At 57.6% G+C, this 112,775-nt stretch carries 110 protein-coding genes, 1 tRNA gene and 1 riboswitch (2 of these 112 cut by a window edge); of the genes, 50 read left to right on the top strand and 61 right to left on the bottom strand.

The features are described 5' to 3' along the window. From AC0V6Q_RS09045 to AC0V6Q_RS09030, 4 genes are all read left to right on the top strand, one after another. On the top strand, positions 1-401 hold the 3' portion of the coding sequence (locus tag AC0V6Q_RS09045; protein WP_486168061.1) for a peroxiredoxin. Its footprint begins 274 nt before the window's first position; only the last 401 of its 675 coding nucleotides appear in the window; its start codon lies beyond the left edge, outside the window; its stop codon occupies positions 399-401. After that, the gene (locus tag AC0V6Q_RS09040; protein ID WP_486168060.1) at positions 398-760 is read left to right on the top strand and encodes an ArsR/SmtB family transcription factor; all 363 of its coding nucleotides are present in this window, start codon (positions 398-400) and stop codon (positions 758-760) included. Before AC0V6Q_RS09045 ends, AC0V6Q_RS09040 begins: the two co-directional genes overlap by 4 nt. 106 nt (positions 761-866) lie before the next feature. Continuing rightward, complete coding sequence (locus AC0V6Q_RS09035; protein ID WP_486168059.1) at positions 867-1,337, top strand: hypothetical protein; 471 nt, start codon at positions 867-869, stop codon at positions 1,335-1,337. Between the two features lie 80 nt (positions 1,338-1,417). Beyond that, a complete protein-coding gene (locus AC0V6Q_RS09030) occupies positions 1,418-3,538 on the top strand; it encodes a TonB-dependent receptor plug domain-containing protein (protein WP_486168058.1) in 2,121 nt (706 codons plus the stop codon). 166 nt (positions 3,539-3,704) lie between these two features. On the opposite strand, the gene AC0V6Q_RS09025 is transcribed toward AC0V6Q_RS09030, so the two are convergent. After that, positions 3,705-4,862: a glutathione S-transferase family protein gene (locus tag AC0V6Q_RS09025; protein ID WP_486168057.1), complete on the bottom strand. Its 1,158-nt coding sequence runs from the start codon at positions 4,860-4,862 to the stop codon at positions 3,705-3,707. A 103-nt stretch (positions 4,863-4,965) separates the two neighbouring features. Next, entirely contained in the window at positions 4,966-6,354 is a 1,389-nt protein-coding gene (locus AC0V6Q_RS09020) for a DcaP family trimeric outer membrane transporter (RefSeq protein WP_486168056.1), read from the bottom strand. A gap of 151 nt (positions 6,355-6,505) precedes the next feature. Between AC0V6Q_RS09020 and acs the strand changes: the two genes are divergently transcribed. Further along, positions 6,506-8,437 carry an acetate--CoA ligase gene (gene acs, locus AC0V6Q_RS09015; protein ID WP_486168055.1) on the top strand — a complete coding sequence of 644 codons (1,932 nt, stop codon included), beginning with the start codon at positions 6,506-6,508 and terminating at the stop codon, positions 8,435-8,437. 22 nt (positions 8,438-8,459) lie between these two features. Next, positions 8,460-9,092, top strand: a complete 633-nt coding sequence (locus AC0V6Q_RS09010; protein WP_486168054.1) for a response regulator transcription factor — start codon at positions 8,460-8,462, stop codon at positions 9,090-9,092. Positions 9,093-9,094: 2 nt separating this feature from the next. Here the strand turns inward: AC0V6Q_RS09010 and AC0V6Q_RS09005 are convergent, their stop codons facing one another. From AC0V6Q_RS09005 to AC0V6Q_RS08985, 5 genes are all read right to left on the bottom strand, one after another. Beyond that, entirely contained in the window at positions 9,095-12,475 is a 3,381-nt protein-coding gene (locus AC0V6Q_RS09005; protein WP_486168053.1) for a hybrid sensor histidine kinase/response regulator, read from the bottom strand. Positions 12,476-12,637: 162 nt separating this feature from the next. Beyond that, positions 12,638-14,413, bottom strand: a complete 1,776-nt coding sequence (locus AC0V6Q_RS09000; RefSeq protein ID WP_486168052.1) for a sodium:solute symporter family protein — start codon at positions 14,411-14,413, stop codon at positions 12,638-12,640. A 13-nt stretch (positions 14,414-14,426) separates the two neighbouring features. Next, entirely contained in the window at positions 14,427-14,789 is a 363-nt protein-coding gene (locus AC0V6Q_RS08995; protein WP_486168051.1) for a DUF4212 domain-containing protein, read from the bottom strand. A 129-nt stretch (positions 14,790-14,918) separates the two neighbouring features. Beyond that, the gene (locus AC0V6Q_RS08990) at positions 14,919-15,518 is read right to left on the bottom strand and encodes an exonuclease domain-containing protein (protein WP_486168050.1); all 600 of its coding nucleotides are present in this window, start codon (positions 15,516-15,518) and stop codon (positions 14,919-14,921) included. Positions 15,519-15,581: 63 nt separating this feature from the next. Beyond that, positions 15,582-17,444, bottom strand: coding sequence for a putative nucleotidyltransferase substrate binding domain-containing protein (locus tag AC0V6Q_RS08985; protein ID WP_486168049.1), 1,863 nt, complete (start codon positions 17,442-17,444; stop codon positions 15,582-15,584). Between the two features lie 139 nt (positions 17,445-17,583). Between AC0V6Q_RS08985 and AC0V6Q_RS08980 the strand changes: the two genes are divergently transcribed. Further along, complete coding sequence (locus AC0V6Q_RS08980; protein ID WP_486168048.1) at positions 17,584-18,276, top strand: hypothetical protein; 693 nt, start codon at positions 17,584-17,586, stop codon at positions 18,274-18,276. A 15-nt stretch (positions 18,277-18,291) separates the two neighbouring features. Here AC0V6Q_RS08980 and AC0V6Q_RS08975 read toward each other — a convergent pair whose 3' ends face one another. From AC0V6Q_RS08975 to leuC, 10 genes are all read right to left on the bottom strand, one after another. Continuing rightward, the gene (locus AC0V6Q_RS08975; protein WP_486168047.1) at positions 18,292-19,131 is read right to left on the bottom strand and encodes a phytanoyl-CoA dioxygenase family protein; all 840 of its coding nucleotides are present in this window, start codon (positions 19,129-19,131) and stop codon (positions 18,292-18,294) included. Between the two features lie 7 nt (positions 19,132-19,138). Continuing rightward, positions 19,139-19,945, bottom strand: a complete 807-nt coding sequence (locus tag AC0V6Q_RS08970; protein ID WP_486168046.1) for an NUDIX hydrolase — start codon at positions 19,943-19,945, stop codon at positions 19,139-19,141. A 482-nt stretch (positions 19,946-20,427) separates the two neighbouring features. Next, positions 20,428-20,760, bottom strand: a complete 333-nt coding sequence (grxD, locus tag AC0V6Q_RS08965; RefSeq protein WP_486168045.1) for a Grx4 family monothiol glutaredoxin — start codon at positions 20,758-20,760, stop codon at positions 20,428-20,430. A 37-nt stretch (positions 20,761-20,797) separates the two neighbouring features. Beyond that, positions 20,798-21,031 carry a BolA/IbaG family iron-sulfur metabolism protein gene (locus AC0V6Q_RS08960; RefSeq protein ID WP_486168044.1) on the bottom strand — a complete coding sequence of 78 codons (234 nt, stop codon included), beginning with the start codon at positions 21,029-21,031 and terminating at the stop codon, positions 20,798-20,800. Between the two features lie 5 nt (positions 21,032-21,036). After that, a complete protein-coding gene (locus AC0V6Q_RS08955; protein ID WP_486168043.1) occupies positions 21,037-21,360 on the bottom strand; it encodes a DUF1476 domain-containing protein in 324 nt (107 codons plus the stop codon). An 80-nt stretch (positions 21,361-21,440) separates the two neighbouring features. After that, entirely contained in the window at positions 21,441-22,439 is a 999-nt protein-coding gene (locus AC0V6Q_RS08950; RefSeq protein WP_486168042.1) for an NADPH:quinone oxidoreductase family protein, read from the bottom strand. A gap of 29 nt (positions 22,440-22,468) precedes the next feature. Further along, positions 22,469-23,071, bottom strand: coding sequence for a 3-isopropylmalate dehydratase small subunit (gene leuD / locus AC0V6Q_RS08945; RefSeq protein WP_486168041.1), 603 nt, complete (start codon positions 23,069-23,071; stop codon positions 22,469-22,471). 21 nt (positions 23,072-23,092) lie between these two features. Continuing rightward, positions 23,093-23,323 carry an isopropylmalate isomerase gene (locus tag AC0V6Q_RS08940; RefSeq protein WP_486169284.1) on the bottom strand — a complete coding sequence of 77 codons (231 nt, stop codon included), beginning with the start codon at positions 23,321-23,323 and terminating at the stop codon, positions 23,093-23,095. Between the two features lie 46 nt (positions 23,324-23,369). Beyond that, a complete protein-coding gene (locus AC0V6Q_RS08935; RefSeq protein ID WP_486168040.1) occupies positions 23,370-23,774 on the bottom strand; it encodes a GFA family protein in 405 nt (134 codons plus the stop codon). 2 nt (positions 23,775-23,776) lie between these two features. Continuing rightward, positions 23,777-25,204 carry a 3-isopropylmalate dehydratase large subunit gene (gene leuC / locus AC0V6Q_RS08930; RefSeq protein WP_486168039.1) on the bottom strand — a complete coding sequence of 476 codons (1,428 nt, stop codon included), beginning with the start codon at positions 25,202-25,204 and terminating at the stop codon, positions 23,777-23,779. A 126-nt stretch (positions 25,205-25,330) separates the two neighbouring features. Between leuC and AC0V6Q_RS08925 the strand changes: the two genes are divergently transcribed. Genes AC0V6Q_RS08925 through AC0V6Q_RS08910 form a run of 4 tightly spaced genes read left to right on the top strand, consistent with a single transcriptional unit; the run spans position 25,331 to position 27,556 of the window. Next, the gene (locus AC0V6Q_RS08925; protein WP_034960819.1) at positions 25,331-25,729 is read left to right on the top strand and encodes an acyl-CoA thioesterase; all 399 of its coding nucleotides are present in this window, start codon (positions 25,331-25,333) and stop codon (positions 25,727-25,729) included. Between the two features lie 49 nt (positions 25,730-25,778). Beyond that, positions 25,779-26,597, top strand: coding sequence for a fatty acid desaturase (locus AC0V6Q_RS08920; RefSeq protein WP_486168038.1), 819 nt, complete (start codon positions 25,779-25,781; stop codon positions 26,595-26,597). After that, positions 26,594-27,130 carry a sterol desaturase family protein gene (locus AC0V6Q_RS08915; RefSeq protein ID WP_486168037.1) on the top strand — a complete coding sequence of 179 codons (537 nt, stop codon included), beginning with the start codon at positions 26,594-26,596 and terminating at the stop codon, positions 27,128-27,130. The genes AC0V6Q_RS08920 and AC0V6Q_RS08915 overlap by 4 nt, the downstream gene beginning before the upstream one ends. Positions 27,131-27,154: 24 nt before the next feature. Continuing rightward, positions 27,155-27,556: a hypothetical protein gene (locus AC0V6Q_RS08910; RefSeq protein ID WP_486168036.1), complete on the top strand. Its 402-nt coding sequence runs from the start codon at positions 27,155-27,157 to the stop codon at positions 27,554-27,556. Positions 27,557-27,564: 8 nt separating this feature from the next. On the opposite strand, the gene AC0V6Q_RS08905 is transcribed toward AC0V6Q_RS08910, so the two are convergent. Genes AC0V6Q_RS08905 through AC0V6Q_RS08835 form a run of 15 tightly spaced genes read right to left on the bottom strand, consistent with a single transcriptional unit; the run spans position 27,565 to position 33,191 of the window. After that, entirely contained in the window at positions 27,565-27,912 is a 348-nt protein-coding gene (locus AC0V6Q_RS08905) for a YbaN family protein (RefSeq protein WP_486168035.1), read from the bottom strand. 5 nt (positions 27,913-27,917) lie between these two features. Then, on the bottom strand, positions 27,918-28,334 hold the full coding sequence (locus AC0V6Q_RS08900; RefSeq protein WP_486168034.1) for a SufE family protein: 417 nt from the start codon (positions 28,332-28,334) through the stop codon (positions 27,918-27,920). 59 nt (positions 28,335-28,393) lie between these two features. Further along, positions 28,394-28,645, bottom strand: coding sequence for a hypothetical protein (locus tag AC0V6Q_RS08895; RefSeq protein WP_486169283.1), 252 nt, complete (start codon positions 28,643-28,645; stop codon positions 28,394-28,396). Further along, complete coding sequence (locus tag AC0V6Q_RS08890) at positions 28,645-28,995, bottom strand: hypothetical protein (protein WP_486168033.1); 351 nt, start codon at positions 28,993-28,995, stop codon at positions 28,645-28,647. The genes AC0V6Q_RS08895 and AC0V6Q_RS08890 overlap by 1 nt, the downstream gene beginning before the upstream one ends. Next, positions 28,992-29,270 (bottom strand): hypothetical protein, encoded by a 279-nt coding sequence (locus AC0V6Q_RS08885; RefSeq protein ID WP_486168032.1) that lies wholly within the window; start codon positions 29,268-29,270, stop codon positions 28,992-28,994. The genes AC0V6Q_RS08890 and AC0V6Q_RS08885 overlap by 4 nt, the downstream gene beginning before the upstream one ends. Further along, a complete protein-coding gene (locus tag AC0V6Q_RS08880; RefSeq protein ID WP_486168031.1) occupies positions 29,270-29,569 on the bottom strand; it encodes a hypothetical protein in 300 nt (99 codons plus the stop codon). The genes AC0V6Q_RS08885 and AC0V6Q_RS08880 overlap by 1 nt, the downstream gene beginning before the upstream one ends. Then, positions 29,569-29,928 carry a hypothetical protein gene (locus tag AC0V6Q_RS08875; RefSeq protein WP_486168030.1) on the bottom strand — a complete coding sequence of 120 codons (360 nt, stop codon included), beginning with the start codon at positions 29,926-29,928 and terminating at the stop codon, positions 29,569-29,571. Before AC0V6Q_RS08875 ends, AC0V6Q_RS08880 begins: the two co-directional genes overlap by 1 nt. Further along, positions 29,925-30,233 carry a hypothetical protein gene (locus AC0V6Q_RS08870; RefSeq protein ID WP_486168029.1) on the bottom strand — a complete coding sequence of 103 codons (309 nt, stop codon included), beginning with the start codon at positions 30,231-30,233 and terminating at the stop codon, positions 29,925-29,927. Before AC0V6Q_RS08870 ends, AC0V6Q_RS08875 begins: the two co-directional genes overlap by 4 nt. Further along, on the bottom strand, positions 30,233-30,607 hold the full coding sequence (locus tag AC0V6Q_RS08865; protein ID WP_486168028.1) for a hypothetical protein: 375 nt from the start codon (positions 30,605-30,607) through the stop codon (positions 30,233-30,235). The genes AC0V6Q_RS08870 and AC0V6Q_RS08865 overlap by 1 nt, the downstream gene beginning before the upstream one ends. Continuing rightward, positions 30,607-30,936 (bottom strand): hypothetical protein, encoded by a 330-nt coding sequence (locus tag AC0V6Q_RS08860; RefSeq protein ID WP_486168027.1) that lies wholly within the window; start codon positions 30,934-30,936, stop codon positions 30,607-30,609. The genes AC0V6Q_RS08865 and AC0V6Q_RS08860 overlap by 1 nt, the downstream gene beginning before the upstream one ends. Positions 30,937-30,973: 37 nt before the next feature. After that, positions 30,974-31,240: a hypothetical protein gene (locus tag AC0V6Q_RS08855; protein WP_206742036.1), complete on the bottom strand. Its 267-nt coding sequence runs from the start codon at positions 31,238-31,240 to the stop codon at positions 30,974-30,976. Positions 31,241-31,271: 31 nt separating this feature from the next. Then, entirely contained in the window at positions 31,272-31,646 is a 375-nt protein-coding gene (gene pspC, locus AC0V6Q_RS08850; RefSeq protein ID WP_034960793.1) for an envelope stress response membrane protein PspC, read from the bottom strand. Continuing rightward, positions 31,643-31,948, bottom strand: a complete 306-nt coding sequence (pspB, locus tag AC0V6Q_RS08845; RefSeq protein ID WP_034960790.1) for an envelope stress response membrane protein PspB — start codon at positions 31,946-31,948, stop codon at positions 31,643-31,645. The genes pspC and pspB overlap by 4 nt, the downstream gene beginning before the upstream one ends. 21 nt (positions 31,949-31,969) lie before the next feature. Further along, a complete protein-coding gene (pspA, locus tag AC0V6Q_RS08840; RefSeq protein WP_486168026.1) occupies positions 31,970-33,013 on the bottom strand; it encodes a phage shock protein PspA in 1,044 nt (347 codons plus the stop codon). A 10-nt stretch (positions 33,014-33,023) separates the two neighbouring features. Next, on the bottom strand, positions 33,024-33,191 hold the full coding sequence (locus AC0V6Q_RS08835) for a hypothetical protein (protein ID WP_486168025.1): 168 nt from the start codon (positions 33,189-33,191) through the stop codon (positions 33,024-33,026). Between the two features lie 196 nt (positions 33,192-33,387). Here AC0V6Q_RS08835 and pspF point away from each other — a divergent pair, with 196 nt between their 5' ends. From pspF to AC0V6Q_RS08785, 10 genes are all read left to right on the top strand, one after another. Beyond that, positions 33,388-34,440 carry a phage shock protein operon transcriptional activator gene (gene pspF / locus AC0V6Q_RS08830; protein WP_486168024.1) on the top strand — a complete coding sequence of 351 codons (1,053 nt, stop codon included), beginning with the start codon at positions 33,388-33,390 and terminating at the stop codon, positions 34,438-34,440. Positions 34,441-34,576: 136 nt separating this feature from the next. After that, on the top strand, positions 34,577-34,879 hold the full coding sequence (locus AC0V6Q_RS08825; protein WP_486168023.1) for a hypothetical protein: 303 nt from the start codon (positions 34,577-34,579) through the stop codon (positions 34,877-34,879). Between the two features lie 136 nt (positions 34,880-35,015). Further along, complete coding sequence (locus tag AC0V6Q_RS08820) at positions 35,016-35,519, top strand: PilZ domain-containing protein (protein WP_486168022.1); 504 nt, start codon at positions 35,016-35,018, stop codon at positions 35,517-35,519. Positions 35,520-35,725: 206 nt separating this feature from the next. After that, on the top strand, positions 35,726-36,304 hold the full coding sequence (gene rimP / locus AC0V6Q_RS08815) for a ribosome maturation protein RimP (protein ID WP_486168021.1): 579 nt from the start codon (positions 35,726-35,728) through the stop codon (positions 36,302-36,304). After that, the gene (nusA, locus tag AC0V6Q_RS08810) at positions 36,304-37,962 is read left to right on the top strand and encodes a transcription termination factor NusA (RefSeq protein WP_486168020.1); all 1,659 of its coding nucleotides are present in this window, start codon (positions 36,304-36,306) and stop codon (positions 37,960-37,962) included. The genes rimP and nusA overlap by 1 nt, the downstream gene beginning before the upstream one ends. After that, positions 37,943-38,722, top strand: coding sequence for a DUF448 domain-containing protein (locus tag AC0V6Q_RS08805; protein ID WP_486168019.1), 780 nt, complete (start codon positions 37,943-37,945; stop codon positions 38,720-38,722). The genes nusA and AC0V6Q_RS08805 overlap by 20 nt, the downstream gene beginning before the upstream one ends. A 75-nt stretch (positions 38,723-38,797) precedes the next feature. Then, positions 38,798-41,341 carry a translation initiation factor IF-2 gene (gene infB / locus AC0V6Q_RS08800; protein ID WP_486168018.1) on the top strand — a complete coding sequence of 848 codons (2,544 nt, stop codon included), beginning with the start codon at positions 38,798-38,800 and terminating at the stop codon, positions 41,339-41,341. A gap of 3 nt (positions 41,342-41,344) precedes the next feature. Next, positions 41,345-41,713: a hypothetical protein gene (locus tag AC0V6Q_RS08795; protein WP_486168017.1), complete on the top strand. Its 369-nt coding sequence runs from the start codon at positions 41,345-41,347 to the stop codon at positions 41,711-41,713. Positions 41,714-41,720: 7 nt separating this feature from the next. Continuing rightward, positions 41,721-42,164 carry a PaaI family thioesterase gene (locus AC0V6Q_RS08790; protein ID WP_486168016.1) on the top strand — a complete coding sequence of 148 codons (444 nt, stop codon included), beginning with the start codon at positions 41,721-41,723 and terminating at the stop codon, positions 42,162-42,164. Next, positions 42,161-42,724, top strand: a complete 564-nt coding sequence (locus AC0V6Q_RS08785) for a DUF1697 domain-containing protein (protein WP_486168015.1) — start codon at positions 42,161-42,163, stop codon at positions 42,722-42,724. Before AC0V6Q_RS08790 ends, AC0V6Q_RS08785 begins: the two co-directional genes overlap by 4 nt. 56 nt (positions 42,725-42,780) lie before the next feature. On the opposite strand, the gene AC0V6Q_RS08780 is transcribed toward AC0V6Q_RS08785, so the two are convergent. After that, positions 42,781-43,059 carry a hypothetical protein gene (locus AC0V6Q_RS08780; protein WP_486168014.1) on the bottom strand — a complete coding sequence of 93 codons (279 nt, stop codon included), beginning with the start codon at positions 43,057-43,059 and terminating at the stop codon, positions 42,781-42,783. A gap of 165 nt (positions 43,060-43,224) precedes the next feature. Here AC0V6Q_RS08780 and rbfA point away from each other — a divergent pair, with 165 nt between their 5' ends. Next, positions 43,225-43,650 (top strand): 30S ribosome-binding factor RbfA, encoded by a 426-nt coding sequence (rbfA, locus tag AC0V6Q_RS08775; protein WP_486168013.1) that lies wholly within the window; start codon positions 43,225-43,227, stop codon positions 43,648-43,650. Between the two features lie 19 nt (positions 43,651-43,669). Here rbfA and AC0V6Q_RS08770 read toward each other — a convergent pair whose 3' ends face one another. Next, the gene (locus tag AC0V6Q_RS08770; protein ID WP_486168012.1) at positions 43,670-44,248 is read right to left on the bottom strand and encodes a YceI family protein; all 579 of its coding nucleotides are present in this window, start codon (positions 44,246-44,248) and stop codon (positions 43,670-43,672) included. Positions 44,249-44,308: 60 nt separating this feature from the next. After that, the gene (locus AC0V6Q_RS08765) at positions 44,309-45,961 is read right to left on the bottom strand and encodes an AbgT family transporter (protein WP_486168011.1); all 1,653 of its coding nucleotides are present in this window, start codon (positions 45,959-45,961) and stop codon (positions 44,309-44,311) included. Positions 45,962-46,135: 174 nt separating this feature from the next. Between AC0V6Q_RS08765 and AC0V6Q_RS08760 the strand changes: the two genes are divergently transcribed. From AC0V6Q_RS08760 to AC0V6Q_RS08725, 8 genes are all read left to right on the top strand, one after another. After that, on the top strand, positions 46,136-46,729 hold the full coding sequence (locus AC0V6Q_RS08760) for a thymidine kinase (protein ID WP_486168010.1): 594 nt from the start codon (positions 46,136-46,138) through the stop codon (positions 46,727-46,729). 1 nt (position 46,730) lies between these two features. Continuing rightward, positions 46,731-47,279 carry a GrpB family protein gene (locus AC0V6Q_RS08755; protein ID WP_486168009.1) on the top strand — a complete coding sequence of 183 codons (549 nt, stop codon included), beginning with the start codon at positions 46,731-46,733 and terminating at the stop codon, positions 47,277-47,279. 44 nt (positions 47,280-47,323) lie between these two features. Next, positions 47,324-48,040 carry a site-2 protease family protein gene (locus AC0V6Q_RS08750; protein WP_486168008.1) on the top strand — a complete coding sequence of 239 codons (717 nt, stop codon included), beginning with the start codon at positions 47,324-47,326 and terminating at the stop codon, positions 48,038-48,040. 23 nt (positions 48,041-48,063) lie between these two features. Continuing rightward, positions 48,064-48,600, top strand: coding sequence for a GNAT family N-acetyltransferase (locus tag AC0V6Q_RS08745; protein ID WP_486168007.1), 537 nt, complete (start codon positions 48,064-48,066; stop codon positions 48,598-48,600). Then, entirely contained in the window at positions 48,593-49,525 is a 933-nt protein-coding gene (truB, locus tag AC0V6Q_RS08740; RefSeq protein ID WP_486168006.1) for a tRNA pseudouridine(55) synthase TruB, read from the top strand. The genes AC0V6Q_RS08745 and truB overlap by 8 nt, the downstream gene beginning before the upstream one ends. A gap of 11 nt (positions 49,526-49,536) precedes the next feature. Then, positions 49,537-49,806 carry a 30S ribosomal protein S15 gene (gene rpsO / locus AC0V6Q_RS08735; protein WP_486168005.1) on the top strand — a complete coding sequence of 90 codons (270 nt, stop codon included), beginning with the start codon at positions 49,537-49,539 and terminating at the stop codon, positions 49,804-49,806. A 227-nt stretch (positions 49,807-50,033) separates the two neighbouring features. Beyond that, complete coding sequence (gene pnp, locus AC0V6Q_RS08730; RefSeq protein WP_486168004.1) at positions 50,034-52,328, top strand: polyribonucleotide nucleotidyltransferase; 2,295 nt, start codon at positions 50,034-50,036, stop codon at positions 52,326-52,328. Positions 52,329-52,607: 279 nt separating this feature from the next. Further along, positions 52,608-53,297 carry a spermidine synthase gene (locus tag AC0V6Q_RS08725; RefSeq protein ID WP_486168003.1) on the top strand — a complete coding sequence of 230 codons (690 nt, stop codon included), beginning with the start codon at positions 52,608-52,610 and terminating at the stop codon, positions 53,295-53,297. A gap of 17 nt (positions 53,298-53,314) precedes the next feature. On the opposite strand, the gene AC0V6Q_RS08720 is transcribed toward AC0V6Q_RS08725, so the two are convergent. The 3 genes from AC0V6Q_RS08720 to AC0V6Q_RS08710 all read right to left on the bottom strand — a co-directional run bounded on the left by AC0V6Q_RS08720 (position 53,315) and on the right by AC0V6Q_RS08710 (position 55,532). Continuing rightward, positions 53,315-54,226, bottom strand: a complete 912-nt coding sequence (locus tag AC0V6Q_RS08720) for a DUF481 domain-containing protein (protein ID WP_486168002.1) — start codon at positions 54,224-54,226, stop codon at positions 53,315-53,317. Between the two features lie 4 nt (positions 54,227-54,230). Next, on the bottom strand, positions 54,231-54,755 hold the full coding sequence (locus AC0V6Q_RS08715; RefSeq protein WP_486168001.1) for a DUF1993 domain-containing protein: 525 nt from the start codon (positions 54,753-54,755) through the stop codon (positions 54,231-54,233). A gap of 102 nt (positions 54,756-54,857) precedes the next feature. After that, positions 54,858-55,532 carry a GcrA family cell cycle regulator gene (locus AC0V6Q_RS08710; protein WP_486168000.1) on the bottom strand — a complete coding sequence of 225 codons (675 nt, stop codon included), beginning with the start codon at positions 55,530-55,532 and terminating at the stop codon, positions 54,858-54,860. Positions 55,533-55,622: 90 nt separating this feature from the next. Here AC0V6Q_RS08710 and AC0V6Q_RS08705 point away from each other — a divergent pair, with 90 nt between their 5' ends. After that, on the top strand, positions 55,623-56,510 hold the full coding sequence (locus tag AC0V6Q_RS08705; protein ID WP_486167999.1) for an ABC transporter permease: 888 nt from the start codon (positions 55,623-55,625) through the stop codon (positions 56,508-56,510). A 20-nt stretch (positions 56,511-56,530) separates the two neighbouring features. Here AC0V6Q_RS08705 and hspQ read toward each other — a convergent pair whose 3' ends face one another. After that, positions 56,531-56,911: a heat shock protein HspQ gene (hspQ, locus tag AC0V6Q_RS08700; RefSeq protein WP_486167998.1), complete on the bottom strand. Its 381-nt coding sequence runs from the start codon at positions 56,909-56,911 to the stop codon at positions 56,531-56,533. A gap of 191 nt (positions 56,912-57,102) precedes the next feature. Between hspQ and AC0V6Q_RS08695 the strand changes: the two genes are divergently transcribed. Further along, positions 57,103-57,192, top strand: a tRNA-Ser gene (locus tag AC0V6Q_RS08695). A gap of 839 nt (positions 57,193-58,031) precedes the next feature. Here the strand turns inward: AC0V6Q_RS08695 and AC0V6Q_RS08690 are convergent. Continuing rightward, a complete protein-coding gene (locus AC0V6Q_RS08690) occupies positions 58,032-59,441 on the bottom strand; it encodes a DUF1501 domain-containing protein (RefSeq protein ID WP_486167997.1) in 1,410 nt (469 codons plus the stop codon). Positions 59,442-59,451: 10 nt separating this feature from the next. Beyond that, a complete protein-coding gene (locus tag AC0V6Q_RS08685; RefSeq protein WP_486167996.1) occupies positions 59,452-61,065 on the bottom strand; it encodes a DUF1800 domain-containing protein in 1,614 nt (537 codons plus the stop codon). A 540-nt stretch (positions 61,066-61,605) separates the two neighbouring features. Here AC0V6Q_RS08685 and AC0V6Q_RS08680 point away from each other — a divergent pair. Then, on the top strand, positions 61,606-62,286 hold the full coding sequence (locus tag AC0V6Q_RS08680; protein WP_486167995.1) for a helix-turn-helix transcriptional regulator: 681 nt from the start codon (positions 61,606-61,608) through the stop codon (positions 62,284-62,286). A 105-nt stretch (positions 62,287-62,391) separates the two neighbouring features. Then, positions 62,392-62,982, top strand: coding sequence for a MarR family transcriptional regulator (locus AC0V6Q_RS08675; protein ID WP_486167994.1), 591 nt, complete (start codon positions 62,392-62,394; stop codon positions 62,980-62,982). 202 nt (positions 62,983-63,184) lie between these two features. On the opposite strand, the gene AC0V6Q_RS08670 is transcribed toward AC0V6Q_RS08675, so the two are convergent. From AC0V6Q_RS08670 to AC0V6Q_RS08630, 9 genes are all read right to left on the bottom strand, one after another. Next, the gene (locus AC0V6Q_RS08670) at positions 63,185-63,466 is read right to left on the bottom strand and encodes a winged helix-turn-helix domain-containing protein (protein ID WP_486167993.1); all 282 of its coding nucleotides are present in this window, start codon (positions 63,464-63,466) and stop codon (positions 63,185-63,187) included. Between the two features lie 1,129 nt (positions 63,467-64,595). Continuing rightward, positions 64,596-65,228 (bottom strand): tyrosine-type recombinase/integrase, encoded by a 633-nt coding sequence (locus tag AC0V6Q_RS08665; protein ID WP_486167992.1) that lies wholly within the window; start codon positions 65,226-65,228, stop codon positions 64,596-64,598. 92 nt (positions 65,229-65,320) lie between these two features. Beyond that, positions 65,321-66,133 carry a hypothetical protein gene (locus tag AC0V6Q_RS08660; RefSeq protein ID WP_486167991.1) on the bottom strand — a complete coding sequence of 271 codons (813 nt, stop codon included), beginning with the start codon at positions 66,131-66,133 and terminating at the stop codon, positions 65,321-65,323. A 391-nt stretch (positions 66,134-66,524) separates the two neighbouring features. Further along, entirely contained in the window at positions 66,525-67,619 is a 1,095-nt protein-coding gene (locus AC0V6Q_RS08655) for a M14 family metallopeptidase (RefSeq protein WP_486167990.1), read from the bottom strand. A 52-nt stretch (positions 67,620-67,671) separates the two neighbouring features. Beyond that, on the bottom strand, positions 67,672-69,006 hold the full coding sequence (locus AC0V6Q_RS08650) for a sodium-dependent transporter (RefSeq protein WP_486167989.1): 1,335 nt from the start codon (positions 69,004-69,006) through the stop codon (positions 67,672-67,674). Further along, positions 69,003-70,334: an MFS transporter gene (locus AC0V6Q_RS08645; protein ID WP_486167988.1), complete on the bottom strand. Its 1,332-nt coding sequence runs from the start codon at positions 70,332-70,334 to the stop codon at positions 69,003-69,005. The genes AC0V6Q_RS08650 and AC0V6Q_RS08645 overlap by 4 nt, the downstream gene beginning before the upstream one ends. Before the next feature lie 150 nt (positions 70,335-70,484). After that, a complete protein-coding gene (locus tag AC0V6Q_RS08640; RefSeq protein WP_486167987.1) occupies positions 70,485-70,934 on the bottom strand; it encodes a hypothetical protein in 450 nt (149 codons plus the stop codon). Between the two features lie 198 nt (positions 70,935-71,132). Further along, complete coding sequence (locus AC0V6Q_RS08635; RefSeq protein ID WP_486169282.1) at positions 71,133-73,217, bottom strand: hypothetical protein; 2,085 nt, start codon at positions 73,215-73,217, stop codon at positions 71,133-71,135. Between the two features lie 398 nt (positions 73,218-73,615). Beyond that, positions 73,616-74,965 carry a hypothetical protein gene (locus AC0V6Q_RS08630; protein ID WP_486167986.1) on the bottom strand — a complete coding sequence of 450 codons (1,350 nt, stop codon included), beginning with the start codon at positions 74,963-74,965 and terminating at the stop codon, positions 73,616-73,618. A gap of 1 nt (position 74,966) precedes the next feature. Here AC0V6Q_RS08630 and AC0V6Q_RS08625 point away from each other — a divergent pair, with 1 nt between their 5' ends. Further along, complete coding sequence (locus tag AC0V6Q_RS08625) at positions 74,967-75,107, top strand: hypothetical protein (protein WP_486167985.1); 141 nt, start codon at positions 74,967-74,969, stop codon at positions 75,105-75,107. Here the strand turns inward: AC0V6Q_RS08625 and AC0V6Q_RS08620 are convergent. Further along, entirely contained in the window at positions 75,104-75,559 is a 456-nt protein-coding gene (locus AC0V6Q_RS08620) for a hypothetical protein (RefSeq protein WP_486167984.1), read from the bottom strand. The genes AC0V6Q_RS08625 and AC0V6Q_RS08620 overlap by 4 nt on opposite strands. A 173-nt stretch (positions 75,560-75,732) precedes the next feature. On the opposite strand from AC0V6Q_RS08620, the gene AC0V6Q_RS08615 reads away from it, so the two are divergent. Further along, a complete protein-coding gene (locus AC0V6Q_RS08615) occupies positions 75,733-76,359 on the top strand; it encodes a helix-turn-helix transcriptional regulator (RefSeq protein WP_486167983.1) in 627 nt (208 codons plus the stop codon). Positions 76,360-76,705: 346 nt separating this feature from the next. Here AC0V6Q_RS08615 and AC0V6Q_RS08610 read toward each other — a convergent pair whose 3' ends face one another. Continuing rightward, the gene (locus AC0V6Q_RS08610; protein ID WP_486167982.1) at positions 76,706-76,882 is read right to left on the bottom strand and encodes a hypothetical protein; all 177 of its coding nucleotides are present in this window, start codon (positions 76,880-76,882) and stop codon (positions 76,706-76,708) included. On the opposite strand from AC0V6Q_RS08610, the gene AC0V6Q_RS08605 reads away from it, so the two are divergent. Together AC0V6Q_RS08605 and AC0V6Q_RS08600 are read left to right on the top strand one after the other, a co-directional pair. Next, positions 76,881-78,200 (top strand): polysaccharide lyase family 7 protein, encoded by a 1,320-nt coding sequence (locus AC0V6Q_RS08605; protein WP_486167981.1) that lies wholly within the window; start codon positions 76,881-76,883, stop codon positions 78,198-78,200. The two genes, AC0V6Q_RS08610 and AC0V6Q_RS08605, sit on opposite strands and share 2 nt — an antisense overlap. Before the next feature lie 188 nt (positions 78,201-78,388). Beyond that, a complete protein-coding gene (locus tag AC0V6Q_RS08600) occupies positions 78,389-83,278 on the top strand; it encodes an autotransporter domain-containing protein (RefSeq protein ID WP_486167980.1) in 4,890 nt (1,629 codons plus the stop codon). Between the two features lie 78 nt (positions 83,279-83,356). Here the strand turns inward: AC0V6Q_RS08600 and AC0V6Q_RS08595 are convergent, their stop codons facing one another. Then, entirely contained in the window at positions 83,357-84,418 is a 1,062-nt protein-coding gene (locus tag AC0V6Q_RS08595) for a polysaccharide lyase family 7 protein (RefSeq protein ID WP_486167979.1), read from the bottom strand. A 465-nt stretch (positions 84,419-84,883) separates the two neighbouring features. On the opposite strand from AC0V6Q_RS08595, the gene AC0V6Q_RS08590 reads away from it, so the two are divergent. The 9 genes from AC0V6Q_RS08590 (at position 84,884) to AC0V6Q_RS08550 (ending at position 97,341) form a co-directional block, all read left to right on the top strand. Beyond that, on the top strand, positions 84,884-88,006 hold the full coding sequence (locus tag AC0V6Q_RS08590; protein WP_486167978.1) for a TonB-dependent receptor: 3,123 nt from the start codon (positions 84,884-84,886) through the stop codon (positions 88,004-88,006). A gap of 119 nt (positions 88,007-88,125) precedes the next feature. Beyond that, the gene (locus AC0V6Q_RS08585; protein ID WP_486167977.1) at positions 88,126-88,866 is read left to right on the top strand and encodes a FadR/GntR family transcriptional regulator; all 741 of its coding nucleotides are present in this window, start codon (positions 88,126-88,128) and stop codon (positions 88,864-88,866) included. A 107-nt stretch (positions 88,867-88,973) separates the two neighbouring features. Continuing rightward, positions 88,974-91,247 carry a polysaccharide lyase 6 family protein gene (locus AC0V6Q_RS08580; protein ID WP_486167976.1) on the top strand — a complete coding sequence of 758 codons (2,274 nt, stop codon included), beginning with the start codon at positions 88,974-88,976 and terminating at the stop codon, positions 91,245-91,247. Further along, on the top strand, positions 91,244-93,439 hold the full coding sequence (locus tag AC0V6Q_RS08575) for an alginate lyase family protein (RefSeq protein WP_486167975.1): 2,196 nt from the start codon (positions 91,244-91,246) through the stop codon (positions 93,437-93,439). Before AC0V6Q_RS08580 ends, AC0V6Q_RS08575 begins: the two co-directional genes overlap by 4 nt. A 2-nt stretch (positions 93,440-93,441) precedes the next feature. Continuing rightward, complete coding sequence (locus AC0V6Q_RS08570) at positions 93,442-93,567, top strand: hypothetical protein (protein ID WP_486167974.1); 126 nt, start codon at positions 93,442-93,444, stop codon at positions 93,565-93,567. Between the two features lie 2 nt (positions 93,568-93,569). After that, complete coding sequence (locus AC0V6Q_RS08565) at positions 93,570-94,853, top strand: MFS transporter (RefSeq protein ID WP_486167973.1); 1,284 nt, start codon at positions 93,570-93,572, stop codon at positions 94,851-94,853. Positions 94,854-94,877: 24 nt separating this feature from the next. Beyond that, positions 94,878-95,630 (top strand): SDR family NAD(P)-dependent oxidoreductase, encoded by a 753-nt coding sequence (locus AC0V6Q_RS08560; RefSeq protein WP_486167972.1) that lies wholly within the window; start codon positions 94,878-94,880, stop codon positions 95,628-95,630. 24 nt (positions 95,631-95,654) lie between these two features. Further along, positions 95,655-96,317: a bifunctional 4-hydroxy-2-oxoglutarate aldolase/2-dehydro-3-deoxy-phosphogluconate aldolase gene (locus AC0V6Q_RS08555; RefSeq protein ID WP_486167971.1), complete on the top strand. Its 663-nt coding sequence runs from the start codon at positions 95,655-95,657 to the stop codon at positions 96,315-96,317. Next, the gene (locus AC0V6Q_RS08550) at positions 96,310-97,341 is read left to right on the top strand and encodes a PfkB family carbohydrate kinase (protein WP_486167970.1); all 1,032 of its coding nucleotides are present in this window, start codon (positions 96,310-96,312) and stop codon (positions 97,339-97,341) included. Before AC0V6Q_RS08555 ends, AC0V6Q_RS08550 begins: the two co-directional genes overlap by 8 nt. A gap of 142 nt (positions 97,342-97,483) precedes the next feature. Here AC0V6Q_RS08550 and AC0V6Q_RS08545 read toward each other — a convergent pair whose 3' ends face one another. Beyond that, positions 97,484-99,835, bottom strand: coding sequence for a TonB-dependent receptor (locus AC0V6Q_RS08545; protein WP_486167969.1), 2,352 nt, complete (start codon positions 99,833-99,835; stop codon positions 97,484-97,486). Between the two features lie 119 nt (positions 99,836-99,954). Between AC0V6Q_RS08545 and AC0V6Q_RS08540 the strand changes: the two genes are divergently transcribed. The 3 genes from AC0V6Q_RS08540 to AC0V6Q_RS08530 all read left to right on the top strand — a co-directional run bounded on the left by AC0V6Q_RS08540 (position 99,955) and on the right by AC0V6Q_RS08530 (position 103,927). After that, on the top strand, positions 99,955-100,587 hold the full coding sequence (locus AC0V6Q_RS08540; protein WP_486167968.1) for a TetR/AcrR family transcriptional regulator: 633 nt from the start codon (positions 99,955-99,957) through the stop codon (positions 100,585-100,587). A gap of 135 nt (positions 100,588-100,722) precedes the next feature. After that, a complete protein-coding gene (locus AC0V6Q_RS08535) occupies positions 100,723-101,124 on the top strand; it encodes a hypothetical protein (protein WP_486167967.1) in 402 nt (133 codons plus the stop codon). 37 nt (positions 101,125-101,161) lie between these two features. After that, positions 101,162-103,927, top strand: a complete 2,766-nt coding sequence (locus tag AC0V6Q_RS08530) for a M10 family metallopeptidase C-terminal domain-containing protein (protein WP_486167966.1) — start codon at positions 101,162-101,164, stop codon at positions 103,925-103,927. Positions 103,928-103,945: 18 nt separating this feature from the next. Here AC0V6Q_RS08530 and AC0V6Q_RS08525 read toward each other — a convergent pair whose 3' ends face one another. The 7 genes from AC0V6Q_RS08525 to wecB form a co-directional block, all read right to left on the bottom strand. After that, positions 103,946-105,514, bottom strand: coding sequence for a helicase HerA domain-containing protein (locus AC0V6Q_RS08525; RefSeq protein WP_486167965.1), 1,569 nt, complete (start codon positions 105,512-105,514; stop codon positions 103,946-103,948). A gap of 120 nt (positions 105,515-105,634) precedes the next feature. After that, positions 105,635-106,411 carry an ABC transporter ATP-binding protein gene (locus AC0V6Q_RS08520; protein WP_486167964.1) on the bottom strand — a complete coding sequence of 259 codons (777 nt, stop codon included), beginning with the start codon at positions 106,409-106,411 and terminating at the stop codon, positions 105,635-105,637. After that, positions 106,408-107,385 (bottom strand): FecCD family ABC transporter permease, encoded by a 978-nt coding sequence (locus AC0V6Q_RS08515; RefSeq protein WP_486167963.1) that lies wholly within the window; start codon positions 107,383-107,385, stop codon positions 106,408-106,410. The genes AC0V6Q_RS08520 and AC0V6Q_RS08515 overlap by 4 nt, the downstream gene beginning before the upstream one ends. Beyond that, a complete protein-coding gene (locus AC0V6Q_RS08510; RefSeq protein ID WP_486167962.1) occupies positions 107,378-108,235 on the bottom strand; it encodes an ABC transporter substrate-binding protein in 858 nt (285 codons plus the stop codon). The genes AC0V6Q_RS08515 and AC0V6Q_RS08510 overlap by 8 nt, the downstream gene beginning before the upstream one ends. After that, positions 108,235-110,160, bottom strand: coding sequence for a TonB-dependent receptor plug domain-containing protein (locus AC0V6Q_RS08505; protein ID WP_486167961.1), 1,926 nt, complete (start codon positions 110,158-110,160; stop codon positions 108,235-108,237). The genes AC0V6Q_RS08510 and AC0V6Q_RS08505 overlap by 1 nt, the downstream gene beginning before the upstream one ends. A gap of 173 nt (positions 110,161-110,333) precedes the next feature. After that, positions 110,334-110,544: riboswitch (cobalamin riboswitch) on the bottom strand. Positions 110,545-110,597: 53 nt separating this feature from the next. Beyond that, complete coding sequence (wecC, locus tag AC0V6Q_RS08500) at positions 110,598-111,854, bottom strand: UDP-N-acetyl-D-mannosamine dehydrogenase (protein WP_486167960.1); 1,257 nt, start codon at positions 111,852-111,854, stop codon at positions 110,598-110,600. A gap of 86 nt (positions 111,855-111,940) precedes the next feature. Next, a protein-coding gene (wecB, locus tag AC0V6Q_RS08495; protein WP_486167959.1) for a non-hydrolyzing UDP-N-acetylglucosamine 2-epimerase crosses the window boundary here: on the bottom strand, positions 111,941-112,775 show its 3' portion. 287 nt of this gene lie beyond the right edge of the window; the window shows 835 of its 1,122 coding nt (coding positions 288-1,122); the start codon falls outside the window, past its right edge; it ends in the stop codon at positions 111,941-111,943.

Below are 112,775 nucleotides of genomic sequence, written 5' to 3'. Positions count from 1 at the left end.
GCCTGATCCGGGACCGGTTCGATATCGAAGTCCGCTTCCCGATTGTCGAGGACCCGACATTGGTCATTGGCCGTGCGTTTGGCATGGTCGCGCCGCAGGACAATGACAGCGCCACGGTGCGAACGACATTCTTCATCGACCCATCGGGCATTATTCGGGCGATGACCTGCTATCCTGCCAATATGGGCCGCTCGATCCCTGAAATGCTGCGAATGCTCGATGCGTTGCAGGCGATTGACGCTCAAGATGCTCTGGCCCCTGCAAACTGGCAGCAAGGGGACCCCTTGCTAAAGCCACCTACGCAGGATTTGGATGAAGTGTTCAAGGCGGGTGACGAGACCGGGTGGTTCCTGCGCCAGACCGGTAAAGGGCGCGAAACCGGCAAGGGGAAAGGCAAATGATCGAAGATGCCCCAATCGAGGAATTGAAAGCGATCGCGCACCCGCTGCGGTTTCAGATCGTCCAGCTGCTTAGAGGTGGTGAGCTGAATGTGGGCGAGATCGAACAGGCTTCCGGCATAGGGCAACCTGCGCTTTCCCAGCAGCTGGGTATCCTGCGAAAAGCCGGGCTGGTTGAAACCCGCAAGGATGCAAAGCTTGTGTATTACAAGTTGAATGATGATCGGCTGGCCGAATTGGGCGCTTTGATTGGCGGGCTGGATGCACGTGCGATTACCGCAAGCGTGACGGCCCGGAACGCGGCCCAGAACTCGGCCCGAACCCCGGCACCCGGCGTCGCCAATTTTGCGCGGCTTTCCTGAATTTTCCAATGGCCAGGCTGTGTCCGTCCGTTTTGGCGCATGATTGCCGTTGGCGCGTACGAACCGTGTTGCATTGTCTCTCGAACAGACGGTATTTGAGCCCTCGATGACACGCCTTGGGACCACGCGCCTAGTGACCCGCCTGTTTAAGGGCCGCCTGCTGCTGACGCTGGCTATGATGGCGCTTGGGATGAACGCCTTCATCCCTGCAGGTTACATGGTCGCGCCATCGTCATCTCACCTTTTTGCGGTGACGATGTGTCCGCAGACGAACCCTCTGGCCCGCGCCGTCGCGCATACAGAAGGCTCTGCGCAAGTGGGCGACATGGCCTCTGTCCACGCGGCGATGGGGCATCATGTATCTGCGCCAGATGACGATACACCGGCTGCGGGCCGTGCGGATGTTGATTGCGCGTTCTCGGCGCTGGCTGCTGCAGGGGACATCCCGGAACAGCCGCAATTCATTTTCTCTTTGATCGAGGCCTCGCTGGCGTCTGCAATACCGCTGCCGGCACTCGTCATCACGCGCGAAAGCAAACTGCGACCACCGCTGCGCGGTCCGCCCTCACGCGGCTGATCCCGACACAAAACCCGTTGCGCCGCGCGGCCTGAGGCCGGTGCGCGCGCCCGCGTGCAGTTCAAAGATACGAGACAATTATGAACCCCAAAGCTATTTGCAGGGTTGCCCTTCTGGCATCCTGCCCGATTTTCGCCGCCCAGCCTGTGCTTGCCCAAGACAGCACAGACGAAGCAGATGCGCAAAGTGTGCTGACCGACACAATCGTCGTCACCGCGGCGCGCTCCCAAAGCATTTCGAGAGATGGAATTGCTCCGCCCGAACAAATTGCCCTTCCGGCAGATGCCGTTGCCATTGCCGCGCGCACGCCGGGCGGCGCACTTGTTGGGAATGGCGCGCTGTCTGGCCAGCTGTCCTACCGCGGCCTTGCCGGTCAGCGAGTGCTAGGGCGCGTCAATGGGCAGCGCTTTTCAACCGGCGGACCCAATGCGATGGACCCGCCATTGCATTACGCGCCCTCTATCCTTGTCGAGCGGATTGATATCGCTCGCGGTGTTGCTCCCGTGCCGCAGGGTCCCTCTTTGGCGGGCGCTGTGAATGCACAACTGGTCGAAGCGCAGTTCACCGACACCAGCGACTTTGCACCGCAAGTCCGGTTCACCAGCCAGTATCGCAGCGTTGATGACAGTTATGCAGTGGGTGGCCTTGCCGCAATTGCCAATGAGACATTGCGTTTCGGGGTAATCGCCAGCCGCGAAGAGGGCGACGACTATGAATTTCCCGGCGGAACGGCAGTGGGAACATCGTTCCAGCGAAATCTCTACGGCGTACATGCGGGCTTTCAGACGGGCCCTGGCGAGCTTTATGTCGAATATCGCCGCAGCGAAACTGACCCCACTGGCAACCCGCCTTTTGCTCTCGATATCGTCTATTTCGATACCGACTTCATTCAAGGCGGTTTTCGCGGCGAGATCGCTTCTGATGTCCATCTCGACCTGCGTATGGGCCACGTCGCAATCCGCCATTTGATGGATAACCAGACGACACGCCAACCCGCCGCTGGACCAATGCGTGCTAGGGCAACCTTTGCCGATGCCGATACAAGCACCGCAGAGGCATCGCTGCGCTTCGGGTCGGGCCGCGCCTATCTGCAGATCGGTGCGGATGCGGAGCTTACCGATAAATTCGTGACGATTACCAATCCCACCAACACCGCCTTTTTCATCGATTCACAGCCCAATGTGCAATCCGAACGGCTCGGTGCTTTTGCGCAATGGCGCGGCGCGTTGGGAGCGGCGGAATTCGAGCTTGGCGCGCGCCTTGATCGCACCAGTCAATCAGCGGGAACTCCGCAATTGGGGGCCGCTGTTCCGCTGGGACCGCGCGTGCTTGCAGCGGCGTTCAGCGCGGCAGACCGCGGCCGTTCGGAGACGACAGTGGACACCGTGCTGCGCGCCTGGCTGCCACTTGGGGACATTACTCCGCGCATGATCTTTGCCCGCAAGGAACGCGTGCCAAGCCTGCTCGAACGCTTCGGCTGGCTCCCGACGGAGGCGAGTTTTGGTCTTGCCGATGGCAACATTTATGTCGGCAATCTCGATCTTGCCCCCGAAACAGCGTGGATCGCAGAGGTCGGTTTCGACCTTGAAAATGACGTGTTCTCGCTGCGCCCAACGCTGTTTTATCGGAGGGTGGACGACTTTATCCAGGGCGTTCCTTTCGACGCGACTATCGGCGTGATCGATAGCCCGGTCGAGATGATTACCGCGATGAATGGCGATACGACCCCGCTGCGTTTTGGCAATGTTGATGCTGAACTCTACGGCGCGGATCTGGATTTCAGCCTTCGTCCGATAGAGCGCTTCGAGGTGTCGGGCACGGCAAGTTACGTGCGCGCAAAGCGGCGCGACATTGACGATGACCTGTACCGGATCGCTCCTGCCAACTTGCGTCTTTCTGCGGTCTGGCTGGGTAATGGCTACTCGTTTGGCGCAGAGCTTTTCGCAGCTGCCGATCAGGACAGGGTTTCCGTCTCGAACGATGAAGAACCCGGCGACGGTTATGCGATCGTTGGCCTGTTCGGGCGTTATGAGGTTTCCGATGGTATCGCGATTGAGGCAGGCGTCGAGAACCTGTTCGATACGCAATACCAACCGCATCTTGCCGGACGAAGCCGCGTCGGGGCGTCTGATGTGGCTGTGGGTGAGCGCCTGCCTGGCGCAGGCATGGGCGGCTGGGTCAGGGTGAACGCCCGGTTTTGAACTTGCAATGGTGGCCGGAGCAGCTCTTGAGGTTGCTCCGGTCATCGGCATCACCGCCATCCGCTAATCGGTCATGGCGAACGAACCCTGGAAGAAGCTGTGCAGGCCAATCCGGGCAGTATTCCCTTGGACTCATTTATGGCGCAATAAGTGCCGCTAAACAGGTTCAGCTCTGGATTTCGCCCCAGACTTCCTGATTATCTGCCCGCTCAATCCTGCGGCTGGTGCGCAAGTCGAGCAGCGGCGAAAGGCCGGTAGCTTCGAGAGAACCGCGAATATCGGTTTGATCATCACCGGCCTGCCGATCAAAGGCATCCTGCATTCTTTGCAGCAGATAGAACCGATAAGGGATCACGACCGAGGCGATTTGCGTGCCGCGCCAGGTAAAGGGAGCGAGCCCCATACCGCTTTTCATCGACTTGTTGTTCGTGGGCGCACCGGTTTCGATCTCGGGATGGTCGGCAAGCCAGCTGTTCGCGCGCTCTACGTGAGCGATGATCTCGGGAAGGTAGTCGGCCGCGATGAATTTCATGATCGCGGTGAGTGTGTCTGGTAGTGTGTCGCCTGCAAACAGCTTGCCTTCGGATTTGGCCGTGGCCTCGTCCATGAAGGTCTCTGCCATGTTCAACCGTTCGACCCAGCGAAAAACATTGGGCGCGGTTTTTTGCATCAGGTGAAGCGGGGCCGGATCACGGCCAAGGTGGGCATACATCGCCCCGATCAGCCCATAGTCCGCAATTGTGGCATGGCCGCCAAGCATGAAAGGATGCGCGCGCAAATGCCGATCCATCAAAGCCAGGAATTCGCCATAGCTTTCCTCTACCAATGCGTAGGTGTCAGGATTGACGCCGAACACTTCGGCGGCTTTGCGCATGCGCCCGCTTGCATGGAGAAAGGCCGCATCTTCGGCTTCCTCGGGCAAACCATCGGGAAGGACGTCGCGAAATGTCTGCCGTATAAACGGCAAGTTCACCTCGTCGAAGTTCCAGCGGTAATGCATCGCGGGGCGCAGAAGACCGTGCGAACCAAACAGCTCGAACAGATGCGCGATCACTAGGACTTTGGGGTCGCCCGGATAGATCGGGTTCTTGCTGAAACCTGCCGTATCAAGATGGTCGATAATGTCTGCGCCGTCCTGGACAATCGCCCCTTCCGGCGTTTTGATAACCGGGATGATCCAGCGCCCGATCTGCGGGACAATAGTGCCGGTAAACTCTTCGCTGCCAGCCTTCACCTCGGTAAAGGGGACGGCGTTCATCCGCATGTAGGATCGCACGCGCGCCGTGTAGAGTGATCCCGCCATTCCATAGAGCGTGTAGGTCAAAGTGCAGCCTTTCCAGCCAAATGGCGCCGGTCATGTTTTGGCACAAGTAGTGCGAACACAACAATGGCGTCAATGCAAAGCCGTTTATGGAGATTGCGACCGGCTAGAAGTTGTATTTTGTCGAGAATTGAACGCGTTGCAGATTGCCGCTGCGTCCGTCTTCGAGGCTTCGTTCGGCATACATCAGCTCAATCCCGATATCGAGCGGCGGGACCGGGCTCCAGATGACGTTTGCAAAAGCGTTCCAGCTTTCATCTGTCACCTGGTCGGTGGTCAGGAGTATCGGATTGTCGGCCTTGAAATAGGCCCCGCCAATGCTCGAGCGCACATCGTCGCTCCAGACATGGCGAAAAGCGCCAAAGCCGGAATAGGTGAAAATGGGATCGAGGTTGCCACTGGCATCAATCGCGGCATCGTTCACGATGTTCAAACCGATATACCGGCCAAGCCCGTCACCGGCGGTGGCCATGAAGCGGAAATCATCCTTCTCGCCGACTTTAAGCTTGCCCGACAAGCTCAGGCCATAGGCGAAAGCGGAATCGTCCTTGGCATTGATATCATCGGTCGATGTATGGAGCTGCCGGACAATACCTGCGGCCGTGAACGATCCCCAATCCCCGCTCCAATTGTAGCGCCCGACAACATCGGGAAGCTGATCATCCCCTGCGAGCATCCGCGCACCTGTTGGCGATGTGACAGCGGTTTCGGGTTGCTCGAGCGCGATCTGGAGCCCGCCCTTGGTGTAGCGGATAAGGGGTTGGCGATCGAAGACGGTCCCCGGGGTCACACCGATAAAATCAAGACTGTCGGGAAGCGCGCCAACGTTCTGGAAGGTCGACCATGTCTGCCCAAAGGTCCAATTATCATATGAGATGACGGCCTGACGAATTCTGGGCACGAAGCTGTTGGAAATCCGCTCATTGCCGCCTTCGGTGACGTTAAAATCAAGCTCGATCAGGCCGGTAAGCTTATGCTCGGCCCCGACATCGGTCTCTGTCTTGAACAAGAAGCGCGTTTGGCGAGCGCTGAAATCGGTATCGAAGCCGGATGCTTCTCCGCCAACAGGGATGGCGACCGGTATCAGGAAATCGCGCAGGATAGAGTTGTTGGGCAATTGCCCGCCACTTGTGCGCTGGCTGATCGCGTCGAGTTTGACATATCCGTCATAGGTGATCCGCGTCTTGCCCACGCTAAACCCGTCGCCCGATTGTGCAGTGTTGGACGCAACCTGCTCGCTCAAGTCCTCTTGCTGTGATTGCAGCGCCTGTGTCGCGGCCAGGAGCTGGGCGCTTTGGGCGCGCATTTCCTCTTGCTGTGCGGTGGTCGAGCTTTGCTGCGTATCCAGCCGCTCGATCAATCCTTCGACTAACGCTTCCAAACGATCGAGGCGCTCATCAACCGACTGTTCCTGGGCCAATACCGGGCTGGCAGTCAGGCACGTTGCGCCTAGCAGAACGAGGCGTAGCCCGCGGCGAGTGTTGCGTGATGTCATCTTGTGATCTCCCCTCACAATATCTTTTCTGCTTTTCTTTTTGCAGGGGAGAACACGGCGCTGCTAGCTAGTCCTTAGTCGTACGACCTTTGTCTGAGAAACAGGTGACGCATCACTATGTATGAATGGTCCCGATCAAAGGAGAATAGGCATGCTGGAAGCTGTTGCGAGACCAAAAGCCGCCCACGCCCCGCATTGCGCGGGCGAGCAATATGACACGATGTACGCGCGTTCGGTCACTGATCCGGACGCATTCTGGCTTGAGCAGGCAGAGCGCCTTGATTGGGCGGTCAAGCCCACCAAAGGCGGCGATTGGTCCTTCGATCCGGCCCGTATCAAGTGGTTCGAGGATGGCCAGCTTAACCTGTGCCACAATGCGGTGGACCGCCATGTCGAGGCGGGGCGCGGCGATACAACGGCGCTCATTTTCGAACCCGATGATCCTGCATCGGAAGGGCGAACTCTTACATATGCGCAGTTGCAGCAAGAAGTCGTCGCCATGGCGAACGCGCTTAAAGCAATCGGCGTGACCAAAGGCGAGCGCGTTACGATCTATATGCCGATGGTGATCGAAGGTGTGACAGCCATGCTGGCATGTGCGCGCCTTGGAGCGATCCATTCGGTGGTGTTTGGCGGCTTCTCGCCAGAGGCTCTTGCAGGCCGCATCGAAGACTGCGGCTCGCGCTTTGTTGTGACCGCTGATGAAGGTCTGCGCGGTTCCAAACGTGTGCCGCTCAAAACCAATGTCGATGCGGCGTTGAAGCTTGCCGGCACACAAGGCGTCGAAGCTGTCCTGGTCGTCGCCCACACTGGCGCGGATGTTCCTATTCAAGAGGGCCGCGACCACCGTTTTGCCGATGTTGCCTCTGATGCTCCTGTGCCTTGCGAGGTTATGGATGCCGAAGATCCGCTGTTCATCCTCTACACCTCGGGTTCGACCGGGAAGCCAAAGGGCGTGCTCCATACAACCGGCGGATACGGTGTCTGGACCGCGACAACCTTCCATTACGTATTCGACTACCAGCCGGACGAAGTGTTCTGGTGCACCGCCGATATCGGCTGGGTCACGGGCCACAGCTACATTGTATACGGCCCGCTTATGAACGGGGCGACGCAGGTCGTGTTCGAAGGTGTGCCCAACTATCCCGACCATGGCCGGTTCTGGGATGTGGTGGACAAGCACAAGGTCAATATCCTCTACACCGCGCCGACCGCGATCCGCGCTCTTATGCGCGAAGGTGATCAATTCGTGACGAGCCGGGATCGTTCGTCACTGCGCCTGCTGGGCAGTGTGGGTGAGCCGATCAATCCCGAGGCATGGCGCTGGTATTTCGATGTTGTTGGCGACGGGCGTTGCCCCATCGTTGACACATGGTGGCAGACCGAAACGGGCGGCTGCATGCTGACGACGCTTCCCGGCGCGCATGATATGAAACCGGGGTCTGCGGGTCTTCCCTTCTTCGGTGTTCAGCTGGAGCTGGTCGACAATGACGGCGCCACTTTGGAAGGTCCCAATGAGGGCAACCTTTGTGTGACCCATTCATGGCCCGGCCAGGCGCGCAGCGTTTACGGCGACCATGAACGCTTCATCCAAACCTATTTTAGCACCTACAAAGGCAAATACTTCACCGGTGACGGATGCAAGCGCGACGAGGACGGGTATTACCGCATCACGGGGCGCGTGGATGATGTCATCAACGTATCGGGTCACCGCATGGGTACAGCCGAAGTCGAAAGCGCGCTGGTGCTGCATGATACGGTCGCAGAAGCTGCCGTGGTCGGATATCCCCATGACGTCAAAGGGCAGGGCATCTATTGCTATGTCACGTTGAACGCAGGGCTAGAGGGCTCGGACGAGCTTTACGCGGAACTTCGTGCCCATGTCCGCAAGGAAATCGGCCCCATCGCAACGCCTGATCACCTGCAATTTACCGACGGTCTTCCCAAGACCCGCTCAGGCAAGATCATGCGGCGTATTCTCAGGAAGGTGGCTGAAAACGATTATGGCTCATTGGGTGACACTTCGACGCTGGCCGATCCCTCGCTGGTTGACCGCCTGATTGAGGGACGCCAAAACCGGTAAAGGACGATTGGAAAGGCCCGATATGCAAGTTGTCATCGCCGATGATCATCCGCTTTTCCGTACGGCGCTAAGCCATGCGGTCAGCAAGGTCTGGCCCGAGGCCGGTATCGTTGAGGCAAGCAGCGCGGCGATTGCCCGCGAGGCATTGGCGACAGGACCGGTAGAGGCTTTGCTGCTCGACTTGCATATGGAGGATTCCAACGGGCTTTCGGTGCTGATGGACCTGCGCCAGGATTATCCTGCGCTTCCCGTCACAATAGTATCTGCAAGCGAAGAGCCCCGCGTCATCGCAGCAGCACGGCAATTAGGCGCCGCTGCCTTCATCCCGAAATCATCCAGCCTCGACATAATGCGCGATGCTCTTTCAGCGGTGCGCGAAGGGGATGGGTGGTTTCCCGAAACAACGGCTGACGATGATCAGGATCTTACCCAGATCGCGAGCCTTACGCCTGCGCAAAGGCGAATCCTCTCTTCGATGCGAGAGGGGCTTTTGAACAAGCAGATCGCCTATGACCTCGATATCAGCGAGGCGACCGTGAAGGCACATATCACGGCGATCTTCCGAAAGCTCGGGGTCAACAATCGCACACAGGCTGTATTGCTCGCTGCCAAGCTGGATGTCGATCAACCCCAGGCCGATGCAGCCACCGGATAAGCTTACTCCGCAAACTCCACCGCTTCGCTCGGGCCTCGCGCCAATCCGCCCGAGATAAGCGCGCGCAAAGCAGCAGGCGCCGCCGGTTTAAGCAGGCGGTTTGCCCCCATCATCTGCGCTGCTTTCTCGGTCTCCTCCGAAGACTCAGCGGTCAGTAAAATCGCAGGCGGGCGCACCCCCCAATTATGACACAGCGATTGATAAACGCCGTCGCCGCGTTCCTCGCGATCGAGCCGGTAGTCCATGATCACAAGGTCAGGAGCTTCGCTCGCAAGGCTTGATGCCTGCGCCAGGCTATCGGCACACATCGCCGTCAGCCCCCATTTTTCGAGCAGCGCAGAGGTGGCGTTGAGCGCAGCAGGTTCGTTATCAACGATTAGGATACGCGCCGCTTTCAGGCCTTGGACTTTGCCTTTCGCCTTGCTCGCCTGCTCGGATGATTGCCAACGCGAAACAGTCATGTGGAGAGCAAACTGCGTGCCTTTTCCAAGCTCGCTGGTGGTTTCGACATGCACGTCCAAAAGGCGCGCGGCGCGCCGGACAATCGCAAGGCCCAGACCCAATCCTTCGCGATCTTGCGATTGGCCGCGATCAAATTCGTCGAAGATTGTCTCTTTATCGTCCTCTGCAATACCGCGGCCCGTGTCGAGCACACACAGGCGAACCTCGTCGCCTGCGCGTCTTACGCCCAGCAGAACGCCGCCCTTTTCGGTGTAGCGAACGGCGTTGCTCACCAGATTGCGCAGCGCGCTTGTGAGCCAGACCCTGTCGGTTGCAACCCATGCGCTCGTACGCACACTGCGCAGGTCGAGCGATTTTGCTTTGGCCTGAACGGCAAACTCGCGCACGAGTTCGTCAAAAATCCGCTGGACCGGGATTTCCTCGATGTTCGCCTCCACCCCGCCGGAATCGAGCTTGGAAATGTCGAGAAGTGCGCGGATCAGACGGTCGGCCGAAAGGATCGAACCGTCGAGGTCCCTGACCAACCGCTCCAAAGCTTTCTTGCCTGCGACTTCTTCGCCCAAGGCTGACGCAAAAAGGCGCGCGGCATTCAGCGGCTGGATCAGATCATGGCTCGCAGCTGCCAGAAAACGCGTTTTTGACCGGGTCGCTTCTTTGAGAGCCTCGTTCGCCTCGCTGAGCTGGGCAGTGCGCTGGGAAACCTCATCCTCCAGCGCTTGTTCGGCGCGGCGATCGGCTGTGATGTCGGTGTAAGAGGTGGTGTAACCTCCGCCCGGCGTTGGCGAGCCGACAATCCGCATCACGCGCCCGTCGTGCTGCTCGCTCTCGACGCGGTGCTCTCGTCCTGCTCGCATATGGTCAAGCCTGCGCGCGACATTGGCCTCGATCTCGGCCTCGCTCATATCGGTGCGTGCAAGGTTGAAGCGGATCAGATCGGCAATCGGGGTTCCGACGCTGACAAGCTCGTCCGGCAGGTCGAACAGTTCCTGATACCGCGAATTCCACGCGACCAGATGCATTTCCGCATCAACAAGCGCCACGCCCTGGTCGATGTTCTCGATAGCGATCTGCAAAAGCTCGCCGCTAAACGACAGGCGCTTGTTGGTCTCGTCGAACATGGCAACGACTTCGGCGAGTGGTACCGGATCACCGTCCGCCCATGACCCGACGAGCATGCGGGCCGAAGAGGTGCCGATAACACCCGAAATGGTCCGCTCGGCCATGTCAGTGACGGCTGCATCGGCCTCGTGATTGTCGCGGTAATCGCCGGACAGGGCCGCGATACTGGCATCGGCGCGTTCTTTCCCGACAAATTGGGAAAGGAGCAGGCGCACATCGGCAACGCGTTTTCTGGTGGTGAAACGTGCAGGCGCACCGCTGCTGTTTTTCCCTGCAAAAGCCGCTGCTTGCGCTGCATCGACAAGCGTTGGCGCGACGAGGAGCGAGGCAATCCAATAGACAAGCGTGTTGGCACCAAGGCTAAGGATGACGCCTGACACCAGAGGGTCGGGATGCACGGACAATATCGGCGCCTGCCCTGTAAAAAGCGGCCCGATCAGGAGGATCAGCCACAGGAAAAAGCCGGTGCACAGCCCTGCGATCATACCGGCTTTATTGCCGGTTTCGCTCACTACGCCTAGCACGAGCCCTGGCGCGAATTGTGCCAGCGCTGCAAATGCAAGGATGCCAAGGCCCGCCAAAGTCTCAAGCGTTCCAAAGCCGAGATAGAACATGTAGCCGAACAAAAGCAGAGCAGCGATCACCAGCCTGCGGGTCATCAGCAAACGCCCGGCAATGGCGCTGCGGTCGCCTTTGCCGCGCAAAGCCTCGCGGAACACAAGCGGCGCAATAAGGTCGTTGGTGATCATCGTTGAAAGCGCGACACTTGCGACCACGATCATCCCGGCGGACGCGGAAAAGCCCCCGATAAAGACAAGCAGTGCGAGCGCCTCGTTCCCTTGCGACAGGGGCAGGGCGAGGACGATCATATCCGCATTGGTGTCCGCTGGCAGAACGCTAAGCCCGGCCAGCACAATCGGAACAATCGCTATCGAAGTGAGCAGCAAATACGTCGGAAACGTCCAACGCATCGCGGCGTCAGACCGGTTCTTGCCCGCTTCGATGAAGGTCATGTGGAACTGGCGCGGCAGGCACAGCGCGGCGCATGCTGCGATCAATGTGAGCGTCATAAAGCGCGCATCGATCTGGTCAGGCGCGAAGATTGTTCTTGCCTCGACAACAGGCTCAGGCGCATTCCAGACAAGCGCCAATGCAAATCCGGCCAGCGCCAGCAAAGCGACCAGTTTTACCGCCGATTCCACCGCAATGGTCAGCACCATCCCGGCATTGTCACCGGCCCTGTCCGCGCGCCTTGCGCCAAAAAGGATCGCAAACAGCGCCATCAGCCCTGCGACCATCAGCACCAGCTCGTCTGCTGCAACCTGCGCTTCAAGCTCGGGGCTCAGCATAAGGAGCGAGGTCCCGACTGACTGCAATTGCAGCGCCATATAGGGCAGCGATCCGACGGTTGCGATGATGGCCACAAGCGCTGCGACACTTGCCGATTTGCCATAGCGCGCGGAAAGAAAGTCGGCGATCGAGGTCGAGTGCTGCGCCTTGGATTGGGCAAGCACTTTGCGCACAAGGCCGAAACCGAGAGTGAAAACAAGGATTGGACCAAGGTAGATCGGGAGAAAATCGAGCCCGTCCCTGACAGCGGTTCCCACCCCGCCAAAGAAGGTCCAACTGGTGCAATAGACACCGATGCTCAGCCCATAAACAAGGCTCTGATTGCGCGACAGCCAACTGGCTGTTTTTGAAGCAACAGCGTTCTCTTGCCTTGCACGGTCCTGCCACGAAGCCAGCCAGAACAGTGCGATGAGGTATGCTGTCACAGCGGCAATGGCTGCGCCGAACATCATGATCCCAAATCCCTCTCCGGCAAAGAAGCTACGCAAATTTGGGGATTCTGCAAGAAAAGACCGTGGATGCAAAAGCGGTCACGACCACGAAAAAGGGGCGATGCCATCAAGACACCGCCCCTTCTTGTGCGACCCTGGAGAGGTCAGGCCGTCAATTACGACTTAGTGAGCGTGTGCATCTCCTGCCCCGCGTGGGACACGGATCGAGTCCACAAGTTTGCGCACTTCGAGCGGGGTCTTGGCGGTCATGCTTGCAACGCCGATGGCGACTGCAAAGTTGATCACCATACCGATCACCCCGATGCCCTCTGGCGAGATGCCAAACAGCCAGCTGTCCGCCGTATTCGCAGCCGGGTTCACCAGCTTGAAGTAGGCGATGTAGCTGAAGGTGAAAACGAGGCCACTGACCATCCCTGCAATCGCGCCTTCCTTGTTCATCCCCTTGAAGAAGATGCCCATGAAGATCCCAGGGAAGAGGCTCGCTGCGGCAAGACCAAAGGCGAAGGCCACAACCTGAGCAACCCACCCTGGAGGATAGATGCCGAGGTAACCTGCCACAAGGATCGCCGCCGTTGCCGCGAGACGCGCTGCCAAAAGCTCGCCTCGCCCCGAGATATTCGGCGTGAAGGTTTGTTTCAGCAAATCGTGGCTGACCGATGCAGAGATCACCAGCAGAAGGCCCGCTGCGGTCGATAGAGCTGCGGCAAGGCCGCCTGCTGCCATCAAGGCAATAACCCAATCCGGCAGATTGGCAATCTGCGGGTTGGCCAGCACCAGCGTATCGCGGTCAACATAGACCTCGTTTGCGCTCTCAGCGTTCGGCGCATTAGCAATCACACGCTCGCCCGAAGGCCCGCGTTCGCCTGTGAATTCAGGCTTGCCTTCAAAAGCGGCACCGGGGCGATATTGCATCACGCCGTCGCCGTTCTTGTCCTGCCAGGCATAGAGCCCTGCATCTTCCCACTCGGTGAAGAAGCCTTCGACCTGTGCGTATTCCACATCATCGACTTTGTTGATGAGGTTATACATGCCGAACGCGCCCACGGCTGGGGCAACGGTGTAAAGCGCTGCGATGAAGACAAGCGCCCAGCCTGCCGATTTGCGTGCATCCGATGCCTTTGGCACGGTGAAGAAGCGCACAATCACGTGAGGCAGACCAGCAGTGCCGACCATCAAAGCCATGGTGATGCAGAAGATGTCGATCGTGCTCTTTGAACCGTCCGTGTAGGCGTTAAAACCCAGCTGAACGAGCACATTGTCGAGTTTCTCCAACACATAAGTCCCTGATCCATCGTTCAATTCCGACCCCAGACCCAATTGCGGAATGGGGTTGTCGGTCAGATAGAAGCTCAGGAAGAAGGCGGGCACGGTGTAGGCAAAGATCAGGACGCAATATTGCGCGACCTGCGTGTAGGTGATGCCTTTCATCCCGCCCATCACTGCGTAGATGAAAACGATGCCCATTCCGATGATGACGCCCATGGTGATGTCAACTTGCAGGAATTGCGAGAAGACGATCCCCACGCCGCGCATTTGCCCGGCGATATAGGTGAAGCTGATGAAGATAAGGCAGATCACCGCCACAACCCGCGCAGTCTTGGAATAGTACCGCGTCCCGATAAAGTCGGGCACGGTGAACTGGCCAAATTTGCGCAGGTAAGGGGCAAGCAGCAGTGCCAGAAGCACATAACCGCCGGTCCACCCCATCAGGTAAACCGATCCGTCATATCCGGCAAACGCCAGAATACCTGCCATTGAAAGGAAGCTCGCAGCGCTCATCCAGTCCGCTGCCGTTGCCATGCCATTAACGACCGGGTTCACCCCGCCGCCGGCGACATAGAACTCTTTCGTGGACCCCGCACGCGACCAGATCGCAATGCCGATGTAGAGCGCAAAGCTGAGCCCCACGAAGATGTAAATCAGGGTTTGCGTTTCCATTTTTCAGCCCCCCTCAATCGTCAAGATCATATTTGCGCTCGATCTGCTTCATACGAACGACGTAGAAAGCGATGAGGGCGATGAAGGTGTAGATTGCGCCTTGCTGGGCAAACCAGAAACCGAGCGGATAACCGCCGAGCATGAACTGGTCCAAAAAGTCGCGCAGCAGGATGCCACAGCCAAAACTGGCCACGAACCAGACCGCCATCAGGCTGCACAAAAGGCGGATATTCTCGCGCCAGTATGCTCCTTCATTGGCAGCGGTTTCGCCGCTGTCGTTGCTGTCATCAGGCGCAGATGAACACGAAGCATCATAGCTATCGCTGTGCTCCTCTCCCATATCGCCCGGATCAGCCGTTGAAACTGGATCGTCCATTTCTCTCCCCTTTATCCTTTGGGCCAGCGTAGAGATTCCGCCAGCTTTCCCGGACAGGCTAGAGGGGAGGGGGAGGAGAAGGGAGAGAGACTTTAGTCTTACACAGGCAAAGCGTGTGGAGGGACTGCGCTATCCTTCAAGCTCACCCAACGTCACGGCCGGGCGCATATGGCTGATCTGCGCCTGCATCAGCTCTGCTGCAGCAATCGTGTCGGTCAATGCGTCATGCGCTGAATAGTCGGGAAGGCCGTATCGCTTCCTCGCCTCGCCCAGACGATATGCGCCTTTGACGTGGAGATTGGGCTTCAGGCGTTGCTCGAGGGTAAGGGTGCAGATGCTGCGAACAGGCAAATCCGCCCCGAAAACCGCATGAGTTGCCCGTTTGAGGGCGCTGACTTCGATCCTTGCCGCATGGGCGACAAGCACCCGCCCGGACAGTGCGCGGATCAGCTCGGGCAGTATCTCGGAGATTTTCCGCCCCCGTGCCGCGCGTTCCTCACCAATGCCGTGGATCGTGACCGCTTCGTCGTCGAGCGAGGCCTTGCTCCTGATGTCGCAGGATTGCGCGTTCCTGAGCGTAATCGATGCCCCTTCAAAGGGAAGCCACCCTGCCTGAAGCAGGTCGGCGTCTTTGCGAAGGCCATCGAGTTCAAAGTCCAGGCCAAGAAAGGGCGCGTCGGTCGCGGGCAAGGTTCGCTTCGGCCACGGCGCGTTTGCATAATCTCTCAAGACACCGTGTTCGCTGCTCTTAAGTGCGTTCAGCGCACGATCAAATCGCCACTTGGCAAACACTCAGGCGATTCCCCCTGCAAAATTGCGGCGCAAGGCGTCCAGCGCTTGTCGCACGATGGCAAAGGCGTCTTTGAGATGATCACGCTCCAGCGGCGACAAGTCATCAGGCGCAATCAGATTGTCGGGTGCCTTGCCTGCCGACACTTGCCGCGTCTGGTGGGCAATGCGCATTTCGTTGACGAGTATCATCGCATCTTCAAGGCTTTGTGCATCGCCATCGTTCATCTTGCCTGCCTTGGCGAGCGCTCTCAGACGCTCAATCGTGCCAATAGCGCGAATCCCTGCGGCAAGGGCATGGGTACGGGCAATATCGACGACTGGCATGATCGCCTGGGCCTTGGCGTTGAAGACTTTCTGCCCATCCTCTGCCGTTTCGAGCACCAGATTGCGGAAAATGCCAAGCGGCACTTTCGATCTTAAGGCATCGCGCGCAAGATAGCTGATGAAGAGCGAACTGTCTTTGAGCCGGTCGATCGTATGGTCATGCAATCGCCGCGTGAGCTGCGCATCGCCGCAAATATGCCGCATGTCGAAAAAGATGGTTGCGCGAAGTATCCGGTCTTCATCAGGCCGGTCTATCCAATTGTCATAACGGGCCTGCCAGCCAGATAATGTGCGGCGCTGATCGGCGTTTTTCGCCATGATCCCGCCCTTGCAATGCACAAATCCGCACTCGTTCAAGAGGTCGCAAATCGATGTCCCCAGCGCCTCGAAATAGGCAAGGTCAGCATCGCTTGCCTCGTCATTGATGATAAAACCGTTGTCCTGATCCGACCCGACCAATTGCTCTTCGCGTGCGAGCGAACCAAAGACAACGAAGGCAAACCCGCAAGGCGCAGCGCCAAGCTCTTCCATGGCAAGCTCTGCGGCGCGGCGATGGGTCGCCTCGCCAAGCGCCGAGGTAAACCGCATGGCCTGTGCTGCATGAAGCCCGGAATTGACCATGCTCACATAGTTTTCCGGGATGTGGCTGGCCGCCTCGATAAGCTCGTCAGCGTTGCGGGCCTTGGCGATCCTCATGCCTGCATCGATTGCGTTGTTGCCGATGGCCGAAAGGATATCGGTTGCGCTCAAAATTCCGGCAAGAGCCCCGTCGCCATCCGTCAAAGGGATATGGCGAAACCCGCCGCTCGCCATCAAAGCCATCGCTTCTGACGCGCTGGCATGAATAGACAGGGTTTGAGGCGATTGGGTCATGACAGAGGCAATCGGCTGATCAAGCGGATGCGAGCGCGCGACCACACGATTGCGCAGGTCCTTGTCGGTGAAAATGCCTTGCAGCCTGCCCCCGGCACAGATCGCAAGAGTGCTGACATCGCTTTGATGCATCAGCGCCACCGCTTCGCGAATGGGCAAATCCGGCGCGCACTCAACTGGCTCGCTCCGGCCGATAAGCTTGCCCGCTTCAAACTGGTCAAACTGAAACCGCGAGCTTTCCTGCCGTTTCTTCAATGCGTAGCTGAGCCGCGCTGTTTCATCGCGGGCAAAGAATTCCTTGAACGCCTGGGCGCGGCTGCGAAGTTCATGAAACCGCTGGGCGGAAATGGCATAAAGAAGCGTATCTTCGATAGCGGTGGTGGTATTGTAAACCTCTCCGCCGCGCAGCAGGGAAGGGTAGGCAAAGGCAGAGCCTGTACCCAGCCGCGCAGTCAATTCCTCGCCCGCCAGACGCAATTCGACCGAGCCGGACCGCACCAGAAACAAGTGTTCGTTATGACCGCCCGCAGTAAGAACCGCCTCGCCCTTGCGAACATAGCGGATTTCAACCTCGCGCGAGAGATCAGCGCGCTCTTCGTCGCTCAACATCTGAAAAGCGGTGGTGCCTTTCAGAAACTTTGCGATTTCGGCGATCTCGGCTGTCATGTGACAATACCTACGGCACAAACATTCAAGAGGCTATGCCACTAAAGTAGAACGCAAGCGCGGGTGGGCGTGGTGTGGGCGCAATGCGGGCTGCGGTGAGTATTCGACTTTGGGACCAGTTTAGGCCAGTCATTGCGCGATGAAGTCTGAAATCTCCCCCGAACCTCCCGTCTGGCCTGTGGCTGCCTGGCTCACGGCATTCGTCATATCGGTGGCAGGGCCGCTGGCCGCGATTATCACTATGGCCCGCGCCGATCTGACAGGGCCGTTATCGGGGGCGGCCGCGCCGGTCTTGGCCGTGGGGATGATGGGTGTCGCCATGATCGGATCGGCGGTGACGGGTCGTTTATGGGTCGGTGTGGTTCTGGCTGGCATCAATGCGGCCTTCCTTGGCTCGGTCTGCGCCGCATCCGGCTTGCTTTCACCAGCGCTTCCGCCCTTTCTCGCGGTGGCCGTGCTGGCCGCCAGCATCAGCTTTGCCGCGCGCGGGAGCCTGTTTGCACTGAGTGCAGCCCCGAGGGGATGGCTGGTCGCAGTTGGTGTGGTTGCGGGCGAGGCCGCCATTGTGCTCACCGCCCTGTTCGAGCCCGGTACCTTGCCTGACTGGCTTCTTGCCTTGCTGCCCGCGCAATGGGCCAATATCGCGCTTCAATCTGCATTTTCCGGAGGCGTTTCAGCACAGGCGCTGGCATCGATCGCAGCCTTGGTGGGGACGGCAGCGGCCACCATGTTCGTGACCTATATGTGGCCGCGTCGATGGACCTATGCGATTATGTTTACGATTTGGCTCGCACTATCGGCGGTCGTATGGTCGGCGGGCGCTGGCAACTGATCCTTAGCGCAGGCGCTAGGCAAAGCCTCTCACGGGAAGCTCTTTCCCGCGCTGGATCCAGTTCAGTTCCGAATACTCGCACGCACCATCCGTCACATGCAGCGTATAGGCGTGGCGCGGTCTGTCGGAGCGGTTGGGCGGGCTGTAATGCGGCAAGAGGCCGTGGAAGAGGACCAATGTGCCCGCCTTCACCTCAAGCGGCATCGCCGAGGCATCATCGGGCCACGGGGCATCGGACAAGGTGTCCATTTCGGTCTCGCCGTTTCTTAGGCAGAACCTTTGGCGAAGGGGCGTATCAATGCCGTCCTTGCTCACCCAGAGACAGCCATTCTCCACCGTTGCATCATCAATCGCGAACCAGAAAGTCAGGACGGAAATCGGCGTGGTGTAAAAGAAGGTCGCGTCCTGGTGCCAATGCACTTCGCCGCCGATACGCGGTTGTTTGAAGATATACATGGATTGCCAGATTTGCGGGTCCTGCTGCCCCAATGCGCGTGCAACGTCGCCGCATTTGGGATCGCGGGAGAACCTCTCGAACACCGGATGAAGGTCATGCATTCCATGACCGATCTTATTGATCGAGAGCGCTTTTGCCTGAGCAAGCTGGCCATTTTCATCAAAGGCCTCTTCTTCAAAAAAGCACCGGACTTTATCGCCAGAGGTGAGGAAATAGTCATCGCGCGGGCGCGTCTCTTCATTGGTGGTGAAGATCGACCTTTGCCCTTCTGCATCGAAGTCATCGATGATGCCGGCCGCCGCTTGCCTTAATTCTTCAAGTTCTTTGCGCGGCTTGAAATTCTCAAGCACGAGGTAGCCTTGCTTGGCGAAATCCTGAAGGTGACGCTGGGACAACATGGCCGGTTTACGCGCGGGCCACCGTCTCTAGAAGCTCGGCTGTCACGGGGTATCCTGCGTCCTGCATGATTGTCAGCATGGGTTTCTCGCCCGTGGTGTCGATCTGCGGGATGATTGTCTTGACAGGGATAGCCTCGGCCTGTGCGCGCGCTTCTGCAAAGCTCGCAAACAGGGCAAGCCGTTCAAGATTGCGCCGGGTAGGAAAGATCAGCTTGATCTCCCCGCGTTCCGCCATCTCCAGCGCGCCTTTTGCGCTGACCCAGAACAGGCGCGTGTTTTCCGCCTGATCGGTGGAAACATCCACATCCCCCGTGCCCAGATTGGCAAGGTAGAAGCGCGTGTCATACACCCGCGGGATATTCTCGTTCTTGGGATACCACCTGGCAAAAGGCACGATCTGATCAAGGTCCAGCGTCCAGTTGAACGCGTCCAGCACAGGTGCCAGCGTTTTCCTTTCGTCGAGCAGGGTTCGCGCCGCTGCCGCTTTGCCCGCGTCGATGTCACCTTTGAGACCAAGCGCAAGGCCCGTCTCTTCAAGGGTTTCACGCACGGCTGCAATCTGGTGGGCTGCCTCGTCCAGAGTTAAATGCCCCCTGGTCGCCAACGGGATTTGCTCTGCCAGCTGGAAATCGGCCTCATCCACCCGGCCTCCCGGGAACACAGCCATCCCGCTTGCAAAGGTCATATTGCGCGAGCGCACGGTCATAAGCACCTGCGGCTCGCCCCCTTCCGGGCAATCGCGATAGATTATGATGGTGGCAGCCGGGATGGCCCCGTCTGTGTTGGGTTGGTTCGATTTGGATTCGTCAGTCATTGCGCCGCGATGATGCAGGCTCGGCACCCTCTTGCCAAGACCCATAGCGCAATGATCCGGCAGTGGAGGAGCGGGGGCGATCTGTCGAAAAAATTTACAGTGCCGAACGCCTTAACTTCTGGCTAACCATCGTGATGCGCACAAAAGCTGGAAACTGCGTTTTTGGCACGGGGAATGCATAGTTACATGTGAAGAATGTGGTCTTCGAATTGAGGCAAGCCCTTCCTGGTCTCTGGGCGTTGCCTCCCCGTTTTAAAAAAGCCGCCTCGCACTTACCCGTTGCGAGGCGGCTTTTTGTTTGTGGGTGTTTGTTTTCCGCACTCGCATCCGCGAGCGCGGCCTAGCGAGAGGTTACCAATTCGGCGCCGAAGGTGTCGCAAGGGCGACCGCCCGCACGCAGGTGCCCCGCAAGGAGCGCAGCGACTGTAGGGAATAGCACCGAGGACGAAAGCGCGGACCCGCTTTCGTAAAAACAAGGAATCTTACTCTTCGATTTTTGCGACGCCGCTTTCGTCCATCATCTGTTGAAGCTCGCCCGCTTCAAACATTTCCATCATGATGTCGCTGCCGCCGACAAACTCGCCTTTGACGTAAAGCTGCGGGATGGTGGGCCACTCCGAATAGGTTTTGATGCCCTGGCGGATTTCCATGTCCTGAAGCACATCGACGCTTTCATACTGGACACCGCAATGATCGAGGATCGCGACCGCGCGGCTGGAAAAGCCGCATTGCGGGAACAAGGGCGTTCCCTTCATGAAGAGAACCACATCGTTCTCACCAACGACAGAAGCGATACGTTTGTCAGCATCAGACATTACAAAGAACCTTCAAAAAATCTCGTGTTACGCTTGGTTATTTGGGAACCACGGTAGTGACTTGCAAGGCGTGCAGCTCGCCGCCCATTTTGTCACCGAATGCGGCATAGACCATCTTGTGCTGCTGAACGCGGTTTTTACCAGCGAACTGCGGCGCGGTGACCTTGGCCGCCCAATGGTCATCGTCGCCTGCCAGATCGGTGAGCTCGACGATAGCGCCAGGGAGGGCAGCTTTGATCGCCGCCTCGATTTCATGTCCGGGCATGGGCATGTGATTTAGCTCTGGCTCATATATTGGCGCTTGGCCTCGATCGCCATTTCTTCAAGCTTTGCGCGGATGTCCGCCTCGCTGATGTCGGTTTCAGCAGCGGTGAGGTCGCCTAAAAGCTTGCGGATGACATCTTCATCGCCTGCTTCTTCAAAGTCTGCCTGGACCACTGCCTTTTTGTAGGCTTCGGTTTCTTCCGCGGTCAGCTTCATTTCACCAGCGGCCCATTCGCCAAGGAGCCGATTGCGGCGTGCGGCGATTTTGAAGGCGGTTTCTTCGTCCATCGCGAATTTGGCTTCTTCGGCGCGTTCACGGTCTTTAAAATCGGTCATTGGGCAGGTCCCTTTGGAAAAAATGTAATCTTGAGCCAGATAGAGGGGAGGGGCGCTAGTCGCAAGCGCCTCTCCGACTATCAATCCATAGTCACAACGACCTTACCCACGGCCTCGCGCGCCTCAAGCTTGGCAATTGCGTCGCCTGCACGCTCAAGTGGGAAGGTTTCGGAGACAAGCGGGTCGATCTTGCCTTCTTTCATAAGGGCAAAAAGCTCTTTCACCTGCTCGACGAATTTTGCGGGCTCGCGCGCGGTGAAAGCGCCCCAGAAGACTCCGCATACATCGCAGGATTTGAGCAGCGTGAGGTTCAAGGGCAGCTTGGGAATGCCAGCCGGGAAGCCGACCACTAAGAACTTGCCCTCCCATGCGATAGAACGCAGCGCTGGTTCAGAATATTGGCCGCCGACAATGTCATATACGATGTTCGCGCCGGTTGGGCCACAGGCTGCCTTGAACGCATTGGCAAGCTCTTTGGACGCGGCCTTGTCCATTTCATCGCGCGGATAGATCACTACCTCGTCAGCGCCAGCATTGCGCGCGACTTCAGCTTTCGCCTCGGACGACACAGCGGCGACAACCCGTGCGCCATAGGCTTTGGCAAGCTCGACAGCAGAAAGACCAACGCCGCCTGCTGCACCAAGGATGAGGACAACGTCGCCTTCCTTGATGTGACCGCGGTCTTTGAAACCGTGGATGGTCGTGCCGTAGGTCATGAGCAGCGATGCGGCTTTCTCAAATGGCACGCCGTCGGGGATGGGGAAGAAGCGGCCATCGGGCACAATCGCTTTTTCGCGAAGGCCCCCATTGCCGAGCATTCCGATCACGCGGTCGCCCGGCTTGCAGCTGGTCACGCCTTCGCCAACGCTTTCCACCACGCCAGCGATTTCGCCGCCGGGGGAATAGGGGCGCTCGGGCTTAAACTGATAAAGGTCGCGGATCATCAAAGTGTCGGGATAGTTGATCGCGCAGGCCTTCACATCGACCAGCACTTCGCCTTTGCCCGGGGTGGGTGCGTCGATTTCGTCGAGCTTCAGCGTTTCCGGTCCGCCCACTTCATGGGTCTGGATGGCTTTCATTTGGTGTTCTCTCCCTGATGCGTGTCGGTTCAGGCGGCGTTGGTACCCGCCATGACCCAGTTTTGTGTGTTGGTGCGTCGCTCTTCATAGGTGCCGATGGATGCACTGCTTTCAAGCGTCAGCGAAACCTCGTCCAGCCCGCCAAGCAGGCAGTGTTTGCGGAACGGATCGATTTCAAAGGTGAAGCGGTCTTGGAACTGGGTTGTCACAGTCTGCGCTTCGAGGTCGATATGGATCTCATCCCCGCCACGAGCGACTTCCATCAGGCGGTCCACGGCTTCTTGAGGCAGGACCACGGGCAGGATGCCGTTTTTGACCGCATTGCCAGAGAAGATGTCGGAATAGCTGGGCGCAATCACCGCGCGAATGCCAAGGTCGCCAATGGCCCAGGCGGCGTGCTCGCGGCTTGACCCGCAGCCGAAGTTATCGCCTGCGATAAGGATGGGCGCACCCTTGTTCTCAGCTGCGTCGAAAACGTTGTCGGGGTCCTGACGGATGGTCTCGAAAGCCCCTTGGCCGAGCCCTTCGCGGGTGATGGTTTTAAGCCATTTGGCAGGGATGATGATGTCGGTATCGACATTCTTCGCGCCAAAAGGGATGGCGCGGCCTTCGACCTTCGAGAGGGGCTGCATGGGCATAGTCCTTTGCGCCGGTCAGTCGGTTTCGGGCGGCTCGCCGGAAGGCGCGGTGTCGGCTTGGCCATCGCCAATCGCACTATCCTTGGGCTTATTCATAAACCGCTTGCCAGCGTAAAGCAGCGCCGCCGCAATCGCAGCAGAACCGATAGTGGCAGCAGCGCCGATAGCGGCTTTGCGACCGTTTGAGGATTTACCCTCTTCGGGCTTCGCATCGGTGTTTTCGGGGTGTGGGGTTTTGTCTGTCATAATACTCACATGAGCCGCCCTTGAGTCGTTTGCAAGAGAGCATCGGTTAGAGAAATGCGTCTAAGCCCAGTTTCCCAGATGGACGGCGCTGTGCGGGCGTTGTTTCGCCAAACCAATTGCGGCCATCCGGGAAGCGAGCTTCCACACCTTCGATTTGAGCTGGTTCGAAAATGCGCATGTTTACGCCTGCATGTTTCCCATCAAAATGCTCGGTCGTCACCCAGTGGGTTGTCGTCCCGCAACTTGGGCAGAAGTGCATTTCGACCGCGGGCTTTTCATAATCGGCGCGGCGGTAGCTTTCGGTCTCGCCCTCGAGGCTTAGTTCACTCTCCTGGTAATAGCCCCAAACGCCGCCGGATTTGGCGCATAAAGAGCAGTCGCAAAAGTTCACATAAGGAGGCCGTTGGGGCACAGTCACGCGGACAGCGCCGCAGTGGCATGTCCCGGTCATGCCTATATCTCCCTCACATCCGCTAGCCGTCCTTTGACCGCTGCTGCTGCGGCCATCGCGGGGGAGAGGAGGTGGGTGCGTGCTCCCGGGCCTTGGCGGCCTACGAAGTTGCGGTTGCTGGTCGAGGCGCAGCGCTCGCCGGCGGGTACTTTGTCGGGATTCATGCCGAGACACGCCGAGCAGCCCGGCTCGCGCCATTCAAAGCCTGCTTCGATGAAGATCTTATCGAGCCCTTCATCCTCCGCCATGGCTTTCACAAGGCCAGAGCCGGGGACCACAATCGCCCAGCGCACATTGTCGGCCTTGCGCTTGCCTTTAAGCACTTCAGCAGCGGCGCGAAGGTCTTCGATCCGGCTGTTGGTGCATGACCCGATAAAGATGTTCTCAACCGGAATGTCGGTGAGAGGCGTGCCGGGGGTTAGCCCCATGTACTCAAGGCTTTTGGCCGCCGCTGCCTGTTTGTTTGCGTCAGCAAAACTGTCCGGCGCTGGCACCACGCCAGTGATGGGCAAAACGTCCTCGGGGCTGGTGCCCCAGGTGACGCTTGGCGCGATGTCGGCAGCGTTGATCTCGACCGATTTGTCGAACACAGCGCCTTCATCTGTGTGCAATGTCTTCCAATAGGCAAGCGCTGCATCCCACGCCTCACCCTTGGGCGCCATCGGGCGGCCTTTGAGGTACGCAAAGGTGGTTTCATCAGGCGCAATCAGCCCAGCGCGCGCGCCGCCTTCGATGCTCATATTGCAGACGGTCAGCCGCTCTTCGACGGTCATCGCTTCGAACACGTCGCCGCGATATTCGATGACATGGCCTGTGCCGCCAGCCGCTCCAATTACACCGATGATGTGCATGACGACGTCCTTGGCCGTGACGCCCGGGCCGACATTGCCTGTGACCCGCACTTCCATCGACTTGGATTGCTGGAGGAGCAGCGTTTGCGTGGCGAGCACGTGCTCAACTTCGCTTGTCCCAATGCCGAATGCCAGCGCACCCAGGCCGCCGTGCGAGGCGGTGTGGGAATCGCCGCAGACAATGGTGGTGCCCGGAAGCGAGAAGCCTTGCTCTGGGCCGACCACATGGACAATGCCTTGTTCCGCATCCGCATCACCAATGTAGCGGATACTAAATTCGGGCGCGTTCTTTTCGAGCGCGGCCAGTTGCGCGGCGCTTTGCGGGTCGGCAATCGGAATTTTGCCCCCAGACGCATCGCGGCGCGCGGTAGTTGGCAAATTGTGGTCAGGCACCGCCAAAGTCAGTTCTGGACGGCGCACCGGGCGTCCTGCCAGACGCAGCGCCTCGAACGCCTGCGGGCTGGTCACTTCATGGACCAGATGCCGGTCGATATAGATGATCGCTGTGCCATCATCGCGGGTTTCGACCACATGGTCGTCCCAGATTTTCTGATACAGAGTGCGAGGGGTGCTGGACATCGAAGGGGATCTCTTGTTTCTCTTTGTCCCAGCCGATAGCCGCCATAAGACCACACTTGCAAGATTAGGTGCAGTTGCGAGCACAATTGCGCTGGAAATTTCACAAGGCTGTGCTAACTGACAATAATGTCAGCAACCCCGTTCCAGTTTCCGATCAAAGTTCTTCCCGAAGACATCGACTTCATGGGGCATGTGAACAATGCGCGTTACCTCAATTGGGTGCAGGATGCGGTGCTGGCGCATTGGCAAAAAGTTGCGCCTGCTGAAGAGGTCGCTGCCAAGGCCTGGGTCGCGTTGAAGCATGAGATTACCTACCGCAAACCGGCGTTCCTTGACGATGCCGTCATCGCGCAAACGGTGCTGGAACGTTACAACGGCGCTCGGGCATTTTACCGCACGGTGATCAGCCGGGGCGAAGATGTGCTGGCCGAAGTGCAATCGAGCTGGTGCTGTATCGATGCCGAAACACTGCGCCCCGCGCGCATCGGCGAACATCTGCGCGAGTTCTTTTTCGCCGAAGATTGATTGATCTTCGGCTTTGCGCGGACGGGCCCATGCGCCTATACGAAGCCAAATGCTCTCGCCCAGCGTACCTTCCGGCATGACGCCCGCATCCCTTTCTCTGCCCTCGCAGACCGTCCAAGGTTTTGTGGGATTGGCGCTTGCCGCGCTGATCGCAGGCGGATGGCTGGGTCTCCACGCCTATGCGATGTTCGTGTTTGAGCTAAGCTGGCAAAACCTGCCCTTTGCGATTGGTATGGCGATTATCCAATGCTGGCTGTCGGTCGGTGTCTTTATCGTATGCCATGACGCGATGCACGGAACGCTTGTGCCCTCGCGCCCCAAGCTTGGCGGAGCAATCGCGACGGTGCTCCTGTTCCTTTACGCAGGGTTCGGGTGGACAAATTTGCGCGATGCGCATCACACGCACCACCGGCTTGCGGGTCATGCGGGTGATCCCGATTTTGACGAAGACAACCCTGCGCACTTTGCGAAATGGTATTGGACTTTCTTCAAGCGCTATTTCGGCTGGCAGTCGCTCTTGTTCGTGCACACGGTTGTGGGGATTTACTGGCTCGTGATCGGCATTCCGATGGTTCAGATCGTGCTGCTTTACGGGGTGCCAGCGCTGCTTTCATCCTTGCAGCTGTTCTACTTTGGCACCTATCGGCCGCACGCCCAAATTGACGGGAAATCCTTCGCCGACGATCACAATGCGCGAAGTGATGGTTTTGGCACTCTGGCAAGCCTCGCCACCTGTTTTCATTTCGGCTATCATCTGGAACATCACCGCAGGCCCGATGTGCCGTGGTGGGCGCTTCCGGCGGCGCGCAAGGCCGGGATTGGAAATATGCCCGACAACAAGGCTGTAAAGGAGCAAGCCTCAGCATGACTTGGCTCGAAGCCATCGCAGTAACGCTTGGCGCGCTCGTCTTTATGGAGTTTTTCGCGTGGTGGGCGCACAAATATATCATGCACGGATGGGGCTGGGGATGGCACCGCGACCATCACGAACCGCACACCAACACCTTTGAAAAGAACGACCTTTACGCCACCGTTTTCGGCACGATCAACGCGTGCATGTACATCTTCGGCTCGCTCTATTGGGAGTGGCTGTGGTGGGCGGCGCTTGGCGTGAACCTGTATGGTGTCATCTATGCGATTGTGCACGATGGCCTTGTCCACCAACGCTTTTTCAAATGGGTACCCAAGAAAGGCTATGCCAAGCGTTTGGTGCAGGCCCACAAGCTCCACCATGCGACCATCGGTAAAGAGGGCGGCGTGAGCTTCGGCTTCGTCATTGCCCGCGATCCGGCCAAGCTTAAGGCGGAACTGAAAAAGCAGGCCAAGGCAGGCGTTGCGGTGGTGCGCGATAGCGCCAGCGCGCGCGAGGATGCGGCCAACCGGATTACAACCCTGAATTGACCCCCGGACAGCCCTTTCCCGCCAATGACCGATGATACTCTGGACCTGACTGGCACTTGGGATGGGACGTTTTCCTACACAGAAGTTCGCGGCGGACCCAAGACACCGTTTCTGGCAACGATTAATGAGACCAGCGGCCTATTTTCGGGAACAGTGATCGAGCCTCACCGGATCGGAAACAGGACTATGCAGGCGATCATTCACGGATCAAGACAGGGGTATCGCGTCAGTTTCTCAAAGGATTACGAGGCAGTCGACCATTCTTACCAGTCAACGGTGCAATATCGCGGGACGATGAGCGGCGATGGTCAAGTCATCAGCGGGGTATGGAATATTGGGACGTGGTCAGGCGTCTTCGAGATGACCCGTACTCAAGGAGCCGCCGAAGTGGTGGAACAAAAGGTCAGCGTTGAAGCGGAGCTTTAGCCTCTCACCTACTCAGCGCGCGTTGAGATCCAGCCGCCGATGATGACCAGAGCGCCTAGCGAAAACCAAACCCATGGCTCGCCAATTGTGAAATAGGTGAAGGCAACGCCTGCGATTAACGTCGCGATTGCGCTGATCTTGGCTTTTCGCGAGATCGCGCGTCGTTCACGCCAATCCATGATTTGCGGCCCCCATCTGGGGTGCTCGATGATCTTGCGCTCCCATTCTTCATTGCTGCGCGCAAAACAATAGGCTGCGAGCAGGAGGAACGGGACAGTGGGCAAAAGCGGAAGGACAGCGCCAACCGCGCCCAATATGACGCAGGCGATCCCGCAAGCGAGGTAGAACCCCCGCAAGCGCCCTATCCTGCAGCAGCAAGCCGGGCGGCGTGCTCTTTCACCAGAGCGATCATATTGGGGACGCCTTGTGTGCGATTGCTCGACAACTGGTTTTTGAGGTCAAAGGGGCCGAGCGCCGCCATCACATCCATCTTCGCGACTTCTTCGGCGGGTTTGTCCTGAACAGCGGCAATGACAAGAGCGACAATGCCTTTGGTGATCGCTGCGTTGCTGTCTGCGAGGAAATGGAGCGCGCCTTTTCCAGCCGTATCGGTGGGATAGACCCAAACCGCTGCCGAGCACCCGCGCACCAATGTCGCATCGGTTTTGAGGGCATCGGGCATGGCTTCAAGCTCACGGCCGAGCTCGATCAGCAATGAGTAACGCTCATCCCCTTCGAGAAAGTCATATTCTTCATAAATGTCATCAAGAGTTCGCATGTACGCGCATTTAGGGATGCGAAGTGCGAAGGGAAAGCGATTAAAGCGAAGGTCCTGCCTTAAAGCTCGACACCGCTTGCAATAGCTTCGAGTTTCTTGATCCGCTCTTTCATATCGGCAAGCTCGATCCGGGCAGCACCCGCCGATGCGCCGCCTTCGATCTCTGGCGCGGATGTGATTGTGTGCGAGGCGCGTTCAAGCTCCTGGCGCTTCAGTTCGAGCCAGCCCTGCCACGCGCGCAAAAGGGCAAAGGCGACCACGCAAATCCCGACAAGACAAGCAGCGGTGATAACAAGAGTGGGGTCCATAATCATTGACTCTGCTCCTTCTTACTTGCGGGCTTCGGGAGGGGGATCCCGTTGTCCGAAGTGGTATCTTCTGATCCGCGAAGAGCCTCGATCTCGGCCGAGATACGGGCCCGCTCGCGCGCGTCCATAGAATTGTTATCGGTTGCAATCCGCTCGAGCACCTGGAGCCGTTCGCGCAATTGCTTCATTTCGCGGCGCATCTCTTCGTTTTCCGCTTTGGAAACCGCGTCGTCGCGCCCGATGAATGTCTCGTTGCCGTCTTCATCGGAGATGATGCCTGCCTTGGCTTTGGCCATCTGAACGATGCCCCAGACAACGATCGCTATAATCGCAACAATAGCCCAACCGCTCATTGTGCAGCCTCCCCGGCCTTCATCCGGTCTGGCGATTGTGGTCCGCGCAGCGCCTCGATCTCTTCGGCCAGATCAATGGAGCGATCGGTTGCGATCCGTTCAAGCACGCGCACGCGCTCTTCAAGGTCCGAACCGGCCACTTGATCGACTGCGCGCCGGTTCTTCGATTTGCGGCGCAAACGCATCGCGGCATAAACCGCGCCGCCCGTTACCGCAGCGATCACAGCCGACATTTGCAATGCATCAAAAACAAGAGCGGTGTCGGCTCCAAACATCAGCCGTTCTCCTTCTCGCGGCGGGCGCTTACATCCAGACGCAATGCCTCAATCTCGTCGGACAGCAGCGTGCCGCGATCTGTCGCAAGCCTTTCGAGCACAGCGAGGCGTTCCTCGATCATCTCTGTGCGCTCTGCAAGCTGCTGCGAATTGGAATTGCTGGCATCAGACCCCCGGGCCCGCGCATCTTTTTCAAGATAATAGGCGGTGGCCTTGGAGATTATGCCGTTCACGGTCAGGCCGACGGTCGCAATGATCGTAACCACCATGATGGCAATTATGAGAAAATCGCTATCCATTAGGCGGTTCCAGCATCTTTCTGATTTTCCAGCGCGCGCAATCCATCGATTTCGCTTGAAAGCTGATAGCTGCCGTCGGTCACGATCCGTTCGATATTGGCGAGCCGGTCTTTCACCGCGCCAAGCTCTGCACGAAGTTCGGCGTTTTCCTGCGTCAGCAAGGTCACGCGCTGCTTCGCTTCGTGATCGGTCGCAGGCTTTAAGGATTGACCCCAAGCACCCTCAAGCGGGTAGCCATGCTTGATCCGCAGGCGGGTCGTGTGGATCCAGCCAGCGATACCGGCTGCACCCAGAGCCAGACCCCCGCCAATAATCCATGGCAGATTGGGGACAATAACAGCGGCAGCATCGACGCTCATGAGTGGGCTTCCTTCGATTTGAGGTTCAGGGGGATGCCGGCGTCAGAGTGATCTGGCGCCTGGCGAAGTTCTTCGATCTCTTCTGCGATGGTGTAGCCGCGCGAGGTGACGATGCGTTCAAGGACGCGGACACGTTCTTCCAATGCGGATTTTTCAGTCGCGATCTGGGCGGTCGTATTCTGGCCGCGCTCTTCGGCGAGCTCTTGCTTAAGAGCGTTGATTTTGCGCCGTACCAGATAGGTCGGAAGACCGATCAGTGTAAGCAGCGGGACGATCACGACCATCGCTTCGAGGAAGTCTTCCATCAGCCTTTTTCCTTCTGGCCAAGGTTAAGCGGAACGCCGGCGTCAGATTTTGGCGAAGGCACATCACGCACCGGCTTGTCTCTCAGCGCCTCGATCTCTTCCGACAATGAATAACCGCGATCGGTCACGATTTTTTCCAGCACGATCATGCGATCCTGCATCGTATCAAGCTTGTCATTGAGCTCGCGGTTTTCAGCCTTCAGCCGAGCGGTCTCCGCTTCGTTGGCTTTGGAAGCGTTCGTGGGCATGGATTTCCCGCCCCACTCGTCTTCGAGCTCATAGCCGTGCTTTGCGCGGATCCAGTTGTTGATGATCCAGGCGCCATAGCTCACCGCTATGATGGCAATCACAAAAGAAGGGCCGCCCCAATCCATTATGCTTTTTCCTTGTTTCCAATGTTGAGGGGGACGCCCAAATCACTTGTAATGGCGCTGTCGTTCTCGACTTCGCGGGTATCACGCAGGGCCTCGATCTGGGTCGCAATGTCGTAGCCGCGATCTGTCACAATGCGTTCAAGCACCTGGACGCGGTCTTCGAGCTTGGCGACTTGCGCTGCATATTGCGCCGCTTTTTCAGCGGTTGCATCAGCCGTCGTCTCGGACTGGATTTCCGCCATTTTCTGTTGGTGCTTTGCCCAAATGGCGACGATCGGGATCATCACGCCGATGATAGGTATCAATAAAGCAAGTTGTCCCGGTTCCATCTGTCGTCGTCCCTCTTAATTGTCGCCGGTTGGCGGCTCAGCGTAGTTTCTCGATCTCGTCCGCAGTGCGGCGGGCAGGGTCGGTTGCGATTTGTTCAAGCACGGCGAGGCGGTCCTGCATCAGGCTGACCGTTTCGCGCAGCTCGCCATTTTCTTCGGTCAAAGCCACCTCGCGGTCGGACTTTCCATATTTGATTTCGGCCATGCTTCGGCGATGGGAAAGAAACATGCTGGTCAATCCCATGATCCCCGAAAAGGCCAGCACCACCAGCAGCGCGTTCAGGAACATTTCCTCTAAAGGCATGACGTATCGGTCCCTCTTATGAAAGCCTGGCTTAGCGCAGCTCTTCGATTTCGGCGGTTAGCCGCGGATTGTTGCTGACGTAGTAGGTTTCCACATCGGCCAGGCGGCGGTCGATATCGCGAAAGCGTGAACGGATTTCGCGGGCCGTGCGCTGCGGGCTCTGACGAACGCGCTGCCAGTACTTCTCTTCCTGGCTGTCAGTGTAGAGATGCGGCGGCTTTTTCTGAAGCGCAAAGCCAGCGACGAAATAGCCAAGAAGCGACAAACCCTGTGTCAGGAAGATCGAAAAGAAGGCGGCCAGACGCACCCAGAAGACATTGACGCCCGTGTAGTCGGCTATCCCGGAGCAGACGCCAAGTATCTTCGCGTTGTGCTTGTCGCGGTAAAGCGTGGTGCGGCTGTTCATGCGCCTGTTCCTTTTTTCTCTGCGATAAGCTGTTCAAGCTCGCGCAATTGCTGGTTGTCGGTTTCCTGGTCGGCCTGAAGGCGCTTGACCGGATTGAAGGAAGGGTCGTCGTGCGCCACCAGGCGCTCAACGGTGTCCATCCGCTCATCAAGCCGCTTGGCGAGGTTATAGAGCTCTTCCAGAAGCACTTCGTCATCCGAAGTGATGGTCGCGGCGGTTTTCCACTTGGTCGTGTAATGCAGGATCAGCCATGGCAGGCCTACAAACAGAACAAGGAGCAGCATGACTACTTCACCAGGCATTGTCGTTCCCTTTCGTCTCTATCAATCTTTTGCGTCGGGCTTGCCGAGCAGTTTCTTCATTTCTGCAAGCTCATCGTCGATGGCGTCCTGGCCTTCGAGAGCGGCAATCTCGTCTGACAGCGAAGGCGGACCTTCATTGCCAATCGCAATCGCATCGGCGCGCCCTTCGGCGTAATCGACGCGGCGTTCGAGCTGGTCGAACTTGCTCAAAGCTTCGTCCGTGCGCTCGGTGCTCATCAAGCTGCGCAGCTTCACACGGTTCTCGGCGCTTTCGAGGCGCGCTGCGATTTGTGTCTGGCGGCTGCGCGCTTCGCGAAGGCGATGCTGCAGCTTTTGAATATCCTGTTCATACGCCCGCAGCGCATCGTCGAGCACCGCGATCTCTTCTTTAAGCTGGTCGGCAGTGCTGACCGCCTTCTTTTTCTCGACAAGAGCCGCGCGCGCCAGATCTTCGCGATCTTTCGACAGCGCAAGCTGGGCCTTGTCCGCCCAATCGGCCTGGAGCCGGTCGAGTTTTACCACATGGCGGTGCATTTCTTTCTGGTCTGCGATTGTACGCGCTGCACTCGCGCGGACTTCAACCAGCGTCTCCTCCATTTCGAGGATGATCATGCGGATCATTTTTTGCGGGTCGTCCGCCTTGTCCAGCATGTCGGTGAAGTTCGCAGCGATAATATCGCGGGTGCGGCTGAAAATGCCCATAAAGGCTGCTCCATCAAGGAATGTGTTTGCTCTGCTCTGCATGTCCGAGTCGTATTCGTCATGCCTCTCGCGCTGACTTTGCGTCGGAGTGGGGCTTTGACGCAAGGCTTCGATTTCGGCGTCCAGGCGAGAAAGCTTCTTTCCAAGGATCGGGATGAACTCGGCGTCCTCTTCCTTTGGCTCTTCCTTGGGGCGGACCGGAGCGCTTTTGTCAGAACCAAGTGTGTTGGCGCATTCAGGGGACAATACGTCATCAAGGCTCATATCGGCGGCCATCGCTTGGGGAGGCGTGGGCTTACCGTCAGTACCGGTTGGGGAAGCGGCGCGCTCCGGTCCAAAAGGAAGATTATCTCGCTTGGTCACTAAGCTGGCCTCAGGCCATCTCGATGAATGCAGCAGAGGTTGCAGAGGGTTGGGCGAAGTTCGCATCGCCTGTGACAATGTTCATCTGGGTGGTCAAAGCAACCATCGCAGTCATTGCGACAATGCTGGCAAGAGAGGCTTGACCAAGTTTGGTGCGGAAGAAGGCTTTGTTGTACATTTGTCTATCCCCGTAGGTGTGTTTCAGTGTTGCCAGCTACTCTGCAGGCAGCGTGCCAAACTTTGTAACGCAATGAAAAATATGGGGTTTTTGAAAATTCCACGATTCTACACATGGTGCGTGTTGCCAAGCATTGGGAAAAATTCCTATATGTTGGGCGATTGGCCCAAGGGGCTGCTTTTGCAAGAGGAAGCAAGTGGAGCGCGACAACCAGTTTATCGGCCAATCAGGCGCCTTCCTCGACGCGGTCGAGCGGGCCAGCCGCGCAGCGCCCATGAGCCGCCCGGTCCTTGTGATCGGCGAGCGCGGAACCGGTAAAGAGCTGATCGCCGAACGTCTTCACCGCCTGTCCAACCGCTGGGATGAGCCGCTGGTCACGATGAACTGCGCCGCTCTTCCCGAAACTCTGATCGAGGCAGAGCTTTTCGGCCATGAAGCAGGCGCATTTACCGGCGCAACGAAGGCTCGCGTCGGCCGGTTTGAGGAGGCGGACAAAGGCACGCTTTTTCTTGATGAACTGGGCACGCTTTCCATGGGCGCGCAAGAAAGGCTATTGCGGGCGGTCGAGTATGGCGAGGTCACCCGCATCGGGTCCTCGCGCCCGGTCAGGGTCGATGTCCGCATTGTGGCGGCGACCAATGATGACTTGCCTGCGCTGGCCGAAAGCGGCGAATTTCGCGCTGACCTTCTCGACCGGCTGAGCTTTGAAGTCATAACCTTGCCCCCATTGAGGGTGCGTGAGGGCGATGTTGCGGTTCTGGCCGAGTATTTTGCGCGGCGCATGGCGACCGAGCTTGAATGGTTCAGCTGGCCCGGATTTGCGACCCATGTGATGGAGCAATTCGAAAATTACGCTTGGCCAGGCAATGTGCGCGAGCTCAGAAACGTGGTCGAGCGCGCGGTTTATCGCTGGGACAACCCCGAAACGCCGATCGCCCATGTCCAGTTTGACCCGTTTGAAAGCCCGTGGAAACCGGTAGCGCCATCGCATCGGCGTTCGGGCAGCGCTGCTGCTGCCATTGCGACTGATGAAGGAGCTGTATCCGCGACGAAAGGAGCGCCAAGCGATCAGCTCGAAAAGGTCGATGACCTTCGGGCCGCTGTCGATCAGCATGAGCGAGCCATACTCGAGCATTGCCTTGGCAAGCACCGCTGGAACCAGCGCCAGACCGCAAAAGCGCTTGGCCTTAGCTATGACCAGCTGCGCCATGCGATCAAGAAGCATGGGCTTATGGAAGGTCAGGAATAGTCCGCCGCCGACCGGCAGAACCCGCTTTGCCCTAAAAAATCCCGCACCTTTACAGGTCGTTTACGCGTGATCGCTACAAGCCTTCTCGTATTGGGCCGGCATGACCGAAGCGCCGGCGTTTGTGAGGAAAGCAAGAATGCGCGTGCTTGTCGATCTGGTTGACAGTTTCACCGGGATGGTGCGGTTTATCATTGTAGCGATTATGCTTGTGGGCCTTGCCATCGGTCTCATGTTGACCGCTGGCGTGTCATACGTCGCCCCGAAAGTGGCTGAAGGCGCGACCGAGCGCGCGGCAAAATTTGGTGAACTGGCCATGGAAGAAGCGCGCAGCGCCCAACGCGAGCGCGATCTGGCAAAGGATGGCTGGGGCTATGGCAGCGCAGATAATGGCGGCTCGAGCCAGGGTGGCTCTGCCGGTGATGGTTGGGGCGACGAGTAGCAACAACAGGTTCCCGGTAATCGGGGCCCACGAAATCCAAGTGCCATGTCAGGGCTCTGGCCGCCGATACTTACGTAGTTTCCCCGTAGATGCGCTTTAGTCAGGTTTGACAACCTGTGTTTAGCCTTGCTCAACCATGAGCTCGGCAAACCGCCTCCCCAATCTCGGTTCGGACGCCACCGGTAGAAGGCGTAACGGTTTCCCCGGCAAAAGTGCACGCGGGCATGGGTCGGGGCACGCCGATTCCTCGAACGCCGGGTTCACAACACAAGACGGTATTCCGGTCGGGCGCAGATCTGCTCCGCGCTTGAGACTGGCCATCCCTGCAAGGCTGATCACTCTTTATGGCAGTCACCGCTGCATTTTGATCGACCTGTCGAGCACCGGCGCGCAACTGGGGTTGGAAAGCCCGCTGGATACCGGCGAAACGGCCATCCTCGAAATCGCCGGAAAAGAGCTTTTTTGCGACATCGTGCGGACTACGAGGGGCCGGTACGGGGGAACCAATGGCATCATGTTTGACCCGCCATTAAAGGACGAAGAAGTCCTCGATGTGCGACGTTTTTCTGAAACCTATAGAGAAGACGAGCTCAAGGCGATCCGGTCCGAGGTCAGGGCCTGGGTGGATGGCTCGATCTAAGGGCCTGGCCCCGGTTTTCTTTCAACTGTCAACCTGCCCCCGAAGCTCTTGTTGACAGCAGGCCTTGCCAAGCTAACGCTTTGCGCCTAGATGAGCGCCATCCCGACATTGTCGAACACAACAAGGGGCTGGCGCCAACAGGGGCCGGCACCAACCGGCCATGTCTGTTTGAATTGTAACACTCATCGAGTATCGACGCCGCCAATATGACCGATCTTGTCCGCCTTACCTCTCTCATTGAACCCGAAGCACAAGCTCTGGGCTTTGAGCTGGTGCGCGTGGCGATGATGCCGTCCGAGGCAGGCGACGGCGGTGAAGCTTTGCAGATTATGGCCGAAGACCCTGCGACCGGGCAGCTCATTATCGAGCAATGCGCCGCGCTCTCGCGCCGTGTGTCCGAGATGATGGACGCCCGCGAAGAGGCAGGCGAAGTTTTGATCGAGGGCGCGTATCACCTTGAGGTGTCATCGCCCGGTATCGACCGCCCGCTGACCCGCGAAAAGGACTTTGCGACCTGGGCAGGGCACGAGGCGCGCATTGTCATGACCAAAGGTTGGTCCGGCGATGAGACGGGCAAACGCGTGTTTAAAGGCGAGCTTACCGGCATCGAAGCTGGTATGGTGGCGCTCAACGACTCCAAGACGGGCGAGGTTGCCCTCCCCCGCGACCAAATTCACAGTGCAAAGCTTGTCCTGACAGACGCGCTGATCGCTGCGACCAAGCCGCTTGATACAAGCGGTGCTGACGAAATCGAAGAAGAAACCAAAGAGAAGGCAGACGACTGATGGCCAGTGCCATTTCCGCCAATAAGGCTGAACTGCTTGCAATTGCGAACGCCGTTGCATCGGAAAAGATGATCGACAAATCCATCGTGATCGAAGCGATGGAAGAAGCGATCCAGAAGAGTGCGCGCAATCGTTATGGCGCGGAAAACGACATTCGCGCAAAGCTTGATCCGGTCACCGGTGACCTGACGCTGTGGCGTGTGGTCGAGGTGGTTGAAGAGGTCGAGGACTACTTCAAGCAGGTGGACCTGAAACAGGGTCAGAAACTGCAAGAGGGCGCGGCCATTGGCGACTTTATTGTCGATCCGCTGCCTCCGGTTGATCTTGGCCGCATTGATGCGCAGTCTGCAAAGCAGGTGATCTTCCAAAAGGTCCGCGATGCAGAGCGTGAGCGTCAGTTCGAAGAATTCAAGGACCGTGCTGGCGAAGTCATCACCGGCGTCATCAAATCGGTCGAATTCGGCCATGTGATCGTCAACCTTGGCCGTGCAGAAGGCGTCATTCGCCGCGATCAGCAAATTCCGCGTGAAGCCGCGCGTGTGGGCGAGCGTGTTCGCGCGCTCATCACCAAGGTTGAGCGTAACAATCGCGGCCCGCAAATCTTCCTTTCCCGCGCCGCGCCTGATTTCATGCGCAAGCTGTTCGCGCAGGAAGTGCCCGAGATTTACGACGGCATCATCGAGATCAAAGCCGCTGCCCGTGACCCCGGCAGCCGCGCCAAGATTGGTGTGATCAGCCACGACAGCAGCATCGATCCCGTCGGTGCCTGTGTGGGTATGAAGGGTTCGCGCGTTCAAGCCGTGGTGCAAGAGCTCCAGGGCGAGAAGATCGACATCATTCCATGGTCCGATGACACCGCGACCTTCATCGTGAACGCGCTTCAGCCTGCAACGGTTGCCCGCGTGGTTCTAGACGAAGACGATGGCCGCATCGAAGTGGTTGTGCCTGATGATCAACTCAGCCTTGCTATTGGTCGCCGCGGCCAAAACGTGCGTCTCGCAAGCCAGCTGACCGGTCAACAGATCGACATCATGACCGAGGAAGAGGCTTCCGAAAAACGCTCCAAGGAGTTTGCCGAGCGTTCGAAAATGTTCGAAGAAGAGCTCGACGTTGATGAAACGCTGTCACAGCTTCTCGTGGCTGAAGGCTTCGCCGAGCTTGAAGAAGTCGCTTACGTTGAACTGGCTGAACTCGCCAGCATCGAAGGCTTTGACGAGGAACTCGCAGAGGAACTCCAAAGCCGCGCTCTCGAAGCGATCGAGCGTGCCGAAGAAGGCCATCGCACCACTCGCCGTGAACTCGGCGTTGAAGATGCGATTGCCGAATTGCCGCACCTGACCGAAGCGATGCTGGTGGTGCTGGGCAAGGCGGGGCTCAAGACGCTTGACGATGTTGCCGACCTTGCGACCGACGAGCTGATCGCCAAGAAACGCGAGGCGCCGCGTCGCCGCAACAACAACCCGGATGGTCCGCCTATGCGCAAGCCCCCACAACGCGAGGCTGACAAGGGCGGCGTTCTGGGTGAGTTTGGCCTGACCGAAGAGCAGGGCAACGAAATCATCATGGCTGCACGTGCACACTGGTTTGAAGATGAAGAGCCGGCTGCTGAAGCTGACTCCGCAAGTCAGGAGGCCGCCGATGCGGACTCCCCACAATGAGTGCGTAAGCTCCGACATCGTTGAAGGCGAAACTCCCGGGAGTAATTCCGGGAGCGCCAAGCCCTGCGCGCCCTCCAGTTCCGAGCGCCGGTGTGTTCTTTGCGGGGAGAGTTTCCCGCGCGAGGAACTGATCCGGCTCGCCATATCGCCGACCGGCGAAGTGCTGCCCGACCCGCAGGCGAAGGCTCCTGGAAGGGGTGCCTGGATTGCGCCCGACAAGGAAGCGCTTGAAACTGCTATGGGTGATGGCCACCTCAAGAGAGCGCTGATGCGAGCGTTCAAAGGTGGTCCAGCCAAAGACAACGGAGAGCGCGTGACGCTTTCCTACAGCGACAATTTGCCACAACAGATTGCAGATGCGCTCAAACGCACTCTGCTTGACCGGCTTGGATTGGAGCTTCGCGGTGGCAACATCGTGCTTGGCTCTGCCAAGATCGAAGAACACGCCCGTTCGGGCCGGGTCGCCCTTTTACTCCACGCAAGCGACAGCAGCGAGGATGGCCGCAAGAAACTGGATCAGGCGTGGCGCGTGGGCACCGACCAGGAAGGCACAGGTGTGCGCGGGTTAGTCTTGCCACTGGACCGCGATGCGTTGTCTGTGGCATTGGGCCGTGAAAATGTCGTGCATTTGGGGGTTTCCGGTCGACCCGGTGGCTCCAAGACGGCTTCGGCCAGGGTCGGCCAGGCTGTGATGCGCCTCTCGCGGTTTTTGGGGCCCACTTTGGGGCCTGGCGTCTCGGGGAACGATCCCCCCGGCTAGAGCGGCGATACGACACGACTTATGGGGCGCTGCAAGCATCCCGAAAATGTTATTCTTGAAGGACTAATGAGCTAGATGAGCGACGAAGAGAAAAAACCAGCACGAAAACCACTTGGCCTCAAAAAGGCGGTGGAAGCTGGCGAGGTCAAGCAGACCTTTAGCCACGGCCGCACCAATAAGGTGGCGGTCGAGGTCAAGCGCCGCCGCAAGCTCCTGAAGCCCGGCGAGACGCCAGCCCCTGCGCCAGAGCCAACGCCTGCGCCAGCGCCCGAGCCGACCCCGGCTCCGGCAGCCAAAGCGCCTGCGCCCAAGAAACCGGCGGCTGCTGCCGAGACCCCTCAAGAGCGCGTGGCACGCCTCCAGCGTGAGGTCGAGGAAGAGCGGCTGCGTATGGCGGAAGAAAACCGCAAGCGCGACGAGCAGAAGGCAAAGCAGAACGCCGAAGAAGCCAAAAAGCGCGAAGAAGAAAACCGCAAAGCCAAGGCGCAAGCCGAAGAGCAGGCCAAGCAAGAGGCCGAAGCGAGCGTGCAAGCCGAGGAAGAGACTGCTGCGCCTGCGGATGTTGGCGAGCCGGCAGCAAAACCGGGCACGCCTGCACCGGCAGCACGCAAATTCACGCCTGTGTCGCGTCCCGAACCCAAGCGGCCCGAGAAAAAGGCTGCGAAGAAGAAAGACGACAAAGGCGCAGCCAAGGATACAGGCGGCGGCAAGGACAAGCGCCGTTCTGGCAAGCTGACCGTTACAAAGGCCTTGAACGAGGACGAAGGCCGGCGTGCACGCTCGCTCGCTGCGCTCAAACGCGCGCGTGAAAAAGAGCGCCGCATGCAAGGCGGCGGTTCATCCAAGCCGCGCGAGAAACAAGTGCGCGACGTCATTGTGCCCGAAGCTATCACGGTTGGCGAACTTGCCAAGCGTATGGGCGAAAAAGGCGCTGACCTCGTCAAAGAGCTGTTCAACCTCGATATGATGGTCACGGTCAACCAGACCATCGATCAGGACACAGCCGAACTGCTCGTCGAACAATTCGGCCACAATATCGAGAAGGTCTCCGAGGCCGATGTCGATATTCAGGACGAACAGGATAGTGATCCTGAAGAGACGCTGAAACCGCGTCCGCCGGTTGTGACCATTATGGGCCACGTCGACCACGGGAAAACCTCGCTGCTTGATGCCCTTCGCGGTGCCAATGTCACCAAGGGCGAAGCGGGCGGCATTACGCAGCACATCGGCAGCTACCAGATCACGACCAAGGACAAGCAGAAGATCACTTTCCTTGATACGCCGGGCCACGCAGCCTTTACCGAGATGCGTCAGCGCGGTGCAAATGTGACCGATATCGTTGTTCTGGTGGTGGCCGCCGATGATGGCATCATGCCGCAAACGATCGAGGCGATTAAGCACACCAAGGCCGCGGGCGTCCCGATGATCGTTGCGATCAACAAGATGGATAAGCCGGAGGCGAACGCGGACAATGTGCGCAACCGCCTGCTTGAACACGAGGTTATCGTGGAGAAGCTTTCGGGTGATGTGCAGGATGTTGAAATCTCCGCGATCAAGAAAACCGGTCTAGATGACCTGCTTGAGGCGATCAATGTTCAGGCCGAACTGCTTGAATTGAAAGCGCGTCCTGACCGCGAGGCGGATGCAACCGTGATCGAAGCGCAGCTCGACAAGGGCCGTGGTCCTGTTGCGACTGTGCTGGTCACACGCGGCACTTTGAAGCGGGGCGACACCTTTGTTGTCGGCACCCAGAGCGGCCGTGTGCGCGCAATCGTCAATGATGCGGGCAAGCAGATCAAGGAAGCCGGACCATCCATGCCGGTCGAGGTCCTTGGTCTTGGCGGTGTGCCATCAGCAGGCGACCGCCTGACCGTGGTTGAAAACGAACAGCGCGCCCGCGAAGTGGCGCAATATCGTCAGGAGAAGGCAACCGAGAAGCGCACCGCGCTTGCGCCTACCTCTTTCGATACGATGTTCAACAACCTCGCCTCCAACGTCATTGAATGGCCCGTTCTGGTCAAAGCGGACGTGCAAGGCAGCGTTGAGGCAATCGTCAATGCGCTCCACAACATCTCTACCGATGACATCAAGGCACGCGTCCTGCACGCAGGCGTTGGCGCGATCACGGAAAGCGATGTGACACTGGCCGCGGCATCCAATGCGCCGATCATCGGCTTTGGCGTTCGTCCCAATGCGAAAGCGCGTGAGCTTGTGAAACGCGACGGCGTGCGGATGATGTATTACGATGTGATCTATCACCTCACCGCCGACGTTGCGAAGGAAATGGCAGGAGAGCTTGGTCCAGAGCGGATCGAGACCGTTGTTGGCCGTGCACACGTCAAAGAGGTGTTCCGTTCGGGCAAACGCGACAAGGCGGCGGGTCTTCTCGTCGAAGAGGGCGTTATCCGCAAAGGCCTGTTCGCGCGTCTCACCCGCGACGACGTTATCGTCTCCGCAACCACCATCGCATCATTGCGACGCTTCAAGGACGACGTGGACGAAGTGCGCTCAGGCCTCGAATGCGGCGTGGTTCTGGAGGACACGAACGACATCCAGCCGGGCGACCAGCTTGAAGTCTTTGAAGTCGAGCTTCGCGAGCGGACGCTGGAGGTTGGGTAATAAATGCCGGAAAAGCGTTTTCTTCGTGTAGAGTTCAGCGACCCGAAAGACGAATGGGATACTCTCTTCATTGACCTGCTCGCTGATGAGCAGATGAAGGTTGTTCCTGGACCACCAGTTAATGGTTGGTGGGGGAAGGCCAGGTCGGAGGCGGTTTGGCCGTTCACCGCTTGGTGTGATGATAACGGTGTATACACGATGGACTTGGGTGAGTGGAACGAGGAGGGACGAGACTCTCGTTACCGTCGCTTGTCTCTTCCTGATGAGCTAGTCCTTGGGGCTGATGCGTCATTCGATGACGATGACGAGCCAGTGCATTTGAAACTCAAGAAGGCTACTGACATTTGCAAGGCCGAGCCTGCTCTGGGTTAAGCTGATAATGGCAACTGGCGAATACATCCACCCCGAAGACGCGGACACATCCCCGCACACCGCGCTTCTTGGCTCGCAGTTCGTCTCCTATGACGCGGAAACCCAAACCGCGACCATGCGCTTCACGGTGCGCAAAGAAATGACCACTTGGCGTGGCGGTGTCCAAGGCGGGCTTGTCGCTGGCTATCTCGATGATGTGATGGGTTATGCCTATGTTGCGGCCACGGGCGGCGAAATGGCGCCGCTCAATCTTGAGATTTCGATGAGCCTTATCCGCCTCATCCCCGAAGGCCCGCTGATCGGTAAGGGGCGCGTGGTAAAAGGTGGTCGCAAGGTCGTGATCCTCGAAGGCGAGCTTTACTCCGAAGACGGCAAATTGATGGCACGCGCAACCTCGACGGCGCTGCCTACATCGCGGCCAAGCTCTACCAACACCGGGCTCGACATTTGAGCTCTACCTGTTCCCAGCGCTACCTCGCCCTGCTTGGCTCGATCAACATCGGCGGCAACCGCGTCAAAATGGTCGATGTGAAGGCGGCTTTTGCCGATGCGGGATATGGAGAGGTGACCACCATCGCGGCCAGCGGGAATGTGGTGCTGGACAGCGAGGCAGACCCCGCCATGCTCGAAATCGCGATTGAGGACCTCATAAAAACCCGCTTCGGGTTCACTTCCTGCGTCATGGTGCGCACGCGCGATGAAGTGCGCGCTGCTATTGAGGAAAATCCCTTTCATGGCACCGGGCCAGAGCATGGCAGCGACAAGATGGTGCACTCCATCTTCCTCAGCCAGCAGCCCGAGCAAACCGCTGTCGATGCGCTGATCGAAGAGCACCGCTCAAAGGGGAGCGAGCGGCTTGCCCTTGGCGACCGCGTATTGTTCCTCGACTACGTTTACGGCGTGGGGGTGTCGGACCTGTCGAACAAATTTCTTGAACGGCGCATCAAGGTCAAAGGCACCGCGCGCAATATGAACAGCCTCAAGAATATTCTTGGCAAAATGGGCGGATGACGATCCCTCTCATCCGCCCGTCCAGCAAGCATCGGGGTTGGATGCTCTCGTTTAAATCACTGGGTTCTTGAACGCGCTGCGACATTCACCTTGCCAGCCAATGCTGCGCGAGGGCGGCGTTTGGTGGTCGGCTCTTCTGCGCTTTGCTCTGATGCGGACGGGCGGCCTTGCGCGTCATAGCGGGGAGCGCCTTGCGCCTTCGCCTCGGCAAGGTTCGCTTCATGGCGGCTTTCTGTACCCGGCGTGTTGATCCGGTGGCCGGCAGACGCGGCGGCGGGGACAGCGGCGGGGGCAATAAGTGCCGCTGTGACGATGATCGAAGTCAGTGTCTTCATGTGTGTCTCCTGCGGTGGTTATCGTTTTGTGTGCCCGCGATATGAGAATATACGAGGGGTTCTCAATAGGCCGGGCGGCGTAGGTCACCCCCTTAGATCTCGACCAATGTCATGCGTCCAAGGAATCGCTCGCATGCCCGGGGCCAGTTCGCTAAGGGGGCGCGCATGGCTAAACGACTAGATCACACCGCCGAGCAGCAATCCGTCCGCGTCCTCAAAGTAGGCGAGCGCGTGCGCCATATCCTGTCCGAGCTTCTCGCCCGGCAGGAAGTGCACGATGACGTGGTGAGCGCGTCCAACATCGCGGTGACCGAAGTGCGCATGACACCCGACCTTCGCAATGCGACCGCTTATGTGAAGCCGCTTTTGGGCAATGCAGAGGATGATGTGGTGAAGGCGCTGCGCCAGAACACAGCATTCCTCCAGCGCGAGGTCGCCAAGCGGCTAGGCCTGAAATTCGCGCCCAAGCTCAAATTTCGGAAAGATGAAAGCTTTGCCGAGGCTGACCGGATCGAGCAACTGCTGCGCGATCCAAAGGTGGCCAGAGACCTAGGCGACGATCTGGGCGACGATTTGGGCGACGAAGACTAGGCCTTCTGGGGCCTAACCCTTACTGGGGCACAATCCGCGCATCGAAGGTGATGTCGACCTTGTTGCCAACGATCAGCTGAAAGCTACGCATTCCAAATTCGCGCCGGTCAATCTTGGTCTTGGCAGTAAAGGCAATCGGAGCATTGGCGCCTGCCTTCAACGGGTCCTGATCAAAGGTCACGCTCAAGGATTGATTGCGGGTCACGCCGCGCGCGGTGAGCTGGCCGGTGATCGTGCCCTTGGTCGCGCTCGTCATCGAAAGCCCGCGGCCTTTGAAACGGATGCTCGGGTGCTGCTCCACCCAGAAGAATTTCTCTCCCTTGAGGCGGTTCAGAGTGACTGTATCAGGCGCAGTCAAAGCGGTCGCATCGAAGGTCACGTCGATCTTTGCCTTGGACGGGTCATTGCCGACAATCGTCGCGGTACCGCTCATCTTGGGGAAGGTCGCGGTTTTGCTCGACAGGCCGAAGAAGGGGACCTTTGCGCTGAGCAGGGAATTGCTTTGATCGAGCCGGTATTGCACCGGCGCGCTGCTGTTCGCTGCCAATAGTGCTGCGAACACGGGCAGCAGGAAAAGGCGTTTAAGCAAGGTCGTCATTTTGTGATCTCCTAACGCGTAATACGCCTGTTTCACCCGATTGGTTTCACATGCCGCAGATTAACCTGTGCTGGGCAGCGCGGCGGGCAACGCCTCGGGCAGCGTATAGGAAACCGGCGAATCCGGCCCCAGCGGAATGCCGAGATAGAACCAGATCACGATCAGCAGCGTGCCCGAAATGAGGAGCCAGATCGAATAGGGCAGCATCGTCGCCGTCAGGCTACCGAGCCCGAAACTCGGCACCCAGCGCTGCGCAAAGATCAGGATCAGCGGGAAATACACCATCAACGGCGTGATGATATTGGTCGCGCTATCGCCCACACGGTAAGCTGCGGTCGCGCCTTCCGGGCTGATCCCGAGCAGCATCAGCATCGGCACAAGGATCGGAGCGAGCAGAGCCCACTTGGCGCTGGCCGAACCGACGAACAGGTTCAAAACCCCTGCAAAGATCACCATCAGGCCAATCACAATCGGCAGCGGCAGACCGGTCGACTGGATCGCGGCCGCGCCGTGAACGGCGGAGATAAGGCCAAGGTTCGACCACTCGAACATCGCCACAAAGTGCGCCGCTGCAAAGGCGAGGACGAGGTAATAACCCATATCCTTCATCGCCTCGGCCATCATGTTTACGAGGTCGCGGTGATTGTTGATCGTCCCGACCGCCTTGCCATAGGCCCAGCCGCACGCGAGGAAGAGGATGAAGAAGGCCGCCACCAAAGATTGGTAGAGTGGACGAAGCTCGCCGTGGATGGAGCAATCCGGAATGCGCTCGCCTGCCTCCGTCAAACAGGCCGCTTCGTCAATGAGAGGCGTGCCGGGGGCAAACACCATAACCGCCCAAAGTGCCACAACGGCCAGTGCCGCGAGCCCTGCATTGCGAAGGCCCTTGCCAGCGTTTTCGGGATTGGCCTCAGCGATAGAGTCGTCTTCGCCCGCTCCGGCCTTCGCACCGCCGGTCCATGGGCCAAGCTTGGGTTCGATCACCTTGTCGGTCACGTACCAGATGATTGGCAGGTAGAGGAACGTCATCGCGGCGATGAAATACCAGTTGCCCGCCAGGTTTGCCGTCCATGCCGGATCAAGCGCGCTTGCGCCCACGGCTTCCTCGGTGATGCCAAAGAGCAGCGCGTCAAGTTGGCCCGGGGAGATATTGGCCGAGAACCCGCCCGATACACCCGCAAATGCTGCCGCGATCCCTGCAAGCGGGTGACGGCCAGCGGCCGCGAACAGAATGCCTGCGAGCGGGATCAGCACAACGTAACCCGCGTCCGCCGCGTGGTTGCCGATCATCGCGACGAGAGCCACCACAGGGGTCAAAAGGCTGGTCGGCGCAGATTTAACTGCGCTCGACATGCCGGCAGCAAAGAAGCCCGAACGCTCCGCCACGCCAGCGCCCAGCATCACCACAAGGACATACCCCAGCGGGTGGAAGTGGGTGAAAGTCTTAGGCATTTCGACCCAGAGTTTCTGGATATTATCGGGCGAGAGCAGGCTCACCGCGCTTATCACAGCCGGGTTTCCGGCCTCGTCAACTTGCGTCGGGTGCAGAGCGGAAACGCCGAGGGCCGCGAGCAGAACCGAAATCGCAACCAGTGCGAAGATCAAATAGAAGAACAGGAATACGGGGTCGGGCAATTTGTTGCCTGAGCGTTCAACCCAGCCGAGAAAGCCGGTCATGCTTTGATGAGTGTTCGCCTCGGCAGCCGATGCCATGTGTGTGATCCCCGTTTGTAATTCGATGCCGTAATTCGATTTGCGCTCTGGCTAGCATTGCGCATCCCTCCTGTCACACCGATTAATAGGCCTTTCATCAGTGACGCGATGAATGACGGGAATAATCAACTTCGCCCTCTGGCGAGATATGCGAGCCCCCGTTAGGCAAATGGCATGGCCAAGCTCTATTTCTACTATGCCAGCATGAATGCGGGCAAAAGCTCCTCGCTGCTACAGGCGGACTTCAACTACCGTGAACGCGGGCAGGCGACGATGGTGTGGACTGCAAAGCTCGATACGCGCTCTGCGGGGCAGGTGAAAAGCCGCATCGGATTGGAAGCGGGTGCGCATCTGTATGAAACAGACACCGATCTGAAATCCGCCATTCTTGACCAGCATGGGCGCACCAAACTCGATTGTGTGATGGTCGATGAGGCGCAATTCCTGACGCCGGATCAGGTGTGGCAATTGGCAGCATTAGCCGATGAACACGGCATCCCGGTGCTGTGCTATGGCCTTCGCACCGATTTTCAGGGGGAGCTTTTCCCCGGTTCTGCGGTGCTTTTGGGTATTGCCGATGCTCTCGTTGAGATGAAGGCGGTGTGCTGGTGCGGGCGCAAGGCGTCGATGAACTTGCGCGTCGATGCGAGCGGCGCGCCTGTAAAAGAGGGCGAGCAGACCGAAATCGGCGGCAATGACCGTTATGTGGCGCTGTGCCGCAAGCATTTCAGCGCAGCCTTGCGCAGCGAAGCGGGCGCGCTGGGCTAGGATGAAGCGGACGAAGAAGCCGCCTGTTCCCCACGATCCCGCGTGGGCGGATGCCTTTCTCACAGTGCGTGAGACAGTGTCGAACATTCTGGGCGAGCACGCGGTTGGCATCCACCATGTGGGCAGCACTGCAATACCGGGCATTCTCGCCAAGCCAGTCATTGACATCCTGATCGAAGCCACCAATTTTGAAGCGCTGGATCGCAAAGCTGCCGCGTTTCGCGATGCCGGGTTCATCGGGAAAGGTGAGAAAGGCATCGAAGGGCGCCGTTACTTCATGAAAGACAATGAAGAAGGGGTACGCAGCCACCATATTCACGCCTTTGAGAAAGGCTCGCCTCACATCGGACGGCATCTGGCTTTTCGCGATTACCTGCTCGCCCATCCTGAGGTTGCGCGCGCCTATTCGCAGGTGAAGGAACGCGTTCTTGCCGATTGGCGTGGGATCGACGATTATATCGAACGCAAGGCATCCTTCGTGGTTGAAACCGAGCGTGCGGCGTTGGAGTGGTATCGCGGTCGTTTGCTGGTCAAAGGGTCGCAGGGCTAGCGGTTGGCTGGTACTGGACGGCCCTCGTTCCTACATGAATGCCAATGTTCGATACTCTCAGCTTTGCAGCCGTCTTTATCCCGTGCCTCGTTATCGCCATCGTGTTTCACGAAGTGGCGCACGGGCTTGCGGCCAAAGCCTTGGGCGATCCCACGGCAAGCGAGCGCGGAAGGCTGACGCTTAACCCCATTCGCCATGTTGACCCGATTGGCACGCTTCTGGTGCCCGGCGGATTGCTCTTGATGGGAGCGCCAGCGTTCGGCTGGGCAAAGCCTGTGCCGGTCAACAAATGGCGGCTATCCAACCCGCGTTTTGGCATGATGGCGGTTGCAGCGGCGGGGCCAGCGATGAATTTCGCGCTCGCATTTGTTGGGGCGGTTGCGTTCGGCATCATCGGCACACCGGGCGCAGGCTGGGCAGAGGGCGGCGCGGGCTTTCCCATGTTGATCGCACCAGACGGGACGACATTGCCGGTGGCAACGGGGCTTTATCTGTTCATGCTCATCAATGTGTTCCTTGGTATGTTCAACCTGCTTCCCATCCCGCCGTTTGATGGCTCCCATATATTGGGTGGGCTTTTGCCAAAGGCATTGCGCGATCAATGGGAGAAGCTGCAACGCTTTGGCATGGTGCTGATCCTTGGCGTGATCGGCTTTAGCTGGGTGTTCGGAACCGGATGGCTCGAAGTCACGGTGCTGCCCCTCGTGGCGGCGGTGATGAGCTTTTACGAAGGTGTCGCCAATTGGGTGGCGCTTGCGTAAGGGCTGCCGTAAAGGCTGCGCCGATGACGGCATTGTCGACCACTTTGGAGTACGCGCCTGTGCGGCTGGAGCCGCTGGCCGATGAGCATATCGAGCCTTTGCGCGCCGCCTGCCGCCTGGATCAGGATATCTGGGACATTTATCCTGTGAACCTTGGCGGTGACGGGTTTGATGACGCGCTGGCGATGTTTCGCAGCTCGCCTGAGTGGGTGAATTTCGCGGTGATCGACGCACGTTCTGGCGAATTGGCGGGGCTCACCAATTTTATCCGGCCAACGCAGTTTGGCGTGGTCGAAATCGGCGGGACCTATCTTGTGCCCGAGGTTCGCGGTGGTATTTTCAACCGGGCGATGAAAAAGCTGATGATCGAACATGCGTTTGAATGCGGCTTTCAGAAGATCGAGTTCCGCGTGGACACTCGCAATAAGCGCTCGCAAGCAGCCGTGCTCAAACTGGGCGCGCGGCAAGAGGGTGTGATGCGCCAGAATATGGTGACATGGACCGGATATCGCCGCGACACGGCGGTGTTTGGTCTCCTCAAGGACGAATGGCATGGGTGATCCGACGCCCCCCAAGCTTCCGGCACCTAACGGCTGGATCATCCTCGACAAGCCGCGCGGGCTTGGCTCGACGCAAGCAGTGGCGGCGGTGAAGCGGAACCTTCGTGAGGGAGGATATTCTAAAACCAAGGTCGGTCACGGAGGCACGCTTGATCCGCTGGCGGAGGGTGTTTTGCCGATTGCTCTGGGCGAGGCGACGAAGCTTGCGGGGCGGATGCTGGATGCGAGCAAGATCTATGAGTTTACCGTGAAATTTGGGGAAGAAACCGACACGCTTGATACGGAAGGTGAGGTTGTTGACCGGTCCGATGTGCGCCCCAGCCTTGCCGAAATCGAAGCGGTTCTGCCCCAGTTTACCGGGCCTATCGAACAAGTGCCCCCTGCATACTCCGCGCTCAAAGTGGACGGCAAACGCGCCTATGATCTTGCGCGGGCAGGGGAGCAAGTGGAGCTTAAGACCCGCAGCGTTACGATCCATGAATTGACCATCACCGGACGCGATGGCGGGGACGACATCACCCTCACCGCCCATGTTTCCAAAGGCACCTATATCCGTAGCCTTGCCCGCGATATCGCCCGCGCCCTTGGCACTTGCGGCCACGCTACCTATCTGCGCCGAACAAAAGCGGGTCCGTTCCTCGAAACCAACGCGATTTCGCTGGACAAGTTGAACGAAATCGCTAATGGCGCGCACCTATCTGACTTAACCCTGCCGTTAGAGGCAGGGCTGGACGACATCCCGGCCCTTCACCTCACCCAGACAGACGCGCAGGCGGTCCAGCAGGGCCGGGTCGTGTCTGGATTGCCCCAACCATCCGGGCTGTACTGTGCGATGCTGGACAATGTTCCGGTGGCGCTGGTTCAGATTTCGGATGGCGCGACCAAAGTGGTCAGGGGTTTTAACCTTCCCGATGTCGCTGAGTAGAAAGAACAAACATGTCAGTAGCACCCGAGCGTAAAACAGAGATCATCAAGGACAACGCGCAAGCCAAAGGCGACACCGGTTCGCCAGAAGTACAGGTCGCGATCCTTACCGAGCGTATCAAAAACCTCACCGAGCACTTCAAAGCCAACCACAAGGACAACCACTCGCGTCGTGGCCTCCTTATGATGGTGAACAAGCGCCGCAACCTCCTCGCCTATCTCAAGAAGAAAGACGTCGAGCGTTACAACGCATTGATCGCGAAATTGGGTCTGCGTAAATAATTCAAGCGAACGGCTCCCAAACGGGGGCCGTTTTGCTATTAAGGCGTCATCCCTGTAAAAGTCAGGGTGGCGATTTGAATGGGGGCAGCGCTTTGCAATTCGGCAAAGCTACGCCTTGGGGCATATGTTTCAAAAGCCCCACACACCGCCATCCGGGCGGTTAAACCCGGAAAAACTGTAGGCCCCGCCTGAGCAATAGGGCCAAGCGGGTCATTTAAGGAAAATCCATGTTCGACACGAAAACCGTATCGCTGGAGTGGGGCGGAAAAACCCTCACTCTGGAAACAGGCCGTATTGCCCGTCAAGCCGACGGCGCTGTTCTGGCCACTTATGGCGAAACCGTGGTGCTGTGCGCCGTGACCGCCGCCAAGTCAGTCAAGGAAGGCCAGGACTTCTTCCCGCTGACCGTACACTACCAGGAAAAATTCTCAGCAGCTGGCCGTATCCCGGGTGGCTTCTTCAAGCGCGAAGGCCGCGCGACGGAAAAAGAAACGCTCACATCGCGTCTTATCGACCGTCCTTGCCGCCCACTCTTCCCGGAAGGTTTCTACAACGAAATCAACGTGATCTGTCAGGTCCTGTCATACGATGGCGAGACTGAGCCAGACATTCTTGCGATGATCGCATCCTCTGCTGCTCTCACCATTTCGGGCGTTCCATTCATGGGCCCGATCGGTGCAGCGCGCGTTGGCTTTAACAATGACGGCGAATACATCCTCAACCCGAAGGTTGAAGATGCGCTTGGCGAAGATGGCCGTCTTGACCTTGTTGTGGCCGCGACACAAGACGCGGTAATGATGGTGGAATCGGAAGCAAAAGAGCTTACCGAAGAAGAAATGCTCGGCGCTGTGATGTTCGCCCACGAAGAGAGCCGCAAGGTTATCGGCGCGATCATCGAGCTTGCTGAACAGGCAGCGAAAGACCCATGGGATCTTGATCCGGTCGAAGACAAGACCGCCAAGATGGAACGCCTTCGCGGTGCCATCGGTGCCGATCTCGAAGCCGCTTACAAGATCACTGACAAGTCCGCTCGTCAGGATGCCGTGAACGCAGCGCGCGAAAAGGCCCGCGAAGCATTCGCTGACCTCGCGGAAAGCGATCCGGCAGAATACCTTGGCACTCTCAAGCTCGTCAAAAAGCTCGAAAGCGAAATCGTTCGCGGTTCGATCCTCAAGGACGGCACGCGCATCGACGGCCGCAAGCTTGATCAGGTTCGCCCGATCGAAGCCATGGTCGGTCTGCTTCCACGCACCCACGGTTCGGCTCTGTTCACGCGCGGTGAAACGCAGGCAATCTGCACCACCACGCTTGGCACCAAAGACGCCGAGCAGATGATCGATGGTCTTGAAGGCCTCAGCTATAGCAACTTCATGCTGCACTATAACTTCCCGCCCTATTCGGTGGGTGAGGTTGGTCGTTTCGGCTTCACCAGCCGCCGCGAAACCGGCCACGGCAAGCTTGCATTCCGCGCGCTTCGTCCGGTTCTGCCAACGGTCGAGGACTTCCCTTACACCATCCGCGTTCTGTCTGACATCACCGAGTCCAACGGTTCATCTTCGATGGCCACCGTTTGCGGCGGCGCATTGTCGATGATGGATGCAGGTGTTCCATTGGCACGTCCGGTATCGGGCATCGCCATGGGCCTTATCCTTGAAGGCGAGGACTTTGCGGTCCTTTCAGACATCCTTGGTGATGAAGATCACCTTGGCGACATGGACTTCAAGGTGGCAGGCTCTGAAGAAGGCATCACCTCGCTTCAGATGGACATCAAGGTTGCCGGCATTACGCAGGAAATCATGACCAAAGCACTGGAGCAGGCGAAAGCAGGCCGCGCGCACATCCTTGGTGAAATGGCGAAAGCTCTCACCGGTGCCCGCAACGAAGTCAGCAAGCACGCCCCGCGTATCGAGACCATGCAGATCGACAAATCGAAGATCCGCGACATCATCGGTACAGGCGGTAAAGTCATCCGCGAAATCGTTGCCGAAACCGGCGCGAAGGTTGATATCGACGATGAAGGCACGATCAAGATCAGCTCTTCCAACGCCGATGAAATCGCAGCGGCACGCGCATGGATCGAAGGCATCGTGGAAGAGGCCGAAGTCGGCAAAATCTACACCGGCAAGGTCGTCAACATCGTCGACTTTGGCGCTTTCGTGAACTTCATGGGTGGCAAGGACGGTCTCGTCCACGTCTCCGAAATGAAGAACGAGCGCGTTGAAAAGCCAACCGATGTTGTGTCGGAAGGCCAAGAGGTGAAGGTCAAGGTTCTCGAGATCGACAACCGCGGAAAGGTGCGTCTCTCGATGCGCGTTGTTGACCAGGAAACCGGCGAAGAGTTGGAAGACACCCGCCCACCTCGTGAAAAGCGTGAAGGCGGCGGTGGCCGTGGCGGTGATCGCCGTGGCCCACGTGGTAATCGTTCACGCGGCGGTGACCGTGGTGGTCGCCGTGACGGCGGTGGCGGCGACAAGGGCGGTAATGACGGCCCAGCAGCAATGCCTGATTTCCTGAAAGACTAAGCCCTTTCGCAAAAGACATACTAAACCCCGCCAAGAGCAGTCTTGGCGGGGTTTTGTTTTGGTGGGACCGAGACGAGACTGGCAATTTCCTACATTCGCCAAATCGGCTAAAGCCGTGCGATGATCCGAACGGCGATGACCTTTTATTCAACCATCAAAAGGGCCGGTCTGCTCACCCCAACGAGTTTTGGCCCTGGACAGTGTGTCAAGTGTGTCAAAACTTCCGTTAAATTCAAGAATTGCAATGCCTTAGCGCAATACCCCAAAGGACGATCCTAAATGCTAAAACGCGAGCTTCTGGACACAGTCCAAATCGATGAGGGCGAGACGCTGGAGTTGTTCAGCCACGGCCGCGATTTCATGATTGTGCTGGGCTATAACGAGCTGATGAGTACGCGGATGCGCTTTTCCGAAGAGCAGCTGGCGGAACTGACACTGGACCGGCTGGGCACGCCGCGTCCGCGCATCCTGATTGGTGGTTATGGCATGGGCTTCACCTTGCGAGCCGCGCTTGCAAGGCTGCCCGACAATGCCGAAGTCGTGGTTGCGGAGATTTCAGAGAAGATCATCGAGTGGGCCAAGGGGCCTATGGCAGAGCTGACGGGAGATTGCCTCGAAGACCCGCGTCTTGACCTCAAAATCTGCGATGTGGCGGCGCTTATCGATGACGCCAATGACGGAACCTGCGCAAAGTTTGATGCGATCCTGCTCGACTTGGACAATGGCCCCGATGGCATGGTGCGCGCGGACAACAACCGCATCTATTCGCGCACTGGCCTTGGTAAAGCGCGCGATGCGTTGAAGCCGGGCGGCATCGTCTCGGTCTGGTCCGCTGCGCCCGATCACGGGTTCAGGCGGCGCATGCAAGAGGCGCGCCTGGATGTCGAGGAACGCCGTGTGCGCTCACGCCCGAACAACAAGGGCGCGCATCATGTGATCTGGTTTGGCAGGACGGGTCATGCTCGCTAACGCTCGCGCCGTAGCCATCAAAAGCCGTAGATTACCGTGATCCGGCTCAGCGTATCGGTCTTGACCGCTCCGGCGGGTGGATCGGTGTCGTGTTCAACCGTGTAGGACAGGCGCACTGATACGGCATCCGAAATGGACGCCTGCACGCCGGTATCGGAAATGAAAGTGCTCGACCCGCTCTGGATGAAGGCGCTGGCATCTTGTGTGAAGGAGAGTTTGTCGGAAAGCTCCCAGTCGAAATCGAGAGCGGCAAGCCCGGCGATATTGCTGGTGGTCGCGCCGCCGATCAGTTCGGTGCGCCTCCATGCGGGACCTGCTTTGACAGAGAGTGTCGGGCCAGCGGTGAGGACGTCGTATCCAAGGCCGCCTGATGCGGCATAGCGTGCAGAGAAGCCCTGGAACAGGTCGCGCTCATATTGGGTAAGGCCATAGGCGTAGAGGCGGTCGCTGATCTTGTAGTTGAGCTCGTAGGCAGCGAGGAATTGCTCGCGGGTGGTGACCCCTTCGGAGCGCTGGTAATCGGCCCGTCCTGCGAGCTTGTGACGCCAGTTGATGCCGTCCTTGGTAAGCGCGAGGCTGGCCGTGGCACCGGTGTTGTCGGCATTGCCAGAGGACATGAACGCACCAAGCTCGCCTTGGCCCGACCAGTTCTCGAAGATGCCGGCGGAGCGGATCTCGGCTTCTTCGGCGGCGGCCTCTGCGGCTTCGTTCGCGGCAAGCCGGGTCTCAAACCCGGCAAGGATCGTGTCCAGCTCTGCGCCGTCATCTGGGTTGGTGGTGCGCGCGATGTCGATGACGGTGCGCACTTTGGCCTCGTCACCGGTCGCGATGGCGGCATCGATCATGGCGCGCACAGGTTCTGGCAACTCGGCCTGTGCTGCGGTTGGAACGAGAAGGAGAACAGCAAAGGCTGTCGTTCGAAGAGTCATGATTTTACGTGCTCTTGATCCGCACGCGGCCAAGAAAGTCGGTTTTGCCAACAGGCACACCCAGATATCGGGCAATTGAATAGGCGGCGCTGCAATGGAAGTAGAAATTGGGCTGGCTAAAGCTCAGCAGGAAATCCTCGAGCGTGAAATCCATAGTGCTCGACTTGAACTCAAAGCGCATATCGCGCCCGATCCAGCTTTCCATCTCAGCTTCATCCAGGCCCTTCATCACGCCCTTCGCTTGGTCGAGCTTTTCGCGAAGACCTTCGAATGTGCTGGGGGGCGGGTTGAGGTCGGGGCTGTAAACGCCTGCGGCAAGGGATTCGATTGCACCAGCTGTGTGCTCGGCAACGCTTTTGATCTGATAACTAAATGGGAGCATATCATCGATCAGCCGTGCGCCAATGATTGTGCCATGATCACAGCCCTGCTCTTCGCACCAACTTTCCGTTGTGTTGAGCAGATGGGACGCGGTCCCAAGCATTTGAAGCGCGCTGGGAACGAAGGCGGCGTGGAGCGAAAGGGGCATAGTGGGTTTCTCCCTATAGGTGGAAAGGCCCGGCGGCTTAGGAAAGCGACCGGGCCTTTAGTAATTGATTGGTTTAGCGCAGAGCCATCACCGAATGCGATTTTAGCGGACCCGTGGACCGCCAAACGGGAGCGGTGGCGGGGGTCTGCGGGCACCACGCGGAAGCTGTGCCTGATAGGCCCGGCCGCAGTGCTCGACGCAATAAGGGAAGCCCGGGTTCACGGCATTGCCGCAAAAGTGGAAATCGGGCTCTCCCGGGTGACCCATGGGCCAACGGCAGACCTTGTCGGACAAGTCCAGAAGGCTTGTCTTGTCTTTGATCGAGGGATCAGGCTTTGCCGGAACAAGGCGGCGCGGCGGAGCAGGGGGGATCGGCGGTTGCTGATCACCCGGACCCTGACGCAGGAAGCCGCCCGGACCAACCGATACGATCTTGGGAAGATCGGGTGTCGGATTGGGGACAGGCTGGCTGTTGACCGGCGCGCCAGCCTTTGTTGCCGGAGCGGGCGTAGCCGCCGGCGCAGGCTTGGCTACGGGCTTGGGCGCTGCCTTTTTGGGAGGCGCTGCTGCCTTGGTCACAGGCTTTTTCGCCGCGGCTTTCTTCTTCTTGTCGCCCGATTTAACAGGAGACGGCCGGGATTTCAGCCCGAGCCGGTGCGCCTTGCCGATAACGGCATTGCGGCTAACCCCGCCCAATTCTTCAGCGATCTGGCTAGCGGTAGAACCGCCTTCCCACATCTTTTTGAGCGTATCGATCCGCTCGTCAGTCCAACTCATATAACGTCCATTCTACTTTGGCGTTCTTTCTCTACCGCCCATAGATAGGCAGCTTGTCACATCTCGCCAGAGGCACTAGGCGCTTAGCTCATGGAAAGAGACCTTTCAGCCACACCCGAAGGTGCAACAGCTCCCACTCAGAACACTGCAGCCGGGAGCACCCGGTTTCCCCCTCGCGGCGTACCGATGATCACCGGAATCAATCGCGTGGGGCTCTTGGCGCTCTATATGAAGGAGGTCCGCAGGTTTCTCAAGGTCCAGACGCAGACGATTTGGGCTCCGGCGGTCACAACCCTGCTGTTTTTGGTGATTTTCACTGTCGCATTGGGGCGTGGCGGGCGCGAAGTGCTGGGCGTGGACTTTGCCAGCTTTGTTGCACCGGGCCTGATTGTGATGGGAATGATGCAAAATGCCTTTGCCAATTCCTCCTTCTCGCTCTTGGGGGGCAAGATCCAGGGGACAATCATCGATTATCTGATGCCGCCGCTTTCCCCCGGCGAGCTTATGGCAGCGATTGTGGGCGCGGCCGTCACGCGCGCGATTATGGTGGGTGGGGCGGTTGCGCTTGCGATGCTGCTTTGGCCCGGCGTTTCGCTCGCAGTGGAACACGTTTGGGCGGTAATCTGGTTCGGCCTGATGGGCGCCGTTATGCTTGGGCTGATTGGTTTGGCGACTTCGATCTGGGCGGAGAAATTCGATCATAACGCCGCCATCAGCAATTTCATTGTCGCACCGCTTTCTCTGCTTTCGGGCACGTTTTATGTGATCGACAACCTTGCCCCTGCCTTTCAGGCGGTGAGCCGAGCAAACCCGTTCTTTTACGTGATTTCGGGCTTCCGCTATGGCTTCCTGGGACAAAGCGATATCGGCACCAGCGATGCAGTGATGGTTGCAGCGGCCGGCCTTGCGCTATTCAACCTGGCTGTGGCTTTGGCTGTTTACTGGGTGCTTCGCTCGGGCTGGCGCCTGAAAAGCTGAAATCCCAAGCCACACATGGCTTAGTGAGTGAGCGAGCGCCGCATACGGTAGCGGCCGTTCTTAAACTGCTCGAACAGTTGGGGCACGGTCGGATGATCAACCGGACCACCTGAACTGTCGTCGACCAGATTGCCCTGGCTAACATAAGCGACGTAGCTCGTTTCCTCGTTTTCGGCGAGCAGGTGATAAAACGGTTGCTCACGCGGCGGGCGCATGTCCTCAGGGATCGACTGATACCATTCTTCGCTGTTTGCAAAGACCGGGTCGATGTCGAATACCACGCCGCGAAAATCGAGCAGGCGGTGCCGCACCACTTCGCCAATGCCGAAGCGGCTTTTGGTCAGGCGCGGCGCATTGATGTTGCGCCCTGCTTGACTGGAGAAGAAATGTGATCGTTCCATCGTCGCATTAATATGGACCCTCGCAGCTGCAAAACAAGCGATTTGCACCGCTGTGTCCCAGATATGCCCGCATTTTGTGAAGCGCTTTAGGGCGAATGTGAGTTTGGGGGGCTTGGCAATTGCCGACACGTGGGGTAACGGGCGCGGTCCTTTGAGCAGGATTGACCTTCTGCATTGTGGCAAGGACATGCGGAGAGATGCCGGAGTGGTCGAACGGGGCGGTCTCGAAAACCGTTGTGCTCTCACGAGTACCCAGGGTTCGAATCCCTGTCTCTCCGCCATTTTGCGCTGATATATTTTGGTGATTTAGCGATCTTACCAAAGGTTACCATAACCGCTCCCCGATAGGGGTGGCGCTCGACTCTACAGGAGCCTTTGTGCCGGAATTTACTTTGGGTCCGGCGCGCGGCGCACTCACCACTCCGCGTAGTGATCTCTCCGAAGCCAACGAATGAAGCGACAAGACTGGGCTACCCCTGCCAACTCCAGCATATGATCATCGTCGAGTTACTGATTTAGAAGGATAAATTCCGGCTAGTGCTCTGTGACAGGAATTGGGCCGTTTCCTAACCGTCGGCTCCTAGCTGTTTCACTCGGAAAAGCTGACAGTCTGTTCCCGACCCACTTACGGACATTGAGGCGCATCGGTCTTGCGTCAAGAGCGGTTGAACGCCACCGGGGGTGTGGTGATTGCGAGTAGGACCACCCATCAAGTTGGTTCATTGAATTCATGTCTTCACCAAATAAGAAAAAAAGGCTTCAGCATACGCGAAGATTTTGATTAGTGCGATTTGAGCCAATTCTTGACGAGGCAGTTCATAAGTCATTCGCGCCTATGCCTTATGCCCATAGAGCTTCTGGATTGTGCGATTGGCCGCTCAATGCAAATCAAAAAATCGGCAAGTGTTGTTAGGGCGACTGTTTGGTAGGACCGAAAACTTCAGGCATTCCGCTTAACTGCGATAGCAATCAGAGAAGCACCTCATTGAACGACAAGATCATCCTCATTTCGCGCAACGCTACCCACCGAATAAGACATGCAAAATAATTTTCTAAAGAAACCCGGAACACCTCACGTTCTGTGGCTTTTTATCGCGTGGTCTGGTGAATTAATTTGGTACTATGCTCGCATAAACCCAATATCTGGAGTTGAAAATCGCCCAATGTTTGGCGCTACATAGTGGAGGTCCGAGGTGCGTACACCGAACCATCGAGCCATTGTTGAGGCGTACTGATCCACGGCGATGGTGGGTAGTAAGCGCCCTTGCCCGACTTGGTCGTCAGCGCTCACTGAGACATGCGGGGCTGTGCCGTAGATTTGTCCTCCCTTTACACCTCCACCCAAGACGAAGTGGTGGCCGCCCCATCCGTGGTCACTGCCTCGGCCATTGAATGTGAGGGTTCTGCCGAAATCAGAAGCAGTGAATGCGGTCATGTTGTTTTGCAACCCAAGGCGAACGATTACCGAGTAGAATTGATCCAACGCCGCATCGACCTCCGCCAAGAGGCCTTGATGCTTGTCTCTCAGATCAGTGTGATTGTCGAAGCCGCCCATCGTCACAAAGAAGACCTGCCTCGTCACTCCGAGTTGTTGTCTCGCCGCCATGACTTGAGAGACCAATGAGAGTTGTCCAGCCAACCCACTATCGTCCGCATACCTGGTAAACTCTGGCGCATTCTCGAGCGCGTCATTCACAAAACCGGAGTAATCGATTGATCGCGCGTTTACAGTGGCCTGATCCGTCTCGAATACGTGTCCGCCTTGATAACGCAAAAGCGTATCGAGCGCATTGCCAGCCACCGCGCTCCCATACAGTCGGCTCAGGCCGCCTACCTTGGTCGCACCACTCGAGCCCACCTTGTAGGCACCTGTTTCTTGTCCGCTAAGGAAGACAGCGTTCCCACTCGTGTTGATCGCAGTGAACATTGCGTTCTGGTTCGATGACATGCCGATGTCGCCGAGCAATCCACCCCAACCAGTAACAGCTCCTTCAGGACGAAAAGCTTGCCATGTCGACTGTTGATCATTGTGCGAGAAGAGTTTGGCTGGTCGCGGATAGGCGTTCGTATTAGGATTGTCATATTGAGAGCGGGTGAGTGGCGCCAAGAGAGGCCCAACATTCATCACGGGCGCCATTACGCCTTCGTCAAAACGTGCCTTGAGCCGAGGCATCGAAGGAGCCAATGCGAGCACTTGATCATCGGTTAGGGTTTGCTTCTCTCTCGGCTGAAGGACCGTCGAACGAAGATCAGCTTGACGTAGAGCAACGCCTTCAACGCCGCCACGAAGCGCGGAGTATCGGCTGTAATTCAAGTTGTCATAAGGAATGAGCGTATTCGCGTGATCATTTCCGCCTGCAAGAAACACACACACAAGTGCCTTGTAGTCGGTTGCGCCCGATTCCGCTGCAAGCTCACCAAGACCTGCGAGCCCGAGCGCATAAGCACTGCCTGCTCCAACCGCTGAAAGCGCACTTGCTCGCCGCATGAAAGTACGCCGACACATTTCATCTGCTTTTGAGATATGCATGAGCAGGCTCCTATTTTTGAATGAGATAATCGTTGCTGCACATGACCAACATCACCGCGATGTGAACGCGTTTAAGTCTGCCCTCGGCTTCATCTGTCATGTCGATTGGTATTTCTTCGACGGCATTTCGGATTAGGTCGCGTGTTGCCGGTCTAAGCTGACCGGCAGTAAGTAGCAGGTCGAGATGATCAAGCAGTGCATCAGGTGCATCGGCGATCTCGGTCTCGACTTTGTATGCGGATGCAATGTCATCGGTCCAAAACCCGGTGCCATCTATCGTTCGGCGCATGAAATTCACGTAGCCAGGGACTGAACCTTCATCGACCAACTGAAATTCTGGGGCGACAAGGCCATTTGCTGCGGCTTGTGATCGCGGTGGAACGTATTGAGGTCGAAAGAAATTGAACACCGATGGTGCTCGGAACGGTGCTTGCTTCAGCAATCCGTCGACAGCGAGGTTTCTGATTTGCCACGTATTCGAGGCCGAGCGCGCGCCGAAGGTTCGACCCCATTGGGCATATCTCAACATCGGTTCACGCAGTTTGCCGAAGGTAGGGCTCTCGACACCAGCATTGGACAGGGCCTCTGGATCAGTGATAACCGCCTTGAAGGTCGCCCCTAAGTCGCCTCTCACTCCTGACCCGTTGTTCTCGAAGGCTCTCGCAACCCGTTCGACATATGCGCGGGAAGGGTTGCTCGTGACGAGACGTTGGATCAATTGTGTCGCAAAGAAGGGCGCTACATTGGGATGCGAAAAGAGATGATCCAAAGCCAGCTTTACCGACTGTTCCGGGCCAGTGCCTGAAGGAATGGTGAACCCCAAAAAGCGCTTTGAGTCCGGCGAATGCTTGGACCCGCCTCGCGGATCGCGCCACTTCGCGGGGTCAGAGGTCATGGGACGCCTAGCGGTTCGGACGTCTGGAACCGGACGACCTCCAGGGCGTGGATCAGGGGTGAGAACCGTTCCGGAAAAGTCCAGATCGAACCCAGTGAAAACCTTGGCAAGGCCTTGAACATCGTTGTTCGTATAGGTTTCGATCGGCGAGCCCGAATTGCTCTTTAGGCTCCCGTCGATATTGAGTTCGAACAAGCCGATGGTGAACAGTTGCATGAGTTCGCGAGCAAAATTCTCATCGGGCAACCGACCAATAGCAGGGTCGGCTTTCATGTTTCCAGCATGATCGAGAAACACACCCATCGCCGGGCTGAGTGCCACAAACTCTAGAAGATCACGGAAATTTCCAAACGCGAGATTGTTAAGCCCGTCCCAATATTCGCCCACAGCCTGAGCGGACCATGATATATCCAAGCGGTTGATAGAAACCACAAAGATTTCAGAGAGAGCGAGCGCCATCCTCATGCGGACACCGCTTCCTCCGCTCATTAGGTGGGACCACATCATGTGATCGAAGAAAAAGGGGCGCTGCCAATAGGCGTTGGCGTCGATCTTGTCGTACCCGCGCGCTTCAAAGAACTCTTTTGCCGTTCCATCGCTACGACGACTCATCTCGCGGGCCAGCCAAGTTTTTAGGCCTTCGTCATTGATGAATGAGGTATCGGATTTGCTGACGGACAAGCTGCTATGTAGGGCGGCCCTCGCAGCTGCTCTTTCCTGAGATGACATAGCCCCAAGGCCAGGATCAGCAGGTGCAGGCGGCGGGGCGGGTGTCGGTGCTGGCGATGGTGCGCTTGCGGTGGAACCGACCGAACCCGGTGCCTGAGAGCCTCCACCACCGCCGCACGCAGATACCCCAGCAGCGCTTACAGTGATCGTCGCGAGGCTCGTTTGTCGTTGTCGACCGGAAGATTCCTTAAAGGTGACTTCGGTTTCGGCGAGCTCGTTGAGTTCAAAGACTTGTTCGCGCACGTCTCACTTTCCTTTAATATCAAGGTGTGGGACGAGATGTCGATTTTATGAGCCGCGAAGTCGATTAGATGCAACGCGGATGCGTGGTTAATAATCCAGAACGGATCAAATTCGAGAAGTAGGATTCTTAGAAGAAGACTCCACTTGTGCCGTTAAAACCTCTTAATCGACTAAACTTTAGATGCCTCAAGCTGTATGTTCTTTTCTAATTGTTTCACGAAGTAAGAGTTTTTGCTTACTTCTGAAAAAGTTAATTAAGGGGGCGCAATGCAAAGAATCTTGTCCAAAATAGATCGGATGAATGATCCAGTAGAGGTCTACAAATTCGCTTTCACCTTTGGAAGGGAAGCTGGGCTTGTAAGAGAATCTTGCCACATGACCCCGAGGTCGTGTGAACTTAACAGCCCTAAGATCAGAGTTAGATCTGAGGGATTTAGTGCTGAGTGGCTGGAGCTATACGACAAAGCTGACTTTCGTACAAAGGACCCGATACCACAACGGACACTTAAACACGGTACTCTTCTCAAATGGGCGGACGCTATGACCTTTGAGCCGAATACAAAAGACCATCAGGAGTTCTTTTCAGCTATGGAACGGTTTGGCCTGATTTATGGCTTCGGAGTTCCGCTCTACGGATCGCATGGCCGTGAGACATACGTGTCGATGGACTTTGACAAACCGTTGGAGATGGTTGACCCCCAACTGGTTGCGGACCTCAGGTATGTTGCTTCAGCGGCGCATCAGCGAATTTGCGTCCTTTTTGACCGAACCTACGAAGTGCCTCGCCTTTCTAGGCGTGAGAAAGAAGTCTTGATTTGGGTCGGTCGCGGCAAGTCGGTTTCATCTATCGCAACGATCCTAGATATCTCATCTGAGACCGTAAAAACCTACTCGAAGAGACTGTATGAGAAGTTTGACGTCGCGGACAGGGTTAGCCTCGTGGTCAAGGCGATGAAGTTCGGTTTGCTCCGTTCTTGAAAAGTTCATTCAGTCTCGCTTAACGGCGTATTACATGAGTTTACAAATGGTTCCCTCAACTAGGGGACATGACGTAGAGCTGTTAGTTAAACTAACTAGTGGACTATGGAAAATGCACATCATCTTATTTTGAGAAAAATTGATTTAATCGAAGAACAGGCGAAGTCGTTGCGTTCGCTTGCGACTTCGATGATATTTGAAACAACTGAACCAGCTAGTCGCGCCGCGATTGCCAAAAGGGGCGTGTTTTTCCCCAGCGTCAGGCACCATGCTGAAGATGATTGGCATGATGCGGTGGCCAACAGCGAGTCCGTCATCCATTTACATGCTGCTCAGACTCTACTTGATCATCGCCAATCTTTAACGAAACGGTTGGGAACCGAATTTATGGCAGACCCTGTGTGGATAATGCTGCTTGATCTGTTAGTTTCCGAAGCACGCGATCAGAAGGTCTCAGTGACGTCGCTTACGGTAACTAGCGGTGTACCCCCAACCACTGCTCTGAGATGGGTGGTCGCTATGGAGAATGAGGGCCTGATCGAAAGGTCCCCCGACCCAAGCGACCAGCGTCGCACCTTTCTCACGCTCACTGCATATGGTAAGAGGGCTGTCGAGACGGAATTAGCCAAATTCGTAAGCCTTTGGGCTGAGCACCTTTCACCTTGTGGCCAACAGTATTCCGAGCGCGCTCTTTAAATCCTAGGAGAGTGATAGTCTGTTGTGATGATGGAGCTTGGCATTATCCACCCAGGATGACACAAAAATTCCTTGCGGCTGGTCGACCTCTTTGGTTGCCACTACAGCGTAAGATGGGACCGGTCGCCGATTTGGAAATCAGTCACGCGCGAAGTTCTGGAAAAGCCGTTGTGGTGTGACGAGGGCTTTACGCTTTCGCTCATCAAGCAATAGCAGTGTCGCGAAAGGCCCAACGGTATGCTCCGAAGCCTCTTACATTTTGTAGCTGATCAAATTCAGGGTTGATCAAGCGAAACTTAATCCTCGTTCGTCTGATATTGGCAATCACCGTATTATCAAAGACATCTCCACCCATGGCCAGCGCTAACACAGATAGTGTGACCAACCTGCCCTTGGCCCTAACTAAGGCGTCGACGATAATGTACTGATTCAAAGTCAATTCGATCCTCTCGCCTTCGAATAATATCTCGTCAATATCTTGCAATACGATATTCCCGTATGAAAATTCATCGAAGTCGGCAATTTTGCAGCCACAGTGTGGGCAATATCCAACCTGGTCTGGACCCTCCGTGTTTTCATGCCTAATCAACCGTCGATATCCTGGGAGCATTTGACTTTGGAGGAATTCTACCAACTCCAATATGAGTCGCTAACCGATAGTGGCTCCATTTCGGATTGAATTTTTCGCATTCGGTATAATGGCTGGAGTACGCGCTCCGCTCTGATAATTAACTCGCCCCAACCATGCTAGGTTGGTCTTTTTAGGCCTGTTTCTGTGGTGAAGCGTTTGTCTGCAACGTGCTAAGATTAGGTTCACCTGCCTTTCGTGCGGGAGCGCCGAAGTCGCCATCATATGGGCTAAGAATTTTTGCCCCTTGTACGACACCACATAGCGCGTCGATCCTAAAACATGTGGTTGCTGCTTTTTTCGTATCAGACCTTCAAATTCAAGCCGCAAAATAGAAGTTCGAACCTTTGATAATCGGAGTCGACAATACTCCAGAATTTGCTTGCACGACGTACCACGCCTCAGGGCAACCTTAGAGTTCAGATATAATAGGATCTTCAGCGATGTCTTTTCATTGAGTGTTTTATGAAATGAACACGTTCGCTTTGGAAATGCTCGAGGGGGATATGTTGCAAAACCTCGAGGAAGTGCAGGCAATCGATATGTGTGAGTTGCCATGAGCAGTCTACCTTAGGTTCTCTTGCGCTGGCTGGCAGCGGAACCGAATACTACTGAAGTGATAGCGAAACACAAACTATCCAAAGTCAACCCGCCAAGTTGTTGTATTTTGTGTGAACGAGGCAATCGGGTTGTGTTTTACTTTGGACCGCTTGCACAGCTTGTCCACGCGTGGATAGCGTTGCCGATGCCTGATCCGTTTTAGCGCATGATAGATGTCGGTTGTTGTTGGACATGACAAAGCTCTCGAATGTTCTTCGTCGTGCCATCGGGCCGTGGAGTTTGCGAATGACTTTAAGCTAATCTAGCGAAAAAACTTAGCTGAGGGCTGGAGATCGGCTCCTCAGCGCTAAGCGGCAATAGAAGCCAGTCGCCCTTCACCCCACAAGCGGACGCCAGCCCAGATAAGGCCAGCGCCCAACTTCAGTCAGATCTCAGTCTTCTCAGCCAGCGTGAGAGCGTCTTCTATGTCGACCCCAAGATACCGCACGGTGTTTTCGATCTTGGAATGACCGAGCAATATTTGGATTGCGCGGATGTTGCCTGTGGCTTTGTAAATGATGGAAGCTTTCGTCCGGCGCAGCGAGTGAGTGCCGTACTCCTCGGGCCGCAAGCCAATAGCGACGACCCACTCATCAACAAGCCGTGCATATTGTCGTGTGCTCAAGTGGCGAGTGTGATCGACACGGCTGGGGAAGATGAAGTCCTCGACGCCACCACCTCTAAGCTCCAGCCATGCGAACAGACTTGCTCGCGCGTCAGCTGCAATCTCGAACTGAACGGGCCGACCTGTCTTGCGCTGAGTAATTGTCGCTCGCGTCCTGATTTCTGGACCGCTCACCAAATCGCCGATTTTCAGTTCGACCAGATCACAGCCTCGCAACTTGCTATCGATCGCCAGATCGAAGAGCGCTCGATCACGAACGCGTTGCTCACGATCGAGGAAGAACCGGATCGCCCAGATCTGCTTTTGGTTGAAGGGTCGCTTGGGACCGATCTTCGCTCCAAAGTTCCAAGGCACTCGATGCTGAGCAGCTGGGTCAAATTGTGAGTATGTCATTTGCTTTCTCCTTGGCCGGAATGGCCAAAGGAAAAGTCGGATGCGAACGTTAAGTAGTTCGCCTTCAATTCAAGCACCTGCCCACGATGCAACTAAGTGATTTCAAGAACGACCTTCATTGCGTCCGCCAGTTCGAGAAACTCGGAAACGCGTTTGTCGTCCAGCTCAGATATTGGGCCGTGGACCGCAAGGTTTCGCATAGTGTTTAGACCTCGCAAAGATCGATGCTGGTCTAAAGTTAGCGCGCCGACATTGAGTGCCGTCTCCAAGAGAGTTGCTGCTCCCAATTTTGTAACATCGTTCTGGCCCGATCGCCTGAGCTTGCCTTGGACTAGTACTTCAATGTCGCGCCACGCTTCTATGATCTCGGCGGCATGGCCATTATCATTCGCTTCGCGCTCTAGCTCGAGCCTTGCGCTCGGGGACGCCAATGCCGCCTGCGTTATTCTTGTTCGGCTTACGCTTTGAATGGTCGCTTGCAATGTTTCATCAAAAGTTACTGGCTCACTTCCGCCGAAACGCAGATAAGTAACACTCTCGCGCACCGCGCTAAGCTCTAGTTCCTCCCGAAGAGAGTTGCGAAGATCATTCACTAGCGGATCCAAAGGCGCCGTATGATTTTGCGCCATATCAACAGCGAACTGTCTTGCTAAGTCCGCTTGCTGGGGTGAGCCAAGCAGTTGAATGTCAGCGATGGCGCTTTCGAGCAGAGGCCAAACTGTTTCCGGGTCACCCCGATGACCAGCACCTTCGAGCTTGCGATAGGCCTCAAGCAGGTATGCCACTCGCATCTTGCGTCGCTCGTTCAATAAATCGCGGCGGGCCGCCATACGATGGCCCAGCCAACCTCCGGCAATAGCAACCAAGACAGTGACCATTAGTTGTGCGAATAAGTTCCAATCCATGTCGCTTTTTAGGTTTCAGTAGCTTCTACATCAACTCATTCGGACGAACGCCTGCGCAGTTGCGAATGTCTGCATTCAGGCACTGAATATTCGGATGGTTACGTCTTGGATTGGGGCGCGTTGCTGACTGGCAGACTTGGGGTCAATAGCCGAATGTCTGCATTCCAATGGTGGTCAGCCAATTTCAGATCTTCAGCCCACGAGCTGTTTCCCGCCGACTGGGAATTATGGTAGTGAGGGCTGCGTTTGAGGCGTCAAGTCCCGTAAAAGGCCTACTGCCGCCGCTGTCCGAGAATTACAAACGCACAAACACCCGCTTCCTCTTAGCGACTAAAAGCGTTCCACGCTGCCTCCAAAACTGTGCCTCGACAATTGCGGCAGAGTTCGCCCGTCAAATCTTCGCTAAGCCTGCCATGGCTTGATCGACCAGATGGCAAGAGCGGTTCCAGATCATCCGCTTCCAGTCGTCATAGTCCGGGTAGAAAGCATCCCGGATTTGCGCCTTTATCGCTTGGCCTTGGGTGCTGGCGACTTCGCCCCGGTGATAGAGCCAATTGTCGGCGCGCACCGCGTTCAAGACGGTATCAAGATCGCGTGTGCCAAACTCGGCGGCAATGAACGCGATTGCCGTGTCGGGAAGCGTCCTCGCAATACCATTGGCGTTGACCCCGTTGAGAGCAGCCGACGCCGAGGTTCCAGCCTCGGGATCAGTCACCGGTTCGCCATACCACTCCTTAGCCAACGCTTTGTGCGCTGGCGGCCCGGCGGAGATCAGCTCTGCATAGCCATAAGGACCAAGGCCGGTGTGAAAGTCGATCACGCCAAGAGCCTGTGTCTCCTTCAGATAGTCCGAAAGGACCGCGCACAAAGTTGTGTTCGACCACGCGGTGCCTTTGCCACCGTAGAACACGCCGTCCGGATAATCGTACTGACCGCTTGATATCGCCGCTTGGAAAGCTGGCATTCCATGAGTGGCGATATAGTTTGCGATTGCAGCGTCGGCGGCATCTTTGGCCGGTCCATCCCAGCCCGCTGGCAACACGTGATCGTGGATCGCGCTGTAATCGGTAGCGGGCATTTGCGGGCCGGTGTCCCAGTCGACGAAGTTGCGGTTGAGGTCGATGTTGTCTTCGTTGACACGCCGATCATGCGCGAAGCCGTAAGGGTTGATCGCGTGGATCATAACGACGCCTACTTCCGGCGGCAGCGCGTCCAATGCACCGGTTTGAAGCAAGCCAACCTGCGGGCCAGAGCCGCAATACCCCTCCACCCCGTGAGTGCCACTGATGAGCAGCAGAGCTTTTTGCGGATTGGCGGGGCCGATGCGGACCACGTCAGTGAAGAGGTCTTCGCCTCCGGGGCCCTTGGCGTTGGGGTTTTGGCGGCTGTCGACACTTAACGACCGGGCAGCGCAGGCATCCAGAAGCTTTCGACGCGCTTCGAAGTAGTTGGCCGAAAAGTAAGAGGCGATTTGCTGGTCTGTCACATTGCGTTTCCCGTTCAGATATGTGCCGATGTGTCATCGATGGCTTGGCCTGTCACCCCCACAGCCCAGCGATGAGAATGGCGACGATAGCCAAGGGCACCGCATACCGGATCGAGCCTCGCCAGAAGGCAAAGAATGCATCGCCTGTTTGCGCCAGCTCTGCTCTCATCACCGAACGCGGAGCGACCCAACCAGCGATCAGCGCAAGGGTCAGTGCGCCAAGCGGCATCGTTACGCTGCCTAGTAGCCAATCAAGCCAGCTCCCAAAGCCATCAATAAACACGATCCCGACACCGCCGGCCCAAGTCGTTAGCGCGAAGAGCAGTGTTGCGTTTCGCTCGCTAAGACCGAACTGCTCGATGCCGATGGTGCGCGCCACCATCAGAATCGCAATCGACGACGTCAAAGCCGCGATAAACGCCAGAAAGAAGAACAGTCCGCCGACCAGATTGCCAAACGGCATTCCTGCGAAAAAGGCGGGTAGGGTTCCGAAAATGAGCCCCATTCCGGCTGCCGGATCCATCCCGAAGGCGAACACTATGGGGAAGATCATCAATCCGGCTACGATTGCAACCAACGTATCTGTCCCTGCAATGACCGCGCTATTCGAACCGATGCTCTCATCTTTCGACAAGAATGCGCCGAAGGTAATCATCAGGCCTGCGCCAACGCCAAGCGAGAACAACGCCTGGCCAAGAGCAGCCAGAACAGTCGCCGGTGTCAGTTGGTCAAAGCGCGGCGCAAACAAATAGCTGAGCGCATCGCCCGCAGCACCACTGTACAAGGCAAAGGCGGCAAGACTTAAGAGAATGACAAAAAACGCGGGCATCAAGAACACTGAGGCTGCTTCGATACCGCCCTTCAATCCGCGCAGGACAATTCCGGTTGTGATCGCCAGGAACGCGGTGAACCATAGCAAGGAAGAGACAGCACCGCCGTAGAGCGGCGTTTCATTCGGATTGCTCAGGTCTCCCATGAAACCCATGACGCAATACGCCATGATCTGGCCGGAAAGCATCGTGTAGTTGGGCAAGACGATCACGCCGCCGACAAGTCCGATCCAGCCTGCGATTTGCCAGTTTGGCGAACGGCCTGCTTCAACAGCAATCTCGCGGGTCGACCCGACAGGTGAGAGACCTTTATGGCGGCCAATCGCCAATTCGGCGATCAACACAGGCAGACCGATCAGGACGACAAACGCAATGTAGATCAGGACAAATGCGCCCCCGCCATTCTCGCCCGCTTGAAAGGGAAATCGCCACAAATTGCCAAGCCCAACCGCAGAGCCAACCGCGGCCATGACAAAGCCGGCCCGCGAGCCCCATTGCTGCTTGGCTGCGTGGTTTGCCTCGTACCCCTCCCGCACCGCCGTGTTGGCCGATGTCATTGCGCTGCACCCGGCAGTTGACTGTCATCCCCGATGCGGGCGAACCATGCAAAAATGAAGCCAAGGAGTGCCACAGCGGCCACAGCCAGATAGGTCGCACCGTAGCCGGGACCTTCGACCAGCCAGCCGGAATTGCCTCCCATAATTCCTCGAGAAAGATTGGGGATCGCCATGAACAGCGCGAACTGACTCGCCGCGATCGCCGGATTGCATATCCGCATCGCCCACACGATAGCGCTGATCACGAGTGTGATCGAAAGGATATACATGGCGGCTGACAGAACCATAAAGGGTACGTCACTTTGCCAAGTGGGAAAGCTCAACCCCGCAATCACCGCCAAGAGCGCAACCAGTGCAATCTGGCTCAGGATCGACCAACGCAGTCCGAGTAGTCGCTCAAGCACGAACGGAACAATAAGCCCAAAACCTGCAGCGACGATGTTAATCATCGCGCCAAAACTCGAATAGCGCTCGCTCGACCAGCCAAGCTGTTGAACGGCGAGTGTCGGATTGACCGCATCGGCAAACGCCAAATAGCCACCCGAGCACCCAGCCGCGAGCAGAAACATCAAGGTGCGAGGCTCAAGGATTGATTTGAAAACGCCCGACACGATCGGCCACCACGCATCGTGCTGGCGCTCTTCACATTCGCGCGACGCCTGACCTTGTGACCACGGCAGCAACCGTTCACCCGGACGCTCCCGGAACACACTTACGAACAACGACGCAAAGGCGACAAACACCATTAGGATCAGAGCAGTCGTTGCAGTTCCGCTGGAGGCAAGCGTCTGCCCGGCAAGAACGCTGCACGCCGCGACACCGGCTGTTTGGCTGGCGAACATTACGCTGTTGATGGCAGTGCGCTCATTCTCAGGCACTATGTCCACCGCCATCCCGTCGACCGCCACATCGTTGAAGGTCGCACACAGATTGAGAGCGAAGCAAAGCGCGGTAAGAAGCGCGACGTCGCTAGCGGAAGGTGCCAGAAGCGCCATCGCAACCAACACTGCCACCATGAGCGACTGCGCCAGCAAAATCCACCCTCGCCTGCGCCCCATCGGTTTGTAGGCATAGCGGTCCATGACCAGGCCGTTGAAGAGCTTGGTCGACCAAGGCAGCAGGGCAACACCAACAAACGCGCCCACTGCAAGCGGCGATGCGCCCGCTTCAGCCAGCCAAGCGGGCAGAGCAATCAGAGACAAGCCTAGCGGCACGCCTTGAAGGAAATAGAGAACGATGATCGCAGCGAAACGCGCAGTGCGGTTCTCGGAAAGCGCCGGAAGCGTGGCCGGTTGCGATTGCGCGCCGGGCGCTATTGCCTGTTGCATGTATCTGTCCTCTTCGATTGCACAAGACGAGCGCCATCGGCGCCGGGCGCGATGACGAGTTCCAACTTTCGTTTTTCGATTGCTTTGGAGCGGAGTGTTCCGGCAGGTGACCGGGTCGCATTGTCACCTGCCGGCCCCCCGGTGCCCCCCTTAGCGCTTGGTGTATCTCTGCAGCATCATCGAGCTGATCACGGTGCGGTATTCAGCGCGGTTTCCGCTGGCTGCGATTTGTTCCTGCACATTGGTGCGCGACCATTCATCGAAGGCCTTGTCGCGGCGTTCCTGCTCGGCCGCTTCGGGCAGGCTGGCGAAGGTTGTTACGAGGAAGATATCGGCTTCGCCCGGACGCGCGTGGACATTCGCGTAGATGGCGTAATTGGTGATCCACCCTTGCGACTTTGCGTATTCCTGAAACCGGGTCCATTCGCCCGCCAGAAATTCGGCGTATTTGAGCGTGCCTTGGCCGTCTTCGACATCAATGCCTGTCATCTGCACATACTCACCGGCCTTTAGCGGAAAGTCCTGAGCGATCGCAGGCGTTGAGACGCTAGCGACCAGCGCAAGCGTGGCGGCGGCGAGTGTTGTCTTGATAGATTTCATTATGGATTCCCCCAAATAACCTTTGCGTCGAAAAATCGCATGACGATGCGTTCGCAAGGCAAAGCTTCGCCGCGGTCCGCGGGACACACACGTCCTGCAAGCCGGGGCCTTCACCCGTTGAAATGTCATGTGAATTTCTGTTGGGAGTGATGCCTCCAATCGCCAAGGGCGGCAATGGGGGCGACCGTCAAAAAAGCGTTAAAACCGACAGGGTGAGCGGGTTCGAGGGTCCGAAGGGATCAGATCGGGCCAACCAAAGCGTTCCCACGCCTCAACCATGCCGATGCGTTCGGCGAATTCTATGAAGCCGGGATGGCGGATTGTGCGATTGATCGGATCAATATCGATCCAAAGGTTCATCAGGCCAACCATGTTGGCCGGATGGATGCACTCAGAATACACTTTCATGGCCAGCTCGCTGTGCCCCATCCAGATCGCTGGCCATGCAATCGAGCTGTCGTAAGGGTCGGGCATCGCGGCGTGCAGGCCATCAATGACTTGGCAGTAAACCGCGCGCGCCTCGTCCTTTCCGCTGTACAACCCATGCGCGGCCATATGGAAATACGCATCGCGCGCTGCGTCATCCATCGGGGGCATACCCGGCGGCCGCATGATGGATGTGCCAAGGTGGACGCGAAGGTCGTAATGGGACTTCACCGCGCCCTCGAAATCGCCATTCGCCATCTGCGCTAAGGGGAGCCACATCGCAGGGGCACCTAGGTCGGCCATGCGTTTGCCCGCCGCGATGGCTTTCTCGAATTCGCCAAGCGCAAGCCATACTGAGGCCAGCATAGCGTAGTTTCGCGCATAGACCGGATCGCGATCCACTGCAGCCTCGATATAGGGAAGCGCTTCTTTGGATTTGCCAAGATAAAGAAGGCACGAGCCGAGCCGCGAACACACATCAGCGTCGTTTGGATCGCGCGCATAAGCTTCAAACGCCATCTCAAGACCAGCCGCTGGCTTGAACCGCGTCCATTCATGGATACCGAGGATCGAAAAAGCATGGCCCTGCCCCGGGTCAAGTTCAAGCGCGCGCCGGGCGCATTGCGCACCCTCGGCGGACTGCTCAAGCCGTTCAAGACTGGGCGTCGCGGCAGCGGTCATTACATGTGCGTCTGCCAGTGCGGTCCAGCATTCGGCGAAGTCGGGGTCGAGCTTCAGTGCTTGTTCGTAAAATTCTTTGCCCTTTGCCATACCGTCCGCGCCGCCGATCCGCTGGATCATTGCGCGCCCTTGCAGGTAGAGCGCATAGGCCTCGCGGTCCCGTGTCATCCTGCGCGACGGGGCAGGAGACGCTGCAAGGCCAAGAGCGCCGCACATTGCAGCAATAATGTTAGCTCCGATCACTTGGCGTCCGTCAAAAAAATGCTCGATCGAACCGCTTATGCGGTCAGACCAAAGCTCGGTCCCCGTCTGCCCACTGATGAGCGCGATACGCACCTCAATATTGTGTTCAGTGCGCCGCACCTCGCCTTCGATCAGATGAGATACGCCCAGGGTGGTCGAAATATCGGTAAGCGTCCGACCTTCTCCAGCGACAACAGCCACCGAGGTCCGGCCTGCCAGCGCAATGCCATCAACCCCTGCAAGCCGTGTCGAGAGCTCATCGACGACCGCATCAGCAAGAAAGAAGTTACCGCCAACGGTGTCGCTTTGCGCAAAAGGCAATAGCGCAATTGTGACCTCGGGATCCGCCTGGCTTACTATGCGATAGGACGGAAATCTCGCCCGCGCCGCTTCAATAAGGCGTTCGCCGGTCGCTTGGTCGGCTGAGCGGATACACTCCGACAGCCCTGAACGCAGGCGCGCATCAACATGGGTCCGGCGTTCGGCAAGCCATGCATCAAAGGCTGGATTGAGCGATACCCCTTGAAGCAAAGGACGATTGCCGATGGCAAGCAATTGACCCACTACAAGGTCGTTTTCAACCGCAGACAAAGCTGTCTCGAGTGCGCCAAGCTCGGAGCGGAAACGGCGAGGGTCCAGCGCAACTTCAGAGCGCGAGACAACAAGCGCGTCAATGCAATACTTGCCAAGCTCGTGTCTGAGCTTCAGCAGACACTGGCGCAGGCTCGCTTTGGCTTGTGGAATGAACCGGTCCGGCCAAAGCAGCCGCGCCAGAGCTTCACGGTCCATTGAATGGCCAGGTTCAATGCAGAGTATTGCGAGGAGCAGGATCGCGCGGCGATTGGTCAGCGCAATCGCTTCGCCATCGGACGCTTCAATCCGGAACTCTCCGAACAATGTGGCCTTAATCAGGCATTGTTCTTTGAGCTGCATCTGATCCAAGAATACTCCCCCTACGGCCTAGACTACATCCAAACCCAGACTATGCAATCGTTCAGGGGCAATCGTTCAGGGGCAATCGTTCAGGGGCAATCGTTAGGGGGGGGGATCGTTCAGGGTGCTGGCTTCGAACGATGCCAGAGGCAATGATATCACAAGGCGGCGGCTTCCTTCTGAGAACTGTGTCTACCGCAACTAATTGTCTGCTTTCATCCCCAGCAGTGGACCTCGCGCGGCATAAGTGGGTATCACGTGAGCTGACAGACGGCTTTGGCGCGATGCCAGCCGAAAGCGGCTGGTCACCTCACCACTCACTTTCGAGCATGGGGTAAAAGGGAGCTGGCTGAGACGAATTCGCAATCAGCTCCTCGCGCATGACCGGCTAACAATATTCAGAACCCGAAAGCAAAGCCGACACGCCCTGATGTGGTGCCACCAACGGTAGAACCCGTGATGCCGCCCGAGATGTAGAGGTTTTCTGTCACCCAGCCTTGCGAGATCCCAAGCGCGATCAAATTCACCTTGTCTGCAACCGCTTGTGGCCCAATGGCCACCGCCCCGTCGGCTGTCGCCATAGCGCCATTGCCGAGCGCGACAGCACCATCGCCCGTCGCGACGTTGAGATTGCCGATGGCGACTGCGCCAGTGCCGGTGGCGACACTATCCGCCCCCATCGCAACGGCGCCGCGCCCGGTGGCAAAGTTCGGGTCACCAATCGCCACCGCGCCGTCACCGCTTGCGACATTTCCGGTTCCGATTGAGACCGCCATACCGTCCTGCGCGCTCGCCTGATAACCGATGGCGACTGATTGGAAGCCGGATGCTTCGCTTTCAATGCCGAGTGCAACGGAGTTTTCTCCTGTTGCGCTTGCCCCGGTCATCCCGTTTGAATTGACGGCAAAGAACTCCAACTCCGCCTCGTTCGCCTCAGCCACAGCCATAGCATCGTTGGCCGTCATTTGCGCAGCAACCGCCTCTTCGCGAGCCATGTCGGCTTCGGCCTGCGCTTCAACGGCTTGCTCAAACGCCATTTCAGCCTGTGCAGCCATCTCTTCCATGCCGCTGTCCGCCTCAGCCAATGCCATCAAGGCTTGCTGTGCTTCTGCGCGCGCAAGATCGGCTGTGGTTTGTGCGTTGGCGGCATTGGAAAAGGCTTCATCTGCGCGGGATTGCGCAGCAGCTGCTTCCATACGGGCGGTGTCAGCGGTGCATTGCGCAGCGTTCGCCGCAAAAAGCGCATCAGCCCCAAGAGCAGAGTTCGCAGCAATGGCTGCGTCTTGCACGGCATTGTCGGCGTTCGCTGTATCAGCAGAAGCCTGAGCCGCGCCTGCAGCCCCTCCGACGACGCTGAGCTGAGCTACAGTGACTGCATCAGTATCCGCTGTGCCGTTGGCGACATTGGTCACCCTTCGCTCAGCTCCCGAAGCGCCCACCGAAAACGTGTTCGCTTCATTAGCGATAGAGCCAGAGCCCACTGCAACGGCATTGTCGGCATTCGCAACCGCGCGTTCACCCACGGCTGTGGCGTTGTTACCATTGGCTGTAGCGCGTTCACCAATGGCCACGCCGGCCGCGCCGCTGGCAACCGCGCTCTGGCCCACCGCGACCGCGTCATCAACAGTGGCCACCGGCAGGTTTCCCGTCGAATTGATCGCGACATAGGGGTTGGCTTTGCCCCCTCCTGCACCACCACCACCGCCGCCGCCTGAAACGCCAGCAATCGCCGCGTTGAGCTGCGACACATTGACAGCGTCAGTCCCGCTGGTTCCGGCTGCCACATTGGTAATCTGGCGCTCGCTTCCCAATGCACCGACTGAGATTGTATTGTCGCGCGCCGCAATCGAGCCTGCGCCAACGGCGTCCGACGAAGCGCCGCTCGCCTAAGCATTACCACCAATGGCAACCGAGTTCGCACCACTTGCAATGGGAAGGGCACCTGAGGAATTGGAGACAAAGAATGGATTCCCGCCGCTTGGAACACCCACAAGGGCAGCGTTCAACTGACCAACGGTTACCGCGTCATTATCGTCTGATCCTTCAGCGACATTGACGATGCGGCGTTGGAGCGTGTCGTTCCCCACTGAGACCGTATCAGCTGCGTCAGCAACGGATTCTTGACCAAGAGCGATCGCACCACTTGCTTCGGCTCTTGCAAGGTCACCAATCGCGATTCCGCCAAGAGCCGACGACAAGGTCTCCGCGCTTCGACCAAGCGCGGTTGATGCAATGCCGCCCGCTTGCGCCGACGAGCCAACAGCCACCGAAATTGCCTCTTCCGAAGCAGCAAGTCCGCCAAGTGCGACACCGCCCAATCCAAGGGCTGTGCGGTCGGTCACCCAATGCGATGGCCTGGTCGGTCTCAACCAAAGCTTCGTGGCCAATAGCGATTGAGCGCGTTCGCGAGTGGATTGGCGCCCAGCGAGCGAGCGGAAAGCACAGTCCGCTTTTCCTTCACGCTTATATCGCAGCAAGCGACCGGAAGCAGTGTTTCTTCTTCGCGCCCGTGGTGATGGATGAGTCCGCCAACCACCACTTTCTCGTCTCTAGTATCGACAGCTCCTTTACACCTGAAGCCGTTTCAGTCTTCCAATCGACCTATGAATTGAGCGGTTCAGAGGCAGATGTCGCAGCGAAGTTGGCTGATGGGAAATCTCCTGCTGAGACCGCCGAGGCGCGAGGGGCGTCTATCCATACAGTCAGAACCCAGATCAAGAGCCTGCTGAAGAAGACCGATTCCCGAAGCATTCCTGACATGGTGCGAAAACTCTCAAATATCTCAACCCGCATTGCTGTGTCAGAGACAGGGGTCTCAAGCTTGATCGATCATGGGCCGGGCCAATCGATGCTGAGATATGGCAGCATGACTCTCCCTGATGGGCGAAAGATGGAATTTCTCGAGCAGGCCCACCCAAACGGCCAGCCGGTCATCCTCGTCCATTCGCTGATAACAGCTCTAGGGCTATCGCGTTCTGCAACGCGTAAAGCGGTGCTGGCGGGCCTTCGTTTCATCACCCCCATCCGCGGCGGCTTTGGCAATTCGGATCCTAATCCCACCAGTGACGTCGAGACTGCAATTGAAAACGGTGCCGATGATCTGATGCTTTATTGGAGCACCTCAATATCGACCAAACCGTGATGATGAGCGGCTGGGCGAGCTGTTTTACGCAGCGATTTGCGACAAAATACACGGCCAAGCTCAAGGGCATGATCTTTCTGCCATTTGGCTAACGCACCGTATTCTGGCTCTTCGGGTCCGGTGTCCTTCCGGTGCCGAGCGCGGGCAGAGGATTGCGCTGTCCAGTTTCATGACGTTGCTTGGTTGAGCTGTGCCCTCGCTGTTTGTGCGCCTTCTAGCCGGGCGTGAAGTGATCTTGTTGCAATTAGCCTATCCAAACTCTGTCATACCAATTCATATGACAGAATTCTTGCTTTCCTGGCCATTTGGCTTACCAATTACCGTCTCGAGCGTCATTGGGCAGGGATTAGAAATTGAAATTCAAACGCACCATTTCACCTGCGGTAGTGGCTCTTTTATCGGCGGCGCTTTGTGCTGGATGCGGCGGCGGTGGTGGATCTCCTGCGCCAACGCCTATCGCCTCGCCTAATCCCAATCCCTCTCCCACCACGTCACCGACGCCTGTCACATCGTGCAGTGGCATGAACTTTCTCGACATTGTCGGTGCCCAGTCCAGTCAAGCGGCCACGGCCGGATTTGAAGCGGGCAATGCGATCGACGATGGTCTTGACGCAGCATCGCGGTGGAGCGCGCCTGGCCTTCCGGCGACCCTGACACTTGATCTGGGAGCCGAGTTTCTCGTGCGGGAAGTCGGTCTTGCGCTTCATCTGGGCGATCAAAGAACTTCCACTTTCTCGCTTGATGTGTCGAGTGACGGGAGCAATTTCACCTCGCTTGGGGGAAGTCTCCAGTCATCTGGCAGCACGCTCAATTTCGAGCGGTTTGATGTCAGCGACACCGCTGCGCGATTTGTGCGGATTTCTGCTGAAAGCACCTCGGATGGTAGCCCGTTTGGCGTTGTAGAGGCGGCTGTGTTCGGATGCACTGATAGCACTGCGACACCGGTCGTGGCGCAGCCGTTTGATACCAGCGTATTCGGGCTCGACCCCTCGGTCACACCCGGGCGCAATTTCACGCTTCTTGATTGGGCGCTCGATACGCCTGCGACAGACCCCAATGACGGCTTTGCCCAGCGGACACAGGACCGCGATCTGGAGGGTTTTGCCGATGAATTCTTCTTTGCCGCCCCCGATGGAGGGATGACTTTCCGCTCCACAATCGGAGGGGCGACGACGTCGGCCAATTCGCGCTTCACCCGTTCTGAGCTGCGCGAAATGCTTCGCAACGGGGACCGCAGTATCAGCACGCAAGGGGTGAACCGGAACAATTGGGTGCTGGGCTATCAACCCGATCCGGGCGTTCCGGTTGGCGGGCGTGGAGGCGTTCTGAAGGGTACGCTAGCGATCAATAATGTCAGCACATCCGGCACCGATTTTCATATTGGCCGGATGGTGTTTGGACAAATCCATGCGTCGAGCGATGAGCCTATCCGGCTTTATTATCGCAAATATCCTGAGAACGATCGCGGCTATATCTATTTCGCTCATGAAATTCGCGGAGGCGACGACATATATTTTATGGTGGTCGGGCCCGAGTTTGATGATCGCGACAGCCAACCCGAAGACCGCGATGACCCCTTTAACGGGATCGCTCTGGATGAGGTGTTCTCTTACGAAATCACCAATGCCGGCTCGCGGATCGACGTCATAATCCGGCGCGGCGATCAGGACGGAGAGATCATCGGCCACAACTTCGTCGACATGGTCGCCGAGAACAGCGGATACGATACCATCGATGAATGGAATTATTTCAAGGCCGGGGTCTACACCCAGAACAACACCGGCGATCCTGCTGACTTTGACCAGGCCACATTCTACCGGCTGGAGAATACGCACGATTGAGGTCAGGCAGAGGCCAAAGCCCGATCTGGCTCACGTCATTTACCAACAGGTATGACGATTGTAGTTGAATTGGTCTGCACAAACTGCATAACACCTTCGTGGGCGCTGCGCGTTTGGCGCGTGCACTGATTTAAGTCTGAGGACACCGGCACATGCAAGAAGGCAGGCCGGACGAGAGGGGAAAAGTGATGGCTAACAAGGCAACGCGTGCGGGCGAGCAGCTTTCGAGCAAAATTGTACGGCAAGGCAGCGAAGCAAAAACACCGCGTCAATCTTTGGCGGGGCTTCTTGTAGGGGCATCCATTTCCAGCATCGCGCTTGCCAGCGCATTCGCCAGTCCGGCTCATGCTCAGATTGTCATCACCGACGACACACCGGTCGACAATCCTGGCGGTCAAACCGTAACCTCAGCGGCGGGCGTCACGCAAACAGTCAATAGCGGCGACAATATAGAGCTTGAAGACAACACCAATGATGACACGGTCATCAACCTTGCGGGCACACACATCAACAATGATGGTGATGATGAGGATGTTGTCATCATCGTCGATAACTCGGAAGATGATGTCATCATCAATATCGCTTCAACCGGCGTGCTTCAGGGCGTTGACGGGGTCATCTTTTATGAAGGTGACGCGGCGGTTATCACCAATGATGGCCTGATCGAAGGCACCGGTGAGGCAACCGAAGCAGTCGTCTATTTTGATCGCGATGCCGATGGCGAGCTTAACTCGCTGACAAATAATGGCACCATCACGAGCGTCGGCGGGGCAACAATTGGCGTGGATTCGCTTCTGGGTACTGATCCATCGTCGGGTACGGTGGGTGATGAAGAAGGGATTGCCCGGTTCAGGTTGATAAACACCGGGATCATTTCCAACACTGGTTCTGACAGCGACGCCGATGCGTTGCACTTCAACGGTGATCCCGGTTCAAGCGGCGGTGAAGACCGTGGTTGCCGCGAGGCCGACCGGATCAACTGCGTCATCGAAGTTGACGTCACCAACAGCGGCACGATCTCTGCTGCCCGCAACAACTCTTCAAACGCAGCAATCCGGTCCGAAAGCGATGCGGTTTTGCGCGGGACGATCACAAACGAAGCCGGCGGCATGATCACAGGTGCCAGCAATGCGATCCGCATCAATGGCGCGCACGCGGATCACAGCGTCACGATCTCCAACGCCGGCACCATCGAAGGTGAGGCGGAAGCCGGTATTCTGATCGGCGGCAGCGGCGTCACCGTCAACAACGAAGAAGGCGGCATGATCATCGGTGATGACGAAGGCATCCGTCTGGATGGGGACACCATCTCGGTTCGCCTTCTTGGTGGAACCGACATTAGCGAGGACACAACGCCGACCGATACTGTCATCACGAACTCTGGCACGATCCAGGGCGGCGCGGACGGTCTCCTCGTCAACGACGATGCAATTGGTGCGATCATCACCAACAATGCGACCGGTACCATCACAGGGAATGACGGCATTCAGTCTGCCACAGGCGGTATGGTCACAAGCAACGGGACGATCACGGGCCTTGATGGTGACGGCATTCGTATGTCAGGCAGCCAGGACGCGACCGTTACCCTTGGTGCGACCAGCACGACCAGCGGCACCAGCCAGGCGGTCCAGTTCGAAGGAACGGGCACAAACACGCTCAATATCATCGCAGGCGCGCTAATCACCGGCGATCTTCAGGGTAGCGAGGATGCCGCGGCAACCAACGTCCTGAACCTGAGTGGCACGGGCGATGACAGCAGCTTTGTTCAGGCGTTTGATTTTGCTCAGGTCAATGTCGACGGCGGTGTTTTCAACCTGTCATCGCTTTCGACCGATATTGGCGCGGTTGCGCTCAATTCGGGCACTTTGTTCGTAAATGCGGGCGGCGTTGGCGCGGTGACCGTGGGTGACGGCGGCATTCTGGGGGGTAACGGCAGCGCTGGCGACACCATTGTTGGAAGCGGCGGCGCGATCAATCCGGGGAATGCGGGGGATGCCGATACGCTGAGTCTGGGCTCACTTGTGCTTTCTGATGGGGCATTCTTGAACTTCGACCTTGGCACGCCGGGCGTTGCTTCTGAAAGCGATGTTCTGACCGTCGGGGGCGATCTGACCCTCGATGGGACGCTCAACGTCACCGATGCAGGCGGGTTTGGTCTGGGTGTGTATAATCTCATCAACTACTCCGGCACTCTCACCGATAACGGACTTGATGTCGGCAGCCTGCCGATGGGTTTTGAGGCATCGCAAGGCGAGATCCAAACGGCCGTTGGCGGACAGGTCAACTTCGTTGTCAGTGCACTTGTGAATGTGTCTGATGATCTGGTGCTGTTCTATGATGGTGCCGATACTGTTGCCGATAACGCGATTGGCGGCGGCGCAGGCATTTGGGATAATGCCACAACCAACTTCACCAATACCGATGGCAGCGAAAACTCGATCTGGAATGGTAGTTTCGCTGTGTTCGGCGGTGATGCAGGCGGCCTTGTCACTGTCCAGGATGCGGTTGAGACGATTGGCCTGCAATTCCTCGTCAACGGATATTCGATTGAGGCGGGCGCTGCGGGGGCAAACGGACCTGCTTCCCTGATACTGACCGATGATGTCAGCGTTGTCCGCGTTGGCGGTGGCATCTCCGCCGAGATTTCCGCCCCTGTCACGGGCGATGGCGGGCTTCAAAAGGTTGAGGGCGGCACTCTCGTTCTGACGGGCGACAACACTTACACCGGCGCAACCAGCGTATCAGGCGGCACCCTTCAGCTTGACGGTACAATTGTGAGCGACACCGCGGTTAGCGCAGGTGCAACGCTTGCCGGGGCCGGTACAGCCGCAGGCGTGGACGCCGCTGATGGAGCGACCATTGCGCCTGGCACGGACGGGACAGTGGGCACCCTCACTACGGGCAACCTTGCACTGTCAGCCAACACGAACCTTGCTTTTGACCTTGGCGCACCAGACAGCGCGATGGGGAGCGACCTTATCGAGGTGAACGGCGACCTCACTCTCGATGGACTTCTCAATGCAAGCGATGCAGGCGGGTTTGGTATCGGTGTTTATCGCCTAATCAATTACACCGGCACGCTTACCGATAACGGCTTGATTGTGAACGTCCTGCCAGAGGGCTTCGATCTTTCACAAGGCACCATTCAGGTCACCGAGGCGGGACAGGTCAATCTCATCCTCGATCGCGCAGTTCCCGGCATTCAATTCTGGGACGGCTCCGATGTAGACGGCAATGGCACTATCGATGGTGGCAGCGGCAGCTGGAACCTTACGGACACCAATTTCACCGATGCCAATGGCGCATTCAACGCGGCCTGGAACAACAACTTTGCAGTGTTCGGCGGTGCAGCTGGCGGAACCGTGACGGTCGATGATGCGATCACGTTCACGGGTCTTCAGTTTGTAACGGATGGCTACACCATCGCTGCTGGAAGCGGCGCTTTGACCATCACCGAGGCTCTCACTGCGTTTCGGGTTGATCCGGGTCTTACCGCGACGATCTCGGCTCCAATTGGCGGCACTGGCGGGCTTAACAAGCTTGATGACGGCACGCTCGTTCTTGACGGCGATCACACCTATTCGGGTGACACAGTGGTCGATGGCGGTCTGCTGATCGTGAATGGCAGCGTGGCTTCTGCTGTGACCGTAAACGACGGCGCACGCCTTGGCGGTGACGGGCAGCTTGGCGGCATCACGGTCACAGGCATTTTGGCACCGGGCAACAGCATCGGCACACTCAATGTCGCCGGCGATGTTACCTTTGCGGCTGGTTCGACCTTTGAAGTTGAAGTTCTGCCGGACGGTTCGAGCGACTTGCTCGCGGCCACAGGCGAAGCGGCGATCAATGGCGGCACAGTCAGCGTTCTTGCAGGCGGCGCGGATTACAGTCTCTCGACCGATTACACGATCCTGACCGCTGATGGCGGTGTAACTGGCGTGTTTGACGGTGTAACCAGCAACCTTGCCTTCCTTACGCCGACGCTCAGCTATGACGACACAACTGTGATGCTGAACCTGAGGCGCAATGATGTCGACTTCTCTGCGATTGGTGTGACAGCGAACCAGATCGCCGTTGGTGCTTCGCTTGATAGTCAAGGCGGCATTCTTGCGAACAGCGTGCTCAATCTGGATGCAGCCACCGCGCTCTCGGCATTCGATCAGCTGTCAGGCGAAGTGCACGCAACTGCGCGCAGCGTTCTGACCGAAGATCAACGCTTTGTGCGCAATGCTGTTCTAAGCCATCTTGCAAGCAACCAGTCAGGTGGCCACATCTGGGGTCAGGCTTGGGGCTTCACCGGCAGCAATGACAGCGATGGCAATGCCAGCGGCGTAGACCGCGATGGCTTTGGCATGCTGGTTGGCGCAGACGTCGGCCTTGGCGAGAACGCCAGCCTTGGTGTTGCGATCAGCTACCAGGACACCGACTTTGACCTTGATGCAGCCACACGCGGGGTAGGCTCGGCAGAGACCTTGTCGCTTATGGCCTATATCGGTGTCGATGCATTGGGTCTCAGAATTCGCGCGGGCGGTGGTTATGGCACAAGCGAAGTCTCAACCGATCGTGCTGTCGCGTTCGGCACGTTCGCTGATACGCTTTCCGCAGACTACGACGGTTCGGTGACCTTCGGCTTCATCGAAGCGGGGTACCCGATTGAGCTGGGCGGCGGACAGGCGGAGCCATATGTCGGTTTCAACTTTGGCGAGGCCAACACCGACGCCTTCTCTGAAGCTGGCGGCGATGCAGCTCTCAACTTTGATGATGGCGGTGAAAACTCCGGAGCAGCGATCCTGGGTATGCGGTTTGCAAACTCCGATGAAAGCTCGTTCCAGCTTCGCGGCAATGCCGGATATCAATATGGCCTGGGTGATCAGGAGCCAGTGGCAACGGCGCGCTTTGCAAGCGGTGACGCATTCACCGTGGCAGGCGCACTGCAATCGCAGCACTCGCTGTTCGCTCAGATCGAAGCCGGTTTCCAGCTTTCCGAGCATAGCGAAATCAGCATAGCCTATGACGGCTTCTACGGTGATGAATCGCAATCACACGCAGGGTTCGCGCGCATCACCATCGGGTTCTGAGCCTTCGCCCCAAACAATGTAAAAAGGCCCCGGTCTCAGACGAGACCGGGGCCTTCATTTTTGGGTTTGAACGAGAGATTATTCAGGCGGCGTTGAGGGGCCTATAACAAGGCGCGAGAAGCTCGCCTGCGCATAATTGCCATCGGCCTTGTCCTGTTCCCAGTCACCTGTTCCAGGGCACCCTGCATACCACATGGATGCGCCCGTACGCGTACTGCACTGGTTATATATGCCCGCTTTGAAATAGAGCGAGTCCCCGCCGTAGGCATAAGGATTGTCCTTCGCATCCGCTCCCCGAACAAGGCTACGCGTGTGGCGCACTGTGCCAAGCCGCTCGTTGTGGAATGTCAGATACATCGTGTTGCGATGGACGTTGATCGTGTAGCTGAAATCCTCACCCAGAGCGATGCCGCTCTCGCCAGGGTCCTCAGTGCTGTCCCAGCCAACCCCAAAGACCGGCACCGAAAGGTCGGTGCGATCAGGATCGTCCTTTGCAAGGTTGCGCTCGTAATTCCAGAACACTGATCCGGTCTCATGGTCGGGAAACTTCTTATAGTAGATTTTAATCGGTTCATTGCCGTAGCCAAAGCCGCTGCGCGTGCTGTCATACTTCACGGCATGGATCTGTCCCACGACTGCTGAATATGCGGGGCGCTTTGTCGGATCACCAGCGTTCCGTGAAACGTGATCGACCCGCAGTGTCGCCTCCATCTTGCCGCCGATCGAGGCAAATTTGTCAGAACTCTTGCGCGCTTCAACGGCAAAATTGTTGCCTGGATCATGGGTTCCGATGCGGGTGTTGCTGCCGCGAAGCATCTGGCGCAATTCGCTGCGGGTGTTGGTGGTATTGGCAGTTGTCACAGCGTTGTTGGGCGCTGCAAAGACCATCCGCCCATCATCGCTAAGATAGAAAAAGTCCGAATGCGTATATCCTTGTATCGCGCGCACGCTGACCTCGTCAGGCTTGCCGTCATTGTTATCATCACTGGGCAGAGTGATCTTCCAATAGCTGAGATCAAAAGCATCGCTGGGCGCGCGTTCGCCGGAATCTGATGCTGTCACACCAAACGGGACACACAAAGCCAAAGCGGCGGCGGCCACCGCACCGTGAGTAAGTTTCATCTGCTTGAAATTCTTCATGATATCCCTCTGCCTACCTTCTCTTTGCCTATAGCAACTGGTTCCGAAACCCAAGCTGAACGACAGCCAGTTTGACAGGCACAAATCAATAGTTCGTCATACCAATTATATCAATATATTGAAAGCAAGCGATTTTTGGCTGGGCCCAGCGGGTTTACCATGTCGAAGTGCTGCTTCTGAGAGGGACAGTTTTGCTCGCCTCAGTTACATAATTGCATCATATTGCGCGGACCGCTGATGCGGGAGTTCCCGCCTGTCGGTCGCTCTCGACGGATAGGGTAACGGGCTGAAAAATCGACGGAAAGCAAGGAGAGTTGGAGGCCTTTATGGGTCGTAAAAGGCCTCTACACCTGATCCGGAAAATTGGTAAGGCAAGATATTGCGTTTTGGTATGACGTAGAGGTTGACTCGTGCTCGCTTCGGCGTAAGCTCGCGGCAAACAAATAGCCTTTAGGGAGGGGCACTATGGCACTTCGCGTAACCCGTTACGGCGCAAACGCGCGCATTTCTTTTTCTGCTGCACTTATGGCAGGCGTCGCTTTCGCCGCCACTCCAGCGCTGGCGCAAGATGATCAGGCGCAAGATGATCCGGTCGACGTCACTGACGGTGAGGGTGATGGGATCATCGTCGAGGGTTTCCGGGCCGTTGTCCAGAATTCGATCAATGAGAAGCGCAACTCAACAGAGGTGTTCGATGCGCTTTCCGCTGACGAGATCGGTGATATCCCGGCGCTTTCAATTGGCGAGGCATTGGAAACCCTGACCGGCGCAGGCTCGCACCGCGAAAACGGCGGCGCTACGGAAATCTCGATCCGTGGTCTCGGCCCGTTCCTAAGCTCGACTGTGATCAATGGCAGGATTGCCACCAACGGAAGCGGCGATCGCTCTGTCAACTTCAGCCAATTTCCTTCCGAGCTTTTCACCAAGATCGGTATCTACAAAACTCAGGCCGCTAGCTACATCGAGGGCGGTGTCGCGGGTCAGATCGTGCTCGAGACAACGCGTCCGGTCGATTACGGGAAGCGCCGGGTTCAGGGTGAGCTTAAGGCGGAATACAACCCCGACAACTTTGACATCGCATCAGACCAGCGCCTCAATGACCTCGGTTATCGCGGTTCGCTGAGTTATATTGACCAATTCGATGTTGGCGACGGTGAGTTTGGTATCTCGCTAGGCTTTGAGCGCCGGGATTCCAACAATCCAGAGCAAGAAGCGCGGGTTTCCAACACGATCCGCGCCTGTGTGGTTGATCCATCATTGCCTATCGGCAACACCTCCGATGGCTTGAATGATGATGGCAACTGCGACACCAACACAAGTACGATCAACGGCCTGCGCGATGGAAGCATTGATCTGCCATTCGTCATTGCCCGCAACAGCTATGCGTTTCGTCAAAACAGTACAGCAGATGTGCGCAACGCGTTTTTCGGTGCGGTTCAATATCAGCCAAGCCCGGATGTCGATATCAACGCTGACTTCCAATATTCGAGCCGTGCCACAAGGGAGCGGCGTTCGGATCTGAACTTTGCCGAAGGGCGCCGGATTGACGCGCAGGGTGCGCCGAACCGGATCGAGGGCTTTGATCTCATCTTCACTGAGACAGGCGCTCTTCGCCAATTTACCAGCGAGCAGCGAATTGAGGCGGTGAGCGAGTATATCGAGCGCGATGAAAAGTACTATGGCGGCGGCCTTTCGGTCGACTTTCGCCCGATGGACCGGCTGACGGTTTCGCTCGACGCGTCATATTCGCAAACGCAGCGTATCGAAGAGGCGGTGCAGATCCGTTTTCGCAGCAATGATGAAGAAGACATCTTTGGTAACGATGGCGCATTTACCGGCGGGCAGGAGAATGATGGTTCGACGCGCCCTGATCGCCCGGAATCGGTGATCCAGATTTTCCAAAACGGTTCTGAAGGCCTGAACTTCATCGTTCGCGACTTCGATGTAACGAACCCCGATTTGTTCAGCGATGCAGCGCGTTTGCGGGCGGACCTTGAGCAGGACCGGTTTAACAGGGTTTGGGCATTGCGCGGGGATGCTGCCTACGAAATGGACGGATTTTTCAATCTGTTCCAGGCTGGCACCCGATATCAACAGCTCGAGTATCGCGACGTGCCGGGTGCATCCAATCCGACGAGCCGTTTCGAGGCCAACTACAGCGATGACGCGCTTGCAACAGCGAACCAGGAATGCCGGTTTGACTTTGCGGAAAGCGGTTTCTTGTCATCGATTTCAGGCGGCAATCCGCTGGTCACCAATATCGATGCGGGAGGAGCGACGATCGGGACAGCCAACGGTTTCGCCTCGTTCGATGCTCTTTGTGTAGCGCAGGTTCTTGAACGCGAGGATCCACAAGGCCTGACCTTCGATGAGGATGGCGTGCCGATCTATCCGACAGGCGACTTCGCCTCCATCCAGAACACAGATGTGACTGAACGTACGTGGGCTGGCTATGTCCAGGCTGATTTTGACAGTATGATGGGCGATATGCCGGTCCGGGGTAATGTCGGACTGCGCGTCGTGAACACTTCGGTGCGCTCGCGAGCTTTCCGCACGGCGCTTTCTATCGAACTGATTGATCAGAACGGCGACGGCACCGAAGGCTTCGCGCTTGTCGAGGATGCCAATGACTTTACCGTTGTAAATAGCACCGCATCTTACACAGAGTTTCTGCCAAGCTTCAATTTTGTAGCTGAATTCCAGCCTGATTTGCTTGGCAGGCTTGCGGTCTATCGCGCGCTTTCAAGGCCTGACCCGGCGAGCCTCGGTGATGGCCGTATCTTGAACATTAATGACGAAGACGATTTCGCAACACCGGAAGAAGCTCTCGTTAGCGGCGTCAACAATGTGTCGGCCACTGGCAATCCTGCGACCGATCCATTGCTGTCCTGGAATATTGATGCCGGTCTTGAATGGTATCCGAATGCCGATACCATTCTTGCTTTCAATGCGTATTATAAAAGCTTTGATGGCGGGTTTGAAACCACAGGCGTCTTCGAAACCTTCAGCGTCGGCGGGACAGCAGCTGATCTGCTTGTCACCTCGATCAACACGACCGAAGAGACCAGCAGAATCTACGGTCTTGAGGTTACTGCTGCGCACCGGTTGAGTTATCTGCCGGCACCATTGGATGGGCTGGGCTTCAAGCTGAGCTACAATTACGCAGATTCAAACTTTGAATTTGAAGACGATGTTTTGGGCGCGATCTCGACACCTATTGACGACCGGACTTCGACCACGGTCAATGGTCTTATCCCGCCATCAAACTTGTTTGGCTTTTCAAAGCATGTTTTGTCGGCCCAAGCCTATTACGAAATCGGTGATTTCGACTTCCAGGGCATCTACAAGTATCGCAGCAATTACTTCCAGCAATTCATCGCGACTCCGGGCCGGATCCGCTATGTTGATGATGTGGGCGTGTTCGAAGCCCGCATCACCTATTCGCTGAACAACAACATCCGTTTCAGCCTCGAAGGGCTGAACCTGTTCAACGATGCGCGCACCGATTTCCGCGGCGCGCCGGATGATCTGGGACAGGTGCTCGTCTATGGGCCGCGCTTCTTCGCCGGTGTACGGGCGCGCTTCTGATGTGTTTAGGGCCGCCGCCTAGTGAGGGGCGGCGGCCCGTCCTTTTGACCGGAATGCCTTTCGAAACTATGGGATCAAATTGGTATAGCATTGCGTGATAGTTTCATCGGAGTAATTGCATGAGCGGTAAGCGACTTTTCCAATCTGTGGCTGAGCAAATCTCGGAGCTGATTGAGGCGGGTGCGTTTCCTCCGGGAACTCGCCTCCCAGGTGAGCGCGAGTTGGCAGAACGGCTCAACGTCAGCCGTGTAACAATCCGCGAAGCTGAAATCGCGCTTCAGGCCATTGGCCGGTTGGAGATAAAGACCGGATCGGGCGTCTATGTCAGCGAGGCGCGGCCGGAAGGCTCTGCGGCTTTACCCAATGCCAGCGCTTTTGAAGTTACAGAAGCAAGGCTGTTGGTCGAAGCCGAAACGGCCGCTCTGGCTGCGCATAATATTACCGATGAGGCGATCGAGCATTTGTCCGGCCTTATTGAACGGATGCGCCACGGTGACCAAGACGAGGCGAACCAGGCTGATGAAGAATTTCACCGCACGATCGCAGAAGCTTCCAACAACGCAGCCATGATCCACACGGTCAAAACCTTGTGGCGGATGCGTGAAGAGATCCCCGAGGTGAAGAAGACCCACGCAGCGGTGTGCTTTGAAGATTCAGCCAAGCTAACCGCTGAGCACGAGGCGATCTTCTTTGCGTTGCGCGACAGAGATCCGTCTGCTGCACGTAATGCCATGCGAGAGCACTTCCAGCGGCTGATCGAATCAATGCTTGATGCAACAGAGCGAATGGCATTGGAAGAACTTCAGGCGAAGGCCTCCAAGAGCCGCGAGCGCTTTGCTGCTGCCACCAAGATTGGCTAACAAAATTGGTGTGACAAAAAACCCCGGAATAATATGCCAGATTGATTGACACCGGTTACCCCTGGTCTATAGTCGGGCCAAGAGAGTTTGGACGAGGGGCGTTTTGTATGCTGACAAGGCTATGCCTTGTGACCGTGGCCGTGTGTGTTGCGACGACCCCGGCGCTTGCGGAGCGTTTCCTTGTTCATACGCAGGAAGAATACTCGCAGGTTCTCGGCGAGATCGAGGCTGGCGATGTTATCGAGCTTGCCAATGGCGAATGGCGCGATTTCGATCTCGTCATCACCGGTGAGGGCAGCGAGCAAGAACCCATCACATTAAAGGCTGAAAATCCCGGACAGGTTTTCCTGACGGGGCAATCGAGCCTGCGCATTGGCGGTCAATACGTCACCGTCAGCGGCCTTGTTTTCCGCGATGGATACAGCCCACGCGGAGAGGTCGTCTCGTTCCGTGTCTCGAAGACAGATCAGGCCAGGCACAGCCGCGTTACCGAGGTGGTGATCGACGGCTTTAGCAAGCCCGACCGCTATGAAAGCGATTATTGGGTTGGTATCTACGGCAAGAACAACCGCTTCGATCACAATAACCTTATGGGGAAGACGAATAAGGGTGTGACGCTCGCGGTGCGCCTCGACACCGAGGAAAGCCGCGAAAACTCTCACCGTATCGAATACAACTATTTTGGTCCGCGCGCTGTGCTGGGCTCAAATGGTGGGGAAACGTTGCGGGTCGGCACCAGCCACAATTCGATTTTCAACTCGAACACGCTGGTTGCTCACAATATCTTTGATCGCACCGGCGGCGAGGTTGAGATTATCTCGTCCAAGTCGGGCGGCAACGTCTTTCGCGGCAATGTATTTCTTGGCGCGCGCGGTACCCTCACTTTGCGCCATGGCGATAACAATGTGGTCGAGGGCAATGTCTTCCTTGGCGGCGGCGCGGATTACACCGGCGGCATACGCGTCATCAATCGCGGTCAAACGGTGCGGAACAATTACATGGAGGGCCTTCGTGGTGAGGCCTTTTCAAGCGCGTTCGCGATTATGAACGGTGTGCCCAATTCGCCGGTCAATCGCTACGTCGAAGTGGCCAATGCGCGGATCGCAAACAACACCATTGTCGACAGCCGCCGGGTCGCTTTCAATGTGGGCGCTGATGAAGAGCGTTCTGCTGCGCCAAGTGAAAGCATGTTCGAAAACAACCTTTTGAGCGGGCTTGAGGGTGAATCTTTCCTCGAAGTGTATGGCGATGTCTCCGGCTTTGCCTTTAAAGGCAACCGCGTCGCACAAGGCGGCGTAGCGGGCGAACTCGCTAGCTTCAGCAACGCGCCTGTCGAAATGGAGCGCGCGCAGAACGGGCTCCTTTATCCGGTCGATCCTGCACTTGCAGCGGTCGGCGCGCCGCGCGACCTGCGGGTGGTGTCGCTCGATGAGGTCGGGGCGCCTTGGTACTCCAAGCCGGGCGACCCGGTTGATTTTGGTTCTTCGCGGCAGGTGATCGAAGTTTCGCCGGGCCAGGGCACGCTTGCAGAAGCGGCTATGAAGGCGGGACCTGGCGATGTGCTATCGCTTGCTCCGGGCGAGTATATTGTCGACCGGTCCATTCCGCTTGAGGCGACGCTAACGATTGCGGGTGCAGGTCCCGATAAAACGACGATTTTCTTCACGCGTCCTTCGCTGGTTGAACTGCGCGAAGGTGGTAATCTGCGCATCCAAGATCTTGCAATAGATGGCGAGCGCGCGCCCGACTCTGTCGGCAACTCGATGATCCGCACAGGGGTCTTCCCGATCCAGTCGAACCTGCAGGTGGAACTGGACCGGATTGCGGTGCGCAACCTCAATGTGAACCGGTCATTCAATGTGCTAACCCTCGGCAAAAGCACGCTCGCCGACCGCGTTACGATCACCAGAAGCAGCTTTGCAGACATTACGGGCACTGTCGTTTCCGCAGCGGCAGAGACCGAGGATTACGGTCAGTACAACACTGAATATCTCGACATCGAAGAGAATATTTTCGCCAATATCGGCGGGCCGATTGCCGACATTTACCGCGGCGGGCGCGATGAGAGCACCTTTGGTCCTAACGTCACGATTGCCCGCAACGCGGTGAGCAATGTCGGCCTTGCCACGTCCAATGGGACTGGCGGATCGATCCATCTCCACGGTGTCCAGATCGCCGAGATCAGCAACAATGCCTTCACCGGTTCCGCTCCGCTCAAAGTGGTGCACACGGTCGGCACGCCCAAGACGGCCGTCATCGAGAACGCGTTCGCTCAAACAGGCGCGCCAATCCTTGAAGAGCTCAACTATGACGGCGAGCACCGGGCCCGGCTTATCGACAACGCTTTTGACGACGGTTCCGGCCAAGGGGACAGCGAATGAAGCGCGCATATCTTCTCGCAGCAGCACTCACCGCGTGCACCATCCCGCACTCCGTTGGCGCTGCTGTATCCCAAGAGGTCGCTTCGCAAGACAACAGCGCAGCGACCTCGAATTTTCCCGCACTCTATGCGCAAGAGCTGGAGCGCGCCCGCGAATTCGTCGACATGATGATGGCGGATGGGCCGGTTGTGCCCGTCCCGATGGACCCGGGCGGCGGCTACACACACGAGCAGCACAAGCGCAACTTCCGCGCGATCTATCAGGGCGGTCAGCTCTACCGGATCACAGGCGATGAACGCTACCGTGACTATGTTCGCGACACGCTGCTTGAATATGCCGAGCTTTATCCAACGCTTGGCGAGCATCCGGCCAAGGCGAACCAGTACTCCGGCCGGATCTTCTGGCAGGTTCTCAACGATGCGATGTGGCTGGTCCATGCGGTGCAAGGGTATGGCGACATCCGCGATACGCTGAACGATGCAGATCGAAAGCGTATTGATGATCAGGTGTTCCGCCAAGCTGCGCATTTCCTTTCTGTGGAATCGGTCGAAACCTTTGATCGCATCCACAACCATGCCACTTGGGCCACCGCCGGGGTTGGTATGACCGGATATCTGCTCGGCGACGAAGACATGGTCGAGCGGGCCTTGATGGGATCGGGCAAAAGCGGTTCGGCGGGCTTCATCCGCCAGACAGAGCTGCTGTTCTCACCCGATGGTTATTATACCGAAGGGCCCTATTATCAACGCTTTGCGCTTCTACCGTTTCTGGTTTTCGCGAACGCTATCGAACAAAACGAACCCGAGCGGGGCATCTTTCAGCACCGTGACGGTATTCTGCTCAAGGCTCTGCGGACAACGGTTCAGCTGAGCTATCGCGGCTATTTCTTCCCCTTCAACGATGCGATCCGTGACAAGAGCCTGCGCACAGCCGAGCTTTATGAAGGGGTTGCCATTGCGTACGGGCAGACCCGCGATCCGGCGCTACTTTCAGTAGCCCGGTTCCAGGGGCGCACAGTTCTGACGCCCAATGGCGAACTGGTCGCGCGCGATCTGGAGAATGGATTGGCAGAGCCGTTTGCGTTCCGTTCGATACTGTTCACCGACGGTCCGGATGGTGACAAAGGCGCGGTTGCGGTCCTGCGGCAAGGCGATGCCAATGCCGAAGGTGAACCGGAGACCGCATTGATCGCAAAGAACAGCTCGCAAGGGATGGGTCACGGCCATTTCGACAAGCTTGCCTGGCAGCTTTACGACAATGGCAACGAGATTATTCGCGACTACGGCGCTGCGCGTTTCCTCAATATCGAGGCGAAGCGCGGCGGGCGATACCTGCCTGAGAATGAAACCTGGGCGAAAAGCTCGGTCGCGCACAACACGCTTGTCGTGGATGAAACCAGCCATTTTGACGGTGATGCGAAGTTTGCAGACACAAAATGGCCAGAGCAGCTCTATTTCTCTGATGCACCTGATCTTCAGGTCACGAGCGGCGTCATCGACAGCGCCTATCCCGGCGTCACAATGCGCCGGACGCTGCTGATGCCGAGAATTCAGGGCCTTGAGGCTCCGCTGGTTGTGGACCTGGTCCATGCGGCGAGCGACGAGGCGCACCAGTATGATCTGCCGCTTCATTATTCGGGTCACATCATGGAATTGGGCTTTGAGGCTCAAGGCAATATTGCCGAGCGCCCGGTTCTGGGCAGTGCCAATGGCTATCAGCACATCTGGGTTGATGCCAAGGCAGCGATTGATGCTGGCAAGGGCGCGCTGACGTGGATACTCGACGGGCGTTTTTACACCTACCGCTTTGCCAGCAATGGCCCCGTGACCGCCATCCTTGGCGAAAGCGGCGCGAATGATCCCGAGTTTAACCTACGGCGCGAGCCCTTGTTGATGCTGCGCGCCCGCCGTGACAGCGAAGTGAGCTATGCCAGCCTGTTGGAGGCGCATGGCAGCTATGATGGCGCGGCTGAACAAACGCTCGACAGCCGCAGTTTGGTCTCCGACCTTGATCACTACAGGATCGAGGACATGGATTTCGTTCGCGTGACCCTGAAATCAGGGCCGCGGTTTGTGATCGCTGTTTCGCACAATCCCGATAGTGACATGGCGCATTCCGCCACGCTCGATGGTGAGGAAATCGCCTGGTCTGGATTTGCGGGCGTGGTCGCACTTTCACGGGAGGATAGCTAAGAATGGTAACGGCATTAGAGGCGCAAAGCTTGCCCTTCGTGGTCGCGAAGGAAACGCCAAAAGACGACACTGGCGCCGCAGACAGCTTCAGCCCGCTGTGCGAAGACTTTCTTGGCTTGGAGGGCTGAACATGTTCCGAAACAAGCTTCGCTATTGGATCGTGTTGCTCGTCGCTGTGGCGACGGTCATCAACTACATTGATCGCGGCGCGCTTGGCTTTCTTTGGCCTGAAATTTCCAAAGACCTTGAGCTGACCGAGTTTGATTATGCGATCATCCTCAATGTGTTCACCTTGGCCTATGCCTTTGGTCAGAGCATTTTTGGCAAGATTTTCGACTGGATTGGTACGCGGCTCGGCTTTGTCCTTTCCATCGTTGTCTGGTCGGCGGCGACCATGCTGCATGCCGCGGCTCAGGGCCTTTTGAGCTTTGCGATTTTCCGCGCGGTTCTTGGCGTGTCGGAAGCGGGAAACTGGCCTGGCGCAACCAAAGCCAATGCCGAATGGTTCCCGATTAACGAGCGTGCTCTTGCTCAAGGCATCTTCAATTCAGGCGCCGCCATTGGCGGGATCGTCTCTGCACCCATCATCGGCCTGCTCTTCGTATTTCTTGGCAGCTGGCAGGCGACTTTCGTCGCTGTGGGTGCGCTAGGCTTCTTGTGGCTGATCCCATGGCTGATCGTCTACAAAAGCGGCCCAGACGCGCACCCCTGGATCAGCGCTGAAGAGCGCGAGTTTATCCTGACCGGTCAACGCAATGCCGAAACCAATGAAGTTGCCGAATATGCGCCGACTTCAAAGGAAATCCTTTCGCGCAAGGAAAGCTGGGGTGTTATCGCTGCAAGCTTCTTTATCGACCCGATCTGGTGGCTGTTTGTCGGTTGGTTGCCGATTTATTTGCTGAACACTTACGGCTTTGGCGTGGAGGAAATCGCGGTTTACGCGTGGATTCCTTATGTCGGTGCCATGTTTGGTGCATGGTTCGGCGGACTGCTTGCTGGCAACCGTTTGAAAGCGGGCTGGACAGTCAACCGGACGCGCAAGTCGGTGATCACGCTTGGCGGCGTAATCATGCTGGTCTCGCTGCTTGCGACAACTCAGGCATCAACGCCTCTGGTCGCCGTGCTTATCATGGGTGTCATCCTGTTCGGCTTCCAAACCGCGATCGGGAACATCCAGACACTGCCAAGCGATTTTTACAGCGGCCAATCGGTCGGTTCGCTTGCAGGGTTCGCCGGAACAGCTGCCAAGCTTGCGGTGGTTCTGCTGAACTTCCTCATTCCGATCATCACCGTGAACAGCTACGTGCCGGCCTTCCTGGTCGGTGCAGGGCTCGCGATCATGACAGTCCTGTCAATCCTGATCCTGTGCCCGGACATCAAACCATTGAAACCGAAATCGGCCATTGGCCAATAACATTCCTAATAAGGGGAAACGAAAATGAAATTTGCAGGCAAAGTGGCCGTAGTGACCGGCGGTAGCCGAGACATTGGCCGCGCAGTTTGCGTCAAGCTGGGCTCCGAAGGGGCAAGCGTTGTCGTCAACTACAACAGCAATCAGGCCGATGCCGATGCCACCGTTGCAGCCGTTGAAGCCGCAGGTGGTAAAGCGATCGCGGTAAAGGCGGATGTGACCAAAACCGCCGATGTCGATGCACTCATTGCTGCAACGCGCGAGGCGTTTGGCGACGAGATTCACGTGCTGGTCAACAATGCCGGTGGACTGGTTGCTCGCAAGACGCTGCAGGAGATGGACGAAGAGTTCTTCAACTTCGTGATGCAGCTCAATGTCACATCGACGTTCCTTGCCAGTAAGGCCGCTGTGCCGTTCATGAAAGAAGGCGCTGCGATTGTGAACCTCTCCTCCTTGGCTGGCCGTGATGGCGGCGGTGGCGGGGCGATTGCTTACGCAACCGCAAAAGGCGCCGTGATGACCATGACCCGCGGCCTTGCGAAAGAGCTGGGTCCAAAGGGCATCCGCGTCAACGCGCTCGCTCCGGGCATGATCGCCACCTCATTCCACGACAAATTCACGCCGGATGCTGCCCGTGAGAATGTGGCGAACTCCACGCCGCTGCGCCGCCAGGGCAAAGCGGAAGAGACCGCCGATCTTGTCGCATATCTTGCGTCGGATGAAGCGTCTTTCATCACCGGCACCAATGTCGACATCAATGGCGGACTGGCCTTTTCATAAGGCGCAAGCCGGCGGGGAAAGACGATGAGCAAAACTTTATCCGAGCGCCTGGACGCAGCTCCGGTTGTCCCGCTTATTGGCGAGAATGACGCAGCGCGTGCCGTGAAGACAGCCGAAGCTCTCGCCGCTGGCGGGCTTTGTGTCATCGAAGTGGTCATGCGCAGCGCCGATGCGCAAAAGGGCATGGAAGCGATACTTGCCCAGACCGACGGCTTGATCGTAGGGGCAGGGACAGTCCTTACGCTCGATCAGGCAAAATCGGTTGTGGCAAGCGGGGCGCAGTTTATCGTGTCGCCGGGTTTGGTGGACGAGATCGCTGTCTACTGCCTTGAAGAAGGCATCCCCTTCTTCCCCGGCACCATGACCGCAGGCGAGGTCCAGCGCGCCTATGCTTTGGGCCTTCGCGACGTGAAGTTCTTCCCCGCAAGCCTTGCTGGCGGCGTTCCCATGCTCAAGGCGTTGTCATCGGTGTTTCGCGAAATGCGCTTTATGCCGACAGGCGGCGTTTCCGCTGAAAACCTGTCCGATTTTCTGTCCCTTCCCAGCGTGCTTGCCTGTGGCGGCAGCTGGCTTACACCCAAGGAAGCTGTCGCAATTGGCGACTATTCCCGAATAACCAACCTTGCGAGCGAGGCCGTTGCCATCGCGCAGACCGCTCGCTCAACGAAAGCTCCTCCCCATGGCTGAATTTTTGTCTTTTGGTGAAATCATGCTGAGGCTGAAAACGCCCGGTCATGAACGTTTCTTCCAGTCACCCGAGTTTGAAGCAACCTTTGGCGGGGGCGAGGCGAATGTCGCTGTTGCCTTGTCCAATTACGGCCTCGATGCGGGCTTTGTGAGCGCGCTGCCCGACAATGACATCGGCGACAATGCGATCATGGAATTACGTAAGTTCGGCGTCGAGACTGCTCATGTGAGCCGTTCGGGCGACCGGGTCGGGATTTACTTCCTTGAAACAGGGTCCAACCAGCGTCCGTCAAAAGTGGTCTATGACCGCGCCAATTCCTCGATCTGCAATGCGGGGATGGACGAGTTCGACTGGCCCACGATCTTCAAGGGCGCAAAGTGGCTCCACATTACTGGCATCACCCCGGCGCTGAGCCAATCGGCAGCGGACCTCTCGATGGCCTGCGTCAAAGCAGCCAAGGAGGCGGGCCTCACCGTCTCATGTGATTTCAACTTCAGAGGCAAGCTCTGGAAATACGGCAAGACGGCGCCCGAGGTCATGCGCGAGCTGGTAAAGTATGTCGATGTGGGCATTGCCAATGAAGAGGACTGTCAAAAATCGCTCGACATTACGGTTGATGTTGATGTGGAGAGCGGCGAGCTTGATACGAAGAAGTACGAAGCGCTGGGACAAAAGGTGCTCGACATCTATCCCGACATGCACACCATCGCGATCACCTTGCGCGAAAGCCTCAGTGCGGACCGCAACAATTGGTCGGCGTGTCTGCGCACCCGCGACGATGGATTTATGCTGAGCCGTAAATACGAGCTCACCGACATTGTCGACCGTGTGGGCGGCGGGGACAGCTTTGCTTCGGCGCTGATCTATGGCCTCAACGCCTATGAAGACAGGCAGCAGTCCTTGGAATTTGCCGTGGCAGCTTCGGCGCTCAAGCACACGATCATGGGCGACTTTAACCGGGTCACCGTGCCCGAGGTCGAAAAGCTTATGAGCGGCGATGGCTCGGGCCGCGTGCAACGATAGCTCTGGTCGAACCGGGCAAAACCATGCCCGCACAATCGCCATAAAACAAATGGCCCGCCGGCTATAAACCGGCGGGCCTTAGTTATCTGGAGAGGGGCACGCGGTGGTGCGGGCCCGATCCATATGATCCGCCCGCCGAGGCTTAGAAATTGACCTGCGCGGTGACGTAGAAGCGGCGAGGGTCGCCGTAGAAACCGGTCAAAGTGCCTTCCAGCCCGAGCGTCGGGGTGAATGGTGCTCCGCCCGTACCGCCTGCGACAAAGTTGTAGCCTGCAACGATATACTCTTTGTCGAGCAGGTTCTTTGCGTGCGCGCCGATTGAGAAACGGCCTTCATCGTCGGTATACACGATGCTTGCATCGACCAGTACAAAACCGTCCTGATCAAGGAACGGATTGGGCGTTTCAAACTGGCTTGCGTCCGAACGCAGCGAGGCAAGACCGATGAAGTCGAGCATGCCTTCGGCCACCGGAAGGCCGAGATTGAAGCCCATATGCGCGGTGATGTCCGGTGTGTTCTGGAACACCCGCTGGTCAGCGACGTCGTTTCCGAAAGCGTCGATGAAGGTGTTGAACCCGGCATCAAGATAGCCCAGCGACCAATTGACGCTAAAGCGGCTGCCTTCGCCTGCAAAATCGCGCCCGACCAGCGCTCTGCCTTCAAATTCGATGCCATTGATATCGGCGCTCGCTGCGTTGGAAGTGATGCCGATGAAGCTGTCATTTACACCGTCACCATTGGAATCGAGCCCGACGCTGCCCGGAATCTGGACGTCGTCATATTGGCCAAGGAAAGCGGCGAGGGAGATGTTGAGGCGGTTATCGAGCAGCGAGGCTTTCCAGCCCAGTTCAAAGCTGTCGACTGTTTCCGGTGCAAAGCGCAGGAATTCGAACTGATCGTCAAAATCGATATCGCCATCACCATCGAGATCAGGCGCAGCGGTCGTTTGTCCGCGCGGGTCGAAACCGCCGCCTTTGAAGCCCTGACTGTAAGTGAAGTAGATGTTGTGGTTCGAATTGGGTTGCCAGCTGATCGAGGCGCGCGGATTGAAATCCGAGAAGGTTTCGCTTCCCTCGAAATCACTTGTGACCGCAATCGGGATCGCAGGGCTGCCTGGCACGAACAGATCCGAGAACCCTCGAATAAAGGTCGTGCGCAAAACGCGGCTGGTGCGTTTGTCATTTGTGTAACGCCCGCCAAGCGAGACCGAGATCGTGTCGGTCAGCTCATAGGTAAAATCGGCGAAGAAGCTGTAGGTTTTGGTGTCGACATCGCCCAGCGTTTGCGCGTTCAGGCCCGGCAGGCCGATAAGATCGCCCGTCGTGAACAGCGCCACATCGAACGCGGTAAAGGCATTGGCATCAAGGTAGTAGAACCCTGCCACACCCGACAAACGGTCCCCTTCGTAAAGCAGCTGCAATTCCTGGCTGAACTGGTCGTTCTCATAGATTGCAGGAACATCAAGATCGGCCGCAGGCAGGCTGTCGAAGTCAATCGGCGTGGTCGATTGGTCTTCGCGGTAACCGGTGATCGATTTGAGCGTCAGCGTATCGGTAAGCTCGATCGCGATGTTGAGCGCGCCGCCATAGGCTTCGACTTCCTGATCGACGATATTGAGACCGGCACGGGTGTCGAACACATCGTCGAGAACGGGCGCTCCGGTGAGAAGTCCGGGGATCAAGCGCGTGCCCTGACGTGCCTCGCTATTGTCTTTCACATAGTCGCCAGACAGGCGGACGAACACGGGGCCATTGTCGAATTCGATCGTCCCGCGCGCAGCCCAGACGTCCTTGTTGTAGTTTTCGGTCCCCAGATTGAGGTTGTCACCAAAGCCGCCGCGAGAAAGCCTTGCACCGCTTGCTCCGATCTTGAGCGTGTCTGTAATCGGGGTTGAACCGGTGACAATCAGATCAGCCTGATCATAATTACCCAAAGTGCCGCGAATGCTGAGGGCGGGGTCATCGGGCAATTTGGCGGTCACATATTTAATCGCGCCGCCGATTGTGTTGCGACCGTAAAGCGTGCCTTGTGGTCCGCGCAAAACCTCGATCCGCTCGACATCGTAGACGTCGAGCACGGCTGCTTGCGGGCGGTTGAGATAGACGTCGTCGACATAGACGCCGACGCCCGCCTCGAAACCTGCAACAGGGTCCTGCTGACCCACGCCGCGGATAAAGGCCGTTAGCGTCGTGTTGGTGCCGCGGCTGACCTCTAGTGTGATGTTGGGGACGGTCTGTGCAACTTGTGTGAGCTCAAGCACACCTTGCTGTTCGAGCGTATCGCCGCTGATCGCGGTGATTGACAGCGGCACATCCTGCAACCGCTCCTCGCGCCGCCGTGCGGTCACGATGATGCCGTTGCCCTCGGTCGTTTCGACCGCATCGTCCTGTGCCGGACCGCTTGTGTCCTGAGCTACGGCAGGCGCCGCAAAAGTCGCAATAGCCGCGCAGCCTGAAAGCAGCAGTGCGCGCGCGCAGATGGCATTTCTATTCATGAGGACCTCTCCCGTACCTTATCGTTGGGGACCTCAATATTGAAAGTTGAACCAACTTTCAAGTTGTGACTTGTGAATTGTTCTCTGCCCGCCTAGTGAAGGGCGGGACGGGGACTTTGATGGATGTAGCAAACAGCACTGCGGCGCAGGCCGAAACCAACGCCAAAACGCCGCGCACCGAACGCGGGCGAAAGACCCTGCGCAAGCTTTTGGACGCCTCCGCAATCGAGTTTGGCGAAAAGGGTTTTCACGAAGCTTCGGTGAGTTCGATCACCCGCCGGGCCGGGGTCGCGCTGGGCACGTTCTACACCTATTTCGACAGCAAGGATGCGCTGTTCAGCGCTCTTGTCCGCGACATGAGCAGCAATATCAAAACCAGTGCCCGTTCGGCGCTGTCTGACCGGATGGACGCGCAAGAAGTCGAGCGTGCAGCGCTCCACGCGTTTTTGGAATTCGTGCGCGAGCACAAGGAAGTTTACCGCATCATCGACGAGGCCGAGTTCGTCGACGCACAAAGCTACCGCGAGCACTATCAGGGCATTGCTGACCTTATTGAAAAGCGGCTTGTCGAAGGTGCGAACAACGGGGAGCTTCGCGAAGGCATTGGCGAGGTCGAAGCCTGGGCCCTCATGGGAATGAACGTGTTCGTCGGGCTCAAATATGCGGTATGGGACGAGGGCGGCCACGATCTTGGAAAGCTGGCCAGCACCGTAAACCGCTTGCTTGTGGACGGGATAGGCGCCGGCAAGTAGCCCGCCCCGTCAGCGACAAATCCAAAGGCGCGCTCGCCCAATTCATCTCCAATAAAGCCCGTGCGGCCTAAACCCGATTTACCTTGGACCGTACCTCGTTCAGTTCAGGTGTGGTAATGGTCAACACTGACCGGTTTGAGCAAGGGGCTGATTATTCGACATGCGATCCTCTTTACTGCGCTATTTGCGCTTTCCCTTGCTTCTGGAGAAGCTGTGATGGCGGCCAATGGACCAGCGTGCCATGTCGAGAATGCTGATAGGATCAAGACCGCGATGTCGCGATCGGAGATGTGCCAGTCCTTTGAGGACCAGATGTCGAAAGACGTTGGTTCGCAAACAGATTTGTCCCAAATCCGCGTTGTATTAAAGATGGATAACGCGCATTACGTCGAAGCAACCATCACCAAGGCTTCTGATGAAGACTCGGTAGTTTTACCGCCAATGGCAGTCGAAGTCCTGGACCGGCCGCTAAATTTGACAGATATTCGCAGCCTCGCCACGTCGATTGGTCACGCGCTGCTTAACCAGAAGTCCTAACACTTCCGGAAACGCATTTGGGCATTGAGTACAGGTTATGATTCACCAAAACATCGAAAGCAACCGCCCCGTCTTTACCGAAAATCCATTCGGTTCTTCTGGCGCGGACGTGCCCATTGGCGAGTTTGTAAAGGCTGGCCCCCACAACGGACATTGCGGCTGTCTTGCCTGTCATCAGAAAGAGGATGACTTCACCGGCATTCAGGCCGGGCCTGTTCCTGTCACCGCAGAAGATACAGGCAGCAGCACATCCACTCAGGGCGAATTATCCCCTGGTTCCTTTGTTATCGATGAGATCAACACGGCAGGCGACAGCGACTGGTTCGAGATTTTTCTTCTCGCCGGTCAGACGTACACATTTACGGTGTATCTGCTGCCGGGCGGACTTCGTGACAGCGTTTTGAACCTGCGCGATGAATTGGGCACCATCATTACGACGAATGACGATGCCAATGTGAACCAGAACCTGCTCTATTCCGAGATTACATTTACCGCGACCTCGGCGGGCAACTATTACCTCGATGTCCGCGGGTTCGGGAGCGCCACCGGAGGCTATGTACTGTCTAGCTCGCGCCCGCTGAACGACGCAATCGGTGCAGAGGAGAGGACCAGCGGTTCCTTGGAAATCGATGCGGCAGCCACGGACGGCGTGCTTGATCAAACCGGTGACCGCGACTGGTACGCCGTCACATTGGAAGCGGGCGAAACCTATTTCTTCGAAACCTTCCAAACCGGCGGCTCAAACGACGTCGATACCACATTGTCGCTGCGCAACGCATCGGGCGATGTGCTTGCCTATAATGACGACAGCAATGGCACCTATTCCAGGATCCGCTTCACCGCGACGCAAAGCGGGACATTCTATCTTGATGTTGGCGGCTGGGCCGATGGTGAGCAAGGCGACTATCAGGTCAGCGCAATTATCGCGCCGCCCTTGCGCGAGTTCACCAATGACGAGATCGCCGAATGGCTGTTGTACGGCTCGTCTCTCAACGAGAACAACATCCGGCGCTGGGACGTCACGCAAGGCGATACGTTGACCGTCAACCTGACCTCTTTGAGTGCTGTGGGCCAATTGCTTGCCCGTGAAGCCCTAAAGCTTTGGACAGACGTTACCGGCATCAATTTTGCAGAAGTGTCGTCAGGCGCGCAGATCAATTTTCAGGACACCGAAGACGGTGCATTTGCGCGAAGCACCCTTTCAGGCAACACCATTACGGCAGCGACAGTCAATGTCTCGACCAACTGGTTGGAGACGCAAGGCACGACGCTCGATAGCTATTCCTTCCAGACCTACATCCACGAGGTTGGGCACGCATTGGGGCTTCGGCACCCGGGCAGTTACAATGGCGATGCCACTTACTCGCAAGATGCCGCCTATCTGAACGATTCCTGGGCCACGACGGTGATGTCGTATTTCAGCCAGACCGAGAACACATTCTTCGCCGATCAGTCGTTCGACCGGCGCTTTGCAGTGACCCCGATGTCGGCTGATATTGTCGCCGCGCAGGTTGCGTATGGCGCCTCGACCGACACGCGCACCGGCAACACGACCTATGGTGTTGGCAATAACAGCGGGCGGGCGACATTCGGTGTCGGCGATGCTGCTACCAACAGCTCAGGCAATCTTCTGGCCTTCGTCATTGTCGACAATGGCGGCAATGATACGGTCAATTATTCCACCTTTAGCAGCGCGCAAGAGATCAACCTCAACGCAGAAGCTTTCTCGAGCGTGGGTGGCAGCACCGGCAATATGAGCATCGCGCGCGGGACCGTGATCGAAAACGCGATTTCGGGCAGCGGCAATGACACGCTGATCGGAAATAATGTGGCAAACAGGCTTACCGGTGGCCGCGGCAATGACAGTCTCGACGGCGGAAGCAACATCGATGTGGCGATCGTGTCGGGCAATATGGCGAACTACACCGTCACACAGACATCGCTCGGCGTTTTCCGGGTGGTTGGCGCGGATGGCACGGACACTTTGACCAATGTCGAGTTCCTGCAATTCGACGACCAGACGATGCGTTTGCTGCGCGGAACAGGTGTTTCGGTCAATTTCGAGACCTCTGATCCATCCGTCTATCAGGACGCGATGAACAACATTCTCGATTTTGGCGGTAACTCGCTTGGTGGAAATGGCAATTGGCTGCGCATCGGGGCGGCTGACGTCAACGGCGATGGCGATATTGACCAGATCCTTGTCAACGATTCCATCGCCCGCTTTGCGACCGTTGGCACTGCGCCTGACGGGCTGGTCTATTTCGACGACAACAGCTGGGCGGGCGAAACGCGCGTGGCTGGCATCTATATCGACCCGCTTGTGCAATCTGGCGATGTTGAGCGGTTCAGCCCCAATGATAGCCAGCAACGTTTCCAGAACGATCTCGCGATCGAGAATATCAACCGTGTGCTGGGCGCTGATGACTATGACGGCGATGGCCTGCAGGATGTCTATTTCGCGCTGACTGACGGAACCGCTTACTTGCGCGCCGTGATGGAGGCCGATGGCAACATTCGCTATGCCAACTATCAATCCGAGCAACAGGTGATCGATTTCCTCAACGCCAACGGATTTGGTGAAGAGACCTATGGCGACTGGTTCACAAGCGGCAACTCGCAAAGCGCGCAATCGGGCACGGGCCTTGCGCTCGTAAATGAGCCGCTTGACGCATTCGCGCTCAACCCGGGCCAACCTGTCGACACCCCTGACGCCGATCTACCCGGATTGAACTTCGCGCAGCTTTATATGGGGGGCGGCCTGCCAACCATCGAAGACAACCCGCTCGAATTCTACGGATAATACCTGAGGCTTGGTGGCTTAAGCCGCTTCGCTTGCGCTAATGCGCTCGGCGACGCCGGGCACAATAATGCTGCGTTCCCCGCCGAATTCCTCGCGGATCACGATCAGCCCGCTGCGTTCCAGATGGTCGAGCAATCGGCGAACGCGGCTGGGTGATGAACTTCCGTAAAGGAGCGCCAACGTCTCCTCATCAGGGATGGGTTCGCCAAGGGCGGATGCGACGATCATCGCCAGATAAGGCGCGAGCACGTCTTCATCGACGCCCTCGATCATGTCCTGAACAATCGCGCGGGCAGGTCCTTCCAACCTGTCAAGACCGCCGATTTCGCATGCGAACAGGCGCCGGAATTGGCCGAGATCGACATGGGCGCTTGGCACACCGCGCTGGCGACAGAGGATTGCAAAGTCCCGGAAGAGGGAGGCCGCTGGCCTGAAGGTTGCGCCGTCACTCTTCGCCAATTCGCGCACCACACCGCCAACTTCAAACACGCCGTCTGTATCGTTGGTCGCTACCACCTTTGGTGATGCGCTGCTTGCCTCGACTGGTTTGGCTTCGACCGGCTTGGCTTCGGAGTGATCCGGCTCGCTTTCGGATTTCGCTGCCTCATCGTCAGTCTTCGGGGCGGTTGCTGGCATAGGGGCCGGGACCGCCGCCGATAAAGCGCTTTCAAGATCAGCCGCTGGGCGAGGGGTTGGCAATGGACGCGCAGTTTCAGGCTCTGCGACCGCTTCATCCAGCCTGTTGGTGAGGAGCGTTTCCATCCCTTCGCCGGGTTCATCGGGCAATGGCAAAAGCCCGTGCGATGCGTTTTTGCCCCCTGTGCGAACCGATCCCACATTCACGGCCACCGGGCGGCGGCTGACCGCAGGGCCAAGCCCCAGAAACTGACCGCGCTGAAGGTCACGGATGCGATCGGCCTGACGGCGGTCCATACCAAGCAGGTCGGCTGCACGCTGCATATCGATATCAAGGAATGTGCGCCCCATCAGGAAATTCGATGCCTCGGCCGCCACATTCTTGGCCAGCTTTGCAAGGCGCTGGGTCGCAACGATACCGGCAAGTCCGCGCTTGCGTCCACGGCACATAAGATTGGTCATCGCTGCGAGCGTCATGCGTCGCGTCTCGTCGCTCATCTCGCCTGCTGCAGAAGGCGCAAACATCTGCGCTTCGTCGACTACGACAAGGGCAGGATACCAGTGTTCGCGCGGGGCATCGAACAGGGCCGTCAGAAACAGCGAGGCGCAGCGGATTTGCTGTTCCACCTCCAGCTCGTCAAGCGCCAGAACCACCGATGCACGGTGCTGGCGCACGCGGGCCCCCAGCGCCTCAATCTCGCGCGCGGTGTAGGCAGCGCCATCGATCACGACATGGCCGAAATGATCGCTAAGCGAGGCAAAATCACCCTCGGGATCAATCACGACCTGCTGGACCAAACCTGCGCATTCTTCGAGCAGGCGGCGCAACAAATGCGATTTGCCCGATCCCGAATTGCCCTGCACCAAGAGCCGCGTTGCAAGCAGCTCTTCAAGATCGATATCGATGCTTTGCCCGTGCGAATCTTTGCCAATGTTGATCTGAGTGCTCACTGCCCAAGTCTAGGCACGCGCTGCGCAGGCGCAAAGGTGAGCGCAATAGTTTTCCAGCGATTCAATCGAGCCGAATTGAACCAATGCGCTCGCCCGCCCGTGACGGGTGCAAGGTCAGGGTCAGGCAGGCCCCAGAATTTCAAGGGAAACGCCGCCTTCACCCTTGAATTCCACCTCGGCCTTAATGCCAAAGACATCGCGCAGCCGATCTTGCGTGATGGTTTCCTGCGGTGTCCCTTGGGCGACAATACGCCCCTGATTCATCCAGATGAGCCGATCCGCATAACGCGCGGCCAGCGATAGATCGTGAACCACTGTCAGCAATGCCCGACCTTCGCCCGCAGCGCGTTTGAACAGCTGCAACACCTCATGGGCATGGCGAGGGTCAAGCGCTGCGACGGGTTCATCGGCGATAAGGACGCGCGTTTGCGCCGCAAGCGCCCTTGCCAGATGCACCCGTGAAAGCTCACCGCCTGACAACGTGTCCGCCGCGCGCTCTTCAAAGCCTTCGAGGTCACATGCTGCAATGGCGCCCGCGATAGCCGCCGCATCTTCAGGAGAGAGCCGCGAAGGCACCGCGCCATAGGCAAAGCGGCCAAGGGCAACGATATCGCGCACCGGCTGTGGCCAGGCGAGCTCGCGGGCTTGCGGCAGATAGGCGACTTGTCGGGCGCGCTCTATGGGATTCAAACCCGCAATGTCCTGCCCCGCTATGTCTGCCGTGCCAGCGTCAGGCTTCAACAGCCCCAGAGCAAGGCGCAGCAGCGTGCTTTTGCCTGCACCATTGGGGCCGATTAAAGCGGTGAGCGTGCCCGCTTCCAGTGTGAAGCTTGCGTTTGAAACAAGCGCGTTTCCTTGCGCTGAATAGGAGAGGCCGCGCGCGCTAAACAGGTTCATGCAAGCCTCCTGCGCGATGCGATCCAGATGAAGACGGGCGCGCCGATCAGTGATGCGACCACGCCCAGTTTAAGCTCGAAATCGGTCGGGATAACGCGCACGCCAATGTCGGCAAGGACCAGAAGCAGCGCCCCCAGCAATGCAGAAGGAACCAGAAGCCGCGAGGCATCATAGCGCGCGAATGGCCGCACCAAATGCGGCGCGACTATGCCAACAAAGCCGATCGCGCCAGCAATTGCGACCGCAGCTCCAGTGGAAAGCCCCGCGCCGACGATGACCGCCAGCCGCTGTTTCTTGAGGTTGACGCCAAGGCCCGCCGCCGCCTCCTCGCCAAGGCCAAGCGCGGCAAGCCCGCGCCGTGACGCGAATAGCACCGCTATGCCCAGCGCAATCATAGGCGCCGCGACCGCAAGATCGTCATAGCTGCGGTTGGCGACCGAGCCGAGCATCCAGTTGACCATATCGGCAAGGCTGAACGGGTTGGGCGCGAGGTTCATCAACAGGGCCATGAGCGCGCCCGAAAAGCTGGAGAGCCCCACACCGATGAGGATAAGCGTCACGACCGACACACTGCGCATGGCGGCGGCCGCCACGATCAGCGTTGCGATCAAGGCTCCTGCGACAGCGGCCAGTGGCAAAATGACGGGCGACACAGCCGCGAGCCCGAAATAGAGCACGAAGCTTGCGAACAAGGCCGCGGTTGCCGACACGCCTAGGATACCGGGTTCTGCCAATGGATTGCGCAACAGCCCCTGCAAACCCGCCCCGCTCATGCCGAGCGCACCCCCGACAAGGGCGGCGGCTAGACTGCGGGGGAGGCGAATGTCCCAAACGACCAGCTGGTCCCCGGCGCTTGCCTGAAATACGAGCGCGCTCAAAACCCTGTCCAAGGGAAGCGGCACGGAGCCGAGCAGGAGCGAGAGGACAATCGCTGCGGCCAATCCGAGGGAGAGGATTGCGTTGATTTTACTCACCGCGCGCGCCTTTCGCCGTTTCAGCCATGGCCTCAACCGCTTCGATCAGGAACCAGCCTCCGCACGATGTCCATGCGCCGTCGATTGCGGCCACCGGTAGCTCGTTAAGCTGTGCTTGCGAGACTGGATGACGGGTCGCGCTCCAATTGTGGATCGCGCTGTGTTCGTTCTGGAAGAAGGCGGCAACGACCAGTTCGGGGCGTTCATAGGCCAGCCGTTCCAACGGGATGGAATGCCAACCGGCCCGCGTCTGAAAATTGCCAAGGCCAGCGACCTGCATCAATTCATTGATAAGAGTGCCTTCACCCGCCGTGACGCCCCCCGGTGTCATGTAAAGCGCATCGGGCGCGCGCTCCTGATCCGCTTTGAGAGCAGCCAATCGTGCATCCATGTCCGCAATCGCTTTGCGCGCCTTGTCCCCTTGGCCAAGCTGCTCGCCAAGGCGCACAACCTCCTGGCGGACCTCGTCAATATTGCTGGGGAAACCCACTTGCACCACAGGCACACCGGCGCGTTCCATAAAGTTCGTGACATTGGGGCCGCCGCCATAGGAGCGCACGATCAAATCGGGCTCAAGCGCGAGGACATCTGCGGTGCGCGGGCGCACTTTGCGAAAGCCCTTTGCCTCTTCGCGAAGGTAAGAAAAACGTTTGTCCGCATCGATAGACAGCGCAAGAATATCCTCTCGATTAGCGAACTCGAGCACATATTGGTCCGCGCAATAATCGAGGCTGACGATACGTTGAGGGCCATCGGGTCGTGACGGCGCGCTTTGCCCCGTCTCCTCGCCCGGTGAACAAGCAAGGAGCATAAGGCTGAAAAGCGCCGCGAAGATCGCTAGCCCGCGCATTACATCCGATAACGCACGCCGCCAAAGACGGCCCGGCCCGGTTGTCCGAACTGGAAGATGGTCTCATATTCCTCGTCGGTGACATTCTCGATCCGGCCAAACAGTTCGAGCGCCTTGGTGATGCCATAGCTTACCCGCAGGTCAGCGACGAAATAGCCATCGTTCTGGCGGGTGTTGGCCACATCGTCGAAGCTGTCCCCGACCAGCAAGACCGTTGCACCGATGCCAAAGCCGCCGCCCGTGCGGTAATCCGCAACAAGGCTCGCGGTTTCTTCGGCACGGCGGGCCAGGCGATTGCCGGTCGTGTCGTCAAAGGCGTCGATGATCGAATAATTGAGCGATACGTCAAACCCGTCGACCGGCTGCAAGGCAACGCCAAACTCCCAGCCATCGGCGGATACGGCGTCGATGTTGTTATAGGTGCCAAAGGGGCGCGGGTTTGCAGGATCGTTGCAGATCGGGATGTCGGCGCTGCATCCGACAAAGTCGATTTCATTGGTTCCGTCGCGCTTGAAATAGGTGACACCCACTTGCGCGCGGTCATCGAGGAAATTCTGGGTTAACCCTACGTCCCAGCTTTCCGATTGCTCGGCCACAAGGTCCGGATTGCCAAAGCTGCTGAAGCGTTGGAACAAAGAGGGCGCTTTGAACCCCTCGCCATAGCTTGCGCGGATGATGCTGGAGCCTTCATTGGGCGAATAGGCGCCGCTCGCCGAAAAGATGGTCGCGCTGCCGAATGTGTCGGTGTCGTCATAGCGAAGGCCGCCTGTGAGCGAGAGTCCGCCTAAAGGCGTCACATTAACTTGCGCATAGAGCGAGTTGATTGAGGCATCTTGTGTGGGGGTAACAGTGCCAAAGCTGGTGGAGGCGAACTGCGATTCCTCGCGTTCTGCGCCAAAGACGATCTGTGCATTGTCGCTTGCATCGAACACGCCTTGATACTCAAAGCGCCGGTTCTCTCCGCTGCCGTCAAAGGTCACAAAATCAGTGTCCAAGTTGACGTTCTCGCGGGTGATATCGGTGTAGGCAAAGCCCAAGCGATTGCGAAAACGGCCATCAAGGAATGCGGCGTTGATACCGGCATAGCCGACGAAATCCTTGCGGTTGGAAACCTCATTGGTGTCGCCGAAGGAAAAATCGGGAAGGAAGCCGTCAATCCCGGTCTCGCCATCGGCATAAAATGCACGCAAATCGAGTGAGATATTGTCGGACAAAGCCACATCGACCTTGCCGTTTACGCCGATGCTTTCAAACCCATCCGCTTCGGTCCCGCCGCGCGCTTCGTTGAAGGTGGAGATGCCGTCGGTGGTGAGATATGTGCCGCCAAAGCTTGCCGCGACGGGGCCAATTTTGCCCGAGACGTTGCCGACGAGTTCCGCTGTATCGCGGCTCCCGTATTCGGCCCGTGCAAAGACGCCAAGTTCTTCAGTCGGTTCGCGGGTCAGCATGTTGACGACGCCGCCAATCGCCTGGCTGCCATAGAGCACCGACTGCGAGCCGCGCACCACTTCGATACGGGCGATATTGCCGGTGAGGAGCGGGCCGAAGTCAAACCCGCCGCCGATGGAGGAAGGGTCGTTCAATTTGATCCCGTCGATCAAAACGACTGTCTGATCGCTTTGCGCACCGCGGATGGAGACGCCCGCCAAGGTACCAATTCCGCCATTGCGGTTGAATGTGACGCCGGGGACGGTGCGCAGGATGTCGATCACATCGCTTGCCTGGCGGGTCACGATTTCCTCTTCGGGAATGATACTTACCGATGAACCCACTTCAGAAAGCGGACGCGCAGTGCGGTTAGCGGTGACAACGATTTGCTCAGATCCGGTGTTTTGCGCCCCTTGCCGGTCGGTGGTTTGCGCATTGAGAGATGAAGGTAGCAGCGCAAGGGAAGATATGCCTGCAAGATAAATGCGATATTTCATTGAGTTAAAATCCAGAGTATTGCCGCAAGGGAGGCTTTTCCCACCCCCATACAGCGCAAATGACAGTGGCCCTGCCGCAGCGCACCAACATGCACTTACAGCGGAAAAACGAGCCGTTACGCTGTCGCTACTTTGGAAAAAACTTTCCTGTCCCATTGGGCTGGACCCGGCCCCGGACGAACGACGCGATGGCAGGTCTCCTGGCTTGCCGATCATCACGCCTGAACCGTCTTCCCAGTACGCGCCCATTGGGCACGCGCCAGTGACTTAGTGGTTCAGGGCTCCCAGCTTACAGTTGCGGGCACAGCGCCGGTATCTCACCGGCTTCCCTCTTAGCTTTCCATGCAAGTCGCCTAGGCAATACCGCACGGTCCGCACCATCTAAGGACGGGCTAGCCAAGGGGTGCGCTCATGTCAATTTGAAGGCGGTGAGCCGGTCAGCTCCACACACCGCGTGTGTCGTAAACGATCTTGTCGCTGCGTTCTTCGGGCGGGATCGCCTTAAACACATCGTGATCGACAAGCAGCAGCAGAATGTCGCAATCCTCCAAGGCTTCGTCGATGTCGATCAATTGCGCACCGGTGCCTAGAAATTCATCGGGAAGCTCGTTTGCATAAGGCTCAACGATCTGAACACGCTCGTTGTAATCGCGCGCCAAGTTGGCGGCGATTTCAAGCGCGGGGCTTTCGCGAAAGTCGTCGATGTTTGCTTTAAAAGCGAGCCCAAGGCAGCCGATTTTGGCTTGCGGATTTTCTTCGGCCAGCACTTTCGCACGCTCCAGAACATGGTGCATTTTCGCGTCATTGGTCTCGCGGGCCTGGCGGATGATTTTGGCCTGGTCAGGCGCGCCGTGGACGATAAACCACGGGTCAACCGCGATACAGTGGCCGCCCACGCCGGGACCGGGTTGCAGGACGTTGACGCGCGGGTGACGGTTGGCAAGGCGGATGACCTCCCATACGTCCAAACCCTGTTTGTCTGCGATCATCGACAGCTCATTGGCAAAGGCAATGTTCACATCGCGAAAGGCGTTTTCGACAAGTTTGGTCATTTCGGCGGAACGCGCATCGGTGACAACGCATTCGCCTTTTACAAAGCGTTTGTAGAAGGCGAGCGCTTTCCTCGCGCAGCGCGGCGTTATCCCGCCGATGGAGCGGTCATTGTGGATCAATTCTTCGAGAATGCGGCCCGGAAGCACCCGCTCCGGGCAATAAGCGATGGAGATGTCGGGTGTGCCCTCGCACAGGCCGGGCATCGCCAGATCGGGGCGTTTTTCCGCAAACACATCGCGCATTTTCTCGGTCGTGCCCACGGGCGAAGTGGACTCAAGGATCACGCAGTCGCCTTTCTTGAGAACGCCCGCGACCTTTTCTGCGGCCTGCAGGATGTAGGAAATGTCGGGTGTATGCTTGCCATCGTGGCTGAACGGGGTGGGGACCGCGATGACGAAGACGTCTGAGGGTTCAACCTCGAGGCTGGCAGTCAGGAGCCCGTCATTGACGACCGCCTGAACAAGGCCGTCGAGATCGACCTCTTCAATGTGCACTTCGCCGCGGTTGATTGTGTCGACCACATTCTGGCTCACATCTACGCCCTGAACCTTGCACCCCGCGCGCGCCATGACGGCGGAGGTTGGCAGACCGATGTAGCCAAGGCCAATTACGCTGGCATTGAGGGTCGTCTTCTTAAGCAAAATCGCACTCCGTCGCTCGCGGGTTTCACGCCCGCATGGGTGTGCGTTAACGACAAGAAGATAAGATATGGTAAGTGTGTTTTAGCCTAGCCTGCCAATAGGTCGCATATCCGCAGCGCGGCTTTGCCATCGCCAAACGGATTGTGCGCGCGCGCCATAGCTTCGTAAGCCTGGGCGTCGTCGAGTAAGAGATTGATTTCGCGCACAATTGTGCCTGCATCGGTGCCCACAAGCTTGGCTGTTCCAGCCTCAACCCCTTCGGGTCTCTCGGTCGTCTCGCGCATGACGAGAACAGGCTTGCCAAGAGCGGGCGCTTCTTCCTGCACCCCGCCGCTATCGGTCAGCATAATGTGAGCGATATCGAGGAGACGCGCAAAATGCGGGTAGTCGAGCGGCTCGATCAAGGCGACGTTGTCTAACCCGGCAAGCGCTTCGTTCATGACGGAGCGCACATTGGGGTTGAGGTGGACGGGAAAGATGATCGCCACGTCTTTGCGGCTCGCGATTTCGCGCACAGCCTTGGCAATGGCCTCCATCCCGTCGCCGAAATTCTCGCGCCGGTGGCTGGTCATGCCTATGATGCGCTTGCCTGCAAAGCGCGCCTCAATCTCGGCAAGGCCCGATGCAAGCGCGGGCTTGGCGGCGACCTTTTTGGTCACCCAGTGAAGGGCGTCGATCACCGTATTTCCGGTCACGTGGATGGTCGCCGGGTCAACGTTCTCGGCGCGCAGAGCATTGGCGGCGGTTTCAGTGGGTGCACAGTGCAGTTTGGCAAAGCTGCCCACGACCTTGCGGTTCACTTCCTCTGGCCAAGGGCGGTAGATGTCCCCGCTGCGAAGCCCTGCCTCGACGTGGCAGACAGGGATTTGGCGATAGTAAGCGGCGATTGCGCCTGCCATGACTGTGGTCGTGTCGCCTTGC

The sequence above is a fragment of the Erythrobacter sp. S227 genome (assembly GCF_057364925.1).
Note: the sequence above shows the minus strand (reverse complement) of the source record. Positions and strands in the feature narration are given on the sequence as shown.

Excerpts from the sequence above, each read along its gene's own strand:
- AC0V6Q_RS08610 (WP_486167982.1), bottom strand. The coding sequence starts at position 76,882 with ATGCCACTGCACGATGTGACAGGCGTCGGTGACGTGGTGGGAGAGGGA.
- leuD (WP_486168041.1), bottom strand. The coding sequence starts at position 23,071 with ATGCAGCCCCTCTCGAAGGTCGAAGGCCGCGCCATCCCTTTTGGCGCG.
- AC0V6Q_RS08680 (WP_486167995.1), top strand. The coding sequence starts at position 61,606 with ATGAATGATCCAGTAGAGGTCTACAAATTCGCTTTCACCTTTGGAAGG.
- AC0V6Q_RS08770 (WP_486168012.1), bottom strand. The coding sequence starts at position 44,248 with ATGACGACCTTGCTTAAACGCCTTTTCCTGCTGCCCGTGTTCGCAGCA.
- AC0V6Q_RS08820 (WP_486168022.1), top strand. The coding sequence starts at position 35,016 with ATGAGCTCGGCAAACCGCCTCCCCAATCTCGGTTCGGACGCCACCGGT.
- AC0V6Q_RS08585 (WP_486167977.1), top strand. The coding sequence starts at position 88,126 with ATGAGCGGTAAGCGACTTTTCCAATCTGTGGCTGAGCAAATCTCGGAG.
- pnp (WP_486168004.1), top strand. The coding sequence starts at position 50,034 with ATGTTCGACACGAAAACCGTATCGCTGGAGTGGGGCGGAAAAACCCTC.
- AC0V6Q_RS08745 (WP_486168007.1), top strand. The coding sequence starts at position 48,064 with ATGACGGCATTGTCGACCACTTTGGAGTACGCGCCTGTGCGGCTGGAG.
- AC0V6Q_RS08950 (WP_486168042.1), bottom strand. The coding sequence starts at position 22,439 with ATGAAAGCCATCCAGACCCATGAAGTGGGCGGACCGGAAACGCTGAAG.
- AC0V6Q_RS08890 (WP_486168033.1), bottom strand. The coding sequence starts at position 28,995 with ATGAGCGGTTGGGCTATTGTTGCGATTATAGCGATCGTTGTCTGGGGC.
- AC0V6Q_RS08765 (WP_486168011.1), bottom strand. The coding sequence starts at position 45,961 with ATGGCATCGGCTGCCGAGGCGAACACTCATCAAAGCATGACCGGCTTT.
- AC0V6Q_RS08520 (WP_486167964.1), bottom strand. The coding sequence starts at position 106,411 with ATGAACCTGTTTAGCGCGCGCGGCCTCTCCTATTCAGCGCAAGGAAAC.
- hspQ (WP_486167998.1), bottom strand. The coding sequence starts at position 56,911 with ATGGAACGATCACATTTCTTCTCCAGTCAAGCAGGGCGCAACATCAAT.
- AC0V6Q_RS08685 (WP_486167996.1), bottom strand. The coding sequence starts at position 61,065 with ATGTCATCTCAGGAAAGAGCAGCTGCGAGGGCCGCCCTACATAGCAGC.
- rbfA (WP_486168013.1), top strand. The coding sequence starts at position 43,225 with ATGGCTAAACGACTAGATCACACCGCCGAGCAGCAATCCGTCCGCGTC.
- AC0V6Q_RS08640 (WP_486167987.1), bottom strand. The coding sequence starts at position 70,934 with ATGAAATCTATCAAGACAACACTCGCCGCCGCCACGCTTGCGCTGGTC.
- AC0V6Q_RS08955 (WP_486168043.1), bottom strand. The coding sequence starts at position 21,360 with ATGACCGATTTTAAAGACCGTGAACGCGCCGAAGAAGCCAAATTCGCG.
- AC0V6Q_RS08795 (WP_486168017.1), top strand. The coding sequence starts at position 41,345 with ATGCCGGAAAAGCGTTTTCTTCGTGTAGAGTTCAGCGACCCGAAAGAC.
- AC0V6Q_RS08875 (WP_486168030.1), bottom strand. The coding sequence starts at position 29,928 with ATGAGCGTCGATGCTGCCGCTGTTATTGTCCCCAATCTGCCATGGATT.
- AC0V6Q_RS09035 (WP_486168059.1), top strand. The coding sequence starts at position 867 with ATGACACGCCTTGGGACCACGCGCCTAGTGACCCGCCTGTTTAAGGGC.
- AC0V6Q_RS08960 (WP_486168044.1), bottom strand. The coding sequence starts at position 21,031 with ATGCCCATGCCCGGACATGAAATCGAGGCGGCGATCAAAGCTGCCCTC.
- AC0V6Q_RS08505 (WP_486167961.1), bottom strand. The coding sequence starts at position 110,160 with ATGAAATATCGCATTTATCTTGCAGGCATATCTTCCCTTGCGCTGCTA.
- AC0V6Q_RS08645 (WP_486167988.1), bottom strand. The coding sequence starts at position 70,334 with ATGCAACAGGCAATAGCGCCCGGCGCGCAATCGCAACCGGCCACGCTT.
- AC0V6Q_RS08865 (WP_486168028.1), bottom strand. The coding sequence starts at position 30,607 with ATGGATTGGGGCGGCCCTTCTTTTGTGATTGCCATCATAGCGGTGAGC.
- acs (WP_486168055.1), top strand. The coding sequence starts at position 6,506 with ATGCTGGAAGCTGTTGCGAGACCAAAAGCCGCCCACGCCCCGCATTGC.
- AC0V6Q_RS08545 (WP_486167969.1), bottom strand. The coding sequence starts at position 99,835 with ATGAATAGAAATGCCATCTGCGCGCGCGCACTGCTGCTTTCAGGCTGC.
- AC0V6Q_RS08665 (WP_486167992.1), bottom strand. The coding sequence starts at position 65,228 with ATGACATACTCACAATTTGACCCAGCTGCTCAGCATCGAGTGCCTTGG.
- AC0V6Q_RS08660 (WP_486167991.1), bottom strand. The coding sequence starts at position 66,133 with ATGGATTGGAACTTATTCGCACAACTAATGGTCACTGTCTTGGTTGCT.
- AC0V6Q_RS08880 (WP_486168031.1), bottom strand. The coding sequence starts at position 29,569 with ATGGATAGCGATTTTCTCATAATTGCCATCATGGTGGTTACGATCATT.
- AC0V6Q_RS08715 (WP_486168001.1), bottom strand. The coding sequence starts at position 54,755 with ATGCCCCTTTCGCTCCACGCCGCCTTCGTTCCCAGCGCGCTTCAAATG.
- AC0V6Q_RS08725 (WP_486168003.1), top strand. The coding sequence starts at position 52,608 with ATGCTAAAACGCGAGCTTCTGGACACAGTCCAAATCGATGAGGGCGAG.
- AC0V6Q_RS08995 (WP_486168051.1), bottom strand. The coding sequence starts at position 14,789 with ATGGACGATCCAGTTTCAACGGCTGATCCGGGCGATATGGGAGAGGAG.
- AC0V6Q_RS09000 (WP_486168052.1), bottom strand. The coding sequence starts at position 14,413 with ATGGAAACGCAAACCCTGATTTACATCTTCGTGGGGCTCAGCTTTGCG.
- pspC (WP_034960793.1), bottom strand. The coding sequence starts at position 31,646 with ATGAACAGCCGCACCACGCTTTACCGCGACAAGCACAACGCGAAGATA.
- truB (WP_486168006.1), top strand. The coding sequence starts at position 48,593 with ATGGGTGATCCGACGCCCCCCAAGCTTCCGGCACCTAACGGCTGGATC.
- nusA (WP_486168020.1), top strand. The coding sequence starts at position 36,304 with ATGGCCAGTGCCATTTCCGCCAATAAGGCTGAACTGCTTGCAATTGCG.
- AC0V6Q_RS08565 (WP_486167973.1), top strand. The coding sequence starts at position 93,570 with ATGTTCCGAAACAAGCTTCGCTATTGGATCGTGTTGCTCGTCGCTGTG.
- AC0V6Q_RS08720 (WP_486168002.1), bottom strand. The coding sequence starts at position 54,226 with ATGACTCTTCGAACGACAGCCTTTGCTGTTCTCCTTCTCGTTCCAACC.
- AC0V6Q_RS08970 (WP_486168046.1), bottom strand. The coding sequence starts at position 19,945 with ATGACTGACGAATCCAAATCGAACCAACCCAACACAGACGGGGCCATC.
- AC0V6Q_RS08690 (WP_486167997.1), bottom strand. The coding sequence starts at position 59,441 with ATGCATATCTCAAAAGCAGATGAAATGTGTCGGCGTACTTTCATGCGG.
- AC0V6Q_RS08540 (WP_486167968.1), top strand. The coding sequence starts at position 99,955 with ATGGATGTAGCAAACAGCACTGCGGCGCAGGCCGAAACCAACGCCAAA.
- AC0V6Q_RS08940 (WP_486169284.1), bottom strand. The coding sequence starts at position 23,323 with ATGACAGACAAAACCCCACACCCCGAAAACACCGATGCGAAGCCCGAA.
- grxD (WP_486168045.1), bottom strand. The coding sequence starts at position 20,760 with ATGTCTGATGCTGACAAACGTATCGCTTCTGTCGTTGGTGAGAACGAT.
- AC0V6Q_RS08935 (WP_486168040.1), bottom strand. The coding sequence starts at position 23,774 with ATGACCGGGACATGCCACTGCGGCGCTGTCCGCGTGACTGTGCCCCAA.
- AC0V6Q_RS08710 (WP_486168000.1), bottom strand. The coding sequence starts at position 55,532 with ATGAGTTGGACTGACGAGCGGATCGATACGCTCAAAAAGATGTGGGAA.
- AC0V6Q_RS08980 (WP_486168048.1), top strand. The coding sequence starts at position 17,584 with ATGAAGTCTGAAATCTCCCCCGAACCTCCCGTCTGGCCTGTGGCTGCC.
- AC0V6Q_RS08985 (WP_486168049.1), bottom strand. The coding sequence starts at position 17,444 with ATGACAGCCGAGATCGCCGAAATCGCAAAGTTTCTGAAAGGCACCACC.
- infB (WP_486168018.1), top strand. The coding sequence starts at position 38,798 with ATGAGCGACGAAGAGAAAAAACCAGCACGAAAACCACTTGGCCTCAAA.
- AC0V6Q_RS08910 (WP_486168036.1), top strand. The coding sequence starts at position 27,155 with ATGACCGATGATACTCTGGACCTGACTGGCACTTGGGATGGGACGTTT.
- AC0V6Q_RS09010 (WP_486168054.1), top strand. The coding sequence starts at position 8,460 with ATGCAAGTTGTCATCGCCGATGATCATCCGCTTTTCCGTACGGCGCTA.
- AC0V6Q_RS08600 (WP_486167980.1), top strand. The coding sequence starts at position 78,389 with ATGGCTAACAAGGCAACGCGTGCGGGCGAGCAGCTTTCGAGCAAAATT.
- rimP (WP_486168021.1), top strand. The coding sequence starts at position 35,726 with ATGACCGATCTTGTCCGCCTTACCTCTCTCATTGAACCCGAAGCACAA.
- AC0V6Q_RS09020 (WP_486168056.1), bottom strand. The coding sequence starts at position 6,354 with ATGACATCACGCAACACTCGCCGCGGGCTACGCCTCGTTCTGCTAGGC.
- AC0V6Q_RS08755 (WP_486168009.1), top strand. The coding sequence starts at position 46,731 with ATGAAGCGGACGAAGAAGCCGCCTGTTCCCCACGATCCCGCGTGGGCG.
- AC0V6Q_RS08885 (WP_486168032.1), bottom strand. The coding sequence starts at position 29,270 with ATGTTTGGAGCCGACACCGCTCTTGTTTTTGATGCATTGCAAATGTCG.
- AC0V6Q_RS08580 (WP_486167976.1), top strand. The coding sequence starts at position 88,974 with ATGCTGACAAGGCTATGCCTTGTGACCGTGGCCGTGTGTGTTGCGACG.
- AC0V6Q_RS08900 (WP_486168034.1), bottom strand. The coding sequence starts at position 28,334 with ATGCGAACTCTTGATGACATTTATGAAGAATATGACTTTCTCGAAGGG.
- AC0V6Q_RS08705 (WP_486167999.1), top strand. The coding sequence starts at position 55,623 with ATGGAAAGAGACCTTTCAGCCACACCCGAAGGTGCAACAGCTCCCACT.
- rpsO (WP_486168005.1), top strand. The coding sequence starts at position 49,537 with ATGTCAGTAGCACCCGAGCGTAAAACAGAGATCATCAAGGACAACGCG.
- AC0V6Q_RS09005 (WP_486168053.1), bottom strand. The coding sequence starts at position 12,475 with ATGATGTTCGGCGCAGCCATTGCCGCTGTGACAGCATACCTCATCGCA.
- AC0V6Q_RS09040 (WP_486168060.1), top strand. The coding sequence starts at position 398 with ATGATCGAAGATGCCCCAATCGAGGAATTGAAAGCGATCGCGCACCCG.
- AC0V6Q_RS09030 (WP_486168058.1), top strand. The coding sequence starts at position 1,418 with ATGAACCCCAAAGCTATTTGCAGGGTTGCCCTTCTGGCATCCTGCCCG.
- pspB (WP_034960790.1), bottom strand. The coding sequence starts at position 31,948 with ATGCCTGGTGAAGTAGTCATGCTGCTCCTTGTTCTGTTTGTAGGCCTG.
- AC0V6Q_RS08560 (WP_486167972.1), top strand. The coding sequence starts at position 94,878 with ATGAAATTTGCAGGCAAAGTGGCCGTAGTGACCGGCGGTAGCCGAGAC.
- AC0V6Q_RS08635 (WP_486169282.1), bottom strand. The coding sequence starts at position 73,217 with ATGCAGCTCAAAGAACAATGCCTGATTAAGGCCACATTGTTCGGAGAG.
- AC0V6Q_RS08860 (WP_486168027.1), bottom strand. The coding sequence starts at position 30,936 with ATGGAACCGGGACAACTTGCTTTATTGATACCTATCATCGGCGTGATG.
- AC0V6Q_RS08615 (WP_486167983.1), top strand. The coding sequence starts at position 75,733 with ATGGATGAGTCCGCCAACCACCACTTTCTCGTCTCTAGTATCGACAGC.
- AC0V6Q_RS08825 (WP_486168023.1), top strand. The coding sequence starts at position 34,577 with ATGCGCGTGCTTGTCGATCTGGTTGACAGTTTCACCGGGATGGTGCGG.
- AC0V6Q_RS08555 (WP_486167971.1), top strand. The coding sequence starts at position 95,655 with ATGAGCAAAACTTTATCCGAGCGCCTGGACGCAGCTCCGGTTGTCCCG.
- AC0V6Q_RS08855 (WP_206742036.1), bottom strand. The coding sequence starts at position 31,240 with ATGCCTTTAGAGGAAATGTTCCTGAACGCGCTGCTGGTGGTGCTGGCC.
- AC0V6Q_RS08750 (WP_486168008.1), top strand. The coding sequence starts at position 47,324 with ATGTTCGATACTCTCAGCTTTGCAGCCGTCTTTATCCCGTGCCTCGTT.
- AC0V6Q_RS08920 (WP_486168038.1), top strand. The coding sequence starts at position 25,779 with ATGCTCTCGCCCAGCGTACCTTCCGGCATGACGCCCGCATCCCTTTCT.
- AC0V6Q_RS08550 (WP_486167970.1), top strand. The coding sequence starts at position 96,310 with ATGGCTGAATTTTTGTCTTTTGGTGAAATCATGCTGAGGCTGAAAACG.
- AC0V6Q_RS08975 (WP_486168047.1), bottom strand. The coding sequence starts at position 19,131 with ATGTTGTCCCAGCGTCACCTTCAGGATTTCGCCAAGCAAGGCTACCTC.
- AC0V6Q_RS08780 (WP_486168014.1), bottom strand. The coding sequence starts at position 43,059 with ATGAAGACACTGACTTCGATCATCGTCACAGCGGCACTTATTGCCCCC.
- AC0V6Q_RS08570 (WP_486167974.1), top strand. The coding sequence starts at position 93,442 with ATGGTAACGGCATTAGAGGCGCAAAGCTTGCCCTTCGTGGTCGCGAAG.
- AC0V6Q_RS08915 (WP_486168037.1), top strand. The coding sequence starts at position 26,594 with ATGACTTGGCTCGAAGCCATCGCAGTAACGCTTGGCGCGCTCGTCTTT.
- AC0V6Q_RS08605 (WP_486167981.1), top strand. The coding sequence starts at position 76,881 with ATGAACTTTCTCGACATTGTCGGTGCCCAGTCCAGTCAAGCGGCCACG.
- leuC (WP_486168039.1), bottom strand. The coding sequence starts at position 25,204 with ATGTCCAGCACCCCTCGCACTCTGTATCAGAAAATCTGGGACGACCAT.
- AC0V6Q_RS08510 (WP_486167962.1), bottom strand. The coding sequence starts at position 108,235 with ATGCGCGGGCTAGCGATCTTCGCGGCGCTTTTCAGCCTTATGCTCCTT.
- AC0V6Q_RS08925 (WP_034960819.1), top strand. The coding sequence starts at position 25,331 with ATGTCAGCAACCCCGTTCCAGTTTCCGATCAAAGTTCTTCCCGAAGAC.
- AC0V6Q_RS08575 (WP_486167975.1), top strand. The coding sequence starts at position 91,244 with ATGAAGCGCGCATATCTTCTCGCAGCAGCACTCACCGCGTGCACCATC.
- AC0V6Q_RS08675 (WP_486167994.1), top strand. The coding sequence starts at position 62,392 with ATGGAAAATGCACATCATCTTATTTTGAGAAAAATTGATTTAATCGAA.
- AC0V6Q_RS08790 (WP_486168016.1), top strand. The coding sequence starts at position 41,721 with ATGGCAACTGGCGAATACATCCACCCCGAAGACGCGGACACATCCCCG.
- AC0V6Q_RS08650 (WP_486167989.1), bottom strand. The coding sequence starts at position 69,006 with ATGACATCGGCCAACACGGCGGTGCGGGAGGGGTACGAGGCAAACCAC.
- AC0V6Q_RS08595 (WP_486167979.1), bottom strand. The coding sequence starts at position 84,418 with ATGAAGAATTTCAAGCAGATGAAACTTACTCACGGTGCGGTGGCCGCC.
- AC0V6Q_RS08530 (WP_486167966.1), top strand. The coding sequence starts at position 101,162 with ATGATTCACCAAAACATCGAAAGCAACCGCCCCGTCTTTACCGAAAAT.
- AC0V6Q_RS08760 (WP_486168010.1), top strand. The coding sequence starts at position 46,136 with ATGGCCAAGCTCTATTTCTACTATGCCAGCATGAATGCGGGCAAAAGC.
- AC0V6Q_RS08590 (WP_486167978.1), top strand. The coding sequence starts at position 84,884 with ATGGCACTTCGCGTAACCCGTTACGGCGCAAACGCGCGCATTTCTTTT.
- AC0V6Q_RS08805 (WP_486168019.1), top strand. The coding sequence starts at position 37,943 with ATGCGGACTCCCCACAATGAGTGCGTAAGCTCCGACATCGTTGAAGGC.
- AC0V6Q_RS08870 (WP_486168029.1), bottom strand. The coding sequence starts at position 30,233 with ATGGAAGACTTCCTCGAAGCGATGGTCGTGATCGTCCCGCTGCTTACA.
- AC0V6Q_RS08835 (WP_486168025.1), bottom strand. The coding sequence starts at position 33,191 with ATGTACAACAAAGCCTTCTTCCGCACCAAACTTGGTCAAGCCTCTCTT.